General features: G+C 43.1%; 105 protein-coding genes (1 of these 105 running past the window's edge). 64 read left to right on the top strand and 41 right to left on the bottom strand.

What is annotated here, in order from left to right; all coding sequences use genetic code 11:
• On the top strand, positions 1-551 hold the 3' portion of the coding sequence (locus HY064_03505; protein MBI3509705.1) for a hypothetical protein. The gene continues 259 nt to the left of window position 1, outside the view; the window shows 551 of its 810 coding nt (coding positions 260-810); its start codon lies off the left edge, out of view; its stop codon occupies positions 549-551.
• Positions 552-742: 191 nt separating this feature from the next.
• Here the strand turns inward: HY064_03505 and lpdA are convergent, their stop codons facing one another.
• Both lpdA and HY064_03495 read right to left on the bottom strand, forming a co-directional pair.
• Positions 743-2128, bottom strand: a complete 1386-nt coding sequence (gene lpdA / locus HY064_03500; protein ID MBI3509704.1) for a dihydrolipoyl dehydrogenase — start codon at positions 2126-2128, stop codon at positions 743-745.
• A 141-nt stretch (positions 2129-2269) separates the two neighbouring features.
• Complete coding sequence (locus HY064_03495; protein ID MBI3509703.1) at positions 2270-3604, bottom strand: APC family permease; 1335 nt, start codon at positions 3602-3604, stop codon at positions 2270-2272.
• A gap of 150 nt (positions 3605-3754) precedes the next feature.
• On the opposite strand from HY064_03495, the gene HY064_03490 reads away from it, so the two are divergent.
• Together HY064_03490 and HY064_03485 are read left to right on the top strand one after the other, a co-directional pair.
• Positions 3755-4207 (top strand): response regulator, encoded by a 453-nt coding sequence (locus HY064_03490; protein ID MBI3509702.1) that lies wholly within the window; start codon positions 3755-3757, stop codon positions 4205-4207.
• A gap of 170 nt (positions 4208-4377) precedes the next feature.
• Positions 4378-5700, top strand: a complete 1323-nt coding sequence (locus HY064_03485; GenBank protein MBI3509701.1) for a hypothetical protein — start codon at positions 4378-4380, stop codon at positions 5698-5700.
• A 63-nt stretch (positions 5701-5763) separates the two neighbouring features.
• Here the strand turns inward: HY064_03485 and rlmD are convergent, their stop codons facing one another.
• Positions 5764-7215: a 23S rRNA (uracil(1939)-C(5))-methyltransferase RlmD gene (gene rlmD / locus HY064_03480; GenBank protein MBI3509700.1), complete on the bottom strand. Its 1452-nt coding sequence runs from the start codon at positions 7213-7215 to the stop codon at positions 5764-5766.
• Positions 7216-7326: 111 nt separating this feature from the next.
• Between rlmD and rocD the strand changes: the two genes are divergently transcribed.
• The 3 genes from rocD to HY064_03465 are packed head-to-tail and all read left to right on the top strand — an operon-like array spanning position 7327 to position 9602.
• A complete protein-coding gene (rocD, locus tag HY064_03475; protein MBI3509699.1) occupies positions 7327-8562 on the top strand; it encodes an ornithine--oxo-acid transaminase in 1236 nt (411 codons plus the stop codon).
• A gap of 3 nt (positions 8563-8565) precedes the next feature.
• Positions 8566-8985 (top strand): hypothetical protein, encoded by a 420-nt coding sequence (locus HY064_03470; protein MBI3509698.1) that lies wholly within the window; start codon positions 8566-8568, stop codon positions 8983-8985.
• Positions 8986-8987: 2 nt separating this feature from the next.
• Positions 8988-9602, top strand: coding sequence for a redoxin family protein (locus HY064_03465; protein ID MBI3509697.1), 615 nt, complete (start codon positions 8988-8990; stop codon positions 9600-9602).
• 135 nt (positions 9603-9737) lie between these two features.
• Here the strand turns inward: HY064_03465 and rplT are convergent, their stop codons facing one another.
• From rplT to HY064_03415, 10 genes are all read right to left on the bottom strand, one after another.
• The gene (rplT, locus tag HY064_03460; GenBank protein ID MBI3509696.1) at positions 9738-10082 is read right to left on the bottom strand and encodes a 50S ribosomal protein L20; all 345 of its coding nucleotides are present in this window, start codon (positions 10080-10082) and stop codon (positions 9738-9740) included.
• 138 nt (positions 10083-10220) lie between these two features.
• A complete protein-coding gene (gene rpmI, locus HY064_03455; protein MBI3509695.1) occupies positions 10221-10415 on the bottom strand; it encodes a 50S ribosomal protein L35 in 195 nt (64 codons plus the stop codon).
• A 71-nt stretch (positions 10416-10486) separates the two neighbouring features.
• On the bottom strand, positions 10487-11416 hold the full coding sequence (locus tag HY064_03450; protein ID MBI3509694.1) for a T9SS type A sorting domain-containing protein: 930 nt from the start codon (positions 11414-11416) through the stop codon (positions 10487-10489).
• Positions 11417-11473: 57 nt separating this feature from the next.
• Positions 11474-12787, bottom strand: a complete 1314-nt coding sequence (locus HY064_03445; GenBank protein ID MBI3509693.1) for an rRNA methyltransferase — start codon at positions 12785-12787, stop codon at positions 11474-11476.
• A 161-nt stretch (positions 12788-12948) separates the two neighbouring features.
• A complete protein-coding gene (locus tag HY064_03440) occupies positions 12949-13467 on the bottom strand; it encodes a translation initiation factor IF-3 (GenBank protein MBI3509692.1) in 519 nt (172 codons plus the stop codon).
• A gap of 186 nt (positions 13468-13653) precedes the next feature.
• Positions 13654-15600 carry a threonine--tRNA ligase gene (thrS, locus tag HY064_03435; protein MBI3509691.1) on the bottom strand — a complete coding sequence of 649 codons (1947 nt, stop codon included), beginning with the start codon at positions 15598-15600 and terminating at the stop codon, positions 13654-13656.
• Positions 15601-15728: 128 nt separating this feature from the next.
• Entirely contained in the window at positions 15729-16139 is a 411-nt protein-coding gene (locus tag HY064_03430) for a hypothetical protein (GenBank protein ID MBI3509690.1), read from the bottom strand.
• Between the two features lie 21 nt (positions 16140-16160).
• Positions 16161-16481 (bottom strand): hypothetical protein, encoded by a 321-nt coding sequence (locus HY064_03425; GenBank protein ID MBI3509689.1) that lies wholly within the window; start codon positions 16479-16481, stop codon positions 16161-16163.
• Positions 16447-17850, bottom strand: a complete 1404-nt coding sequence (locus tag HY064_03420) for a radical SAM protein (protein MBI3509688.1) — start codon at positions 17848-17850, stop codon at positions 16447-16449. Before HY064_03420 ends, HY064_03425 begins: the two co-directional genes overlap by 35 nt.
• On the bottom strand, positions 17843-18583 hold the full coding sequence (locus HY064_03415; GenBank protein MBI3509687.1) for a prolipoprotein diacylglyceryl transferase: 741 nt from the start codon (positions 18581-18583) through the stop codon (positions 17843-17845). The genes HY064_03420 and HY064_03415 overlap by 8 nt, the downstream gene beginning before the upstream one ends.
• A gap of 242 nt (positions 18584-18825) precedes the next feature.
• Here HY064_03415 and HY064_03410 point away from each other — a divergent pair, with 242 nt between their 5' ends.
• The 4 genes from HY064_03410 (at position 18826) to HY064_03395 (ending at position 22862) form a co-directional block, all read left to right on the top strand.
• Positions 18826-20598, top strand: a complete 1773-nt coding sequence (locus HY064_03410) for a T9SS type A sorting domain-containing protein (protein ID MBI3509686.1) — start codon at positions 18826-18828, stop codon at positions 20596-20598.
• A gap of 3 nt (positions 20599-20601) precedes the next feature.
• Positions 20602-21852, top strand: coding sequence for a T9SS type A sorting domain-containing protein (locus HY064_03405; GenBank protein MBI3509685.1), 1251 nt, complete (start codon positions 20602-20604; stop codon positions 21850-21852).
• A 132-nt stretch (positions 21853-21984) separates the two neighbouring features.
• Positions 21985-22404: a DUF2384 domain-containing protein gene (locus HY064_03400; protein MBI3509684.1), complete on the top strand. Its 420-nt coding sequence runs from the start codon at positions 21985-21987 to the stop codon at positions 22402-22404.
• A complete protein-coding gene (locus tag HY064_03395; protein ID MBI3509683.1) occupies positions 22401-22862 on the top strand; it encodes an RES family NAD+ phosphorylase in 462 nt (153 codons plus the stop codon). Before HY064_03400 ends, HY064_03395 begins: the two co-directional genes overlap by 4 nt.
• Before the next feature lie 17 nt (positions 22863-22879).
• Here HY064_03395 and HY064_03390 read toward each other — a convergent pair whose 3' ends face one another.
• The 5 genes from HY064_03390 to HY064_03370 all read right to left on the bottom strand — a co-directional run bounded on the left by HY064_03390 (position 22880) and on the right by HY064_03370 (position 27789).
• Positions 22880-23815 (bottom strand): SUMF1/EgtB/PvdO family nonheme iron enzyme, encoded by a 936-nt coding sequence (locus HY064_03390; GenBank protein MBI3509682.1) that lies wholly within the window; start codon positions 23813-23815, stop codon positions 22880-22882.
• Positions 23816-23984: 169 nt separating this feature from the next.
• On the bottom strand, positions 23985-24959 hold the full coding sequence (locus HY064_03385) for a PHB depolymerase family esterase (GenBank protein ID MBI3509681.1): 975 nt from the start codon (positions 24957-24959) through the stop codon (positions 23985-23987).
• A gap of 75 nt (positions 24960-25034) precedes the next feature.
• The gene (locus tag HY064_03380; GenBank protein MBI3509680.1) at positions 25035-26684 is read right to left on the bottom strand and encodes an acyl-CoA carboxylase subunit beta; all 1650 of its coding nucleotides are present in this window, start codon (positions 26682-26684) and stop codon (positions 25035-25037) included.
• Positions 26685-26783: 99 nt separating this feature from the next.
• Positions 26784-27320, bottom strand: coding sequence for a shikimate kinase (locus HY064_03375; GenBank protein MBI3509679.1), 537 nt, complete (start codon positions 27318-27320; stop codon positions 26784-26786).
• A 40-nt stretch (positions 27321-27360) separates the two neighbouring features.
• Entirely contained in the window at positions 27361-27789 is a 429-nt protein-coding gene (locus HY064_03370; protein ID MBI3509678.1) for a hypothetical protein, read from the bottom strand.
• Between the two features lie 185 nt (positions 27790-27974).
• On the opposite strand from HY064_03370, the gene HY064_03365 reads away from it, so the two are divergent.
• The 12 genes from HY064_03365 (at position 27975) to HY064_03310 (ending at position 41266) form a co-directional block, all read left to right on the top strand.
• Positions 27975-28211, top strand: a complete 237-nt coding sequence (locus tag HY064_03365) for a 50S ribosomal protein L28 (GenBank protein MBI3509677.1) — start codon at positions 27975-27977, stop codon at positions 28209-28211.
• Between the two features lie 102 nt (positions 28212-28313).
• Complete coding sequence (locus HY064_03360; GenBank protein ID MBI3509676.1) at positions 28314-29720, top strand: aminopeptidase P family protein; 1407 nt, start codon at positions 28314-28316, stop codon at positions 29718-29720.
• A 128-nt stretch (positions 29721-29848) separates the two neighbouring features.
• On the top strand, positions 29849-30031 hold the full coding sequence (rpmG, locus tag HY064_03355; protein MBI3509675.1) for a 50S ribosomal protein L33: 183 nt from the start codon (positions 29849-29851) through the stop codon (positions 30029-30031).
• A gap of 16 nt (positions 30032-30047) precedes the next feature.
• Positions 30048-30206: a DUF4295 domain-containing protein gene (locus tag HY064_03350; GenBank protein MBI3509674.1), complete on the top strand. Its 159-nt coding sequence runs from the start codon at positions 30048-30050 to the stop codon at positions 30204-30206.
• A 104-nt stretch (positions 30207-30310) separates the two neighbouring features.
• Positions 30311-31267 (top strand): signal recognition particle-docking protein FtsY, encoded by a 957-nt coding sequence (gene ftsY / locus HY064_03345; GenBank protein MBI3509673.1) that lies wholly within the window; start codon positions 30311-30313, stop codon positions 31265-31267.
• 136 nt (positions 31268-31403) lie between these two features.
• A complete protein-coding gene (locus HY064_03340; protein MBI3509672.1) occupies positions 31404-31619 on the top strand; it encodes a hypothetical protein in 216 nt (71 codons plus the stop codon).
• Between the two features lie 139 nt (positions 31620-31758).
• Positions 31759-33126 carry a SpoIIE family protein phosphatase gene (locus HY064_03335; GenBank protein MBI3509671.1) on the top strand — a complete coding sequence of 456 codons (1368 nt, stop codon included), beginning with the start codon at positions 31759-31761 and terminating at the stop codon, positions 33124-33126.
• Entirely contained in the window at positions 33127-35145 is a 2019-nt protein-coding gene (locus HY064_03330; protein ID MBI3509670.1) for a tetratricopeptide repeat protein, read from the top strand.
• A 69-nt stretch (positions 35146-35214) separates the two neighbouring features.
• Positions 35215-37275, top strand: coding sequence for a SpoIIE family protein phosphatase (locus HY064_03325; protein MBI3509669.1), 2061 nt, complete (start codon positions 35215-35217; stop codon positions 37273-37275).
• A gap of 72 nt (positions 37276-37347) precedes the next feature.
• Complete coding sequence (locus HY064_03320; GenBank protein MBI3509668.1) at positions 37348-38820, top strand: T9SS type A sorting domain-containing protein; 1473 nt, start codon at positions 37348-37350, stop codon at positions 38818-38820.
• 165 nt (positions 38821-38985) lie between these two features.
• Entirely contained in the window at positions 38986-40299 is a 1314-nt protein-coding gene (gene rimO, locus HY064_03315; GenBank protein MBI3509667.1) for a 30S ribosomal protein S12 methylthiotransferase RimO, read from the top strand.
• Between the two features lie 82 nt (positions 40300-40381).
• Positions 40382-41266 carry a T9SS type A sorting domain-containing protein gene (locus HY064_03310; GenBank protein MBI3509666.1) on the top strand — a complete coding sequence of 295 codons (885 nt, stop codon included), beginning with the start codon at positions 40382-40384 and terminating at the stop codon, positions 41264-41266.
• A gap of 249 nt (positions 41267-41515) precedes the next feature.
• Here the strand turns inward: HY064_03310 and HY064_03305 are convergent, their stop codons facing one another.
• Positions 41516-42361: a restriction endonuclease gene (locus HY064_03305; GenBank protein MBI3509665.1), complete on the bottom strand. Its 846-nt coding sequence runs from the start codon at positions 42359-42361 to the stop codon at positions 41516-41518.
• Between the two features lie 190 nt (positions 42362-42551).
• On the opposite strand from HY064_03305, the gene HY064_03300 reads away from it, so the two are divergent.
• The 6 genes from HY064_03300 to bshC all read left to right on the top strand — a co-directional run bounded on the left by HY064_03300 (position 42552) and on the right by bshC (position 50403).
• Positions 42552-43067 carry a hypothetical protein gene (locus HY064_03300; GenBank protein MBI3509664.1) on the top strand — a complete coding sequence of 172 codons (516 nt, stop codon included), beginning with the start codon at positions 42552-42554 and terminating at the stop codon, positions 43065-43067.
• Between the two features lie 233 nt (positions 43068-43300).
• Positions 43301-43906 carry a DUF1211 domain-containing protein gene (locus HY064_03295; GenBank protein ID MBI3509663.1) on the top strand — a complete coding sequence of 202 codons (606 nt, stop codon included), beginning with the start codon at positions 43301-43303 and terminating at the stop codon, positions 43904-43906.
• Between the two features lie 219 nt (positions 43907-44125).
• Positions 44126-45913 carry a hypothetical protein gene (locus HY064_03290; GenBank protein MBI3509662.1) on the top strand — a complete coding sequence of 596 codons (1788 nt, stop codon included), beginning with the start codon at positions 44126-44128 and terminating at the stop codon, positions 45911-45913.
• 66 nt (positions 45914-45979) lie between these two features.
• On the top strand, positions 45980-48202 hold the full coding sequence (locus HY064_03285) for a S46 family peptidase (protein ID MBI3509661.1): 2223 nt from the start codon (positions 45980-45982) through the stop codon (positions 48200-48202).
• Complete coding sequence (locus HY064_03280) at positions 48199-48771, top strand: NUDIX hydrolase (protein ID MBI3509660.1); 573 nt, start codon at positions 48199-48201, stop codon at positions 48769-48771. Before HY064_03285 ends, HY064_03280 begins: the two co-directional genes overlap by 4 nt.
• Positions 48772-48819: 48 nt before the next feature.
• A complete protein-coding gene (gene bshC / locus HY064_03275; GenBank protein MBI3509659.1) occupies positions 48820-50403 on the top strand; it encodes a bacillithiol biosynthesis cysteine-adding enzyme BshC in 1584 nt (527 codons plus the stop codon).
• Between the two features lie 131 nt (positions 50404-50534).
• Here the strand turns inward: bshC and rplS are convergent, their stop codons facing one another.
• Together rplS and trmD are read right to left on the bottom strand one after the other, a co-directional pair.
• Complete coding sequence (gene rplS, locus HY064_03270; GenBank protein MBI3509658.1) at positions 50535-50918, bottom strand: 50S ribosomal protein L19; 384 nt, start codon at positions 50916-50918, stop codon at positions 50535-50537.
• A 114-nt stretch (positions 50919-51032) separates the two neighbouring features.
• Complete coding sequence (trmD, locus tag HY064_03265; GenBank protein MBI3509657.1) at positions 51033-51707, bottom strand: tRNA (guanosine(37)-N1)-methyltransferase TrmD; 675 nt, start codon at positions 51705-51707, stop codon at positions 51033-51035.
• A 146-nt stretch (positions 51708-51853) separates the two neighbouring features.
• Here trmD and bioB point away from each other — a divergent pair, with 146 nt between their 5' ends.
• From bioB to HY064_03235, 6 genes are all read left to right on the top strand, one after another.
• Complete coding sequence (gene bioB / locus HY064_03260) at positions 51854-52861, top strand: biotin synthase BioB (protein ID MBI3509656.1); 1008 nt, start codon at positions 51854-51856, stop codon at positions 52859-52861.
• A gap of 11 nt (positions 52862-52872) precedes the next feature.
• A complete protein-coding gene (locus tag HY064_03255; protein ID MBI3509655.1) occupies positions 52873-53610 on the top strand; it encodes a hypothetical protein in 738 nt (245 codons plus the stop codon).
• Positions 53611-53621: 11 nt separating this feature from the next.
• The gene (locus tag HY064_03250) at positions 53622-54749 is read left to right on the top strand and encodes an 8-amino-7-oxononanoate synthase (GenBank protein MBI3509654.1); all 1128 of its coding nucleotides are present in this window, start codon (positions 53622-53624) and stop codon (positions 54747-54749) included.
• Positions 54750-54814: 65 nt separating this feature from the next.
• Positions 54815-55429: a dethiobiotin synthase gene (gene bioD / locus HY064_03245; protein MBI3509653.1), complete on the top strand. Its 615-nt coding sequence runs from the start codon at positions 54815-54817 to the stop codon at positions 55427-55429.
• Between the two features lie 75 nt (positions 55430-55504).
• On the top strand, positions 55505-56773 hold the full coding sequence (gene bioA / locus HY064_03240) for an adenosylmethionine--8-amino-7-oxononanoate transaminase (GenBank protein ID MBI3509652.1): 1269 nt from the start codon (positions 55505-55507) through the stop codon (positions 56771-56773).
• Positions 56773-57525 carry a queuosine precursor transporter gene (locus tag HY064_03235; GenBank protein ID MBI3509651.1) on the top strand — a complete coding sequence of 251 codons (753 nt, stop codon included), beginning with the start codon at positions 56773-56775 and terminating at the stop codon, positions 57523-57525. Before bioA ends, HY064_03235 begins: the two co-directional genes overlap by 1 nt.
• Positions 57526-57540: 15 nt before the next feature.
• Here HY064_03235 and xerD read toward each other — a convergent pair whose 3' ends face one another.
• The 4 genes from xerD to HY064_03215 all read right to left on the bottom strand — a co-directional run bounded on the left by xerD (position 57541) and on the right by HY064_03215 (position 61169).
• Positions 57541-58440 (bottom strand): site-specific tyrosine recombinase XerD, encoded by a 900-nt coding sequence (xerD, locus tag HY064_03230; GenBank protein ID MBI3509650.1) that lies wholly within the window; start codon positions 58438-58440, stop codon positions 57541-57543.
• 115 nt (positions 58441-58555) lie between these two features.
• Entirely contained in the window at positions 58556-59629 is a 1074-nt protein-coding gene (locus HY064_03225) for a DUF4349 domain-containing protein (protein MBI3509649.1), read from the bottom strand.
• Between the two features lie 184 nt (positions 59630-59813).
• On the bottom strand, positions 59814-60728 hold the full coding sequence (locus HY064_03220) for a hypothetical protein (GenBank protein MBI3509648.1): 915 nt from the start codon (positions 60726-60728) through the stop codon (positions 59814-59816).
• A gap of 93 nt (positions 60729-60821) precedes the next feature.
• On the bottom strand, positions 60822-61169 hold the full coding sequence (locus HY064_03215) for a 4Fe-4S dicluster domain-containing protein (GenBank protein MBI3509647.1): 348 nt from the start codon (positions 61167-61169) through the stop codon (positions 60822-60824).
• 59 nt (positions 61170-61228) lie between these two features.
• Here HY064_03215 and HY064_03210 point away from each other — a divergent pair, with 59 nt between their 5' ends.
• From HY064_03210 to HY064_03200, 3 genes are all read left to right on the top strand, one after another.
• Positions 61229-62269 (top strand): acyl-CoA reductase, encoded by a 1041-nt coding sequence (locus HY064_03210; GenBank protein MBI3509646.1) that lies wholly within the window; start codon positions 61229-61231, stop codon positions 62267-62269.
• Between the two features lie 90 nt (positions 62270-62359).
• Positions 62360-64756, top strand: a complete 2397-nt coding sequence (locus tag HY064_03205; GenBank protein MBI3509645.1) for a PKD domain-containing protein — start codon at positions 62360-62362, stop codon at positions 64754-64756.
• A gap of 15 nt (positions 64757-64771) precedes the next feature.
• Positions 64772-65818 (top strand): PorP/SprF family type IX secretion system membrane protein, encoded by a 1047-nt coding sequence (locus tag HY064_03200; protein MBI3509644.1) that lies wholly within the window; start codon positions 64772-64774, stop codon positions 65816-65818.
• On the opposite strand, the gene HY064_03195 is transcribed toward HY064_03200, so the two are convergent.
• Both HY064_03195 and HY064_03190 read right to left on the bottom strand, forming a co-directional pair.
• Positions 65819-66289 carry a hypothetical protein gene (locus HY064_03195; protein MBI3509643.1) on the bottom strand — a complete coding sequence of 157 codons (471 nt, stop codon included), beginning with the start codon at positions 66287-66289 and terminating at the stop codon, positions 65819-65821.
• 99 nt (positions 66290-66388) lie between these two features.
• Entirely contained in the window at positions 66389-67804 is a 1416-nt protein-coding gene (locus HY064_03190) for a hypothetical protein (GenBank protein MBI3509642.1), read from the bottom strand.
• Positions 67805-67912: 108 nt separating this feature from the next.
• On the opposite strand from HY064_03190, the gene HY064_03185 reads away from it, so the two are divergent.
• The 8 genes from HY064_03185 (at position 67913) to dacB (ending at position 76310) form a co-directional block, all read left to right on the top strand.
• Positions 67913-68692 (top strand): T9SS type A sorting domain-containing protein, encoded by a 780-nt coding sequence (locus HY064_03185; protein MBI3509641.1) that lies wholly within the window; start codon positions 67913-67915, stop codon positions 68690-68692.
• Positions 68693-68816: 124 nt separating this feature from the next.
• Positions 68817-69068: a type B 50S ribosomal protein L31 gene (locus tag HY064_03180; GenBank protein ID MBI3509640.1), complete on the top strand. Its 252-nt coding sequence runs from the start codon at positions 68817-68819 to the stop codon at positions 69066-69068.
• 102 nt (positions 69069-69170) lie between these two features.
• A complete protein-coding gene (locus HY064_03175; protein MBI3509639.1) occupies positions 69171-70379 on the top strand; it encodes a glucose-1-phosphate thymidylyltransferase in 1209 nt (402 codons plus the stop codon).
• 159 nt (positions 70380-70538) lie between these two features.
• Positions 70539-73052, top strand: a complete 2514-nt coding sequence (lon, locus tag HY064_03170; GenBank protein MBI3509638.1) for an endopeptidase La — start codon at positions 70539-70541, stop codon at positions 73050-73052.
• Between the two features lie 165 nt (positions 73053-73217).
• On the top strand, positions 73218-73355 hold the full coding sequence (locus HY064_03165) for a hypothetical protein (GenBank protein ID MBI3509637.1): 138 nt from the start codon (positions 73218-73220) through the stop codon (positions 73353-73355).
• 78 nt (positions 73356-73433) lie between these two features.
• The gene (gene porQ, locus HY064_03160) at positions 73434-74483 is read left to right on the top strand and encodes a type IX secretion system protein PorQ (GenBank protein ID MBI3509636.1); all 1050 of its coding nucleotides are present in this window, start codon (positions 73434-73436) and stop codon (positions 74481-74483) included.
• A 128-nt stretch (positions 74484-74611) separates the two neighbouring features.
• On the top strand, positions 74612-74857 hold the full coding sequence (locus HY064_03155; GenBank protein ID MBI3509635.1) for a 4a-hydroxytetrahydrobiopterin dehydratase: 246 nt from the start codon (positions 74612-74614) through the stop codon (positions 74855-74857).
• Entirely contained in the window at positions 74847-76310 is a 1464-nt protein-coding gene (gene dacB, locus HY064_03150) for a D-alanyl-D-alanine carboxypeptidase/D-alanyl-D-alanine-endopeptidase (GenBank protein ID MBI3509634.1), read from the top strand. Before HY064_03155 ends, dacB begins: the two co-directional genes overlap by 11 nt.
• A gap of 20 nt (positions 76311-76330) precedes the next feature.
• On the opposite strand, the gene HY064_03145 is transcribed toward dacB, so the two are convergent.
• From HY064_03145 to HY064_03130, 4 genes are read right to left on the bottom strand one after another with little or no spacing between them, the layout of a single operon-like run.
• Complete coding sequence (locus tag HY064_03145; protein MBI3509633.1) at positions 76331-77104, bottom strand: triose-phosphate isomerase; 774 nt, start codon at positions 77102-77104, stop codon at positions 76331-76333.
• Positions 77101-78192, bottom strand: coding sequence for an ABC transporter permease (locus HY064_03140; protein ID MBI3509632.1), 1092 nt, complete (start codon positions 78190-78192; stop codon positions 77101-77103). Before HY064_03140 ends, HY064_03145 begins: the two co-directional genes overlap by 4 nt.
• 8 nt (positions 78193-78200) lie before the next feature.
• Positions 78201-79625, bottom strand: coding sequence for a hypothetical protein (locus HY064_03135; GenBank protein MBI3509631.1), 1425 nt, complete (start codon positions 79623-79625; stop codon positions 78201-78203).
• A gap of 2 nt (positions 79626-79627) precedes the next feature.
• Positions 79628-80170, bottom strand: coding sequence for a DUF1599 domain-containing protein (locus HY064_03130; protein MBI3509630.1), 543 nt, complete (start codon positions 80168-80170; stop codon positions 79628-79630).
• Positions 80171-80182: 12 nt separating this feature from the next.
• Here HY064_03130 and folP point away from each other — a divergent pair, with 12 nt between their 5' ends.
• Both folP and HY064_03120 read left to right on the top strand, forming a co-directional pair.
• Positions 80183-81016, top strand: coding sequence for a dihydropteroate synthase (gene folP / locus HY064_03125; GenBank protein ID MBI3509629.1), 834 nt, complete (start codon positions 80183-80185; stop codon positions 81014-81016).
• Between the two features lie 142 nt (positions 81017-81158).
• On the top strand, positions 81159-81953 hold the full coding sequence (locus tag HY064_03120) for a TIGR00159 family protein (protein ID MBI3509628.1): 795 nt from the start codon (positions 81159-81161) through the stop codon (positions 81951-81953).
• A gap of 43 nt (positions 81954-81996) precedes the next feature.
• On the opposite strand, the gene HY064_03115 is transcribed toward HY064_03120, so the two are convergent.
• The 3 genes from HY064_03115 to ruvX form a co-directional block, all read right to left on the bottom strand.
• The gene (locus tag HY064_03115) at positions 81997-82596 is read right to left on the bottom strand and encodes a hypothetical protein (protein ID MBI3509627.1); all 600 of its coding nucleotides are present in this window, start codon (positions 82594-82596) and stop codon (positions 81997-81999) included.
• Between the two features lie 6 nt (positions 82597-82602).
• Complete coding sequence (locus HY064_03110) at positions 82603-83172, bottom strand: peptide deformylase (GenBank protein MBI3509626.1); 570 nt, start codon at positions 83170-83172, stop codon at positions 82603-82605.
• Positions 83173-83274: 102 nt separating this feature from the next.
• Entirely contained in the window at positions 83275-83685 is a 411-nt protein-coding gene (gene ruvX, locus HY064_03105) for a Holliday junction resolvase RuvX (protein MBI3509625.1), read from the bottom strand.
• 285 nt (positions 83686-83970) lie between these two features.
• On the opposite strand from ruvX, the gene HY064_03100 reads away from it, so the two are divergent.
• The 6 genes from HY064_03100 (at position 83971) to HY064_03075 (ending at position 90252) form a co-directional block, all read left to right on the top strand.
• Positions 83971-84786: a 2,3,4,5-tetrahydropyridine-2,6-dicarboxylate N-succinyltransferase gene (locus HY064_03100; GenBank protein MBI3509624.1), complete on the top strand. Its 816-nt coding sequence runs from the start codon at positions 83971-83973 to the stop codon at positions 84784-84786.
• Entirely contained in the window at positions 84755-85945 is a 1191-nt protein-coding gene (locus tag HY064_03095; GenBank protein ID MBI3509623.1) for a hypothetical protein, read from the top strand. The genes HY064_03100 and HY064_03095 overlap by 32 nt, the downstream gene beginning before the upstream one ends.
• Positions 85946-86054: 109 nt before the next feature.
• Positions 86055-87056, top strand: coding sequence for a glycosyltransferase family 9 protein (locus HY064_03090; protein MBI3509622.1), 1002 nt, complete (start codon positions 86055-86057; stop codon positions 87054-87056).
• Positions 87057-87105: 49 nt separating this feature from the next.
• On the top strand, positions 87106-88590 hold the full coding sequence (locus tag HY064_03085; protein MBI3509621.1) for an HD domain-containing protein: 1485 nt from the start codon (positions 87106-87108) through the stop codon (positions 88588-88590).
• A complete protein-coding gene (prmC, locus tag HY064_03080) occupies positions 88587-89462 on the top strand; it encodes a peptide chain release factor N(5)-glutamine methyltransferase (protein MBI3509620.1) in 876 nt (291 codons plus the stop codon). The genes HY064_03085 and prmC overlap by 4 nt, the downstream gene beginning before the upstream one ends.
• A 37-nt stretch (positions 89463-89499) precedes the next feature.
• On the top strand, positions 89500-90252 hold the full coding sequence (locus HY064_03075; protein MBI3509619.1) for a glycosyltransferase: 753 nt from the start codon (positions 89500-89502) through the stop codon (positions 90250-90252).
• A 15-nt stretch (positions 90253-90267) separates the two neighbouring features.
• Here the strand turns inward: HY064_03075 and HY064_03070 are convergent, their stop codons facing one another.
• From HY064_03070 to HY064_03060, 3 genes are all read right to left on the bottom strand, one after another.
• Positions 90268-91164 (bottom strand): hypothetical protein, encoded by an 897-nt coding sequence (locus HY064_03070; protein ID MBI3509618.1) that lies wholly within the window; start codon positions 91162-91164, stop codon positions 90268-90270.
• A gap of 48 nt (positions 91165-91212) precedes the next feature.
• Complete coding sequence (locus HY064_03065) at positions 91213-92187, bottom strand: hypothetical protein (protein MBI3509617.1); 975 nt, start codon at positions 92185-92187, stop codon at positions 91213-91215.
• A 124-nt stretch (positions 92188-92311) separates the two neighbouring features.
• Positions 92312-93277 (bottom strand): outer membrane beta-barrel protein, encoded by a 966-nt coding sequence (locus HY064_03060; GenBank protein ID MBI3509616.1) that lies wholly within the window; start codon positions 93275-93277, stop codon positions 92312-92314.
• Positions 93278-93416: 139 nt separating this feature from the next.
• Here HY064_03060 and HY064_03055 point away from each other — a divergent pair, with 139 nt between their 5' ends.
• From HY064_03055 to HY064_03040, 4 genes are all read left to right on the top strand, one after another.
• Positions 93417-94355, top strand: a complete 939-nt coding sequence (locus HY064_03055) for a nitronate monooxygenase (GenBank protein ID MBI3509615.1) — start codon at positions 93417-93419, stop codon at positions 94353-94355.
• Positions 94352-94498 carry a hypothetical protein gene (locus tag HY064_03050; protein ID MBI3509614.1) on the top strand — a complete coding sequence of 49 codons (147 nt, stop codon included), beginning with the start codon at positions 94352-94354 and terminating at the stop codon, positions 94496-94498. The genes HY064_03055 and HY064_03050 overlap by 4 nt, the downstream gene beginning before the upstream one ends.
• Positions 94499-94600: 102 nt before the next feature.
• A complete protein-coding gene (locus HY064_03045; protein MBI3509613.1) occupies positions 94601-95845 on the top strand; it encodes an insulinase family protein in 1245 nt (414 codons plus the stop codon).
• A 1-nt stretch (position 95846) separates the two neighbouring features.
• Positions 95847-97127, top strand: coding sequence for an insulinase family protein (locus HY064_03040; protein ID MBI3509612.1), 1281 nt, complete (start codon positions 95847-95849; stop codon positions 97125-97127).
• Positions 97128-97297: 170 nt separating this feature from the next.
• Here HY064_03040 and HY064_03035 read toward each other — a convergent pair whose 3' ends face one another.
• From HY064_03035 to HY064_03025, 3 genes are read right to left on the bottom strand one after another with little or no spacing between them, the layout of a single operon-like run.
• On the bottom strand, positions 97298-97675 hold the full coding sequence (locus HY064_03035) for a response regulator (protein ID MBI3509611.1): 378 nt from the start codon (positions 97673-97675) through the stop codon (positions 97298-97300).
• Between the two features lie 8 nt (positions 97676-97683).
• Positions 97684-99051, bottom strand: a complete 1368-nt coding sequence (locus HY064_03030; protein MBI3509610.1) for a XylR N-terminal domain-containing protein — start codon at positions 99049-99051, stop codon at positions 97684-97686.
• 59 nt (positions 99052-99110) lie between these two features.
• A complete protein-coding gene (locus tag HY064_03025; protein MBI3509609.1) occupies positions 99111-100043 on the bottom strand; it encodes a T9SS type A sorting domain-containing protein in 933 nt (310 codons plus the stop codon).
• Between the two features lie 129 nt (positions 100044-100172).
• On the opposite strand from HY064_03025, the gene guaA reads away from it, so the two are divergent.
• The 7 genes from guaA to HY064_02990 all read left to right on the top strand — a co-directional run bounded on the left by guaA (position 100173) and on the right by HY064_02990 (position 114499).
• Entirely contained in the window at positions 100173-101702 is a 1530-nt protein-coding gene (guaA, locus tag HY064_03020; GenBank protein MBI3509608.1) for a glutamine-hydrolyzing GMP synthase, read from the top strand.
• A 23-nt stretch (positions 101703-101725) separates the two neighbouring features.
• Positions 101726-103372: a LysM peptidoglycan-binding domain-containing protein gene (locus HY064_03015; protein ID MBI3509607.1), complete on the top strand. Its 1647-nt coding sequence runs from the start codon at positions 101726-101728 to the stop codon at positions 103370-103372.
• A 4-nt stretch (positions 103373-103376) separates the two neighbouring features.
• On the top strand, positions 103377-104273 hold the full coding sequence (hemF, locus tag HY064_03010; protein MBI3509606.1) for an oxygen-dependent coproporphyrinogen oxidase: 897 nt from the start codon (positions 103377-103379) through the stop codon (positions 104271-104273).
• 123 nt (positions 104274-104396) lie between these two features.
• On the top strand, positions 104397-107882 hold the full coding sequence (locus HY064_03005; protein ID MBI3509605.1) for a PKD domain-containing protein: 3486 nt from the start codon (positions 104397-104399) through the stop codon (positions 107880-107882).
• Between the two features lie 92 nt (positions 107883-107974).
• The gene (locus HY064_03000) at positions 107975-108526 is read left to right on the top strand and encodes a hypothetical protein (protein ID MBI3509604.1); all 552 of its coding nucleotides are present in this window, start codon (positions 107975-107977) and stop codon (positions 108524-108526) included.
• 72 nt (positions 108527-108598) lie between these two features.
• The gene (gene nth, locus HY064_02995; GenBank protein ID MBI3509603.1) at positions 108599-109246 is read left to right on the top strand and encodes an endonuclease III; all 648 of its coding nucleotides are present in this window, start codon (positions 108599-108601) and stop codon (positions 109244-109246) included.
• Positions 109247-109363: 117 nt separating this feature from the next.
• Positions 109364-114499, top strand: a complete 5136-nt coding sequence (locus HY064_02990; GenBank protein ID MBI3509602.1) for a PKD domain-containing protein — start codon at positions 109364-109366, stop codon at positions 114497-114499.
• A gap of 149 nt (positions 114500-114648) precedes the next feature.
• Here HY064_02990 and HY064_02985 read toward each other — a convergent pair whose 3' ends face one another.
• Positions 114649-115272: a fibronectin type III domain-containing protein gene (locus HY064_02985; GenBank protein MBI3509601.1), complete on the bottom strand. Its 624-nt coding sequence runs from the start codon at positions 115270-115272 to the stop codon at positions 114649-114651.
• Positions 115273-115343: the final 71 nt, after the last annotated feature.

Below are 115343 nucleotides of genomic sequence, written 5' to 3'. Positions count from 1 at the left end.
GGATGTTCCAATATCCCTGCGAGTTTAATTATGCATATGCTTTCAAGATCAAAACTGATTCCCTGTTTTATGGTGGCATGACGAGAAATCTTAAATTCGAGAATAATGTACTGCTCGTAACTGATGCTGCTATCAGTAGTCAGGTAATGACGAAAAAATTTGTCCATGATACTTTCGATTTAAAAACGATTGAAATGCTTGAGAGGGATACGGTCAACATGGATTGTCTCATAGGTAGAATGAAGATTGTGAAACGCATTCAACCTGAAGAAGGAGCTGCTTATGATTTAAAATTCCCTATTGCAATGCCAAAATATATTGACATTCAAAGTAAAGAACAGGCAACCGTTATTTATAGAAAACGAACCATAACGCTTTCGATTAATGGAATGGAAAAATTATTTTATGTGGAAAAAATTGAATGGAATAATTATAACCACGATTATGCCACAGCGTTTAATGACCATTTCCAACATAAACATGTTATCACGATCCACCCTGCTGAATGGTGGAAAGGCGAAATGTTCTCTGTGAGATATGTAGAGGAATAGATTAAATTTTCAAGAACAATTCAGACCCTTTGTAAGCTCCCTGTAAACACTCTCTTACTTTTGACTAAATTCAGTCCACATTATGCTGACGATTTACAGCGGGCAAGCCCGAAAAACCGGAATTTACTATTCGTAAATGAGGATTTTGAGGACGTAGCCCAACGCAGCAGTTCGAAGTTATTAGAGATGCCCTACAAATGAATCACTTCTCCATAGGCCGCAGCTGCCGCTTCCATTATTCCTTCAGACATCGTCGGGTGCGGATGAATTGTTTTGATCAATTCGTGCCCGGTGGTTTCTAATTTGCGGATCGCAACAATTTCCGCGATCATCTCCGTAACATTTGCACCGATCATGTGTGCGCCGAGGAGTTCGCCGTATTTTGCATCGAAAATTAACTTGATGAAACCATCGGCGCTTCCTGCAGCTTTTGCTTTGCCGGAAGCAGAAAATGGAAACTTACCGATCTTCAATTCAAATCCGGCTTCTTTCGCAGCTTTTTCCGTGTAACCTACGGAAGCAATTTCCGGCTGACAATACGTGCAGCCCGGAATATTTTTATAATCGATTCCTTCAGGATCGAGCCCGACAATTTTTTCAACGCAGGTAATTCCTTCTGCGCTGGCCACGTGCGCGAGCGCCTGTGTGCCTATGACATCGCCAATAGCGAAGTAGCCGGGAATATTAGTCTCATAATATTTTCCGACGAGAATTTTTCCTTTGTCAGTGGCAATGCCCACATCTTCCAATCCAATGTTTTCAATATTCGAAGTGATTCCCACTGCAGAAAGAACAATATCGCATTCAATATTTTTTTCTCCGTCCTTCGTTTTCACTTTCACTTTGCAACCTGCGCCGCTGGTGTCCACACTTTCCACGCCGGCATTCGTCATTATTTCTATTCCCGATTTTTTGAACGAACGTTCTAATTGTTTCGAAACTTCTTCGTCTTCGATGGGAACAACATTCGGCATGAATTCTACTACGGTAACTTTTGTTCCCATTGCTGCATAGAAATAAGCGAACTCCACACCGATAGCGCCTGATCCGACAACGACCATTGATTTCGGAAGTGCAGGCAATATCATCGCTTCACGATAACCGATTATTTTTTTTCCATCCTGTTTTAAATTCGGCAGCTCACGTGAGCGGGCGCCCGTAGCGATGATTATATTTTTTGCTTCGTAGGTGGTGGTTTTTTCTCCAGAAGTAACGTTTACTTTTTTACCTGCAGCAACTTTCGCCGTTCCAACGATCACATCAATTTTATTTTTCTTCATCAGGAACTGAACGCCTTTGCTCATTCCACCGGCCACATCGCGGCTGCGTTTTACCACCGCAGAAAAATCGGCTGTTCCGCCCTGCACATTCACACCATAATCAGATGCATGTTTTAAATATTCAAAAACCTGCGCACTTTTCAGAAGAGCTTTGGTAGGAATGCATCCCCAGTTGAGACAAATTCCGCCGAGTTCTGCTTTTTCCACCACGGCAGTTTTCAGTCCGAGTTGAGATGCACGAATGGCAGTAACATATCCGCCGGGGCCGCTTCCGATGATAATGACGTCGTAACTCATAGTGTAAGATTGAGGTGCGAAAATAAGTACAATTTGCCGATGTGCTAATGGGTGAATGTGTCAATTTCAATGAAAATTTCAGCTCATTGCATTGCAAAAATATAATTGAAGGGCATCTCTAAAATACATCGCGAGTACGCCTCACTTTCTTTTCCGGAAATTGAAAACAAAATAAAGCAGCAGGAAAAAAACAAAAACGAGAATATCGTAGAGCGGATAAATATATCCTTTCATCACCACCGAAAAAGCAATGAGCAGGTAAGCAATAATGAACAACGCCGGCAGAACAGGATACAGGAACAACTTGTAGATCTTTTTTTCTTCGCCCGTTTTACGGTAACGCAGAATAAAAATTGTTGCTGCGGCAAAAACAAATCCGCTGGAGTCGAGGAAGATCACATAATTTACCAGCGTATCAAAAGTTTTAGCGAAGAACAAAACGATCACCGTTACCAGTGTAAATGCAACGAGCGACCACACCGGGACATTGAATTTTTTCGAATGGTAACTGAAAAATGCCGGCAAAGTTTTTTCTTCGCTCATCGCCATGATTACACGTGGATTCGAGAGCAAACCGATATTGACATAAGCGAGCACGGAGAAAAAAAGCAACAGTGAAAATATTTTCCCGCCTATGTTTCCGAGAATTTTTGCAGATAAAGTCTGGCCAATAGTTTCCGCACTTTTCAGCGAATGGAAACCAATGATGTGCATGTATGCAAAGTTGATCGAGAGATAAAGAATCGTTACGACGATCATACCGGCAATGATAGCGCGCGGCATAATGCGTGGCGCATTTTCCACTTCTCCTCCGAAATTTATGGTTTGCTGGTATCCGCCATAAGTGAAGGAAATGGGAATGAGACAAAGGCCAAGCGATTTGAGAAAACTGTGTGGCCCCGTTGAAATTATTTCCTGCACTGTTTTTGTTTCATTCGAAGGAAAAAAAACTGTGAAACAGAGTGCAGTCACCACCACTAATTTGAAAACAGTAAGCACATTCTGTGTGCGCGAACTTGTTTTCAGCCCGAGAAGATTGAGCCCGAAAAAAATAACGATCATGCTCACTGCCACTACCAGATTAATGGTTTCCTTATTCCAGTCCTCGTAAAGAAAGTGCGGAGTAATATATTCTGCACCAATGAGTGCAACGCCTGCTACAGAAGCGGCATTCGAAATAAGAATGGTTCCGTTGAGCATGAAAGCAAATGCAGGATGATAACAATGAGAAAAAATACGATAGTAACCGCCGCTCACCGGTAAACGCGAACCAATCTCCGCGAACGTAAGTGCGCCGCTCAATGCAACGACTCCACCAATGATCCATGCCAGAAAAAAAATATTGGAAGAATCGGCCACCTTCGCAACGCTTGCCGGCGTTTTGAAAATTCCCATCCCGATCACCAGACTCACAACGATCATCGTGAGATCGAAAAAACGAAGCGGTTGTTTGGGTTGCGTATTATTTTTTTCCATCGTCAAAGAATGTACCGTCTCATTTTTTTCAAATATAGCCGGAATGATCATTCAGATTCCCGCAAAACCTTACATCTGTTTTATAAAAAAGGGATTAGGGTTTTCCCGGGAGTTTGTTGAAAGTACTTTTGTGTCAACAATAAAACGAAAATGAAAAAAGAAAAAGTTTTCAATACCATCGAACGCATCATGCTTATTGATGATAATGAGATAGACAATTTTGTGTCGTCGAGAATTATGCAACAAACAGATTTTGCCAATGAGATTCTCGAATATACCAGTGCCCGCGAAGCCTTTGAATTCCTGGAAGAACTGGGACGGTCGGGAAAATTCAATGAAGTTCCATCACTCATCCTTCTTGACCTGAATATGCCCTGTATGAACGGTGAAGAATTCGTTCGGAAATTTCAAACTTTGCCGCTACCTGTTCGTCAAAGAACATCCATCGCCATTCTCACCAGTATGTTCAATCCATCGGAGGTATTTTACAAAATGAAATGTCCGAATGTGATCACGTGCCTGAGTAAACCTTTGATGAAACACAATCTTATTGAACTTACGGAATGTTTGGGTGATAATAGGATTCTTTCGACGGTGGCATAACAAAACAGAAGGATGAAATTTAAACACCTCTTAGTAGCAATCATATATTTGGATTTTGTGATTTGCGATTTATTCCGGAGCCATTCATTCAATAATTACCGCCACTTGTTAACCGGAAAATACCTTGTTGTGGAATAATCGGCCTGCAACGTCTATCTTTAAAAGCAGGTATGGCACGGCGTTTACTTTTTGCGGCAGCATTATTTTTTTCTGTTCTCATTCACGCGCAGGATAACAGGTTACTTGTTCTCGGAAAAATAATTTCTGTAAAAGACAGTTCAGAATTACAGGGAGTGGTGGTGACCTGCAATGACCCGAAGCGATTTACAACTTCAGACAAGAATGGGCGCTATGCACTTCTGATCGATTACAAAAGCGGGAGCCAATTGAATTTTCGCCTGATCGGTTACAAAGCAGAAACAAAAATTATTTCTTCTTCGCTTCTGAAAACTGCGATCGGCGATACACTTCACCTTGACATTATTCTTGAACCGCAACTGATCGTACTTCATGAGATCCCCATTCGCTCCGGGCCGGATACAGTGATCGGCAGCCGTCATTTTTTCATTGAGGATTATGCTATTCTCAGCGACACCAGTTATTTGCTTCTCACATTTGAAAAATCACTTAACGCGGCGAAAGTGATGCTCACGAACAGAGATAAAATTATTTCAAGCATGAATGTTCCGGGCGAAGCCATTTCGCTTTATAAAGATTACCAGGGACATTACAACGTCATGTGCAGGGACAGCGCTTTCAGGGTGAAAATCGTGCCACCGGGAAATGTGCTGCTCCTTGCACTGCCTTATAAAGATTTCTGCGAACGTTTTCTTCCCTGTGTGGACACGCTCGGCCCGCAAATATTATTTTCAAATTACAATCGCGATTATCCTTCGTTCTCTTATTACGCGTATGATCCGCGCGACACGATGATCCAACTGATGCATTACATTGTGGATGCCGACCTGCTTGCGCAATACAACTGGGAATTCGATTATTTAAAACCGAAGGATAGGTTGTATGCACGGAAAATGGAAGCGTACACCGGGATCGATAAAAGGATTATTGCGGCAACAATGACCGGTTTTCCGCAGAGCATTTATTACACGCCCCTTTATGCGCCCGCGTTCGTTGTGCACGATACGGTTTGTGTTTTCGATCATTATTCCGATTCGCTTTTTTTATTTGACGAGAACGAAAATGTGATCGGCTCTTCGAAGATCGATTATCATCACCCGAAGAACTGGAAAGACTGGGACCGGAAAATGTACAAGGATGAAGTGACCGGCGAAATTTATGCCCAGTTTGAACACGATGGAAAAATTTCGCTGAAGAAGATCGATATAAAAACAGGAAAAGTCATTGGAGAATTTCATATCGAAGATCCGTATGTGAAACAGATCCACATCCGCGACGGATATGTTTATTACATCTATCGGCCGTATGATTCCACGCAGAATAAATTTTTGTACAGGGAGAGAATTGTTATTTAGTTTACTGTTTTCCGTTGCTTTTCTCAATGAATGATAAAACTGAAAACAGCAAACCGAAAACTGTTAACGTTTACGAAGCAAACAAACATTTTCTACGTGATGTGTTTGCGGGAACATATCGACGGGTTGAACTTTTTCCACGGAATATTTTTCATCGAGCAAAGCAAGATCGCGCGCCTGCGAAGCGGGATTGCAACTCACGTAAACAACTTTTTCCGCTCCTGAATCTGCCATACAGCGCACCACATCTTCGTGCATGCCCGTGCGCGGAGGATCGGTGATGATCACATCCGGTTTTCCGTTCTCTGCCATGAATGCAGAAGTAAAAATGTCTTTCATGTCGGCAGCAAAGAAGTTTGTGTTTTTAATATTATTCAATTCAGCATTTTCTTTTGCATCGGCGATCGCAGCGGGAACTAATTCTACGCCGGTAACTTTTTTCGCAAGTTTTGCAATGAACAAGGCGATCGTTCCGGTTCCGGTGTAGAGATCGTACACATTTTCTTTCCCGGTGAGCCCTGCAAATTCGCGCGCCACTTTGTACAATTCATAAGCTTGTGCAGAATTGGTCTGATAAAAAGATTTTGGCCCGATCTTGAATTGAAGATCCTCCCCGTCCGTATCCCGTCCGAATGGCTCGTCCGGTCGGGCGGAACGGTCGGGCATCTTCTCAAAAATATGATCGCGTCCGGAAAAAGTATGTATGGAAAGATCGTTGAACGTATCATTTCCTTTCGGATTCACCACCCACATGAGTGAAGTGATCTGCGGAAATTTTTCTGCAATAGCGGAGAGCAGTTCATCTCTTTTTTCCGGATCATTTTCAAAGAACTGAACGATCACCATGATTTCTCCTGTGTGTGCGGTGCGTATGGTGAGTGTGCGCATGAGCCCGTGCTGCGCGCGTATGTCGAAGAAAGAATATTTTTTTTCCGAACAGAATTCACGTACAAACTTCCTGATCTGTTCGGAATTATTTCCCTGCAAATGACATTCCTCGAGATCGAGCACTTTATCGAATGTTCCGGGAATGTGAAAGCCGAGCGCATTGCGGTCGAAAGTTTCTCCGCTGTTTATTTCTTCGATGGTCAACCATTTTTTATTCGAAAAAGAAAAATCGAGACGATTCCTGTAATTGTAAATTTCTTTTGAACCGATGATGGGCAACACTTCCGGGAATTGAATTTTACCAATGCGGGAGAATGCATCGATGACTTGCTGCCGTTTGTAATGTAATTGCCATTGGTAATCGAGATGCTGCCATTTGCAACCGCCGCATAAACCGAAATGTTTGCAGAGTGGGGGAGTGCGCTTTTCTGAATACCGGTGAAAATTTGTTGCAACTCCTTCGAAGAATTTTTTCTGCTTGCGCGTGATTCGTATGTCTGCGATGTCACCGGGAACAGCATTGGAAATAAAGATCACGCGGTTATCCACACGCGCGAGTGATTTTCCTTCGGCCGCCGCAGCGGTTATTTCTACTTTTTCAAAAACCTGCGAATTAAAATTCTTCATTGGTTTGCGAAGGTAAGGATTCGGAGATTCAGGATTCAATAAGTGAAAAGGTCAATTTGAAAACCGTATCTTTACATTATCAATTTTCATTCTCAAAAATCCAGAAATTTCATGAATCCCGTGGCTGAAAAATTAACCCGTTCCGAAGAATTGATGGCGATGGAAGCGCAGTATGGCGCTCACAATTATCATCCGCTCCCTGTGGTGCTTGCAAAAGGTGAAGGCGTTTTTGTGTGGGATGTGAATGGAAAAAAATATTACGATTTTCTCGCAGCCTATTCGGCCGTTAACCAGGGTCATTGTCACCCGGAAATTATTTCTGCGCTTGTCGAACAATCAAAAAAACTGACGCTTACCTCGCGCGCATTTTATAACGACTCATTGGGCGAATATGAAAAATTCATCACGCATTTTTTCGGTTACGATAAAGTTTTACCAATGAATACCGGCGTTGAAGCCGTGGAAACTGCAGTTAAACTTTCGCGGCGCTGGGGTTACCAGGTGAAAAATATTCCTGATAACATGGCGAAGATCGTTTGGGTGGAAAATAATTTTCACGGAAGAACCATTTCTTCCATCTCAGCCTCAACCGATCCCACTTCTTATGGCGGATTCGGCCCGCTGGTTCCGGGATACGTTGTGTTAAAATACAACGACCTTGATGTGCTGGAAAAAACTTTCCTGGATCCGTTTGTCGCTGCATTTATCTTTGAACCGGTGCAGGGAGAAGCAGGAGTTATTGTTCCTGACGAAGGGTATCTCAAAGGAGTACGCGATCTCTGTTCGAAATACAATGTGCTGATGGTGGCCGATGAAGTGCAGAGTGGTTTAGGACGCACAGGAAAAATGCTTGCTTGCGATCATGAAAATGTTCGGCCCGATATTCTTGTTCTCGGCAAAGCGTTATCGGGTGGAACAATTCCTGTTTCAGCTGTTCTTGCTGATGATGAGATCATGCTCACGATCAATCCCGGCGAACACGGATCGACTTACGGCGGAAATCCGCTCGCTTGTAAAGTGGCTATAGCTGCGCTGAATATTCTGAAGAATGAAAAGCTCGCGGAAAATTCCGAGCGTCTCGGAAAAATTCTACGGGAGGAATTGAAAAAAATAAAATCTTCAAGAATAAAACTCGTTCGTGGAAAAGGATTGTTCAATGCGATCGTGATCGGGGAAAGTGACGGTATCAACGTGTGGACCATTTGCCTTAAAATGATGGAGAAAGGATTGCTGGCGAAACCTACGCACGGCGACATCATCCGTTTTGCTCCTCCGCTCTGCATCACGGAAGAACAAATAATGGAGTGCGTGCAGATTATCCGCGAATCCATTCTTTCTTTCGACTGATCTATGAAATTCATTTTCGGAAAACAACGGGCTATACTTTTTCTTGCCGCCCTGTTCAATATCTGCGGGGCGCTGGTGGTGATCATTTCCCCGGTTTTTTTCTTCCGTGAATTTTTTAAATTTCCACCGAATATGTCGGACACATTTCCATATCTCGCGATGTACCATTATCTTTTCTGGAGCGTGGTGCTCATTATGGGAATTGCCTACTGGATGGCAGCAATGGATCCGGCAAAACACAAAATTGTTCTCTTCATCGGTTCCATCGGAAAATTAATTGCTGTTGCATTCTGGATCATGCTGTATGCGCAGGGACACGGAAAATGGGGAATGATGGCTGCTATTATTGAAGATGGAACAATGGGAATTTTAATGGCCATACTTTATTTCGGAAAAAATTCAACGTCAATAATAAAAACTTAAAAATGAAAAAAACAATCTTCCTCCTCGCAGCGGTGGCATCGCTTTCCGCATTCACATTTATCAAAATAAACATCACTCCTATTTCTATCGGAACTTCTATGCCGAAAGGAGAGGATACGCTGATCAACGTGATGAATGATAAACCGGTCACGCTGAATTCGCAGAAAAAGAAAAACGGGTTACTCGTTATGTTTTCATGCAACACGTGCCCGTTCGTGATCGCGAATGAAAAAAGAATTGCAAAGGTGCAGCACGATATTCAGAAACTGGAAATAGGAATGGTGATCATTAATTCCAATGAAGGTTATCGTGACGGCGATGATTCAAAATCTGCAATGAAAGATTATGGCAGCAGGCAAAAGTTTCTTACACCGTACCTGCTCGATGTGAATTCTGTTTTTGCTGATGCATTCGGCGCTACACGCACACCGGAATGTTTTCTTTTTAATAAAGATGGAAATTTAGTTTACCAGGGAGCGATCGACGATTCTCCGAAAGATGAAAGCGCCGTGCAGCATCATTATCTCATGGATGCGATGACTGCGTTAGTTGCCGGAAAAGATATTGAAGTGAAGACCACGGTTTCTACGGGATGTGGAATAAAGAGGAAGCAGTAGGCAGTTTTCAGCGGCGGCTGCAGAAAAAAAATGAAGAGAAACAGTAGAAAAAAAATAATTTCTAACGCTACAATTTAAACAGAAAAAAATCCTCTCCATTTCCGGAGAGGATTTAATGTGTGCGAATCTGTGGTGTTATTTTACCGATCTCACCACTGCTTTAAAAGCTTCGGGGTGATTCATCGCAAGATCAGCAAGAGTTTTACGGTTGAGAGTAATTCCTTTTTTATTGGCTGCTGCAATGAATTGTGAATAGGACATTCCTTCTTCGCGAACTCCGGCGTTGATGCGCTGGATCCACAAGGAACGGAAGTTGCGTTTTTTCTGTTTGCGGTCGCGGTAGGCATACACGAGACCTTTTTCGAGTGTGTTTCTTGCTACGGTCCAAACATTTCCTTTGGCACCCCAGTAGCCGCGCGTCATCTTAAGGAATTTTTTCCTCTTAGCTCTCGACGCTACATTGTTGACTGATCTTGGCATTTTGTTTTTTCGTTTTGGTTTTGAGTGTCACTTAGCGGAGTGAACTTTGTACTGCAAAACCGGGTTTAACATTGTCCGACCATTCTGATCGGATAAATTTTTCGGATTGACCCAGTATAAACTACTTTCTGCGTTTTCTCACATACAAAGCAGAGCTTTCACGTTGTTCAGGTCGGGTTTGGAAACCAGTCCTGTATTCGTCAGGCGACGTTTACGTGTTTTCTCTTTCTTGGTAAGAATGTGACGTTTGAAAGCATGTTTCCTTTTGATCTTACCCGTTCCAGTAATAGCGAAACGTTTTTTCGCGCTGGAATTGGTTTTCATCTTAGGCATGCTGTTTTATTTAACCAACCGGTTCGTTCCGGCAGGGGCGCAAAGGTAAGAAAAATCTGAAAAGGGGCAGTTTACTCTTTTATAAACCTTCTGCAAATCCCATTGATCCGCACCAGGTACATTCCCGGATCTAACCCATCAATATTCATGGAAAAATTTTCTTTTCCTTCCATCGATTCACTCTTCACCAGGTTGCCGGTAACATCGAATATTTCGAGAAGGCCGCTTTCTTCCATTGGAAAACTGATGTTGATCGAATGCTCAGCAGGAACAGGATAAATATTAAATGATGGAAGTGCATTTTCAGAAATAGTTCCGGTCATGACATCATTGAGATTCACAATTCCATTCCAGATCCGTATCTGGTCCACGATTCCGCTTGAAGTATATTCTGTTCTCGTAATGCTATCATCATAAAAAAATCCGAGTACGCGATCGGCACCGCTCAATTTTGCAACATAATTCTGTGTTGGATCTACGCCATAAGATTGACGGAAAAGTGTACTGGAAGAAAAGAGATAAGCGTTCACAGAATCATTGGCCATATTCCGCGTCATGAGAACGGTGTAATCGGTATTCGGACTCAGTACTGTTGAACCAAATGTTCCGGAAGAATAGAGATCGAGATCGCCCGAAAAAATATAAAATCCCTGGTCGGAACCACGATCGAAAAAATCAATGATCTTCCGGTAGCCACTCACATCAGCAAATTGAAAAGTTACTGCAATTGAATAATCATTTTCTGTAAAAACCGCATCGGGAATCGTGACTCGTACGCCGCCGCCGGTAACGGATGCGTCCGCTGTCCACGACCATGTAGTAGCAGAAAATGAATTGACAGAAGCATTGAAGGCGGAAGCAGTTGCATTGGAATAAACATCCGAGAAATTGCCGCTGAAATCCAACTGGCTGATGAGCGTCGCCTGCGCATAAAAATTCTGAGGAATAAAAATTATTGCCGTTAAAAGAATAGCAGTGGAGTGAAGTAGATTTTTTTTCATGGGATTAAAGTTTGAATTGTAAAATTAATTTATTCCGAAATCAAAAGCGAATTTATTTCAAAGGTTCCTGATCCTCCATTCCTTCGGATACAGGTTATTCGCACGATTTTCCAGAAGATTCAGCCAGCCCAGTGGAACTCCTTTATAAGTTGCGAGTACGATACCGGTTTCATTTTCTGAAAATTTCAATTCCTGTTTCGCGAGAAATTTCAAAGCATCTTCTTTCGAAAGCATAAGTTCGCGAAAATTTTTGCGATTCAATTCTGTTGACAGGGCCACCTCGTGCGTGGGTTTTGCTCCTTTCTGCATTTCAGCGACCGGTAATCCGGCGTGAACAATATTCATTTTCCGGAAGATCGTTTGCATGTCTGATGAAATATTTTTTCTGAACAGGATCATCCTTCCATTGTGGCTGAAGAAATCAAATTTAGTAGGATCGGCTACAAAATTTTTCACCAGGTCTTTTTCACGATTATTTGCAAATGATAATCCTTCTTTCAGTTTTCCCGGATTTTTTTCCGGCCGGTCCTTTTTCTGAAGAACGCTCATGAAAAATCCTTCTCCTTTCAACCGATGTGGAAAAAAACGATAACCGTATATCCCGTTATGAAAAGTTTCAGTGATCCGCCATTCTTCCGGTAACTGCAGGGAAAGGCTTTCGAAATTTATTTTTTCTTTGAGCCACGCAATATTTTTTTCATTCTCTTCTTCGTTGAAACTACATGTACTGTAAATAAGAATTCCGTTTTCTTTCAGCGCAGGCCATGCATCAAGAATAATTCTCCGCTGCCGCATCGAACACAATTCCACAGCAGGCGGCGACCATTCTTTAGCAGCATCAGGATCGCGCCGGAATAATCCTTCGCCCGAACAGGGAACATCGGCAAGCATCACATCAAAGAATCCGGGAATCTCCCGGAAATGGTCAGGATCATTATTGGTCACTAAAAAATTATCGCGTCCCCATTTGATGAGATTTTCGGAGAGCACATGCGCACGCGCGCGGATCACCTCGTTACTCACGAGCAAACTGTTTTCTGTAATGAGCGAAGACAGATGTGTGGATTTTCCGCCGGGAGCAGCACAGAGATCAAGCACGTGAATATTTTTTCCCAGGTCCACATGCTGGTGAAGCGCCTGTTCAATTCCCATGGAACTTGCTTCCTGCACATAATAAAATCCTGCGTGAAAAAACGGATCACGCGTAAAGGAAGGACGCTTCGGCAGGTAGAATCCACCGGTGGCCCACTGTACTTTTTCAGAAGGAAAATTAGTTTTCCACTTGAATGGATTCACGCGTATGCTTACCGGCGCGGGCGAAGAAAAAGTTTTTTCCCAATCAGCAAATTCATTGCCGAGGAGATTCTTCATCTTTTCGCTGTATGTTTTTGGTAACTGCATAAAAAAATCATTGGCCATTAGTCATTGGGAATAACGCGTTACCCAAAACCAACAACCAATGACAATTGATTAACGACTGATATTATGGGCATCTCTAAAAACGCAGCAGTTCGAAGTTATTAGAGATGCTCTTATTTTTTCTTTTTAGGAGTAAGCAACATCTGCATTCGTTTTCCTTCGAGTGCGGGAAGTTGTTCTACTTTTCCGAATTCTTCCAGTTCCTGTGCAAAACGCAGCAGCAGTATCTCTCCCTGTTCTTTGAAAACGATAGAGCGGCCTCTGAACATTACATAAGCTTTCACTTTTGCTCCCTGTTCCAGGAATTTTATTGCGTGATTTCTTTTGAAATTGAAATCATGATCATCAGTATGCGGGCCGAAACGGATCTCTTTCACAATAACTTTCTGCGCTTTTGATTTGATCTCTTTCTGTTTTTTCTTCTGCTCGTAGAGGAATTTTTTGTAATCCACTACGCGGCATACCGGCGGAGTGGCAGAAGGAACGATCTCAACAAGATCGAGACCGAATTCTTTTGCGAGATCCAGCGCTTTTGAAATGGAATAGACCCCCGATTCGATTCCTTCACCTACTACACGTACTTCTGCTACATCACGGATCTTTTCATTGATGCGGTGTAATTCTTCTTTGATTCGTGGTCCGCGCGGTCCGCGATTGAATGGTGGCCGCGATGCTGTTCCGCCGGGTCGGGGCGGGAATGATGGGCGATTGCCTCTGTATGGAGTTGCGATTTTAACCTCCTGTTTTAGTTGCGTACGAAATTCGAATTGTTATGAATCTTCAAAACGCGGATCGTACGAATACCGCGCCAGTAGATTTTATGAATTCAAAGAATCAAGTTTGTGTTTCACTTCCATGTTGACGAGCTCAGCAAAATCGGAAAGCGGCATCGAACCTTTATCACCTTCGCCCTGTTTGCGAACGGAAACTGTTCCATCTGCCATTTCTTTTTCGCCCGCGATAAGCATGTAAGGAACTTTTTTCAATTCAGTATCGCGTATTTTTTTCCCGATCTTTTCGCTGCGATCATCAACGAAGGCACGAATATCGGAATTTTTCAGTTGCTCTTTTATTTTTTCAGCATACTCATTGTACTTGTCGCTTATAGGAAGAACAGCCACCTGTTCGGGTGTCAGCCACAATGGAAATTTTCCGGCACAATGCTCAATGAGAACTGCAACAAAACGTTCCATCGATCCGAAAGGAGCACGATGGATCATTACAGGGCGATGCTTCTGATTATCGGCGCCGGTGTATTCGAGTTCGAATCGTTCCGGCAAATTATAATCAACCTGTATGGTTCCCAATTGCCATTTTCTCCCGATAGCATCACGCACCATGAAATCAAGTTTTGGCCCATAGAAAGCCGCTTCACCGTATTCCACCACGGTCTTCAGTTTTTTTTCATCTGCCGCTTCTATGATCGCCTGTTCTGCTTTATTCCAGTTCTCATCGGAGCCAATGTATTTTGAACGATCTGTTTTATCACGGAGAGAAATTTGCGCTGTGTAATCGGTAAATTCAAGCGCACGGAAAACAAGAAGTACAAGATCGATCACTTTGCAGAATTCTTCTCTCACCTGGTCGGGACGGCAGAATAAATGCGCATCATCCTGCGTGAATCCGCGCACACGCGTGAGTCCGTGCAATTCTCCGTGCTGCTCATAGCGGTAAACGGTTCCGAATTCAGCCAGGCGAACAGGGAGATCTTTGTACGAACGCGGTTTGCTTTTATAAATTTCGCAGTGATGCGGACAATTCATCGGTTTGAGAAAAAATTCTTCTCCTTCCTGCGGTGTGCGAATGGGCTGAAAAGAATCTTTACCGTATTTCTCATAATGGCCGGAAGTGATATAAAGATTTTTGTGGCCAATGTGCGGAGTGATCACCTGAACATATCCTGCTTTCATTTGCGCTTTCTGCAGAAAATTCTGAAGACGTTCACGCAATGCAGTTCCATTCGGAAGCCAGAGCGGCAAACCCATCCCGACTTTTTCCGAAAAAGTAAAAAGTTCAAGTTCGCGTCCGAGTTTGCGGTGATCGCGTTTCTTTGCTTCTTCGAGGAGAACAAGATATTCATCAAGCTCTTTCTGCTTCGGAAAAGTGATCCCGTAAATGCGCGTGAGTTGTTTTTTTGTTTCGTCGCCGCGCCAGTATGCGCCCGCGAGATTGAGAAGCTTCACTGCTTTTATGAATCCTGTATTCGGGATGTGAGGGCCACGGCAGAGATCGGTGAAATTTCCCTGCGTGTAAAAAGTAATTTTTCCGTCTTCGAGATCCTTGATAAGATCGAGTTTATACTCATCACCTTTCTCTGTGAAATATTTTTCAGCATCGGCTTTACTCACTTCTTTGCGCACGTAAGCATTTTTCTGTTGCGCGAGTTCAAGAATTTTCTTCTCGATCTTTGCAAAATCGTCAGACGACATTTGTTGCCCACCGAGATCCACGTCATAATAAAATCCGTTTTCTATTGGAGGGCCAATTCCGAATTTCACGCCGGGATACAATGCTTCGAGCGCTTCTGCCATCAAATGCGCCGACGAATGCCACATGGTTTCTTTTCCATCCACATCATTCCAGGTGAGCAATTGCAACTTCGCATCGGAATGGATCGGCCGTGTTGCATCCCGAATTTCGCCATTGATCCTGGCGCTGAGAACATTTCTTGCAAGACCTTCTGAAATGGATTGCGCTACTTCGAGCGCTGTGGTGCCTTCTTTATATTGACGAACGGCACCGTCGGGTAGAGTAATGTTTATCATTTGTTTTCCCTGCTTACAACGCAGGTTTTTTGTTGTGTATTACAAAGATAATTATTTATTGCGGAAGACTCAGGAATGAATAATGAAAAGCTGAAAATTCAGAAATTTTTTTGTGATTGAAATTATTCTCACACCTGCGAGCGCGCAATGGAATCTGCAATGCGCGTGGAGTCTTCTTTCATTTTTCGTTTTTCTTTTTTCGAAAAGTGCTTGAAGTATATTTTTTCATTCTTATGCGCACGGTGTTCAAATATTCCATCTGAAATATTTTCTGCCACACCATTGGTCATTTCCGCAAACATTCCTTCGCAGCTTCCGGCACCAATGATAAGTACGAGTAGTAGCGGGATCATAAAACCGAATGCTCTTGCTTCATTTTTCTTTTTCCAGTTTCTGATCGATAAAAAAAATAAAACGCTGATGTGAAGTGCAAATGCAAAGATCAGAAGGAAGGATAAGTGCAGCCGGTAAAAAAGCAGGTAGTAACCGAGGAAGATCCCGAGTTGCGAAATAAGAATTTTAAATGTTGTCCTTTTCATTATGTGAATTTAGGACATTCCTCATTGACTTAATACGCTGCTCAAATAACAGCATGAACCAAATCCTACAACCATTACAATGATGAGGGAGAGGAGATAACCGTATCCGGCGCCTTCCTGTTTTTTCGAAAAACTGAGGATCATAAGAATGAGTAAAACCAATTCGTGAATAAGCAGGGGAGCCATGTCTTTGAATAAAATATCGTAGGTGCCGGAGCCGATGGAAAGAAATCCAATTAAAATCTGGTACGCGGCAAAGATCGTCAATTGAACACGCAGGACTTTCCAGATCGTCTTGCTTTTATTTTCAGGTGACGGCGGTTGTTGCGTTCCGTAATTCATCGAGTTTATGTTTGTGTTGCTCACGATAAAAAAGATTCATCGTTTCGAACGGAATTATTTTTCCTTCGCCATTCACAATGTGCACACATGATTTTTTAATTGCACGTACATCGAAATTCCACGCATCAATGAACTGCATGATAATAACGCGGAATAAATTTTTGTAGGTCAGCCCCGGCGCTTTGATCTGCGGGAGGCAACAGAGCAGCGATTTCAATTCTTCAGTTGCAGAAGACGGAGAATGAGCAGTGCTGAAAAGACGGAGAACATGTTCATGTAATTTTTCGTCCTGCTCATACACGATCGTGTTTTGCGAATTATCCAGCAATTGATCGGGATCAATGAATCGTGTCAATGGAAAAATATTACCATCCATCTTCAGCGCGTAGCCCATTGCGAGCGCATCGGGATTGCACGGGACAGGAATAAGATCTTTTTCAGAAAAAATTTCCGATTGATTCAATATTTCTCTTCTCACTTCCGTCAGCGTCGTGCGGTTTTTTTCCGGATCGAAATTTTCCAACCGGCCGGCAATTTGCGTGGGCTGAAAAGTCACACCGCGAACACAGGGCTGCTCAATAGCAAATTCAATGATCTTCCCGATCTCATCCATGTTCAATCCTTTTTCAAGAGTGACCACGAGTGTTGTATTCAGATCGTATTTGTTGAGATGCTCCAGCGCTTTTGTTCGCACATCCGTCAGGTCTTTTCCGCGCAATTTTTTCAATACATCAGGGCGAAAAGAATCGAATTGAAGATAAATTTCAAAATCGGGCATGTATTCCGCAAGGCGTTTTACAAATTCTTCTTCTTTCGCAATGCGGATTCCATTCGTGTTCAACATGAGATGACGGACCGGTTTTGTTTTCGCCATATCGAGAATTTCGAAAAACTGCGGATGAATGGTCGGTTCTCCTCCGCTGATCTGGATGATGTCGGGTCGTCCTTCATTGCGTACAACCGCATCAAACATCTTTTCCACTTCTTCAAGCGAACGATGACGTCCGTGATGCGGCGATGATTCTGAGTAACACGTTGGGCAAGTGAGATTGCAACGATCTGTGATTTCCACCAGCGTAAGACAGGAATGCTGTTCATGATCGGGACACAATCCGCAATCGTACGGGCATCCGTAATGCGTGCGCGTGTTGAACACAAGAGGCATTTCAGATGGTTTCATATAATTTCTCGCCAGCCGGTAATATTCTTTTTCTGTTGCAATTAAAACTTTCTGGTGCCCGTGTTCCGGGCATCGCTTCAGCATGAAAACAAGTTCCTCTTCGAAAACTATTTTTGCATCAACACGTTTCAGGCAATGCGGGCAGAGACTGAGCGTGAAATCGAAATAAGTATAAGGTCTTTCAGGCATATTGTTTCAGCAGATGTCCGGGCCGGATGAAAACTTTCGCATAATACAAAAGTCCGAGTACACAAGCCGTTTGAATGGTGCTGAGTTTCCACGGATACAAATGATCATCCTTCAAGTATTCATTGAAGAACCTAAAAATAAAATAAGCAACCATCATCAGTTGGAAAAGAGAACCATTCGCTAAGGTGTACTTTTCATTTATTTTCCGCAACACAAAAAATGTTACGGAGAGAAAAATAATTTCATAAAAGGGAAGAGGATGACGGGAAATCCCGTCGCCATAATCAATTCCCCATGGCAGCGTAGTAGAAATTCCTGCCGTATGATCGTTGAGTGCAGTAAGCAAACACCCGATCCGTCCAATGATAAGTGCAAGCAGGATCGGGAAAACGAAAAGGTCGCCGGAACGTTTTTTTTCTCCGAGAATTATTTTGGTCAACTCCACCGCCAATGTGCCACCGAATAATCCACCGACAATTGTTTTGTTGTTGAATGCAATGAAAATATTTTTCCAGCCCGGGTGCGCCATCCATGAAGGATCCTCAAGTGCTCCAAGTATTCTCGAACCAAGAAGAGCGCCGGCGGTTGCACCAACAATTATCCATATACGATTTGTTTCTTTGACCGGATCGATGGATTTTTTTCTGAGGTATAAATAATAACGGAAACCAGTCACGAAAGCAGCAACTTCAAAAATAGTGTGAACATAAACAGGCACTACGAGACGCATCATTTCACTAAGATAGTTTATCGCACGGATAATTTTTATTTTTTGATTCGTCTGCCGGCCTATGGAATTTTATGCTGCAAGCGAAATAAAAGAACACCTCTGGAAATTAACCGCTATCCATTTGTTAAATACTTGTTGCCTTTTATTTTTTGCAGTAACTTTACGGTAATTCCTGCTGCCCTTAATTAATAAAGTTTCCCATGAGCAGGCTATTTATTTTTTTCCTTTTGTTATTTCCCTGTGGAATGTTTTCGCAGCTCATTCTTGAGCAGGAAGATTTCACGAATTATCTGGGTACTGTTGCAACGGTTCCGGCCGGATGGAATTTTTCTTACCAGGGAAATTATACTTCTGTTGCAAGTTGTGGAACAAGCGGCCCGAACGCCTACAAGTTCGGAGTGAATCTCGCAACGATCAACACGCCTCCATTCTCAAATGCAGACACCGTTCAATTCTGGGTGAAAGGTTTGTCAACCGATGCAGTGAGCATGCTGGTGTGTCTTGAAAGCCCCGACAGTCTTGCGTGGGATACTATTGGCAAAGTGCAGCCGATCCCAACTACCGGAACTGTATTTAAATATCATGTGAGCAGCGCGGCACATCACCTTCGCTTTACGTATGTAAAATCGGCGGGAAATGTTTCTTTCGATGATTATCGTTTGCTACAGAATTCTGTTGTTTCAAATTCAACGGGAACGATCACTGTTTATTTCAATCACCCGGTGAATACTGCTGTTTCTTCCGGAATAAATGCTGTTTACCTGAATCAAACGATCGACGATACTTTAATTGCATATATCAATCGCGCAAAATTCACACTCGACATAGCTGTGTATAATTATATTCAAACTGCTTCCATTTCAAATATTGCAACGGCGATCAATAATGCTTACGCTCGTGGTGTGAAGATCCGTTGGATATACAATGGAAGTTCTTCCAACAGCGGACTCTCTTTGCTGAATTCAGGTATTCCTAAATTGGGAAGTCCTACCAGCGCATCTTATAATATCATGCATAATAAATTCATGATCGTGGATGCGCATTCTTCCAACGTGGATGACCCGATCGTTTGGACGGGCTCTACCAACTGGGATGACCAGCAGATCAATTCCGATTACAATAATGTCATTATCATTCGTGATAAAAATCTTGCTACGGCATACACCACTGAATTCAATGAAATGTGGGGCGACACCGGGATGGTTGCAAATACCACGAATTCCAGGTTCGGCCCTTTCAAAACCGATAATACGCCGCATACATTTACAATTGGAACAAGAACAGTCGAATTATATTTCAGTCCTTCAGATGGAGTGAATAACCAGATCCTGAATAAGATCAATTCTGCGAACAATTCTCTTTTCTTCGGTGTTTATACTTTCACTGAATCGAGTGATGCCAATGCAATTGTTGCGCGGCAGTCGGCCGGTGTTTACACTGCCGGGATCATCGATCAAAACAGTACACCATACTCTGCTTACCCGATTCTGAATTCCGGGCTTGGCAGTATGCTTGAAGTTTATTCCAATGCAACTTTTCTTTATCATAATAAATTTCTCATCGTTGATGAATGTGATTCCACTTCCGATCCGCTGGTGCTTACCGGTTCGCACAACTGGACAGCGACTGCCGATACGAAGAATGATGAGAATACGGTGATCGTGCACAGCGTACTTATTGCCAATGAATATTACCAGTCATTCAACATGAATTTTTCTGATCTTGGCGGAAGTTTAGGGTTGTCTTGTATTACAACCAGTCTTTCTTCTGCACCCATTGACCTGAATTCAATTTCGGTTTTTCCAGTGCCGGCTTCAGAAATGATAAATGTGAAAAATATTTTCGGGGGAAACGTGAAGATCAGAATTTATGATACCAACGGCCAACTGGTGATGGAGATGAATGGTGCGGATGAAATTTTCAGCGCCGGTGTTGCGTCTTTACCGGATGGAATGTATTTCATTGCCGAAGAAAAAGAAGGTAACATTGCAAACGGAAAATTCATTATTCAACGCTGAGCAATGAAAAAATATTTTTTCTTTCTTGTATTCACACTGCTTTACGGTTCTGTATTTTCACAAGCGGCAGTAAGAATTCTTTTCGATGCAACGAAAGCAGAAATGGCCGGTAATGCCGATTGGGTAGTGGATGCTGATACGCACAACATCGGTTTCAGCAGCGGGCCCGCAGTAGTTGGACAGGGAAACGAATCGAATCCGCAAACTATTCCTACACCTGCGCAGTCGGGCATAAACGCGAGCACACCCGAGACTTACTGGAACGGATCACTGTCTGCGTGGGGAGTCGATTGTGCAAATCATAGTTACGTGGTGGAAACACTTCCTTACAATGGAGCGATTTCTTACGGAAATTCTTCCAATGCGCAGGATCTTTCGAATTACAAAGTGTTCATCGTCTGCGAACCGAATATTGTTTTCAGTTCTTCAGAAAAAACTGCGCTACTGAATTTTGTTCAGAATGGAGGAGGGCTTTTCATTATTTCTGATCACACAGTTTCTGATCGCAACAACGACGGATGGGATTCTCCCGGAATATGGAATGATCTTTTTACCAATAATTCTGTTCAGAATGATCCATTCGGATTCAGTGTCGATCTCCAGAATTTTTCGCAGATCACAACAAATGCCGCCACTCTTCCCGGCGATTCCATTCTGCACGGACCTATGGGAAATGTAACAGAAGCGCAGTGGTCGAACGGAACAACTTTTACGATCAACAATTCTGACAATGCAACAACGAAAGGTGTGATCTACAAAACTTCTTCATCTACAACAGGAACAACGAATGTAATGGCGCTGTACGGAAGATTCGGCAATGGAAAATTTGCAGCAATAGGAGACAGTTCACCGTGTGACGATGGAACAGGCGACGTGAATGATGTTTTATATAATGGCTATTTTTCTGATGCCGCAGGAAATCATCAATTGCTGATTATGAATATGACGATCTGGTTGGCGGAAACAAATCCCGTCTCAACGGGACTTACACAATTCAATCCCGATAGTTATCAGAATGAAAATTCAGGATTTGAAATTTATCCTAATCCTTCCGATGGAAAATTTTTCATACACAGGAATACAAATGGGGAAACAACAATTGTGATCTACAATTCTCTTGGGGAGCAAATAAAAAATATTTCCGTGGATACTTCAGTTATTGAAATTGATTTGAGGGGAGAGGAGGCCGGAATATATTTTGCAGAGATATGGGCTAACGGGAGGGTGTACAGGGGGAAGATGGTAAGAGAATAATCAAAAACTCAATCGCACATTTCGGATCACCATGGAAAGTAACCGACTCTGGCATTGACAGGGTATGATTTGTTTTGATTAAGATTTGGAAAATATGACAAATGTCTATAAATTTGAGACAAATGTCAGATTATGAAAAAGAAACCCAAGCCCTATTCAATTCCTGATCTCGAATCATTCAGTCAGGAAAACCTGATGACCTTTGCTGAGCAGGGCATCACCTATGGAATCTTCAACCAGATCACGCATCGTATCCCGCTTTCCGTAGAGGATTGGGCAGGTTTTCTCCATCTTTCAGAAAGAACGCTTCACCGTTACCGTAAATACAAACTCAAATTCGATCCATTGCATTCAGAACGCATCCTGGAACTTGTATTGCTTTTCAATAAAGGCGTGCGGGTGTTCGGTAGCGAGGAAAATTATTTTACCTGGCTGAGTTCAGCTAATATTTCACTTGGCGGTAAATCTCCGCGCTCTTTACTTGGAAGTTCTGTGGGTATAAGCCTCATCAAAGACGAACTCTCGCGCATTGAACACGGCGTACTCGCATGATTGTTTTCCGGCTGGGCAGTAATCGTTATCCTGATTTTCTTTCCGGAACAGGCGCTGAAAAAACCGGTGGGAGATGGAACAGCAGGGGCGTAAAAATGGTTTACACTTCCGAATCGCGATCACTTTGTACCGCTGAACTTGCGGTTCATCTTCCATTGGGAATTGTACCGGCCGACTATGAAATTGTCACGATAAAAATCCCTTTGCAAATAAAAATAAAAGTCCTTTCCGAAAAAGATCTACCTGAGGACTGGAGAAAATTTCCACATTCTTTATCTACGCAGTTGATCGGGAATAAATTCATCAGGGAAAATAAATATGCTGTGTTTAAAGTTCCTTCTGCCGTTGTGCCTGGCGATTTCAATTTTTTATTGAATCCTTATCATCGGAAATTTTCCCCGATCAGAATTATGAAAAGAGAAAAATTCGAATTCGATCAACGACTCTTCAGGAGATGAGAAAATTATTCTGGTTTTCATTGCAGCACTTCGCACACGCAACGGAATCCGAGCCAGGGTTGCGGGCCATAATATTTATAATCATTTCTGTAATATGCTTTTTTCAGCGAGTCGGGATACCGGGGTTCGAACATTGCGTCTTTTCCGGTATAAGTTCCATCGAGATAAGTGATATAGTTGTATCCTTTCACAACCGAGTCGGCGATCAATTCAGAAACATTTCCAAGCAAATTATAAATGCCGAATGAATTCGGTTTGCCGGAATAAACTTCCTGCGTGGGTCCATAGCGCAGCATGACCGAAGTTCCGCCTTTCACTTTGTACAAAACATCTTTGTGCGTGCGGAACATGTCATACATCTCTTTGGTGTTACTGCAAACCATATTCCGTTTGTCATAAGTATTTTCGAAACCATACGGATACATTCCGGAGTTGAGCCCGCCGGATGCGGCATATTCCCATTCTGCTTTCGTGGGCAGGCGATAGCGCACGCGTTCCGTGTAATGTGTGAGCGAGTCTGCCTGCGGCCATGCGTAGTGATCGAGCTTCACCATGTAATATTCATTTACGCGATCTGTTCTCCATTTACAAAATGCAATTGCCTGCTCGTATGAAATTCCAGCCACGGGACAATTTCTATACGAGGGATGATGGAGATAGAATTGTGTGTAATTTTTGAAAGAAGAATCGATGCATGAATTTTTCCAGACGAGTGTGTCAGGAAGAAGAGCAGCATAATTTTCTTTCCTGACACGGCTTGTCCAATAAAGATATTCCAGCCAATCGAGATTCCTGATTTCAGTTTCATCAATGAAAACACTATCGCGCAGCCAAACTGTTCCCGGCGGAACGAGTTTGAACTTCGGTTGCTTTCTCACTTTGTCGGGATGCTTTTGTGAGAATGCACTCAGAAGTAAAAGGAGGACGGGAATTAATAACAGAGTGCGCCGCATTTGCATGAATAACGCAATTCCATGGAAAAGTTACAATGGAAATTTAATGAGCCGGACGGAATTTTTTAGCCCTGATGTGACCCGGGTATCCGGGGCGCAGCAGGACAGGTGTGAATTTGTTGCACATCAGCCGCCGCTCCAAAACGACATACAAAATAAATTTCCGGAATTATTTTACCAGCCCGAAAAATTTTGCAGCATAATAAATGGAATAAAAATCCACATCCTTCGCAAACATTCCGGTTTTTCCTCCCTGGCCGGGTTCATTACCGGGATCAACGGGAATAGCATGTCCCATTTTTTTGAAAGTGAAAATACTCACAACTGTTTTTCCTGAAGAGTCGAGATAAATTTTATTGGTTACCAGTGGATTGTTATTGAACATGGTGTCGGTTTTATCCGGGATGGTATCTGTTTCGTGAACGTTGGCCCACTGCTTTACAATTTCATTTGCATTCGAAGGATCAACGACAAGATCTTTTTCTCCCTGAAAAATAATCACGGCGGGATAATTTCCATGATAGCCATGATCTGCGTTTCTCACTTTATCGCCGAGTTCCTCCGGAGTTTTGTGAATGCCGCCGCTCATTCCACTAATTGCGTCACCCGCATTATTTACAAGACCATAAGCACCACCGGCGAAAATGGCGCCCTTCGAAAAAATATCAGGATAAGTGGCGAGAAGAATATCGGCCATAGCTGCACCTGCGGAAAGTCCGGAGACGAAAATTTTTGTAGAATCGATCTTGTATTTTGTTTCTGTATAATTTACCATTTCCACAATGGAAGCCGGCTCACCTTTTCCACGCTGGCGATCATCGGGCATGAACCAGTCAAAACATCCATTGGGATTGTTCAGTAATTTCTGTTGCGGATAAATAACGATGAAACCGTATTTGTCAGCGAGTTTGTTCCATTCCGTAAGTCTTGCGCAGTCGGCCGCCGATTCGCCGCAACCATGGAGTGAAACTACAACAGGAATAGGAGAAGGGATACTGTCGGGGACATGAATGAAACAAACAAGATTTCCGGGATTGTCGCCGAAGTTTTCAATTTCCGTTAGTGATTCTCTGCAAAAAAATGTAAGCGGAAAAAATAAAAGCAGGAAAGTAAAGGGGATGAAATATTTTCCGGATCGCAACATGGGTTCATTTAAGAGCACTCGGAAATGTACCTTGAGAATAGAATCTTAACAACAAAAAATATTCAATCTTGAATTTCAAGTTTGAATCACACCCACATTATATTTTTTCGAGATGGGTGCGTGATCGGCCGCTTCAATTCCCATGGAGATCCATTTGCGTGTTTCGAGTGGATGAATAATTCCGTCGACCCACAATCTTGCAGCGGCGTAGTAAGGAGAAGTTTGTGCATTGTAACGATCGGTGATCTTGTTGAGTAAAGCTTTTTCATCTTCCGGCGTAATTTCTTTTCCCTGCGCTTTGAGCGTACTCACCTGGATCTGCAATAAAGTTTTTGCTGCCTGCGCTCCGCCCATGACCGCGATCTGCGCGGTGGGCCACGCTACGATCAATCGAGGATCGTACGCTTTTCCGCACATCGCATAATTTCCTGCGCCGTAAGAATTGCCAATGATGATCGTGAATTTCGGAACTACGGAATTGCTCATTGCATTTACCATTTTCGCGCCGTCTTTAATAATTCCTCCCTGTTCGGAACGTGAACCAACCATGAAGCCGGTTACGTCTTGTAAAAAAACAAGGGGAATTTTTTTCTGGTTGCAGTTCATGATGAAGCGCGCCGCTTTGTCGGCCGAATCGGAATAGATGACGCCACCGAATTGCATTTCACCTTTTTTACTTTTCACGACTTTGCGCTGGTTCGCTACAATTCCAACCGCCCATCCATCTATTCGTGCAAGCCCGCACACGATGGATTGCCCGTAGAGTTCTTTGTATTCTTCAAATTGAGAATCATCAACGAGGCGGAGAATAATTTCGTTCATATCGTAAGGTTTCTCGCGCGAATCGGGAATGATGCCGAGAATTTCTTTTTCATCCAGTTTTGGAGGTTGTGTTTTAACACGACTGAAGCCGGCTTTTTCATACGTGCCGATCTTATCCATAATGTTGCGGATGCGGTCGAGGCAATCTTTATCGTCTTTGCATTTATAATCGGTGACGCCGGAAATTTCGCAGTGCGTAGTTGCTCCACCTAAAGTTTCATTGTCAATATTTTCTCCGATAGCCGCTTTCACGAGATAGGAACCTGCGAGAAAGATTGTTCCGGTTTTATCGACGATCATCGCTTCGTCGCTCATGATGGGCAGGTATGCGCCGCCCGCAACGCACGAACCCATGATGGCTGCGATCTGCAGAATTCCTTCTGACGACATGATGGCGTTGTTGCGGAAAATTCTGCCGAAATTTTCTTTGTCGGGAAAAATCTCATCCTGCATGGGAAGAAAAACTCCGGCGCTGTCCACGAGATAAATAATGGGCAGGCGATTTTCCATTGCAATTTCCTGTGCGCGAAGATTCTTTTTTCCGGTGATGGGAAACCATGCTCCGGCTTTTACAGTAGCATCATTTGCGACAACAATACATTCTCTCTTGTTCACATAACCGAGCATGACCACCACGCCACCGGAAGGACAACCGCCATACTCTTTGTACATGTCGTCGCCGGCAAATGCGCCAATCTCAATTCGTGGGGAATCTTTGTCGAATAAATAATCGGTGCGCTCGCGTGCGGTGAGTTTTCCCTGTTCGTGTTGTTTTTCAATGCGCGTTTTTCCACCACCGAGTGACGCTTTTTCAAAGCGTTTCTCCATTGCGGAGATCAGCTGCTTGAGCGTGTCTTCGTTTTTATTGAAGGTGATGTCGGTGGCGGATTTGGAGGTACTCATTGAAAAGTTGCCTGGTTTCCTGGGTTCGTTACGTTCGTTGACGTTTGATCGGAATCGCTATCCAACATAAGCAACACATCCAACATAAGGAACCAATTATTATTCTTCCTCTTCGTTCGTGCTTTCTTCCAATTCGTAGAGTCGCACAAATTCTGCAAGGTCTTCTGCTTTGAGATCTTTCGCTTTCACTTTGTATTTGGCGCGGAGATAATCGGGTTCGCGTTCCTGGAGAAGTTCGTGAACGAAAGTCCAGAGTTCGTGTCCTTTTTTTCCATTGAGAAGAGGGCGTGAATCTACGAGTGGTTCGAGGCGTTCGGTAAGATGATCGGTACTCATCTTCATGTAAATGGTAACGCCGGCTTCATTCATTTTATCCATGTTGTCATCGAAGCAGGCCGTTCCGCCACCGCAAGCCATTACGAAATCATCCTGTTCGATGAGTTCGTTGAGCGTTTGTTTTTCGAGATCGCGGAAATGTTTTTCTCCATCTCCGGAAAAGATCGCTGCTATGTCTTTGCCGAATTTTTTTTCAATTTCTTTATCGAGATCGATGAATTTGAGTCCGAGTTCTTTCGCGAGACCTTCACCTGTTGTCGATTTGCCGCTTCCCATGAAGCCTACCAGAAAAATGCGCATGATTGTTTTTTAAATTGTTTTTGCAAAAGTGAGCATTTTATCACAACATAGCGCCGAAATTTATTGACACCATAATACCTTTTTCAAAATAGTAATCAACATTGGCCTCATCGAAGGTCAGCCGTTTTTCTCCCCATTCATGGAGTTCCTCTTCGATCTGCGTAAAACCATATTTTTTCATTAGGCGGCGCAGTTCATCTTCATTGAGTTTGAAGACGTGGGTATCGAGCATTTTAAGTATTACGGAATTGTCGGCTTCCACACAGCAGAACCGGGTTCCGTCTTCATTGTCGAAAAAAAGTGAAAACCCCCGAGACCAATAGTGCCAAACAGGGGCTAAAGTACCATCACCGGAATCGAGGTTTTCGGTTTCCTCAGGAGATCCCATGGCAGAAACGATGACCTCCGTTGATGCTCCGAACGGAACACCACCGAAATGTTTCAGTAATTCTGCTTCGTAAGATTTCATTGGGACAGTGTAGAATAAAGATAACATAACTTTAAATAATACTGAAACTCTTCTCAATAAAACAAGGGGCATTATTTCAATAAATTTGAATGACTGGTTTTTTTATAATGAGAAGTATTTGGAGGGTGCGATTTTCTGAATTTCCATTAATTCCCTACATTTGCCTCCCTTAAAAACAAGAAGTCATGTCGAAAGTCTGCCAGATCACAGGAAAGCACACGGTTGTTGGAAACAAAGTGTCGCACTCGAACCGTAAGACCAAACGTACTTTTCAGCCGAACTTACAGGTGAAAAAATTCTATTTGCCATCCGAGAAGAAATGGATCACCATAAAGGTTTCCACTTCCGGATTGCGTACCATCAATAAGATCGGGATCACCGAAGCGGTAAAACGTGCGCGTGCAAAAGGATATCTGAAATAAACAAAACGGCTTTTTGCCGCCGGTATCATTAACTTACCATTGAAAACGCCACCAGAAAAAACAGGTGGCGTTTTTGTATTTTTAATTCTCAATAATTACAAAATGAAAAAAACGGCCATCATTCCTGCGTTGCTCTTCCTGCTCTTCTGCTTTTCTTCTTTTTCCAGGATCAGTAATTATTCTTACGAGAGCGATCTGCTGAGCGCCGATTTTCATAAGGGAAGAAGAGATGCATTACGCAAACTGATGCCGGAAAATTCTGCCGCAGTTATTTTTTCAAATAAAGAACTCATTCGCTCCAATGATGTCGAATTCGATTTTCACCAGGATCCCGATATGTATTATCTCAGTGGTTATATGGAGCCGAATTCCGCATTGGTAATCTTCAAAGAACCGCAACGATTCGATTCCATAATTACCAATGAAATTCTTTTCGTGCAGGAGCGCGATCCCGCGCAGGAAGTATGGACCGGCAGAATGCTGGGTGTGGAAGCAGCTTCGAAAACTCTTGGAATTAAAAACGTTTTGTCGGATAAAGAATTTTCAAAATTCAATTTCGGCTGGAAAAGATTCGTGAACGTGCTTTCTCTTCCGTTGCGCGACTTGAGTGTTGAAAAAAATGAACCATTAGGTTCGCAAAGTGAAATGGAGAATTCTTTTCAGGCACAACTTTCTTCTAATGGAAATAGAGGCGGCGAACAATTAACGGGCATGCTCCTGCAGTTACGCAAAGTAAAACAGCCGGCGGAATTACAATTATTGAAACGTGCCATTGATATCACCGATTCAGGACACATTGAACTGATGAAAGCATTACAACCTGACATGACGGAATACCAGGTACAGGCCATTGTGGAATATGAATTCAAAAAGCGCGGCGCCGAATACGAAGGTTATCCCAGCATTTGCGGATCCGGAGAAAATTCATGCATACTTCACTATACGAGCAACAGGCGCGCATTCACCGGGAATGAATTGATCGTTGTGGATGCCGGTGCTGAATATCATGGTTATTCTGCCGACGTGACGCGCACGCTTCCTGTGAATGGAAAATTTTCTCCCGAACAAAAACTTATTTATGAAATTGTTCTGGCGGCGCAGGAAGCCGGGATAAAAAAATGTATGGCGGGAAATGATTTTCATGATCCGCACAAGGCGGCAGTGAAAGTGATCCAGGACGGACTGATGAAACTCGGGATAATTTCTTCGCCGGAACAATTTGATCTGTATTTCATGCACGGAACTTCGCATCACATCGGGCTGGACGTTCACGATGCAGACTATGAAGGAAAGCTTGTCGCAAATAATATCATCACTGTAGAACCCGGAATTTATATTCCGGAAGGTTCTCCCTGCGATAAGAAATGGTGGAATATCGGTGTGCGGATCGAAGATGATGTGCTCATCACGAATGGAGTTCCCGATGTTCTTTCAGAAGCTGTTCCTAAAAAGGTGGAGGAGATAGAAAAAATGATGGCCTTGACAAGTTATCTTAATGATGCAAAATGAACAATATAAATCACTGATATTTATTGTTTTAAGTAAAATCGTAAATTGTAAATTCTAAATTGTGCCGGCACTTGGTATTTCCTCCTTCAATCATTACCTTTGCCTCCCGTTACAAAAACGAATGAACAATGGCTAAGAAAGGCAATCGCATACAGGTAATTCTTGAGTGTACCGAACACAAGGAAAGTGGTAAACCGGGAACATCCCGTTACATTACCACAAAAAATAAGAAGAATTCTCCCGACCGAATCGAGTTGAAAAAATACAACCCGATCCTGAAAAAAATGACGGTCCATAAAGAGATCAAATAATCATAAAAAATAAGTCATGGCTAAGAAAGTTGTTGCTACCCTCAAAACCGGTGAAGGAAAACAGTTCACCCGCGTAATTAAAATGGTGAAGTCGGCGAAGACCGGCGCTTATGCATTCAAAGAAGAAGTTGTGCATAATGATCACATCAAGGATTTCCTTGCAGATAAAAAATAATTCCGATTGGAAATAAATGAGAAAGCTTCTTTCACCGAGAGAAGCTTTTCTTTTTCCGTTTACTCTCCATTCCTGAATTGTACATTGTAAATTGTACATTACGTATGGCATTTTTCGGACTCTTCAGTAAAGAAAAAAAAGAAAGCCTCGATAAAGGATTATCGAAGACGAAGGAAAGTTTCTTTTCGAAGATCGCGCGCGCGGTTGCAGGAAAATCTTCGGTCGATGAAGAGGTACTGGAAAACCTGGAAGAGATCCTGATCACTTCTGATGTTGGTGTTGAAACGACGCAGAAGATCATTGCGCGTATCGAAAAACGAGTGGCGAAAGAAAAATATGTGAACACCGGTGAACTGAATAAAATTCTCCGAGACGAAATAGCCGCGCTGCTTGCAGAAAATAAATCGGCCGACATGGATGATTTTGCTGTTCCTGAAAATAAAAAACCGTACGTGATTATGGTAGTGGGTGTGAATGGCGTTGGAAAAACCACGACGATCGGAAAACTTGCGAACGCTTTTAAAAGATCGGGAAAGAATGTGATGCTCGGCGCTGCCGATACTTTTCGTGCAGCGGCAGTAGATCAACTCAACATCTGGGCGCAACGTGTGGATGTGAGTATCGTTTCACAGGGAATGGGCGCAGACCCTGCTTCTGTTGCATTCGACACGCTGAATTCTGCAGTCGCAAAAAATGCGGAAGTTGTGATCATTGACACAGCAGGGCGATTGCATAACAAAGTGAACCTGATGAATGAGCTCACTAAAATAAAAAAGGTGATGCAGAAAGTTGTTCCCGATGCACCGCACGAAGTGTTGCTCGTTCTCGATGGTTCTACCGGACAGAACGCCGTGGAGCAATGCAAACAGTTCACAGCTGCTACCGATGTTACTGCGATCGCTGTAACGAAACTCGACGGAACAGCGAAGGGCGGAGTGGTGATAGGAATTTCTGATCAATTTAAAATTCCTGTGAAATATATAGGGGTGGGAGAGAAGATGGATGACCTGCAGGTTTTTAATAAGACAGAATTTGTGGATTCACTTTTCAAACAGAACTGAACGGATTCTCCGAATGAAAAATCAGTTCATCTCTTTTTGTTTTTACTTTTTTGTGATCCCGGCGGCTCTTTGTGCACAGCACCATTCTCCTAAACATTTCATTGTTGATTCGGTACGCTTAGCTGATTCGATAAAGATGACGGACGATTCTGTGCAGGCGGATATGATGAAGAAGGAAGCTGAACAGAAATTCCTCGATGAGGAACTGAAAAAACAATGCCTTGAAAAGGAAAACCGCCTGATGTACCAGCGTAGAAATAGCATCAGCATCATTGTGATCGCCGTTATAATCATTTCACTTGTAATTGTCGGACTCATCATTCTTATCGTAGTTCTCTCCGGCAGAAAGTAGTCTTTCAATCGCTGGTATTCCTTTGAATTCTTATCTTGCTTAGAGAATTTTCCAAAACAAAGGCACGCGGATTTCGCCGGAACTTTTTTGTCTCCTGCATTATGAAAAAAAATGAACCGGTAAAAAAACTTTGCTGCTGATGTTCACATTCGTCCGTTCTATTGTCAACACCGGCGTAACACCCGATCTGCCATTCAAACAGCAGAATCGTATTCGCATTTTCAATTCTTCTTCACTTGTCATTGCTTTCATCTGCACCGCTTATACTATCATCGGTTACCTCAATCATTATTACATCGCCACTGCCCTCACACTTACGGAACTCGGAGGTACCATTTTCAGTATTGCGATGATGAAGTGGAGAAACTATCGTATATCTTTTCATCTCACGCTCATTCTCGGAATGATCTTTCTCGCCACGTTCAGCCTGCTCTATGGCGAAACAGGACAAACGCATATTTTTCTTCTGTTCATGCCTATGGGTGCGGTGATCGTCTTTGATAATTTCAAAGTCATCTTCACTTATTTTTTTGCGGCGATCGCGGTGATCATTGCATTGAAAGTTACTTTCAATTCCCCATCCTACAAATCGTATTATCCTTTCGATCCGCTGAATAATATTTTCGGCATCATGAATACAGGATTCACCGGGCTGCTCATTTTTCTTGGAGTGAAAATGTTCAAGACAGAAAATGTGGCGTTCAATGAAAAAGTAGAAACGCAACGGCTGCAGCTGGAAGAAAGGAACAAAGACATTCTCGACAGCATTCATTATGCAAAAAGAATTCAGCGTGCACTCCTTGCTTCCGATACGATGCTCAGGAATAATCTTCCGGAGTATTTTGTTTTCTATCGCCCGAAAGATATTGTTAGCGGAGATTTCTATTGGGCGGATGAATCACCGGATGGTAAATTTTTATTGCTCACCGGCGATTGCACCGGGCATGGAGTTCCCGGTGCGTTCATGTCGCTGCTGAATATTTCCATTCTTCATGAGCTGACGAACGGTTTGAAAATGACGAAGCCCGATGAATTGCTGAACACGCAGCGCAAAGCGATCATCATGGCGCTGAATCCTGAAGGGGCCGATGAAGAATCGAAAGACGGGATGGATTGTGTACTCTGCAGTTTCGACCTGAAAAATAATCGCGTGGAATTTTCCTGTGCCAATAATCCGCTGTGGATTTTGCGCAACGGTGAAATGATGGAATTCAAAGCGGACAAACAACCCGTGGGCATGCACGAAGGCATTGCCATAAATTATACGTTGCACACAACCGATCTTCGCAAAGGAGATATCATTTACACGTTCACTGATGGATTTGCCGATCAGTTCGGAGGCCCCCGCGGAAAAAAATTCAAATACGCTCAATTGAAAGAAAAATTGCTCGCAATGAAAAATGAAAAATTAGCATTGCAGAAAGAACAACTCTCGGAAATTTTCGAAGAATGGAAAGGAGAACTCGAACAACTCGATGATGTACTCGTTATAGGAATCAGGATCTGAATGAGAACGGCCGGAAAAATATTTTTCTTACTGTGCGCATTTACATGCGCATCACTGCATGCGCAACAGGGTATGCACCTGTACGATTCTCTGGTGAAAGCTGTTGCAACAATGCCGGATGATTCGAACAAAATCAAAACCATGCTCGCGATCGTGAAAAGTGCATCAGCATTCAGCCCCGACAGCCAGTTGGTTTGGGCGAATCGCGGCCTCACTCTTTCAAGAAAAATGAATAACAAAAGAGGAATCGCCGGTTTCACTTCCCAGATCGGTGTTTATTATCTCGATCACGGAGACCAGGAAAAAGCAGTGAAGCTGATGATCGAAGCACTGGGTTATTATGAAGAATTGAAGGACATGAAAAATATTGCGCGGCTCAACATGAATCTTGGAAATACATTTTATTATAAAAAAGATTATACCCAGGCAATGCGTTATCACCAGCTGGCGCTTGATCAGTACAATTCCATCAGCAACAAAAAAGGAGTTGCCGACTGCAGCATGAATCTTGCGAACGAATATATCGTAACCGGTGATACTACTCTTGCGCTTGACCTTTACAATAAATCACTGAAAATACGGGAAGATATTAAAGACAGAATAGGAATTGCACAATGCCTGAATAATCTCGGCGATACTTATGGTGATCTGCGCGATTATAATAAAGCGATCGATTATTTTAAAAGAGCGCTTGCCATCAAAAAGGATCTCGGTGATAATTACAGTATGGCGGCGACTTATGGTGCGATGGCAAAACTCGAACAGAAAAGAAATAATAACAACGATGCGATAAAATATGGTTTGGAATCGATGCGCCTCTGTGCTCTTTCCAGGAATATATCAGTGACGCAGGAAGCGGCTTTCGTTCTCGCTGAAGCCTATGGATCAAAAAAAGATTTTTCCAATGCTTACAAATATGAAGTGATAGGAACCAATTACAAAGATTCGCTTTTCTCCGCGGAATCAAATCGCAGCATCGCAGAAATGCAAACGAAATACGAAACAGATAAAAAAGAAAAACAAAACCAGATCCTTGAACAGAAAAATAAAATTGCCACACTCGAATCAGGAAAAAAAGATGCAGAGATCAGCCAGCAGCGCATTTACATTATTTCTGCAGCCATTGGTTTGCTTCTTGCTTTCGGGCTTGTGCTTTTTATTTTCAAAGGATATAAAGACAAACAAAAAGCACATTACATCATTTCCCTCCAGAAAAAGGAAGTGGAACGGCAGCGCGATCTCGTGCAAGAAAAACAAAAAGAGATCGTCGATTCTATTACGTATGCAAAACGAATTCAGGGAGCGCTGCTTGCTTCGGATAGTTTATTGAAAAAAAATCTTCCCGATCATTTTGTCTTTTACAAACCGAAAGACATTGTGAGCGGCGATTTCTATTGGGCCAATCTCACTCCTGCCGGAAAATTTCTTTTGCTCACCGGCGACTGTACAGGGCACGGAGTTCCCGGCGCATTCATGTCGCTGCTCAACATTACGCTGCTGAGTGAAATTGTGAATGAACACCGCATCACGCAGCCCGATGATATTCTCAACGAAGTGCGGCGCGACATTATTCTTGCGCTGAACCCCGAAGGATCGGAAGAAATTTCGCAGGATGGAATGGATTGTTCGCTCTGCAGTTTTGATTTCAGGAATGGAAACCTCGCGCTCGCTTCGGCGTTCAACGCGGTGTTGCTTGTGCGCGATGGAAACGTAACCGAATTTCCAGGTGATAAACAACCGGTGGGATTTTTCGAAGGTGATTCCCGCCCATTCACACTTCAGAAAACAGAAATAAAAAAAGGCGATACCATTTACACTTTCAGCGATGGATTCGGTGACCAGTTCGGTGGGGAGAAAGGGAAAAAATACAAGTACACTAACCTGAAAACTTTTCTTCTTTCCATTGTGCATCTTCCCATGAATGAGCAAAAGAAAAAACTCGAAGAAGAATTCAATTCATGGAAAGGCGATCTCTTCCAGGTGGATGATGTGTTAGTGATAGGAATAAAAATATCCTGACCAATGGTAAGACAGAAACTATTCATTATTTTATTTTGTTGGTTCTCTCTTATATCATTCGCACAATCCATGAATGAGGACAGCCTGCTGCATATTCTGAACAGTTCTGCTTCCGATACAACCCGCGCAAATGTTCTGCTCAGCCTGAGCCGCATCTTCAGAGAAACAGATAGCATAAAGGCGAGATCCTATGCAGAACGCGGACTTGAATTGGCAAGAAAAACCGGCCGAAAAGATCAGGAAGCGTCAGCCATTTTTGTTCTTGCTGATGTCCGCAATAATGCAAGTGATATGAAGACTGCCATTCCGCTTTATCTCGAATCGGCCAGTCTGTACAAGGAAGCCAATTCACAAGTGAAGTATTTCAGAACACTGCGTTTGCTCGGCACTTGCTACGCCAATATCGGAGATTTTGAAAACGCGTATAAATACCTGGGGCTTGCCAGAGATGGATTTGAAAAGCTGAACGATTACGATCAATTAAAAGTTGTACTGAACAAACTCACCGCCGCTTACTACGCCGAAAAAGATTATCAGCGCGTCAAAACGATCACTGAGGAATCGCTTGAGCGCGCAATAGCGAATTCCGATTCGAGTATTCTTACAGCCCTGTATGGAAATCTCGGGCTGGCCTTTATTGAACTAAATGAATATGATTCATCGGCATTTTATCTGAATAAAAGTGTAGCAATAGATATTGCAACCAGCGATTCACTGAGTCTCGCCGGCGATTATCTGAATATCGGTTTTCTTTATTCCAGGAAAAACGATATTGACAATGCGCTTAAATATTATGAAGCGTCCTATTCCATTTTTCATGAGCATCACAGCCTGGAAGACGAATGCACACTCCTCAATAATATCGGCAATATTTATTTCAGGAAAAAAGATTTCCGAACGGCGATCGACCACTCTTTCAGAAGTTATAGCATCGCTTTATCACTCGAATTGCCGGATGATGAGAAAGAAGCGGCCCAGGATCTTGCAAAAGAATATGCCGCGATCGGGGGATTTGATAGTGCTTACAAATACAGTACGATCTGGTCTACGCTAAAGGATTCATTGTTCAATATTGAAAAGGTAGATGCGATCGAATCCGTGCAAACCAGATTCGATGTGGACAAGAAAAAAAGGGAGAACGAATTACTCAGTAAGAAACTCCAGGTCACACAACTCGCCGGAGAGAAACAAAAGATCTACACGTATTCCATGATAGGAATAGCGACACTGATCCTGATCGTCGCATTCCTTTCGTTGCGTGGTTACCGGCAGAAAAAGAAAGCGAATGGTTTGCTCGAAGAAAAAAACAAACTCATTCATTCGCAGAAACTCGAAGTAGAACGGCAAAAAGACATCCTCGATGAAAAACAAAAAGAGATCGTCGATTCTATTACGTATGCAAAACGAATTCAGGGAGCGCTGCTTGCTTCGGATAGTTTATTGAAAAAAAATCTTCCCGATCATTTTGTTTTTTACAAACCAAAGGATATTGTAAGCGGCGATTTCTATTGGGCCAATCTCACTCCTGCCGGAAAATTTCTTTTGCTCACCGGCGACTGTACAGGCCATGGTGTTCCCGGTGCGTTCATGTCGTTGCTCAACATTACTTTGCTCAATGAGATCGTGAACGAACACCGCATCACACAACCTGACGATATTCTGAATGAAGTAAGAAGCGATATTATCAGTGCACTCAATCCTGATGGATCGAATATCACTTCGTGGGACGGAATGGATTGTTCTATTTGTAGTTTTGATTTCAGGAATAATAAAATGTCCTTTTCCAGCGCGTTCAATCCCATCCTTATTATTCGAAACGGGGAAACGATAGAATTCCCGGCGGACAAACAACCTGTTGGTTTTTTTGATAAGGAAGTCAAACCATTTACTTTACAGAAAGAAGATCTTAATCCGGGTGATATGGTCTATACATTCACCGACGGATTTGCTGACCAGTTTGGTGGCGGTAAAGGGAAGAAATATAAATTTTCGAGAATGAAGGAAATGCTCGGTGCAATTTCGAAGTTGCCCATGAATGAGCAAAAGAAAAAACTCGAAGAGGAATTCAATTCATGGAAAGGCGATCTCTTCCAGGTGGATGATGTGTTAGTGATAGGAATCAAAGTTTAAAATAATTTTATTTCCCGGTATTTTTGCAATAATTTAGGTCGGGGATCGTTATTCAAACGCCATTAACCTTGCATGAAAAAAGTTTTTCTCGTTTTTTGTTTTGTTTTTTCACTTTCGGCAATGTTCCGGGCGCAGGTCTATTTCAACAACCGGTATGGACTTCCGGGCGACTACACCGGCGGCTCACAAATTGTTTTTTCTCAGAATGCATATTTCGTTGCGGGCAGCGCGTGCGCCCAGGCAAATTGTGCTGAAGCAGCATTGTTCAAAATTGATATTTCCGGCAATCTTATCTGGGAAAAGAAACTTACGCAGGACCATTATTCCAATGCGAATACTGTGACCGCTCTCAGTGATGGAAATTTCATGGTGTGCGGAAAGGATTCTCTTCCGGGAATTTTTTTGTGGAAAGTGGATGCGAACGGGAACACACTCTGGACAAATAGCATTTACGATTCCACTTTCCATCGCACTGCACTTATGTGCAAAGAAGCGGATGATCATGGACTTGTTATTGTTGGATGGGGTGGAAGCCCAACAGGAAATTCCAAAATAATTTTGCTGAAAACAGATGCAGCGGGAAATTTATTGTGGGAAAAAAGAACTACGCCTCCTTATTATGGTTATGGAACAAGTCTTGATAAATGTATCGATGGCGGATTTATCATTGGAGGAACATGGGTTGTTCCCAATTGCAGCGGGCCTCCTTTTTCGTATGCCTATCTGCAGAAGACCGACAGCGTGGGAAATATGCAATGGCAGCATCTTTACAACATAAATAGCACAACCGGTGGAGCGCGTGGTGCAGATGTGATTGCAGTAAAAGAAAAATTTATTTTCAGCGCCACCGCTTTTGGAGATAATTATTGCCAGATCGGCGCGATCTGCGTTTTAAAAACAGATTCAGTGGGAAATATCATTTGGCAAACGCCGCTTACTCAGACAGCACCCGGCACTTATGCAGGAAATTTATGTTTATTGTCCAATGGCGCTTATGTCGTTTCCGGAACGGCGCCGCACACCAGTTTCAGCGTACATATGGATGGTGTATTGATAAAAGTGAATGATAATGGAATGGAACAATGGTGCGGCCATTATGAAAATATTTTCGGGCCAGGCAGTTCAAATTATCTCTATGATGTAGTTGTTGCTCCGGATGGCGGATACGCGGCCGGCGGAATGGTTATGCCGGCAGCACCTGACACGGGAATAAATGATATGTGGGTGATGAAAACGGATGGGAATGGCTGCGATGCTTTTGGAAATTGTCCTTCGCCGATCGTGAGCGGAGTGCCGGTTAACATTCAGAATGAAAATGATTTTTCTGTTTTTCCGGATCCTTCCGATGGAATTTTCACGGTGCATTCTGATTTTGATAATTATGATCTCGGGATTTTTGATGTGAATGGAAAATTGATCCTTGAGAAAAATTCTGCAGAAAAGAAAAGTGAAATTGATCTTACGGACCAGCCAGCCGGAATTTATTTTCTGAAGATTACCGGTGAAAGGGGACAGATCATGACGAAGAAGATCATTAAGAATTAATTCTGCCCATCTCCTAATATTAATTTACAAGAAGTTTTTCCGCCAGGGATAGAAGCGGCATCCTCCATGAAGCGGAGCTTGCTTCCGCTTTATGGAGATACAGCGAATAGCCCGGCCGGCGGCATAAAAAAAATTGCCATTTGGAAAATGTACCTTTGTTCTCCAATGAAAACAAAAACACTCCGGCGGAATAAAGTGAACGTGGTAACGCTCGGCTGTTCGAAAAATATTTTCGATAGCGAAGTGCTGATGGGCCAGTTGAAGGCGAACAATATTGAAGTGGAGCATGAAAGCAAAAAAGATGACGCAGGAATTGTGATCATCAATACGTGTGGTTTCATTGACAATGCAAAACAGGAAAGTATAGATACCATTCTCCGTTTCGTGGATGCGAAGGAAAACGGGCTCGTCGAAAAAGTTTACGTCACCGGATGTCTCAGTGAACGCTACAAACACGATCTCGAAAAAGAAATTCCGGAAGTGGATGCATGGTTCGGCACGCGCGATCTTCCCCGTATGCTGAAAACGCTCAAGGCAGATTACAAGCACGACCTTGTTGGAGAAAGAATTCTTACCACGCCGAATCATTTTGCTTACCTGAAAATTTCGGAAGGATGCGATCGCCCGTGCTCGTTCTGCGCGATACCGATCATGCGCGGGAAACATATTTCCACCCCCATTGAACAACTCATAGCGCAGGCAAAAATTCTTGCGAAGAACGGAACGAAAGAATTGATCCTGATCGCGCAGGATTCCACTTACTACGGGCTCGACATTTATAAAAAAAGAAATCTCGATGAATTGCTCCACAAACTTTCTGAAGTGGACGGCATCGACTGGATACGTTTGCATTATGCATTTCCGAGTGGTTTCCCAATGGAAATTCTCGACGTGATGCGAACGAATGAAAAGATCTGCAATTATCTCGACATGCCTTTGCAGCACATCAGCGATGCGATGCTGAAAAGTATGAAGCGGGGAACCACGAAACAAAAGACGATTGATCTTGTAAATAGGATCCGCGAAAAAGTTCCGGGCATTACTTTGCGCACCACGCTCATTGCGGGTTACCCGGGCGAGACGGAAAAAGATCATGAAGAAATGCTGCGCTGGGTGGAAGAAACAAAATTCGACCGGCTCGGCATCTTCACCTATTCCCACGAAGAAAATACTTCTGCTTTCGAATTGAAGGATGATGTGGAACCGGAAATAAAACAGGAACGCGCAAGCGCTGTAATGGAAATGCAATCGGGAATTTCATTTGTAATGAACCAGAACAAGGTGGGAGAAGAGATGAAAGTTCTTTTCGACCGTAAAGAATCCGGTTTTTTCATTGGGAGAACCGAATCCGATTCGCCGGAAGTGGATAATGAAGTGCTCGTAGATGCTGCACAGGATTTTGTGCGCATCGGCGATTTTGCCAATGTGAAAATTGAAAAAGCAGAGGAATTTGATCTTTACGGAAGTGTTGTTTGTTAACAGATGAGTGCGTAAGAAGAGCATTAATTACTCCGGGGTCAAGCCCTAATTTTCTTAGTTTTGTTATGCAAAAAAATCTTCCATGAAAAAATTCTACTTTCTCGGCGTACTTCTCACTTTTCTTTTCGCGGGCATGCACCAGCGTACACAGGCGCAGAACACGATCGTATGCGACAGCGTGCTGCAAACGTCCACCTGCGCGGGAGGAAATGTGATCATCCCGTTTTCAGTAACAGGAACTTTTCCATTCGGAAATATTTTTACGGCACAATTTTCTGACTGGCTTGGAAATTTCGGAAGCCCGGTGAACATGGGAACTACTTTTTTTACGATCGGCGGAAACGGAATTATTTTCGGAACTATTCCTGCCAATGCAAGTTTCAGTTTCTTCTACCGCATTCGCGTCATTTCTTCAAATCCGCAGGACACGAGCAATACGAGCCCGAACTCGGTTATCATTACGCAGATCGCACAATTGAATACGATCATTTCCAATCCGGGCGATTCCGCTTGTCCCGGCGATACGATCACGCTTTACGCACTCAATATTGCTACTGCTTATTCCTGGAGTACCGGTGATACCACGCAATCCATTCAGGTCACTACTTCAGGAATTTATTCGGTGACGACAACGGATGCGCTTACCTGCCAGAGTACGACGAGCGATACCGTGGTATTCGATCCGTCGCAATGCACCGGAGTTGCGGAAAATAATTTTTCAGATCAATTCAGTCTTTCGGCGAATCCGGCGCACGATGAATTGAATATTAATTTCGGAAACGTTTATGACGCTGATGTTTTGCTGAGCATCTACAATTCGCTTGGGCAGAAAGTGCAGGAAGAAAAATTCCGCGCGCATCCGTCAGCGCAGGAGAAGATTGGCATAAGCGATCTCCATGCCGGAATTTATTTTGTGGTACTTGAAAGTGAAGGGCAGCGCGTGGCGAAGAAAATTATTGTGGAGTAAATAATAAAAAAGTTCTTTAAAAAATTTAGGGCATCTCTAATAACTTCGAACTGCTGCGTTGTGGGCTACGCCCTCAAAATCCTCATTTACGAATAGTAAATTCCGGTTTTTCGGGCTTGCCCGCCTTGCATTTCTGTGTTTTTAGAGATGCCCTTTAATCAGTGTAAATCAGCGCAAGTCTGTGGCATCTTTATAAAATAACCACTGATTACTCAGATTTACACTGATTATTTTTTTCCTCCGATAAAATTATTTTCCGCAAAGATTCCTGATCTCTTCCAGCAATGCATTCTGCCTGCTTAAGGTCATCCCGATCATTTTAATCAATTTTAAATTGGAAGGAATATCTTTAGCCAGGATCAATTCTTTTTCAAGCAATAAATTTTTTTCAGTTTTTGTCAATGAAGTGAGGCAGGTGAGGGGGTATAATTTTTCTGAATCCGCAAGTTCACGCAGGCCTTTGCCCGCGGGAAAATTCCAGCTCAGCAATTTCAATCCTGTACAATTGCCATAATTCACCGCATCCTCGGTAAAGCGCGTGTTCGTTACCACCCAACCATAATATTTTTCAACGTCTTTCACCGGGTGTTCTTCGAAGTAATTCCTGATGTCATTGAAACGCGAATGAATGTAGAGCGGCACTTTCACATCGCAGTTCAAACCATCATGCCGGTGAAATTTGCATTCGATAATGTGCAGTTCGTTCCCTTTTTTTGCGAGTACATCCACTTCATGTTTCACACATTTTCCATTGAGGATCACGCTGTGTTTCGTTTCATAACCTCTTGCGGCAAGAACGGCTGCAATATATTTTTCGAAATAAAAACCTTCGGGACCGAGTGCGATGATCGCCTGTTTGAGATTATAGCGCGCCGCAAGAAATTTCGATTCCGCCCTTAGTTCTGCAAAAGCAAGGCGGTAAATTTCTTTCGTGGAAATCCCATCGTACAAAGAAGAACGGATCTTTACGAGAATTGCGTTCACCTGTTCTTCATCTGCGCCTGCACGACGCAGTGATGCTTCCAATTTCTTTTCGGAGAAATAACTTTCTTCGCCCGTTGATTTGGTAATGCGTACCGGTAATTTAGTTTTCATTGTAATCAAAGTTACCGGAATCGGAATTAGCCGCCTTGGTTTCTACGGAGAATATTTTTTAATTTTATATATCCGCAATCCGATGATGAACTTATTTTTTACAACTGCCATTTCAATTTCACTGCTATGTCCCCCGGAACTTTTTTCACAAACTGATTCGGCTCATAGCCATTCTATCACCGTTCATTTTTTGTACGGATCCAAACCGAAAAGAAATTGCAAAGCAAGTGAAGAAAAATGTTTTGGGGGAATTCACGGCGGGCATGTTTCCATTGAGGACGACAGTTGCATTTTCAGTTTTCAACCCAAATATGGCTGGCATATTTTTGCGAGTCGCCGTCACCGGCTCGGAGGATTCATTGCTGAAGACAAATCATCTTTTCATAAGGACACTTGCGGAGATCAATATACTTCCATCGTAATTCCACTCAGTGATTCACAATATGTGGCGTACAAAAAACTGAAAGCAGTATTTCTCGGGAAGAGTCCGTATGATTATGCTTTTTTCGGTGTTCGTTGTGCGGCCGGTGCCGCCGATGTTCTTTCTCATCTCGGTATTCTCAAAGAACGTTCTGTTTTCGGAGATGTCTGTCATAATTTTTATCCACAGCGACTGAGAAGAAAATTGATACGTTACGCGAAAAAAAACAACTGCACCATCATTCGTCATTGCGGAAGAGCAACACGCAAGTGGGAAAGAGAGTAAGCAGCGGGCAGTCAAAGAAACGGTAGTGGGTCAGTTTGAAAATTCTTAGCGCCTTAGCGTCTTTGCGGTTTAATAAAAGAATGGTTTAGGAACCGCGAAGGTGCCAAGGCGCGAAATTGAATCGGAAAAGAGCAAACTGAGCCACTACCAAAGAAACCCATAACTCCTAACACTGATTCGTATATTCGCACTTCATATATTCCTCCCGAACATGTTCGGAATAATTCGTACTCATGAATAAATCACGACTCGAGGCATTTTCCGACGGAGTATTTTCCATCGCCATCACGTTGCTCGTATTCAACATCACCATTCCCACTTGCGATTATGTTCATTTGAAGCAGACGTTGCTGGAAATGCTGCCGAAAATCCTTTCCTACATCATGACGTTCACACTCATCGGACTGTATTGGATCGGGCATCATTTTTATTTCGACCGGATAAAATATGTGGATGGAAATTTTGTGTGGATGAATATGTTATTGTTGCTGCTCATCTGCATAGTGCCTTTTCCCACCGGCTTGCTTGGAAAATTTCCAAACGGAAAAATTCCAATTGTGCTTTACGGTATCAATCTCATCGCCACCAACCTGCTTTCTTTTTTCATGCTCATGTATCTTTACAAACACAAGCACCTCGTTAACGAACATTTCAAAGACGAGTTTTATAAAAAACAATTGCCGTTATTTTTCTGGATCAATTTTACGTACGCCATTGCTATTGTCTTTGCTTTTATTTATCCCGTGGTGAGCTACGTGCTTTACGTTGCCACGCTTGCCATTGCGATCAAAGTTTATGTGAAGAGGATGAATCATGCGGCTGAAAAAGTAAAAGCATAATTCGGCTCAGATAACAGAATATCTGTCGAAAAGTATTTGTTCATCTCCCTTTTTTTTGTAGTATTGACAAGGCCTCTGCCCTTTTTCCCGGCCCTCCCTGATTGAAATTGAATTTCTTGCCAATACGTTTCAGAATTGAGACCGTTATTTTTTGACTGTCATTTTCTTTTTTGCCGTTTCCCCGGAAGTGTTGCAGTTTTTCTGCACTCGATTTGGCGAGTGAAAAAAAATGCACTGCTCATTCTTTGCTTTATCGTTCTCAGTGAAGATCGCCTGCCGGCCCAATGGAGTCCTGCTGTTGATTCATTGAAAAAACAAGTGTCAACATTTACTTATGCCGGGCAATTTGATTCCGCGAATTCGCTTGTGCTGAAATTCATCGGCAGGAAGGATCTTTCTCCCGTAGAGGAATTCTATGGCCATTTTCTTTTCGGCGATGTAATAAAATCTTCCGGCAAACCGGACAATGCTGTTGCTCCATTGCTCCAGTGCAGGAGTTACCTGGGAAATATTATTGACAGCGCATTATTCAGTTCGCTCGTTTATGGCGATGTAGCGGAATGTTATTTCACCATGCTGGATTATGGCAATGCGAAAAAATATTCGGAAATGTCCATTGCAGAAAGCCCGGTGAAGAGTCTCAGAGATGGAGGCCATGCTGTGAATTACATGATACTTGGTTACAGCGATTATCTTGAAAAAAAATATCCTTCATCCCTCGATTATTACAATAAAGCGATCGGCCAGTATTTATTGAAAGGTGAATCGTGCGAATTGCCACTGTGCTATACAAAAATGGCGCGCGTTTACAGTACGATGGGAAATGATAAACTTGCTGAAGAATATATTAGCCGTGCAATCCGGCTTAGTGATTCCTGCGGAATTGACAATTATAAATTATTAGCTAAACGAACGCTCTTTGAAATTTACCACGAAAAAGGAAATGATAAAAAGGCGCTTGAACTTCTGCTGGAGGTTAACGATTTGGTTGCAAAAATAGAAAGCAAACAGGATGATCAGAAAATGACGGAGATGGAAGTTCAGTATAAGGCACAGCTTGACGATCATGAAAATAAAAATCTCGAAGAAATAAACCGGAAGAATGAACAGTTGCTCGCACAGGGACAGGTTGAATTGGTAGTAGCTTTAATCACTTTCATTTTCATGCTCGCACTTGTTTTCGTGCTTATCCGCCTTGCTAAACAAAGAAAGAGAGCAAAAGAAAAACTCAGTTTACTGAATGAAGCACTGGAACAGAAAGTAAATGACCGTACGGAACACCTGCTTGAGGCAAACAGGAATGTTGAACTGAAATCAGAGTTGCTTTCTTTCCAGAATAATCAATTGACAGATTTCTGCAATATCCTTTCACATAATCTCCGTTCTCCGCTGGGAAATATGAAGCAATTGTTGAACCTCGTGGAGAATGCTGATAACGAAAAAGAACAAAAACTCATCCTCTCCAAAATGCGCCCTGTGGTCAACAATCTGAATGAAACATTATCGGAACTGCTCGAATCGTTGCAAGTAAGGCAGGATACTTCCATTGAATTGGATGAAGTGGACATTGCGCAATGCATTAAGAATACGCTTGAAGCAGTTTCTGAAGAAGTGATCCGGCTCAAAGCGGTGATCAATGTGAATGTGCAAGATGCTCCTGCGATCCGTTATCCGAAAAAATATATAGAGAGCATCATTCATAATCTCCTGACGAATGCACTTAAATACAGTTCGCCCGAGCGGAAACCGGTCATCACTATTGCAACAAAAAAGAAAGGAGAAATTATTATTCTTTCGGTTGCCGATAATGGACTCGGTATCGATTTAAAAAAATACAGGAAAGATATTTTCCGGATCAGAAAAGTTTTCCATGAACATCCCGATGCAAAAGGATTCGGATTATTTATTACCAAAACACAGGTGGAAGCGCTTGGAAATAAGATCAGCGTCGAAAGTGAACCGGGAGTTGGATCCACCTTCTTCGTGGAATTTGCCAATCAGGAGTGAGGAATTCTGAAAACTGAACAGCGAATGTTTTCAGTTTAACTATCTTCACGTTTCAATTTTCTGCCAATGAAACGTTTTCTCTTCTTCTTTCTTTTTCTTCTCTCTTCATTCTCCATTCTCAAAGCCGACGAAGGAATGTGGCTGCCCATCCTGCTCGATGAATTGAACATTACCGACATGCACGCGAATGGATTCAAACTGAGCGCCGACGATATTTACAGCGTGAATCATTCCAGTATGAAAGATGCCGTGTGCCAGTTCGGCGGTGGCTGCACAGCAGAACTCATTTCATCAAAAGGTTTGTTGCTCACGAATCATCATTGCGGATTCGGTTACCTGCAATCTCACAGCAGCAATGAAAATAATTATCTCGATAATGGATTCTGGGCAATGAATCAGCAACAGGAACTTGCATGCCCGGGTTTGACGGTAACTTTCATTGTGAGTATGGAAGATGTGACGGATAAAATTCTCGTTGGAGTGAGTGATACAATGAGTGAAGCTTCGAGAAATAAAATCATTGATGTTAATTCAAAAGCGCTTGCAAAAGAAAATACAAAACAAGGTTTTGATGCTTTTGTGCGCCCGTTCTTTTATGGAAATGTATTTTATCTTTTCGTTACACAGACGTTCAAAGACGTGCGCATGGTGGGCGCGCCCCCGCAGGAGATCGGAAATTTCGGTGGAGATTCTGATAACTGGATGTGGCCGCGGCAAACTGCTGATTTTTCTTTGTTCAGGATCTACGCTGATAAAAACAACGATCCTGCAGATTATTCGAAAGAAAATATTCCTTACACACCGAAAAAATTTTTCCGCATCAATGCAAATGGAGTCGGTGAAAATGATTTTACCATGGTGTATGGATTCCCGGGAAGAACAACGGAGTACCTCACTTCCTATGGAGTCGGCCTCCTTGAGAATGTTGCAGACCCGGTGAAAGTGGATATGCGCACCACGCGTATCACGATCATGGAAGATGAAATGAAAAAAGATCCGGAAGTGAAAATGAAATATGCAGCGAAGAGGAACGGTGCGGCGAATGCGTGGAAAAAATGGCAGGGCGAAGAAAAGGGATTGAAGGAAACAAATACCATCGCGCTCAAGCAGGCGCGTGAAGATGATTTCTCGAAAAAAATAAATGCCGATGCGGCGCTGAAAAATAAATACGGTGATCTTCTTCCTTCACTCCAAAAAGCAAACGAAGGAATTGTTCCTTATGAAAAAGGGGTGGACTATATGAGCGAAGGAATTTTTTCGGTGGAGCTTGTCGGTTTTGCAAATCAATTCAGTGATGTGATCAAATACAGTTCGGCGGATACCCTGGATGTGAAAAAACTCAACAACGCGCTGAATGCTGTTTATGGTTACGCACTTGACTTTTATAAAAACTATTCCGTAAAAGTTGACAAAGAAGAAGCATTCGCCCTCATCACGAAAATGATGGACGGCATCGATTCACTTTATCCTTACGATCCGCAACTGGATATTCCTTCGAAAATATTTTATGAGAAAAATGGTTTTGCTCTTCCGTTCTTCTGTTCTACGGTTCAGAAAAAATACAAAGGTGATCTGCAGAAATATCTCGACATGATCTGGTCAAAATCAATTCTGCTCGATTCTGCAAAATTATTTTCCATGTTGCGTAAATGGAAACCCTCCGATTGGAAAAAGATCAGCATGGATCCGGCATTTGTTCTCACCGGAACGAGTTATCTCTATTACGATGTTTTTGCGCTCCATCCTTATATGAAATTCAATGCAATCATAAATGCTTTGCAACGCCGTTACATGAAAGCGATGGAAGAAGTTTTTCCTGAAAAGAAATTTTATCCCGATGCGAATTTTACGCTGCGTGTTGCTTATGGAAAGATCGATGATTATTCTCCGCGCGATGGTGTGCAGTACAGTTGGTATTCTACGCTCGATGGTGTGATGGAGAAAGAAGATAATTCAAGTTTCGATTACAAAGTTCCCGCGCGCCTGCACGAACTCTGGGAGAAAAAAGATTACGGGCCGTATGCCGATAAAAAAGACGGGAAACTCCATACGTCATTTATTGCAACCAATCATACGACCGGCGGAAATTCCGGAAGCCCGGTGCTTGATGCGAATGGAGATCTAATCGGAACAAATTTCGATCGTTGCTGGGAAGGAACGATGAGCGATGTGAATTATGATCCGAAACTCTGCAGGAATATCGTGCTCGATGTGCGTTACACGCTTTTTATCATTGATAAATATGCAGGCGCAGGATACCTGATGAATGAAATGGAATTTGTGAAATGAAAGAGTTGCCCGTATCGCCGGAGAATAATCCGTGGAAAACTCATTACACTGAAAAAATTTATGAGTCGCCGTGGATCAGCGTTACAAAACATGACGTGACAGATCCAAACGGCCATCCCGGAATTTATTCGGTCGTTCATTTTAAAAATTTTGCAATAGGAATCATTGTTCTCGACGGGGAAAAAAATACTTTTCTCGTCGGGCAATATCGTTATCCTGTGAATGAATACACCTGGGAGATTCCCGAAGGCGGTGGCTCCACAGAAATTCCTCCGCTCGAATCGGCAAAACGCGAATTGAAAGAGGAGGCCGGCATCACCGCAAAAAAATGGACGCTCATCCAGGAAATGCAGTTGAGTAATTCTGCGACGGATGAATATTGTTATTTGTATCTCGCAGAAGAAATTGTAATAGGCGAAGCGGAGCCCGGGGAAGATGAAGATCTGCAATTGATAAAAATTCCATTCCATGATGCTTACCGCCTGGTTTGCGATGGAAAAATAACAGATTCACTTTCTGTGACCGCGATCCTGAAAGTGAAATTGCTGCTCGATGAAAAAAAACTTTGACCAACCCTGCCGGATTTCTCTCCTCGTTAACTGTTACCTTTGTTCCGAATGAAATTCGATTCCCGCAGTATTCCGTTTGATCGCATCGGACAGTTCCCTGAACTTTTTCTTGATTATGTGAACGGGAATGAAAAGGTGAAGGATTTTTTTCTGCATTCCCCGGATCAAAACGGTTTCCGCAAAGCGGCTTCTTCCGTTTTATTCGATGATGAAAAAAGAAAAACACTTGTAGAAGTTGTTTCTGCACAATATGCATCGGCAGGAATTTCAAATGAGCTTCTGCTGAATAAACTCGCGCAGAAAAATACGTTTACAATTTGCACCGGCCACCAGCTTTGCCTTTTTACCGGGCCGCTTTATTTTATTTATAAAATAATTTCGGCGATCAGGTTGGCGGAAGAACTTTCTTCGGAAAATATTTCTGTTGTTCCGGTTTACTGGATGGCAAGTGAAGATCACGACTTTGCAGAAATTTCTTCAGTGAATCTCTTCGGGAAAAAACTGAAGTGGGAATTGGTTAGTGAAGGCGCTGTCGGAGAATTGAAAACTGATTCGCTGAAAAATGTGATCGAAGAACTTCGTGTGATCGTCGGAGATTCCGCTCATGCCGATGAACTGATGGAAATCTTTACGCGCGTCTATCGTGCGGGAAGGACACTCGCGCAGGCTACGTGCGAACTGGTGCACGAAATTTTTGAGGGAAGAGTTCTCGTCGTTGATGGAAATGATGCGCGTTTGAAAAAATATTTTGTTCCCGTGATGAAAGAGGAAATTGAATCGCAACACACAGGAAAAATGGTGAATGAAACGATGGATGCTTTGCGGAAGAAAGGTTACGGGATACAGGTGAACCCGAGAAACATAAATTTATTTTTCATGAAGCCGGGAATCCGGGAAAGAATTGAGGAGAAAGAGGGCAAGTTTATTTCTGTGAATGGAAAAATGAGTTTTACAAAATCGGAATTGGTGAATGAAATTGAAACTCACCCGGAAAATTTCAGCCCGAATGTAGTGTTGCGCCCGCTTTACCAGCAGATCATTCTGCCCAATATCGCTTACGTTGGAGGTCCCGGAGAAATTTCCTATTGGCTGGAATACCGGAAAATGTTTGAAGCCATGAATGTTTCATTCCCGGTTCTTGTTCCGCGGAATTTTATCCTGATTCTGGATTCATCTTCCATTGAGAAATGGGAAAAAGCCGGGCTTGAAGTGGAAAATATTTTTGATGAAGCTGAGCAAAGCATTTCATCTTTTGTGAAAAAAAATTCCGGCGAAGAAATTTCACTCGAAGATGAACGGATCCAGATCAAGCTTACTTACGATGCGTTACGGAAAAAGATCATTCAGCATGATGCCTCACTCGGGGGAGCAGCGGAAGCCGAGTTGCAGAAGCAGATGAAAGCGATCGATATGCTCGAAGGAAAAATGCTGCGCGCTGCAAAACAGAAAATGGAAACTTCGGTGAATCAGTTACGCAAGATCCGCGAGAAAGCATTGCCTGAAGGAAAATTGCAGGAACGTTTCGAGAATTTTATTCCTTACTATCTGAAATACGGCAAAAGATTTTTTTCTGAACTGGAGGAAAGTTTTGAAAATTCTGCGGAAGGGTTACAGTTATTAATTGCTGATTGATTTTTTTACCGGTTAATAATCCGTAAATCCGTCTCAATCCGTAATCTGTAGTGTCTGTAGCAAATCCGTAATCCTCCTTAACAAAAAAGTCCGAAATAAATTCCGGACTCTCTTCGTGTGTGTGTGTGAAATTATGCTTCTGCCGGAGTTTCTGTTTCCGTTTCTGTCATCTGGATCTTTTCCTGAATGCGGGCTTTCTTTCCGGTGAGATTGCGCAGATAATAAATTCTTGCGCGGCGAACCACTCCTTTTTTCTTCACTTCGATCTGCTCGATGTAAGGAGAATTCACAGGGAAAATACGTTCAACACCCACGCCGTTCGACATTTTGCGAACGGTGAAAGTTTCTACTGCACCTTGTCCGCGGCGCTGAATAACAACACCGGTATAATTCTGAACGCGTTCTTTATCGCCCTCTTTGATTTTATAATGAACGGTTACCGTATCGCCTCCTCTGAAATCGGGATGGTTTACTTTTACAACCAATTGCTTTTCAGCATATTGCAAGAGATTCATGACTGTAGTTTTTAGATTGTTTCGAAAATGGACGGCAAATATAGGTTTTTTTTACAAGTAATGATGCCAATTTCTATTCGGGGAAAAAGGAAACTTCAACTTTTCAATCACCAATCATCCGAGCAGATCCGGCCGTCTTTCTTTCGTCCTCTTTACCGATTCATCGTACCTCCACTTATTAATATTTTCTTCGTGTCCGGAGAGTAAAATGCCGGGAACTTTCCATCCTCTGAATTCAGCGGGACGAGTGTAAACCGGCGGCGCAATCAATCCGTCCTGGAAAGAATCAGATAAAGCAGAAGTTTCATCATTCAGAACGCCAGGGATCAAACGGATAATAGAATCTGCGAGAACAGCGGCAGCTAATTCTCCACCTGAAAGCACATAATTACCAATGGAAATTTCTTTTGTGATGAAATGTTCGCGCACGCGCTCGTCAACGCCCTTGTAATGCCCGCACAGGATGATGATATTTTTTTTTGTTGAAAAAGTATTCGCCATTTTCTGATCCAGTATTTCTCCATCGGGCGACATATAAATTATTTCATCGTAGCTGCGTTTATTTTTCAGATCCTCAATGCACGCTGCTATCGGTTCTATTTTCATTACCATTCCGGCTCCTCCGCCGAATGCATAATCGTCCACCGATTTGTATTTGTCTGTTGCATAATCACGCAGATTGATGAGGTGAACTTCCGCGATTTTTTTTGCCTGTGCACGCTGCAGAATGGAATGTTCAAACGGACTTTTAAGAAGATCAGGCACAACAGAAATAATATCGATTCGCATAATGAAAATGATTGAAGTTATTCACCGGTAAATAAAAGAAATATCTTCTTCCGATGCTGAATCAAATTTAAGACTCCATGCTTAATAAGTACCTTTGGAACCCATGTCAAACCGAAGTCAATTTTCTTATCTTTGGTAATCTCACAATGAGCCCAATACGGCATAACTGGACTCCGGCAGAATTACTTAAGCTTTATCATACTCCGCTTTTGGAATTGGTATATAAAGCCGCAACTGTTCACCGGGAATTTTTCGATCCACAAGAGGTCCAGGTCAGTTCATTGCTTTCGATCAAAACCGGTGGTTGCAGTGAAGATTGCGGTTACTGTCCTCAATCTGCAAAATATAATACCGAAGTAAAAGTTCAGAAGATCCTTCCGGTGAATGAAGTGATCACTGCGAGTAAAAATGCAAAAGCCGGAGGTGCATCGCGCATGTGTTTGGGCGCTGCGTGGCGCGAGGTTCGCGACAATAAAGATTTTGACAGTGTGCTCGAAATGGTGAAGGCGATCAATAATGAAGGAATGGAAGTGTGTTGCACATTGGGAATGCTCACGGAGGAACAGGCACAGAAACTCGCGCAGGCGGGCGTGTATGCCTACAATCATAATCTCGATACATCGGAAGAATTTTATAACGATATCATCACCACGCGCACTTTTGATGATCGTTTGAAAACACTCAGGCATGTGCGCAAAGCGGGAATGACCATTTGTTCAGGCGGAATTATTGGAATGGGAGAGCGTATCGAAGATCGTCTCGGAATGCTGAGAACACTGAGCGGACTTAATCCTCATCCGGAATCTGTTCCTATTAATGCGCTGGTTCCTGTTGCAGGAACTCCGCTCGAAGATCAAAAACCGGTTTCCTCCTGGGAAATGATCCGTATGGTAGCGACGACAAGAATTGTAATGCCACGTTCTGTTGTTCGTTTATCTGCAGGAAGAATGCAGATGAATGAAGAAACGCAGGCGTTTTGTTTTCTCGCCGGAGCGAATTCAATTTTCGCCGGAGATAAATTATTGACCACGCCGAATCCTGCGTTCAGCGAAGACCAACAATTGCTCGAAACGCTCGGATTATTTTCACGCGAAGCTTTCAAGTATCGAAAAAATAAATCAATGACTGAATCAGAAGTTACCGCTAACAACTGAAAAAAAATATTTTGAAAAAGAAATTACTTACCACTTTTATTTTCTCTCTTGGCCTGTTCGCATGTGTGCACGCGCAGTTTCACATGAACTGGTACACGGAACCGAGCATGAATAAAGAGAAGTATTTTCTTTCTGTTGGCTATGGTGTAGGAAAAGCATATTGGTATTCCGATCTTTCCAAATCATCCATCTATGACAAGCAGGGAGCACAGATTGAATCAGGATCTTTCAAATTCCGTGCGAACAATGCCACCACTTTCTACGATGTGAATGTACTTTGCCCGGTTCAGAATTTCCGTCTCGGACTCGGAATGAATTTTGAGAAATTCTATCTCACAAAACTGGAACTGAAATCTACTATTACTACCAGCAAAGTAGTATTGTACGACGAGAGTTTCCGTTTCGATAAGATTTTTGCACAATTCGAATTTCCTTTCTGGCCCGAAGCCCGCTCCAAATTTTCATTGAGCGCCAATGGAAGATTCGGATTTTTCAGTTTCAATAATGTGGACCGCATCAATCTCTTCGGTGCCGATGCTCTTGCAAACAGTATGTTCATCACGCTGAGCCCCGTTGGCGATATACAGATTTATCCCGGGGTTTTTCTTTTCATTCAACCCATGGGAGAATATAAATATTTCAAGAATCCTGCTGTGGATCCGGGCGGAGTGGTCATACATAATATTTTTACGTATAGTGGAATGATCGGCATTCGAATCGATCCTTCCATGTCCGATCCCTACAAGTGAGAACACAGAAGATCGCGCCGGTTGAAGAACGCATTGTTGCTGCGCTCGATGAACGCCGGAAAACAAATTCCCTCCGCAAATTAATTCCTTTCGATCACTCTCTTATTGATTTTTCTTCCAATGATTATCTCGGCTTGGCACGTTCGGCTGAATTCAGAAATTACGTGGAAGAAAAAGGAAAGTCACTTGGTTCCGCACAACTTTTCGGTTCTGGCGGATCGCGTCTTCTTTCCGGAGATTCTGAGTTCATAGAAAAAACCGAGAATTTTTTCGCGCAACATTTCAGGTCAGGATCAGGATTGATCTTCAATTCTGGATTCGCAGCCAACTGTGGTATATTCGGATGTGTTCCGCAAAAAGGAGATACCGTACTTTATGATGAGTTGATACACGCTTCTGTCCGTGATGGAATCCGCCTCTCGAATGCAAGGGCGTGGAGTTTCCGGCATAATGATGTTGATCATCTTCGTGAATTGATGGATCGTGCCGAGGGAAATATTTTTGTTGCTGTAGAATCTTTTTATTCGATGGACGGCGATTCTTGCCCACTGGAAGAAATGGTGGAATTGTGTGAAGAAAAAAATGCGTCACTGATCCTTGATGAAGCGCACAGCACGGGATTAGCAGGAAAAAACGGCGAAGGACTTGCCGTCGAAACAGGATTGCATGAAAAAATATTTGCGCGGCTTTACACCTTCGGAAAAGCAATGGGATGTCATGGTGCGTTCGTTGCATGCTCCACGGTTTTGCGTGAATACCTGGTCAACTTTTCGAGGCCTTTCATTTTTACAACTGCATTGCCCGTTCATGATATTCATGTGATGCGATGTGCTGTTGAATTTGTTTCAGCTCAATCGGAATTGCGCGATCTCCTCCGAAAAAATATTTTTCATTTCAGCGAAGAAGCATCACGCTGTTTTCCTGGCCATGTGCGATCCGGTTCGGCAATTCAGAGTATGATCATTCCGGGAAATGAAAATGTAAAAGCGGTGATGGAAAAATGCCGTGAAAAAAAACTCGATGTGCGCGCCATTCTTTCCCCGACGGTCGCAGAAGGAAAAGAACGGCTCCGCATCATTCTTCATAGTTTCAACTCAAAAGAAGATATCGGCCTGCTTATTCAGCATCTTTCCGCGTAAAATGTAAAGTTGACAGAAACAAATCTATTTACGACATTTACTGACTCACACCTGTTTCCCCGTTTATGAAGAGAATTTTTGTTACTGGAATCGGCACCGATGTTGGGAAGACAGTTGTTTCATCCATTCTTTGTGAAGCGCTCCAGGCAGATTACTGGAAACCCATTCAAACAGGAAGTTATTTTTCTACGGATGCTGATAAAATCAGGAAATACATTTCGAATACAAAGACGGTAATTCACCCGGAAAGTTATGTGCTCAAGCAATACATGTCTCCGCACGCCGCTGCTGAACTCGAAGGGCTTCGCATTTCATTGGAAAATATAAATCCGCCTCAAACATCCAATCACCTCATTATCGAAGGAGCAGGCGGCATCATGGTGCCGTTGAATGATAAAGAGTTCATCGTGGACATCATTAAAAAAGTAAATGCAGAAGTAGTGCTCGTCATCCAGAATTATCTCGGAAGTATCAATCATTCTTTACTCTCCATTGATGCACTCCGCTTCCGGAATATTCCTGTGCTCGGACTTGTATTTAACGGCGCACCGCACAAACTCTCAGAAGAGATTGTACTTTCCTACAGCAATCTGAAATTCCTCGGCCGGATCAATAAGGAAGCGGTGATCAACAAAGAAGTGGTGTCGAGATACGCGAAACAGTTCAGTGATAATTTGTAATTCAATTCAAAATTCTGATCTCTTGAAAAAAATATTTTCATGGATCTTGAATATTTAAATCCTGAATTTTGAATCATGGCGAAGACGATCTCCGAACGCGATAAAAATTCAGTCTGGCATCCTTTCACTCCTCAATTGTCGAATGAGGCGATCACGATCGTGAGAGGAGATGGCGCATTGCTTTTCGATGAGAATGGAAATTCGTACGTAGATGCGATCTCGTCGTGGTGGGTGAATGTACACGGACACGCGCACGCGCATATAGCGAAAAAAATTTCTGAGCAGGCGAATATTCTTGAGCATTCTCTTTTTTCCGGTTTCACTCACAAGCCAGGCGTAGAACTGGCGGAAAAATTATTGTCGCAGTTTCCGCAAATGAAAAAAGTTTTTTATTCTGATGATGGTTCTACTTCTGTTGAGGTAGCGTTGAAAATGGCTTTGCAATACTGGCGCAATAAAGGAAAAGCGAAAACAAAGATCATCGCTTTTGAAAATGGATACCATGGCGATACGTTCGGCAGCATGTCTGTAGGCGCCCGCACTATTTTTACGAATGCTTTTGAAGAATTGCTTTTCGATGTTATTGCTATTCCTGTTCCGGTGAAAGGAAATGAGAAAAGAAGTATTGATGCGCTGAAAAATTATATGGATGAAAATACAGCGGCATTTATTTTCGAACCGATGATACAGGGAGCAGGAGGAATGGTGATGTACGATGCATCTGCACTCGATGAATTAGTGTGGAGATGCATGGAGAAGAATATCATCACCATTGCAGATGAAGTGATGACGGGTTTCGGGAGAACCGGAAAAATGTTCGCCACTGATCACTGCGAAACAAAACCGGATATTATTTGTCTTTCAAAAGGACTTACCGGTGGATTTCTTCCGCTCGGAGCAACTTTATGCACGGAAGAAATTCATTCCGCATTTCGCACTGATGATAAATCAAAAACTTTTTTTCACGGACATTCCTACACGGGCAACCCGCTCGCATGTACGGCCGCGCTTGCGTCGCTGGAAATTTTTGAAAAAGAAAATACACTGAAACGGGTAGGGGAGATCGCTGCTGTTTTTTCGGAATGGGTAAAGGAATTTTCTGTTCATCCGGAAATAATTTCAGCAAGAAGTTGCGGCGCTGTTTTCGCTCTTGAATTGAAAACGGAAGGAAAGACGGAATACCTGAATCCTATTGCAGAAAAAGTAAATGAATTTTTTCCGAAGCAGGGGATCATTCTTCGGCCATTGGGAAATGTGATCTACGTGTTGCCGCCGTATTGCATTACGGATGAGCAACTCGGAAATATTATTGGGGCCATCCGCGGATTTTTAACTTTGAACTGATGGACCGGAGAACAAAACTTCTTATTATTCTTTTCGCAATTTTTCTCACGAGCGCGATCACTGCCGAACTCGTGAGTTCTAAATTATTTGTTGCGCATATTCACATCGGTTCATTCGAGATCGGGTCTTTCGTTTCCATCATCGGAATCATTCCCTGGCCGGTTGTTTTTCTTGTGACGGATACGATCAATGAATTTTACGGGCCTAAAGTTCTGCGGAGTGTTTCTTTTCTCACTGCTTTCATGATCGCATTGTGTTTTGTCATCGTTTACATTGCTATGCTGCCGCATGCATTTGTTCCGCCGCCACCTGCGAACGCCGGCCCGCACTGGAAACCGAATGTTGCGAATGACGAGCAGTTCAATCGTGTATTCGGACAATCGCAATGGATCATTGCCGGCAGCATCACTGCATTTATCATTGGCCAGTTGGTCGATTCATTTGTATTCTGGTTTTTCCGGAAACGCACAGGAGGAAAAATGATTTGGCTCCGCTCAACAGGTTCCACCGTTATCTCGCAGCTCGTCGATTCTTTTGTTGTGCTTTACATTGCATTTGTTATTCCCGGAACATTTTCCATGTCGCAATTCTGGTCAGTAGGAATTACAAATTATTTTTTCAAATTGATGATCGCTATCGGGCTTACGCCTCTCATTTATCTTGGCCACTGGATGGTGGAAAAATATCTCGGGAACGATGCGCACTTTATAGAAGAAAAAGTTGCGGAAGAAGCGTTGAATGAAAAAATATGATTCCAAAAAAATAAATTAGTTTCTCGGATGAAATTTAATTATTTGTTCACGGAGAAATGTGCGGTCGAGGTGCGTGTAAATTTCAGTGGTAGTTATGGATTCATGTCCAAGCATTTCCTGCACCGCGCGCAGATCGGCGCCGCCTTCGACAAGATGTGTGGCGAATGAATGCCGGAAAGTGTGCGGAGAAATTATTTTTTTTATTCCGGCGCTTGCTGCAAGAATTTTGATAATGGTGAAGATCATTACGCGCGTGAGTCGTTTTCCATTGCGGTTGAGGAACAGGATGTCTTCTTCTCCTTTTTTTATTTTTATGTGAACTCTCGATCGGCCAAGATATAGCTTGATATGTTTTACAGCGTGTCTTCCAATTGGAACCAGCCGTTCTTTATTTCCTTTTCCAGTTACACGCACATAACCTTCCTTTAGAAAAAGATCCGACACATGCAGGTTCACCAGTTCCGTAACACGTAGCCCGCAACTGTAAAGCGTTTCGACGATGGCACGATTGCGTTCCCCTTCTTTTTTACTCCGGTCCACCGCATCAATTATTTTTCCGATCTCCGCTGCCGATAAAACATCCGGAAGTTTTCTTGCAATTCTCGGGGCATCCACGAGGTCGGTTGGATCTTCCTGAACCATATTTTCAAGAAGCAGGTAACTGTAAAATGTGCGGAGTCCGGAAAGTATGCGGGACTGGGAAGTAGCTTGCATGCCGAGCTCATTTATCCACTTCAGAAATTCAGCGATATGTTCCGTTTTGATTTCCGAAGGCGAAGCAGAAATTTTCCTGTATTCGAGAAACTGCACGAGTTTATTCACATCATGCAGGTAACTCTCAATGGAATTCGGCGAAAGCGAACGTTCCAGCTTGAGATAATTTTTAAATCCGCCGATTTCAGATTTCCACGACATTAATTCAAAGATTCAAAAATTATTTACTTAAGAATAAATTTTTCAAAACTTTTAAAATGACTTCTTATCAATCTTTGAATTATTGAATTATTGTCCCGATAAATATCGGGATGAATTACTTCGCAGATCTTTTCCTGTTCAGTAGATACTTCAATCCGAAGAAGAACGCCGCTCCGAATATCCACACCGGCCATAAGATCACGATCGCGGTAATGAAAACCTGCAGGCCTTTCCATCCGCCGCCAAACGATTCACCGATACGGTTTCCGAATGATGGCTCATAAGCATCCACCGTTTTTTCACGTTTGATGAGATCCTGTCGAACGGTTTCCGGCTGATAAATATTCAGCGTGACCGTGCTGTAATCGATGCGATCCTGCATGCGGAGATTTTCTACCAGAGAATTATCGGAATTTTCCTGCTGTTGCAATAAAGCATCTTCCGCCGATTGCACATCCGGAAGTTTCGATCCTTTATTGTCGATGTCACTTGCAAGGCGTGCATTGTAATTTGAAATTCTTTTCTGCGCAAGATCATTCGCCAGCAGATCGAGTGTAATATCGTTCGTATTCACATTGCGGTAATCGAGATAATCTACCAGTGGCACGAGCGATCTCAGCAGCGAATCCAGTTTTCGATAAGGAACGCGGAGTGTGACCTGGTTACTCACGACATAATGAATGGTCTGCAAAGAAGAATCGGCGCTCACGGGAATAATCGTATTGCTGGTCATTTCACTCTGCAATTTCGTGTCGGCAACATAGCCGCCGAAATGTGTGGTAATGTCTTCCACGTCGTAAGTTGCATTTGCCACATCTTTCGCGCGGAATTTTATATCTGCAGTGCGGATGAAACGATGCGTGCTGTCGAGTTTGTTTACGCGCGCAGCAGACGTGGTGAAGTATGCTTTGAAATTATTTTCATCAGCAATTCCGCTATTGATAATGTTTTGCTGCTGATCGGAAGGTTTATTTGAAATTTCCGTTTGGTCGGTATACATAGTACTTCTGTCCTTGCCATTTTGTGTTTGAAATACATTGTTCTTATAAGGAACGAAGCGATTTGTTTTCGAAGAAGAATCCAATTTTACATTTACGCCGGAAACATTTCTGTTCGGTGAATGATCGCCTTCTCCGCAGGAAAAAATGAACAGGGAGAAAAAGGCCAAAGGAAGGAGCGCGGTTTTCATGGTATAGCGTTTTTAAGTTTGTAAGGACGATGAAGTACAAACGCTCATTCCATAAATTGTGTTTTGTTTGATTGATAAAACTTGTTAACGCAACGCGCGCATGCCCGCGCTCGGGGAACGAATTGCGAATGGAATATCCGAATTACTGATGAAGAAATTCTTAAGCACTGCCTGCTGCTTACTGTCAATGCGGATTCTGATCTCCCTGCGGCGCGTGATAATGATCGTCCTCTTTTGATTTCGGATTTTCAACTTTCACTCCGTCCACCTCCAGCCATTTTCCTTTTTTCCACACAAAAGAATCGTATGTGAATGATTGGCTATAGTATTGATACATTCCCTGTGCATTGTCCACTTCCGGCGCCAGATGATCGTACACGATACGATTATTATCATCTTCCCAGTGAAGAGTCATGATCAGTTCCGCCCTGAATTCAAAGATCACGCGCTTGCACGAGCGCTTCCCGCGCGAAAAAATATTTTTCTCACCGAAAATAGGTTCACCCTCTTTTCCAAACGTAACCACTTCAATTATTTTTTTCCAGGTGAGCGGAGTGTTGCCATCCCATGCAAGAAGCGTGTAATAATTTTTTTTATGGTCTTTGGTGAGAATGATCTTGTAATAAAGAGCCCCGTACCATTTGTCGGCAGATAGTGTAGAAAGTTCCGGGTTCCTGATCTCATCAGAATGGTCAGCAAGTTCGTAAAGTGTGAATGTCTTTTTTTTCTTCGAGCCATGTTTGTTTTCGGTGATCTTCGCATCATTCACAAGCATGAAACAGAAATAAGAATGCGTTCCGTCGTCCTTGGGAAGATTCCAGTTGAAAATCCGGAATGCGTTATCAGGAGCAGTAAGCCGCGCAATGAAAGGAAGAGAATCGAAAGGATAATCGAAAGCCCCCTCGCTGTTGAGCGCCTGCCGCATGAAGCCCAGGAATTTTTCATTCGCAGGAAATTTATCCTTATCAAACCCTGTGAAGATTTTCGGGCCGTATTTCTGCAATGAATCTTCCAGCGCAATAAGATTTTTATTCTCCGATGGTTTGGAAAAAACAAGGAAGGGTAAAAAAACAAATACAGCAAACAGGAGACGTTTCATGCTAAATATTTAACGAACAACCGGGACAAATAGTGCATTCAATAAAAATGCCACCCTGTTTTTTTGCGAATGGCATTGGAGAAAATTAACATTTTACAAATGAAGCCATTGTTTTTTTGCAAGCAATTCTTCAGGTGTTTCCCGGTGATCCTCATCATCCACACAACAATCCACGGGACACACAGCTGCACATTGCGGCTCATCGTGAAATCCTTTACACTCGGTGCATTTGTCCGGAACAATGTAATAGAGATCCATTGAAACGGGCGTTTGTGCGCTGTCTGCATCTGCATTCGTTCCGTTTTTGGAAGTGACCATTCCTTTCAGTGATGTACCGTCTGCGAATCTCCACTCGGCGCCGCCTTCATAAATAGCATTATTCGGACACTCCGGTTCGCACGCCCCGCAATTAATACATTCATCTGTTATTTTAATAGCCATATTAAATGCGCTCTTTGTAGTTTTGCTCACTACAAAATTAATTAAAAAGAAGGCACAGCATGCGGCAGCGGATCGGTTCAATTGACCAATGGAGTTCGGCGGTAAAGAACGTGATGGAGCAAAATACGGCTACTCCGGCGCAGAAAAAATTGTTGTCGCTCGCAGAAAATTATCACCAGATAAACGGATGGTTCACGAAAGAGAATATTCTTCACCGGCTTAATTGCATCGCAACTTGTTTGAAAAAGGAAACGATAGAAAAATGGCTGAAGAATTATTCAGGGAATGAAAATATTCCGTCGAAAAATATTGTGGTGATCCTTGCCGGGAATATTCCATTCGCCGGTTTTGATGACCTGCTTTGTGTGCTGTTGAGCGGAAATATTTTCACCGGGAAATTATCTTCCAATGATAAAATTCTTTTGCCGGCTCTCGTTGAATTGCTTGCGGAGATCGATCCGTCGCTTGCTGCGAAGATCAGTTTCACCGAAAAAAAAATTTCTTCCGCCGATGCAGTCATTGCTACGGGAAGCAACAATTCTTCCCGCTACTTCGAACATTATTTTTCGGAATATCCGCATATCATCCGCAGGAACAGGAATGGAATTGCAGTGCTGAATGGGAATGAAACAGAAACCGAACTCCAACTGCTGGGTGAAGATGTTTTCAGGTATTTCGGTTTGGGTTGCAGAAGTGTTTCCAAAATTTTTGTTCCGGAAGAATACGATTTTTCATTGTTCTTTGAATCGATCGTTGATCGGGGAGAAGCGATGATGGCTTGCAGCAAATACATGAATAATTATGATTACCACAAAACGATCTACCTGCTCAACAATGAAAAACTCCTCGACAATAATTTTCTTGTCCTGAAAAATGATATCGGAATTTCTTCCCCTGCCGGTGTATTGTTCTACGAAAATTATTCTTCGTTCCCTGAACTTGAAAAAAAACTGGGAGCCGGTCGCGAACTGATCCAATGCATCGTTTCCGGTTCACTTACGGGATTGGCGACTATTCCGTTCGGTACTGCGCAGCAAACACTTCCCTGGAATTATGCCGATGATGTGGACGTGATGGATTTTTTATTAAAACTTCATTGAGGATTTATATATTTTTCCTATTTTGGAGGAGGCAAATCAATGAATATGGGGCACGGTTACTTTTGTTTTTTAAGAAGGTTAGTATGTGTGATGTTTTTATCCGCATGCTTCGGAAAAACTTCAGCACAGGTTTTCTGGACAGAGGATTTCGCAACCGGCTGCAACCAAAATCAAAACGTAGCATCGTACACCGGAGTTAACGGGGCATGGACAATGTCTCTTCCTTCTGCCAATGGAACTTCTGCCAATGACTGGTTCATCAGTGCAACGGAAGCAGGAATGGGAATCGGAAATTGTGGTGATGGTTGTTTGAATAATGCAGCATTAACGAACCGGACACTTCACGTGGGCAGCGCTCCCGTGGGATTTCCTTGCGCAACCGGTGATTGTGGAGCAGCTTATTATGTTGGGCCATCCGCCGGTGCAGCTATTACCGATAAGCGAGCCGAGTCTCCAACTATAAATTGCACAGGGCAAAATAATATTACGATGGCATTTGCTTATATGGAAAGCGGACAGATTCCGACAGATGAAGCAACGGTGTGGTATTTTGATGGAGTAAGCTGGGCTCAGATTGCAGTGCCAACTGCGACGAATAATGCAGGGTGTGCGGGCCAGGGAAAATGGACTGCGTTTTCAGTTGCGCTTCCTGCTTCGGCAAATAATAATGCGAATGTAAAAATTGGTTTTCGCTGGGTAAATAATGATGATGGAGCAGGTAATGATCCTTCTTTCGCCGCTGATGATATTACTTTATCTGCTGCCGCTGCGGGTCCTCCTGTTGCTGCTTTCACTGCAAGTTCAACCAACGTTTGCGTGGGACAAGCTGTGAATTTTACGGACAATTCTACCGGCGCTCCAACAAGTTGGGCGTGGACTTTTCCTTCGGGAACTCCGCCTTCTTCTACTTTGCAGAATCCTTCCGGAATTACATGGGCGGCTGCAGGAACTTATACTGTTACACTCACAGCAACAAATTCGAATGGAAGTAATTCTACTACGCAGGTCATCACGGTGAACGGACTTCCTACAATTACTGCAAGTGCATTTCCTTCTACAATTTGTGTGGGGCAACAATCAACACTTACCGGTGGAGGCGGATCAACTTATTTGTGGAACCCGGGAGCAATTCCAGGATCACCCGTGAATGTTTCTCCTGCAGCAACTACAACTTATACTGTAACGGGAACAAGTGCAGCAGGATGTTCAAACACCGCTACTGTTACAGTAACAGTTCAGCCGTGCAATGTTCCGCAGGTAAATTTTATTGCGAGCGATTCTTCCATTTGCGTTGGCGATTGCATCAATTTCACGGACCAAAGTACCAACACACCAACTTCGTGGAGCTGGACATTCAGCGGTGCGGTAACTGCAACTTCCACTGCGCAGAATCCAACCAGCATCTGTTACAACTCGCCCGGAACTTTTGCTGTTACACTTATCGCTACGAATTCAAACGGAAACGGATCATTGACAAAAACAGGTTACATCGTTGTGAATCCTGCACCGACAGCAAATGCAGGAACTAATGCTACAATTTGTACGGGTCAATCAACAACACTCATTGGTTCCGGTGGAACTTCTTATAACTGGCAACCGGGTAATGGCAGCACAGCAAATTTTTTCGTCACGCCCGCGAGCACGACTACCTACACGCTCACGGTGACGGACGCGAACGGATGCACAGGAACAGATTTTGTTACGATCACGGTGAACACGTGCAGTGTTCCTACTGCAGCGCTCACGATCAGCAATGCGAATATCTGCGAAGGAACGTGCATTAATTTCACGGATAATTCTGCCGGAACACCTACGAGCTGGAACTGGAGTTTTCCCGGTGCAACACCTGCTTCTTCCACTGTGCAGAATCCAACCGGAATTTGTTACAACACACCGGGAAATTATAATGTCACGCTCATTGTAACAAATGCATTCGGAAGTGATACCCTTACGATGGTAAATGCGGTTAGTGTTGGAACACAACCTACGGTGAATGCCGGAGCTTATGTAACTATTGCCATTGGAAATTCTACGCAGCTCAGTGCGACAGGTGGAGCAGGAAGTTATTCGTGGAGTCCGCCTACAGGATTGAGTGATGCCAACATTCCGAATCCTGTTGCGAGTCCTACAGTTACTACAACATACACCGTTACTTTCACAGATGCGAATGGATGTACAGCAACAGATACGGTGACCGTGAATGTGGAAGTTGCCTATGCTATTTTTATTCCTACTGCATTTTCTCCGAATGGCGATGGATCGAACGATGTGTTGTATGTGCGCGGTGCCGGAATAAAGTTGCTCGATTTCGTGGTGTATGATCGTTTCGGCGAAAAAGTTTTTGAAAGTATGAAGATCGATGACGGTTGGGATGGAAGTTTCAGGGGAGAGCCAATGAATTCAGGAATTTATGTTTACTATGTAAAAGCCGATTTTTACAATAACACGAGCCAGGTTTTAAAAGGAGATGTTTCACTCGTCAGATAAAACAGGAATGGGAAAATGAAAAAAATATTTATGTTCATCGCATTTTCTTTTTCCGGCGGAATATTATTCTCGCAGGATCTTCATTATTCCATGTACACGATGGCGCCGCTTACGTTAAACCCGGCGTTGTGCGGAAATTTTACCGGCGATATGAGAGTGATCAATAATTATCGTACCCAATGGAACACGATATCCAAACCTTACACCACCTATTCATTCGGAATTGACGCCCCGTTGCCGAAGAAGGACAAGAAAAAATCCAGCCCTGATTTTTTTGCAGTGGGTTTCAATGTGAATGTGGACAAAGCAGGAAGCACGAGTCTGAAGAATAATCTGTTCAATGGAATTTTTTCCTACAACAAATCGTTTGACGGAACAGGCGCATCATTTTTTTCATTCGGATTCCAGATTGGCGCAGTGCAGCGCAGCATCATGATGAACGGACAGAAATGGGACACGCAATGGGACAATGTGAATTTTGTTTATGATCCAACTGCACCTAACGGAGAAACACTTACGCCGAACGATCATTATCTCTTTTTCGATTACGGAACAGGAGTTGCGTTCACTACGGTGAAGAATGCACGTTTTAAAATGAGTACGGGACTTTCCGTTTCTCACCTGAGTAAACCGGAAATAGATTTTATCGGTTCGAAAGATAAATTGTATATGAAATTTGCTGCACACTGGAATGCCGAGATCGCGCTCGGTGAAAATTCAAACGCATGGCTTATTCCTTCGTTACTTTTTGTGCGGCAGGGCCCGGCCATGATGATCAACGCAGGATTAGGAGTGAAATATCAATTAACGGAGCGTTCGCACTACACGAATTATCAGTCGGCAAAATTTCTTTCTATTGGAGGAATGTATCGCCTGGGCGATGCAGCTTCCGGATACATCCGGTTGGATATCGGCCCTGTTGGAGCTGCATTCAATTATGATATGAATGTTTCGCAATTGACAGTGGCAAGCCGCGGGATCGGCGCTCTTGAATTCATGCTCATTTACACGGGCATCTATCATGACGTGAATACGCGCGATGCGAGCAGGAGTTTCTTCTGATCATTTCATAAAGTTCTTCCAGTAATTTTCATCCTGGTCAAGCATGTCGTCCTTGTTAACGATACGCCCGTTTTTTGTTTTGATCAGCGTAACGGATGAATAAAGCAATTCCAGTTTTTCTATGGAAGCATCCCAATCCGTTTGTGACGCACAAAGCGGCAGAACAGAATCATTCACCGGCATATTGGTACTGATGAAAGCAGAATATTCTGAACGGGGAATATGAATGAAAAGGCGGTTGATGTGATCCAGTTTTTTTGCCACCTGTTCGCGCGATCCTTTTTTGCACACCATGATGAAATAATGCGTTGCCTGCGGAATACTGTCACCGAAATTATCTTCGAGATAATGTTTCAATAAAAGTGTGTTGTGATCGGGCGAAGGACTGGTGGCTTCTGAATTCTCGCAGGAAGAATAAAGTGTTGCAGCCAGAACGAAGAATGAAATGAGAAGAGGAAAAATAAACCGCATGAAATTATTTTTCCGCAAACTTATTCTTCATTCCGGATGAAGTCGGTTTTAATCATTTGAAAATGATTTTTTTTTGCTACCGGGAAAGAATTCCGGATTTTACTGCCCTTCCAGCGCTCCCGCATCCGGGTTGCCGGAAATATTTCTCGGCATATTATCAAGATCATTCGGAAATAAAAGTCCAACAGCCGGATCGCCTATGTTGCGCGCTGCAGAACCGGCATCAATGTGCATATCACTTATCGTCACATCATGGAATGCAGGATTCAGATTGTAAATATTATTCTGCCAGTGATTAAGGTCCGACACGTTGAGGTTTGTGCGCACAAGACAATGAGAAAATAAATAATTGAACTGGTGGCCGGGAATAACTGTGGAATCCAAACCGATCTCATTATCGAGCGGACCGTAAATAATACAATTCAGAAAATCGGCTTGGGTAAGATCGCGCGGAACAACAGTAGTTTCATCAATGTGAATTGCATTATTCAGCACCACGCAGGGTGAAGTTCGTGAAGTGATGTCCCAGTAATTTCCGAAAGTGCAATGACTCATTTTACATTTTCCTCCGAATGCAATTGCAAATTCATAATCGGCGCAATTCGTGATCTGCACATTGTATCCTTCTATCCACGTTCCGGCTTCACCGAAAATTCCATAGTCGGCCATGTTGCGGATCTTTGTATTGGAAATGGTGAGTGTAGGATTCGGCGAATTTCCCAATGTATCGCAAAGAATTCCTGTGCTTGAATTTTTTATCACCGCCCAATCGATCACATTATTCACACTTCCGCCCGAGAGCCAGATGAATCCCCATTGGCCCGGCTCTTCCTCATAATCAGCTTCCAGGCGATCGCCTTGCACCGTAACAGGATTTCCAAAAGCTCCGAGTATTTTCAAACTCGCACACGAATCCACAGCGAGAATTCCATTCTTGTGCACGTACACGCGCGTACCCGGCTGCATGGTGAGCGAACAACAGGAAGGAACAATGGCCCAATCGTAGATCACGTGTGGTTTATCATTCGTCCAGGTTTCATTGCAATTCAGCGTTTCCCTATAATGAAAATAGGCGTCCTGTCCCACCGCATTCAACACTACTTTCTGATCATTGCCATTTGTTTGAAAAATAATTGAATCTTCCACCATCAACGGTGAATTGGAATTATTCGGATCGATAGTCACATCTACAAAAACATACATGCTGTCACCACCGCGGATCTCAATATCGCCAGTGGAAATACAAGGTGTGCCATCAACATTCATACGAAAAAAAGAGGTGGATCCTCCTGCCATTCTTATTGAGGAAATTTTTATCGATTTGCGATTGTTGTTGTGAACGATGAAATGCCTGGTGGCAGAACCTACAGTAGTGAAAACGGTATCGAACACGATCGTGTCCTCGGAGAATTCCAGTTTCGCATCGGAGTTCGTGTCAATAGGATCTCTGCGGCATCCTGTTCCGAGTGAAAGAAGAAAAAAGATGAAGAAAACTGCAGTGAAAAAATGCCGCATGCGGTAAAGTTACTGAATCGCTTTTAAGACGTGTTTCCCATTGAATTATTGTTCGGGGTGAACGGAAATCACTAAATTAGTATTGGCTATTCACTAAAAATCCCACTTATGAAAAAAATCTACCTGCTTTTTCTCGGAGTTGCTTTGCCCTTTTTTATCAGCGCGCAATGCTTCACACAAATTCAATTCACCAACATCCTTTGCAATGGAATGTGTACGGGTTCTGCCACTGCATTCCCGGTCGGCACTTCTCCATACACTTATCTGTGGTCGCCAGGCGGAATGACCACCCAAAACGTAACGGGACTTTGTGCCGGCGGCTATACCGTAACAGTCGTTGATGCTGTCGGATGCACTTCTACTGCAAGTTGTACTATAACACAACCTCCTGTTCTTTCTGTTTTTGCCACAACCATGCCCGCAAGCTGCAGTTCCTGCTGCGATGGAACCGGTGCCGCCACAGCTTCAGGAGGAACACCGCCCTATACCTACATGTGGTCTCCTTCAGGAGGAACGGGGCCGAATGCCACGGGGCTTTGCGTGGGAAACTATACAGTTTGTGTTACCGACGCCAATGGTTGCACCGCTTGCCAGATGGTTACCGTAGCATTCACCGCCGGTATGAATGTCAATAATGCGGTCACAAATTTTGATCTGTTCCCCGATCCGGCAGAAAATAATTTCACAGCCACAGCAGAATTTTCTTCACCAACAGAATCACTGATCGTGATCACGGATCAGCTTGGACAAACTGTAATGACCAGAAATATTTCTTCATCCGCAGAATTGAAGGAGAATATTGATGTATCAGGTTTGGCGGGCGGCATTTATTTCGTGACGCTGAAAACTGAAAACGGAACTTCGATCAACAAATTAATAAAAAACTAATAAGTAATTGTTTTTCAATTATTTATACCATATTAATAATTTGGTTTCTGTCGAACTTTTGCAACAAACGCAACAATTTCTATCTTTGTCGCCCCGTACGTGATACGGAAATAAAAACAAAGTCATGAAAGAAGGAATCCATCCGGAAAATTATCGCTTCGTTGTGTTCAAGGACATGTCGAACGATTACACGTTTCTCACACGTTCAACTGCTGAAACAAAAGATACCATCGTTTGGGAAGACGGGAAAGAATATCCTGTTGTAAAACTCGAGATCTCGAATACATCACATCCTTTCTATACCGGAAAGATGAAACTGGTGGATACTGCCGGCCGCATCGACAAATTCCGCAGCCGGTACGAGAAAAAGAAGTAACATTCTTTCTCAATTTATTACCGTCCCTCCGCACTGAGCGGGGGGATTTTTTTTGAACTTTGAAAAAACAATCCTTTCCCGAAATTCCGATTTATGCCCTCGCTGAAAATTATTCTTTTTGATGATGATTTCCGTTCTCATCTTCAACCGCTTTCCACCACGAGGCCGGTTGCCGATTTCCGCGTAGGAATATTTACGATTCGTGAAAAATGGGAAAAATGGCTGCAGGCGGGATCCTCAACTTCTACGGCAGATCATCTCGAAAAATTTCAATGGAAATTTTCGCCCGATCCTTCCCTTCAGAATATCTGGATCAATTCGCGCGTGCTTCCTTCGCCTGAACTGGTAGTGGAAATTCTTGCATTGAAACAAAAAGAAGCGATCGTAAAAGGAGAAACCGTCATCGCACTCAACAATGGTAATTCCACGGATCGAATTCGCATTGCAGCGAAAGATCATCTCGATGAAAATGTAAGTGTAAGACGAACAGATTCGCCCTGTATCATCATTCACCGGCTTCACGATATTTTTTCTCACAACGGGAAAGCAATTCTTCAGGATATAGAATTAATGCGCGGCATGCACAGCGAAAAAATCTCATCTACCAATCGTGTTATCGGAACACATGCTGTGCTTGCCGGAAAAAATGTAAACGCAGAGTGCTGTATTTTCAATACCACGAACGGGCCGATCTTCATTGGAGAAAACGCAGAGATCATGGAAGGTTCGCTCTTGCGCGGGCCGCTTGCCATAGGAAATAATGTGGTCATAAAAATGGGAACAAGAATTTACGGCGACACTACAATAGGAAACAGTTGCAAAGTGGGAGGAGAAATATCGAACTCTGTTTTTTTCGGGAACAGTAACAAAGCGCATGAAGGGTTCATTGGCAACAGCGTGATCGGGGAATGGTGCAACCTTGGCGCCGACACGAATTGTTCCAATCTGAAAAATAATTACGGAAATATTTCTGTTTACAATTATGCGATCAGCGGATTGGAAGATACGGGCATGCAGTTTCATGGACTCATCATGGGCGATCATTCGAGATGCGGCATCAATACCATGTTCAACACAGGAACTGTTGTTGGTGTTTGCTCGAATGTTTTCGGCGGCGGTTTCCCGCAAAAATTCATTCCCGATTTTAGTTGGGGAGGAATGGAAGGATTCACCGATTATGAACCGGAAAAATCTTTTGAATCCATTGCGCGTATGCGTGCGCGGAGGAAAATGGAACTTACTGCCGGGGAAAAAGAAATGCTTCGCGAAGTTTTCAGAAGTACTGCTTCACTCCGAAAAAAACAACATTGAGTTTTTTTTTTGACATTAAGTCATGTATTTGCGCATGGCACAGGAGTTGACGATTGAAATGGAGAGTAAGTGCTGATAGTGATTTTTCATTGGTAAAATAAGAACCCGGAAAGCAAATAAGATCAGCACATTTAATTTCTCTGACAAAATGACCATCCTATGAACAACCGTATATTTTTTGAAGACATTCACATGAACAACCTGGCAGATGATGAAACGGAATTCATCCCGCTGATGAGTCCGGAAGATGAAGAGCAGATGAACAGTGAGACTTTGCCCGAAGAAATTGCAATACTTCCCTTGCGAAATACGGTTTTGTTTCCCGGTGTGGTCATCCCGATAACGGTGGGCCGCGATAAATCTATTCGCCTTATCAAAGATGCTTACAAGGGAAATAAAACGATCGGTGTTGTTGCGCAGAAAAATGATGCAGTGGAAGATCCGGGAATTGAAGATCTCAATAAAGTGGGAACGGTTGCCTTCATCATAAAAATGTTGCGCATGCCCGATGGAAATACCACGGTGATCATGCAGGGAAAACGCCGCTTCGTCATTGGAGAAGCGATTCAAACGGCGCCTTACCTGAAAGCAAAGATCACTCCGCTCATTGAATTGCTTCCGAAGAAAAATGATTCTGAGTTCAGCGCCATCATTGGTTCAGTGAAAGATACCGCCTCGCGCATCATCCGTCTTAATCCGCATATTCCGCAGGAAGCGAATGTTGCATTGAAAAATATAGAGAGCACATCTTTCCTTATCAATTTTATTTCTTCCAATCTCAATGCAACGGTAAAAGAAAAACAGGAAGTGCTGGAGATGGCCGATCTCAAAAGATGCGCAACACAGGTGCTCACTTTGCTGACGAAAGAAATGCAGATGCTGGAACTGAAAAACCAGATCCAGTCGAAAGTGAAAGTGGATATTGATAAACAGCAGCGGGAATATTTCCTGCAGCAACAGATGAAAACCATCCAGGAAGAACTCGGCGGTTCGCCAATGGAACAGGAACTGAAAGAGATCCACGAACGCGCAAAAAATAAAAAGTGGAGCAAGGAAGTAGGCGATGTTTTCCAGAAAGAACTTTCCAAACTCGAACGCATGAATCCGAATGCGGCGGAACATTCCGTGCAGATGAATTATCTCGAATTGCTGCTTGATATTCCGTGGAATGAATACACACAAGATTCATTTGATCTCAGAAAAGCACAGCAGATACTTGACCGCGATCATTTCGGAATGGAAAAAGTAAAAGAAAGAATTCTCGAACACCTCGCGGTTCTTAAACTGAAAGGAAATATGAAGGCGCCTATTCTCTGTCTTTATGGGCCTCCCGGCGTTGGAAAAACTTCATTGGGAAAATCTATTGCGGAAGCGCTCGGAAGAAAATATGTGCGCATGTCGCTCGGCGGACTCAAAGATGAATCGGAGATCCGCGGACACCGTAAAACTTACATCGGCGCACTTCCGGGCCGGATCATGCAGAACATAAAAAAAGCGGCAAGTGCGAATCCTGTTTTCGTTCTCGATGAACTAGATAAAGTGGGCAACGACTGGCATGGAGATCCTTCTTCTGCATTGCTGGAAGTACTCGACCCGGAACAGAACCATACTTTTTACGACAATTATATTGAACTCGATTTTGATCTTTCGAAAGTGATGTTCATCGCTACTGCAAATTCGCTTTCAACAATTCAACCTGCATTACGCGATCGTCTCGAGATCATTGAAGTTCCGGGTTACACCACGGAAGAAAAACTTGAGATAGCGCGCCATCATCTTATTCCGAAACAACTCGAAGAACACGGCGTGAAAAAAAGCCAGATCGCTTTTTCCAATTCCATTCTCGAATACATCATTGAAAATTATACGCGCGAGTCGGGTGTGCGCGCCATGGAAAAACAAATAGGGAAAATGGTTCGTTATGCGGCGAAGAATATTGCGATGGAGAATTCTTATAAGAACAAACCTGCGATCGATGATCTGCAGAAAATTCTCGGGCCTGCGCATGAGAAAGACCGTTACCAGGGAAATGATGTGGCAGGAGTGGTAACAGGGCTCGCGTGGACGCCCGTAGGCGGAGATATTCTTTTCATTGAAACTTCGCTAAGCAAAGGAAAAGGAAAATTCACCTTGACAGGAAATCTCGGTGAGGTGATGAAAGAATCGGCGGTGATCGCGCTCGAGTACCTGCGTGCGCACGGAGAACTTTTCGGGATTGACACAGAATTATTCGATCACTGGAATGTTCACATTCACGTGCCCGAAGGAGCAACACCGAAAGACGGGCCGAGTGCAGGGATCGCCATGCTTACCGCAATTGCATCGGCATTCACACAACGCAAAGTGAAAAAAAATCTCGCGATGACCGGTGAAATTACTTTACGCGGGCGCGTGCTCGCGGTGGGAGGCATACGTGAAAAAATTCTTGCAGCAAAACGCGCAGGAATAAAAGAAGTCATTCTCTGTGAAGAGAACCGGAAAGATGTGGAAGAGATAAAAGCAGAATATTTAAAAGGGCTGAGCGTGCATTACGTGGAAAGAATGATCGAGGTGCTGCAATATGCTTTGCTAAAAGAGAAAGTGAAAAATCCGCTCGATCTGAAATTGCCTCCCGCAAGGACGAGCCGTTCGGACGGGGAAGAGAAGGAATCGAATCTGAAGAGCGTGGAGTGAATTTCTTAAGAGTATCTCTAAAAACTTAATTATTAAAAAAAAACATATCGCCACAAAGGCACAAGGGCACTAAGAAACACTAAGAGAAAAACTTTATTAATCTTTGTGTCTTGGTGCCTTAGTGGCAAAAAAATTAGTTATTAGAGATCCCCTTAATTTTGAAGCATGGATTTCAAATTAGACAGAACCGCTTTTCGTGCAACTTCTCATGAAAAAAAGGGAAGTAACCGTTCGTACTGGTTGACGAAAACTGATGAAGAAAAATTGGCTGCCGCTTTTTACCTTGAGAATTTGGAGCAATGAATTTTTTCCGTAACGAACGCAATATCTCTCCACTTTCTCCGTTTTACAACCGGTTCGTATTTCCTATCTTTAACCTCCATGCTGCGAAAATATTATTTCTTTCTCTTCACTTTTTTTCTTGCAACAAATTCCTTTGCCCAGATCGGTGGCAGCTATGCTTTTGCTTCGCTCGATCTTCCTATGTCGGCGCGCGCGGCTGCACTCGGCGGAAGAGCAGTTGCCATCAATGATAACGATATCAATCTTGCTACATGGAATCCGTCTTTGCTCAATTCCTCGATGAGCGGACAAATGGCGCTGAGTTTTACCGATTATATTTCCGATATCAAATATGGTTATGCCGCATTTGCTTATCATGTAGATAAAGTAGGAACGTTTGGTTTGAATGCAACGAGAATAGATTACGGAAATTTTCACGAGACGGATAATACCGGCGCACAGATCGGAGAATTCAAAGCAGGGGAATATGGGATCAATGCGATGTACAGTCGCCAGATCGATAGCATTTTTACCATTGGTGGAAATCTTCGCTTCATCCAGTCGAATTTATATTTGTGGAAAGCGAATGGATTGAGTGTTGACCTTGCTGCGATGGCAAAAATTCCTCACACGAGTTTCACCGCGAGCGTGCTCATGCGTAATGCGGGCGTGATGATGAATGCGTACACCGGATGGAATAAAGAAAAACTTCCGTTCGAAATGGAAGCCGGCATAGCTTTCAAACCGAAACACATGCCTTTCCGTTTTAATTTTTCATTCGTGAATCTGCAGAAATGGGATCTCACTTATATCGATCCGAATAATCCTCCTCAATTAGTTGATCCGCTTACCGGCGATTCCATCAAGACTAGTAAATTCAGATCGTTCAATGATAAAGTGGGACGTCATCTTGTGGTGGGCGGAGAATTGCTTATTGGAAAAGTTGTTACGCTGCGCTTCGGTTACAATTATAATCGCAGGAAAGAGTTACTCGTGGATACAAGACATGGCGCGGCAGGATTTACATTTGGATGCGGAATTCATGTTTACAAATTCAATTTCAGTTACGCACATGCCATTTATCATCTCGCCGGTCCGACGAATACATTTACGCTGACCATGAATCTTACGGATTTTTATCATAAGTAGAATCGGGAAGATAGAAGATGAATGATGGACCGCTCAACTTTTAAATAAAATATTTTCTTGTCTGCCGGTGATAAGTATCTTCCATCCGCTATCTTCCAATTTCCCTACCTTAGTCTAAAATCACGATCATGTGGTATGAAAACAGTAATTCATTAAAAAAAGAATTCACATTCAGAAATTTCTCCGAAGCATTTTCTTTCATGACGAGAGTAGCTTTCGTTGCAGAAAAAATGAATCATCATCCCGACTGGTGCAACGTGTGGAATAAAGTGGAGATCACGTTGAACACGCACGACGCAGGGAATACTGTTACAGAGAAGGACAAAAAACTCGCGGCAGAGATCGATAAGATTTTTTCCTCTTATGTTTCGTAGAATTTTCCTTTTTGTTTTTCTCGCTTTTGTTTTTCTGTGTGCGGGGACTCCGGCTTCATTGCAGAAAGAGATCGACCGGCTCGATTCGGATTCTGTTTTGCAGCATGGCTCGTGGGGATTTTGTGTGATGACTGCCGACAGCGGAAAAATAATTGCAGAAAAAAATTCTCAGAGATATTTAATTCCTGCGAGTACATTAAAAATTCTGACTACCGGAGCGGCGCTGGGATTACTGGGCGAAAATTTTTATTACTCCACTACGCTTGAATACGATGGAACATTCGACAGCATTCATCATGTCATTCACGGAAATCTTTACATCCACGGTTCAGGAGATCCGTCTTTTTATTCAAAATATTTTGAATGTAAAGTTGATACCTGCGTTTCACTGTTCGCTCAATTCAGAATTGCCATGAATGCCAAAGGTATCCGTTCGATCGATGGGAATATTATCGGCGATGCTTCGTGTTTCGATGAGAATCCAATTCCTGATGACTGGCAATGGAGTGATCTTGGGCAATACTACGGTGCGGGAACGAGTGGACTTGCTTACAAGGATAATTCGGTAAAACTTTTTTTCAATTCCATGTACGGAGATTCTTGTACGCTCGATAGTATTTTTCCGAAACCGGATGGAGTTGATTATCGGTCGAATGTACTGGCAGACGGAAAAAAAGATCAAGCGCTTGTTTATGGCGCACCATTCGGGAATTATTTTTTTGTAAGCGGAACTATTCCGCCAGGGAAAAAGAATTACGAAGTGGATGCATCCGATCCTGAACCTGCTATGCAGTGTGCAAAAGATTTTCTTTATGAATTGAAGGCATCCGGATTTTCCGTCACAGGAAAAGCAACGACTGTTCGCAGAATGAAAATGGAAAATAATTTTCAGGCATTACCGAGAAGAAAGATCGTTGCGGTTAATTCGCCATACCTTTCACAGATCATTGCAGCGACGAACATCAACAGTGATAATACATATGCGGAGCAAGTGTTACGTACACTCGGAATGCTGAAAGGAAAAGCCGGAACGGAAGAAGCGGGAATACAAGTCGTGAAAAATTACTGGAGCTCGCTTGCAGTGGATACATCGGGACTTTACATGACAGACGGATGTGGATTAGCGCGATCGAATGGCATTACTCCTTTTGTGCAGGCAACCATTCTTCAGAAAATTTATTCGCAAAAATATTTCAATTCTTTTTTTGAATCGTTACCTGTTGCCGGAAAAAGCGGATCGATGACTTCATTGGGAAAAGGAACTGCGGCAGAAAATAATATGCATGCAAAAACAGGTTACATTAATCGTGCACGAGGGTATGCGGGTTATGTGCGCACGAAGTCCGGAAAATTATTGTGCTTTTCTCTTCTCGCCAATAATTATGATTGCGATCCGAAAGTGATGAAAAGAAAATTGGAAAAGATCTTAGTGGCGATGGCGGAACTGCAATAGGGAAAATTCGTAATTCTCCCTCACAATAATTCGAGCATCGCTTTCCGGATGGTGGAAAATTCTTCTGCATCCAATGAAGCTCCACCGATCAATCCACCGTCTACATCGGCACAGCTGAATAATTCTTTTGCATTCGACGCGTTGCAGCTTCCCCCGTAAAGAATGGAAATGGTTCCTGCAACAGGAGCGCCGAAATTTTCACCGAGAGTTTTCCGAATGAACGCGTGCATTTCCTGCGTCTGTTCTGCGGTTGCATTTTTTCCGGTGCCAATGGCCCACACCGGTTCGTAAGCGATCGCTGCGTGGCGGACAAGAACATCGTCGAAATGAAATAAAGTAGAACGCAATTGTTCGCTGATCACATCAAAATGTTTTCCGCTGTTTCTTTCCGATTCAGATTCGCCAACGCAGAGTATCGGCCGTAATCCGCTGCCGAGTGCAATTTTCATTTTCGAATAAAGAAGATCGTTGGTCTCACCGAATTTCATCCGGCGTTCTGAATGGCCGATGATTACAAAATGTGCTCCGCAGGAAATGATCATCGGAACTGAAACTTCTCCTGTGAATGCGCCACTTGTTTCATGATGGCAATTCTGCGCAGCGATCATAATTCCTTCCGTTCCATCTACGGCACGCGAAACTGCAGTGAGAAAAGGAAAAGGAGGAGCAAGTACAGTGAGAAGAGAAGGATGATGTTCTTTACTTACAATAGCAGCAACTTCTGTGGCAAGCATGAGTGCTTCACCATAGGTCTTGTTCATTTTCCAGTTCGCAGCAATTATTTTTTTTCTCATTGCAACCTCACTCTCGGATCAAGAATAGCGTAAACGATGTCGACAATAATATTGATCACGACAAAACAAGTAGAAAATATTAATGTGCATCCCATCACAACAGGGAGATCGTGCCAGAACAAAGCATCCACCACTTCTTTTCCTATTCCTTTCCAGTCGAAAACATCTTCCACGAAAACAGCACCGGCCATCAATCCGGCAAACCATCCGGAGATGGCAGTGATCACCGGGTTCAAAGCATTTTTCAGAGCATGTTTCACCACCACTTTCAATTGACTCAATCCTTTCGCGCGCGCTGTGCGTATGTAATCGAAAGAAAGAACTTCAAGCATGGAACTTCTTGTAAGCTGAATGATGAGTGCGAGCGGACGAATGCCGAGTGTGAATGCGGGAAGAATTAAATTTTTCAGCGTGAGTTCTTCCTGGCCCGTATGCACATTCATCGTGTAAAGACTTCCGATATTTTTCAAACCGGTATAATCTCTCCACAAATAACCAAAGAGCCACGCGATGATGAGTGCGAAAAAGAAAGACGGTCCCGCCATACCCAGAGTAGAGATCACGGCAACGAGACGATCCCAGAATGAATTTTTGTAGAGTGCAGAAATTATTCCGAAAAGAATTCCGATAACAGAAGCGAAGATGATGGAAGTAATAGCGAGTACAAAAGTTGCAGGAAGAGTTTGTTCGATGATATCCCAAACCGGCCTCTGGTTGCGATACGATCTGCGTAGGTAAGGAGACTTCATCACCAGCATTCTGTTTTTTCCGACTTTGAAAAGTTTGTACGGCGATCCGTATTTCGCGGGGTTGAGATAAATTCTGCTCGTGGTACTGTCCTGCTTATTCACATCATGAATGGAAATGAAAGAAAGATCATTCAGGAACATGAAATATTGTTTGTGAAGAGGAAGATCGAGATTGAGATCCTGCCGGATTACTTTCAATGATTTTTCATCGGAACGTTGTCCCATTTTCAAACGTGCAGGATCGCCGGGCATCACGTTGAATAACATGAACACGACCGTGATCACCCCGAACAGAACGAGGAAACCATAGAGTATGCGTTTGAGTATGAACTTGAACACGATTAGGGTTACTTGTATTTTGAAATTACATTGGCGTATTCCGGGAAATCATTCGCGCTCCACATAGCGGTAACAATGCCGTTTTTCAGCATGACGAGCCCGGGATTCGAACGTATCATTGTTTTAAGTGCAGTGCCGTCAACAGCGAGCATGTGAAAATCAGCGTTCGTGTTCTTCCGGAAATTTACAACCTGGTCGGGCGTTCCGCTTGATAATCCATTGAATGGAATATTATTTTTCGCACATTCAGCTGCAAATTTATTCACCGAAGGGAAAACAGAAAGATCAGTAAGCGAAAGATCGTACATCACGAGAAAAAACTGAATTCCTTTTCGCTGGAGCAAAGAATCATTGAGCACCATTCCGCTTTCAGGATCATTGAGATTGAAATCAAGAATAGTGGGCTCGCAATTTCCCTTGCGAATCACATCATCATACCTGCAACAGAAATCCCATGTGGAATCAGGAAGATTATCAAGTTTGAATTCTTTCACTTGCCCGGATGTTTTGTTCTTATAGAAAAACCTCATCGCAATACTGTCGTGCACACAACCGGTTTCTTTCGGATCTTTTTCTTTGCTCGCTTTGTAAAGATTGGTTCCAACTGCAAAAGGTCGATAATCGATCAGCGGTAAATGACGATACGTGTAAACAGGAAATGCGAAAGAAAGAAAAATTCCTACGCCTGCAGTTCCCGCCATCGCGATCGTGTTCTTTATCACCGGCTGAATATTCTGTTCGCCCACAAAAAGAACTGAAATAAGAATGAGAAGAATAAGATCCTTCCAGAAAGATTCCCATGGAGTAAGTTTGATCGCATCACCGAAACATCCGCAGCTCTGTACTTTATTGCAACACGCACTATAGAAAGTGAGAAACGCAAAGAATACGATCATGGCCAGTAAAAGAAAAAGTGTCCAGCGCACTTTCAATCCGAGCAGGAGAAAAATTCCTACTGCGATCTCGAATCCGCAAATGAAAATGGCGAGGAAAAGAGAATGATCGGCAAAAAATCCCCAGAATTTATTCGTTTGCAATGGAAGCGGAGGAGTTGCAACCGGCGCCTGTTCGTTCACATTTTTTATTTCGCAGGAACACGGAATTCCTTTTTCTGCTTTTTTTTCTACCTGCATTTCGCAGCTGAATCCTTTTCCGAACACATCGAAATATTCATTGAGCTTGTAAGAAAATCCGAGCGGGTCATTTGCTTTAATGAAACCCGAAAAAATAAAAAGTCCTCCCACAGCAATACGCGTAACGTGCGTGAGCCAGCGATAACCGAAGATCATCGGTAAATTGATGATGAGCACAAGCCCGAGAAGTACGAGAAGAAGTTTTGTTTTGCTGAAGCAGGGGGGGCACAAAAAATAAAAAAGGGCTGCGAGACCCAATGAAGCGATGAAACGAAAGACCTTACTTTTCAGGAACGCCATAATTATTTTCCTTCTGCAATGCGGATCAAAGCAAAGATAGCGTAATTGATTATATCGAAGTAGTTAGCATCGCTGCCTTCCGAGATCACAGTCTGTCCGTCATTGTCCTCTATCTGCTTGATCCTGAGTAGTTTTACAAGGATAAGATCAGTGAGACTACTCACCCGCATTTCTCTCCACGCTTCGCCGTAGTCATGATTTTTATCGTTCATCAGCGCTTTCGCAGCGGCAGAATATTTTTCGTAAAGTGAAAGTGTTTCCGCAACCGGCAATTCTGTTCGCTCATCATTTTTTAATTCCATCTGGATAAGTGCGATCACGGAATAATTAATGATGCTCATATATTCTCCGCGAATATCATCACTGATCTTCTGTTCACCGGCCTGTTCGATCGTGCGGATTCGATTTGCTTTTATGAAAACCTGGTCGGTAATGGAAGAAATGCGGAACAGGCGCCACGAAGTGCCGTAATCTTTCAGCTTTTTGGCGAAGATGTCGCGGCACTTGGTTATAATTGCGTCGTATTGCTCCGACGTATTTTTCATACTGATAATTTGATGACGCAAGATACACACTTTCATTCGGAAACAGGAACAGTGGATGCTGCGCTTCGTTCGCGTTGTGTGATGGGAATATTGAACGTTACTCCCGATTCATTTTACGACGGAGGAAAATATGCGGATGAAATTTCTGCAGTGAGAAGAGCGATGCAGATGGCGGAAGAAGGTGCGGCGATCATTGACATAGGTGCAGTTTCTACAAGGCCGGGTTCTCTTGATCCGGGCGCTGAAGAAGAATGGAAACGCCTGGAGAAAATTATTCCTGCAGTGAAAAAAGAATTGCCCGGCATTTTTATTTCGGTCGACACTTTCCATTCTGAAATTGCAAAGCGTGTTCTGGAAAATGGTGCCGATATCATCAACGACATTTCAGGTGGAATGTTCGATAGTAAAATGCATGATGTTGTTGCGTCGGCTGATGTGCCTTATGTACTCATGCATATCCGTGGCACACCTGCGCACATGCAGGAAGATCCGCAGTATGAAAATGTAGTGAGTGAAGTGAAAAAATATTTTGAAGAAAAAATTCCGATGTTCAGAAAAACAGGTGGAAAAAAGATCATTCTTGATCCCGGGTTCGGTTTCGGAAAAACGCTTGATCATAACCTGGAACTGCTGCATTCGCTTAAGGAATTTTCTTCTTTCGGTTTCCCGATCCTCGCCGGCATCTCGAGAAAATCCATGGTGACACAATTCTTCAATGTGAAAAAAGAAAATGCGCTGGAAGGAACGATCGCGCTGAATAAAATTGCTCTGGAAAATGGAGCGAATATTCTGCGTGTGCACGATGTGAAGGAACATGTTGAACTGATAGATACTTTCTTTTCCTAGGGGAGGATTATTGGTTTTTACGAATGGAAACAGATGTACGGATAATCTTTCGGTAGAATTGAATCGGTATATTCGGATTTATCTGTAATCTGTATTCCGCAAAAATCAGTAATCCTCCCATTTAGTTACTTTTGTTTTACTGATGGATCCGCTGATCGCACTTGTTTTAATTCACTTCCGCTGGCAGGATGCTGTTGATATTATTCTGGTCGCTTTTCTTTTGTACCAGTTGTATCGCCTTGTGCGCGGCACTGCAGCGATGAACATTCTTATCGGCGTTGCAGTTTTTTATACGATCTATCGTATCGTGGGAATGCTCGGGCTCGAATTATTTTCTTCGGTACTTGAAAAATTTATTGATGTCGGCGCCATTGCACTGCTCATCGTTTTTCAACAGGAGCTCCGGCGATTTTTTCTTTACATAGGTTCCAGCAATTTTCTGCGAAACCGGAAATTCTCTTCTTCTATTTTCCGATGGGGAGATGAATCGAAACTTGCATCGACGGATATAGGCGCAATTGTGAAAGCATGCCGGAACATGGCGGAATCAAAGACCGGCGCTCTTATTGTGATCACGCGCAATAATGATCTGCGATTCTATTCTGATACCGGCGATCCGGTGGAAGCGCGTGTTTCGGTGCGAATGATCGAAAGTATTTTTTATAAGAACAGTCCATTGCATGATGGAGCTATAATCATCACCAACAATATGATCATTGCTGCGCGCTGCGTTTTGCCTGTAACTGAGAATAATGATTTTCCCGCGCACCTGGGTATGCGTCACCGCGCAGCTGCGGGAATTTCGGAGAATGCCGATGCTATAGCCATTGCTGTTTCGGAGCAGACCGGCGATATTGCTTTTTCGAAAGACGGTGAGATCCAGACGGGAATTACGGCTGATAAGCTGAAGGAGATGCTGGAGAAAGGGCTGAACTAGTCATTGCTTACTTGGTTGTATTGTAAGACAACTTTCAAAACAGCTATTTTTTCATTTTTGCATTTGCCTTATCCGTGCTGTCGGCTTTACGCTGTATGGCGTCGAACATCTGTTCGTTGCTCATTCCGACATAAGTAATGAGTACCGCCGCCTGTTTTGCATTGCTCGTGTTCGGATAATTGTCGATCACGTATTTGTATAATTGTTTTGCACGATCATCACCATGTTCAACTGTAAGAAGGTAGGTGGAATAAATATTTGCAGCGGTGAAGCAGGCATCGGAATAACGCTTGTAATCTTTATGCCGGTCGATGATGGTTTCTAGAAATTCTGCGGCTTGTTTGTAATTCATCATGTTCATTTCCCTGAAGGAAGCGCGCATGAGAAATTCGGCGGTGGCTGTATCCTGCGGAAATTTATTGGTGAACGCGGCATAAGCATTCAGGACATTCGTTACTTCCCGCTGGCTCGCATCGTGGTGCGGTTTAAAAACATATTCTGCTGTTCTGATATTTTTAAGCAAAGAATCGCGGAACGCCATTTTTTTTGTGCTGTCGGATGCTGCTTTATCGGCAGCAGAATTTCCGCAAGAAGCGAAAAAGAACAGCAATAGGACAAGAGCAACAGAAAAATATTTTTTCATGATCATTTATTTTGGAAATTTCATTTTGTATTCTACTTCAACTTTCCCTTTTGTAATGTCGTTCAGTTTTCCCTGGATGAGCCGCTTGCGCAATGGACTGATTCGGTCGGTGAATAATTTACCTTCAATGTGATCGTATTCGTGAAGAATGATACGGGCTGCAATTCCTTCGTAATTTTTTTTCATCCGTTTGAAATGTGCATCCAGGTATTCGATCTCGATCTTCTTTTTACGCATCACATCTTCGCGGATCTTCGGAATGCTCAGGCAACCTTCGTTGAATTTCCACGGGTCACCTTCTTCTTTCGTGATCTTCGCGTTGATGAAAACTTCTTTGAAATTTTTCATCGCCACCTCTTCTTCCGTTTCTGCATCTTCTGAAAATGGTTTTGCATCCACGATAAAAAGACGAATTGATTTTCCAACCTGTGGAGCGGCAAGGCCAACGCCTTTTGCATTGTACATGGTATCATACATATCCCTGATCAGTTCTTCCAGACCGGGATAATTCTTATCGATCTCGACACCGGCTTTTTTCAGAACAGGATCACCGTATGCAACAATTGGAAGGATCATAGTGCAAAGATAATATGCTAATGGCAGTGGAATGCAACGGAGTCTTTAAGAATAGAAAAAAACAGCAGGTAAAATTATTGAGCAATTGATTTTTCGTAAAAATCAAAACGACTCCATGTAACTCTGCAGGATGATCACAGCGCTTATTTTATCCACGAGTTCTTTTTTCTGCCGGTCTTTCTTTTTTGCTCCTGTCTCCAGGATGGCTCGTTTCGCAATTTTTGAAGTGAAGCGCTCGTCCACCAATTCAATTTTCATTCCCGGGAATTTCTTTTTCAGCACAGCCACAAAATTTTTCACGGGCGCGCTCGCGTGCGTTTCTTCGCCACTCATCCGTTTCGGCATTCCTACTACGATCGTATCTGTTTCTTCTTCTGAAAAATAGTTTTCGAGAAAAGAAATAATATCCTTGCTGTGTACGGTCGTCAGCCCGTTGGCAATTATGCGCAGCGGATCACTCACCGCAATGCCGCAGCGTTTTGTTCCGTAATCGATGGCAATTATTCTTGGCATAGATCAGATGCGCATTTCTTTTGCATGCACTAAAGCAGAATTCAGAATGAAAACGAAAAGAAAGTAAAACGAAAAGGAAAATCGCTTTAGAATCCGGTTGGGGGAATCAAACCCGACTGTCAGAATTTGAGCCATGTGCCTGCCAGACAAAAGGGGCTACTTTTGAGGGATGCAAACTTAATGAAATTCGGGTGACGAATGGCAGTGAAAAATCCATAAACGGGGGATAAATCTTCACAAGAGAAGAAAACCATTGATCCAAAATCTCCGATCTTCGCAGGCAGTATGGAAAATCTAAGAAAGATCATTGAAGATGCCTGGAACAACAGGGAACTTCTCAGTGAAAAAAATACGCAGGAAAAAATTTCGGAAGTCATTGCTTTGCTCGACGAAGGAAAATTGCGCGTTGCACAACCATCCGGCGAAAAATGGATCGTGAACGATTGGGTGAAGAAAGCAGTGATACTTTATTTTCCCATTCGGAAAATGGAAACGGTGGAAATTGGCCCACTCGAATTTCATGATAAGATGGCGTTGAAAAAAAATTACGCGCAGCTGGGTGTGCGTGTGGTGCCGCATGCAGTCGCACGCTACGGCGCGTACCTCGCGAAAGGCGTGATCATGATGCCTTCGTATGTGAACATTGGCGCGTATGTGGACGCAGGTACGATGGTGGATACGTGGGCGACCGTGGGCTCGTGCGCGCAGATCGGAAAAAATGTTCATCTCAGCGGTGGAGTAGGAGTGGGAGGAGTTCTTGAACCGGTGCAGGCCGCTCCTGTAATAATTGAAGACGGATGTTTCATTGGTTCGCGCTGCATTGTTGTGGAAGGAGTTCACATTGGTAAAGAAGCGGTGCTCGGTGCAAATGTTGTACTCACTGCTTCCACGAAGATCATTGATGTTACTCTTGAAAAACCGGTAGAATACAAAGGACACGTTCCATCGCGGAGTGTAGTGATACCGGGAAGTTATCCGAAAAAATTCGCTGCGGGAGAATACCATGTTCCCTGCGCTCTCATCATTGGGAAAAGAAAAGAAAGCACCGATCTGAAAACTTCGTTGAACAATGCTTTGCGTGAATACGATGTGGCGGTATAAGAAAATAATATTCCTTCTTGCGATTTTCGCGGCGCAATTTCTGTGCGCTCAATCTGCGGGCGATTCTGCCTTCTTCGTTAAATATGCATCGCCGGTCTTCGATCTTCAACCCGAATATTTTACACGGGCATTCAGGAATATCAATGACACTGCATTTCAGTATGCCGTGTCGCCTTCTAAAACCATTCATCATTGCGATATAAAATATTTTACGGTACAGAATGGAAAAGATACAGTCTCCTGCTGGCATTCTTCATTGCAATGGGATAACCAATTCCGGCTGGACAGATCTGTTTCTTATTCCTGTGACTCGGCAGAAGTAACGACGTATTCTGAAAATTATCTTACGGCTCTTAAGCCGCAACTTCTTATTCTTATCCGGAATGGAAAAATAAATTCAATCGATTCTTCAAAATTCATTTATAACAACTCCGGACTTATTTCTACAATTATCAATGTTCACAAGGAAAAAGATCACGATACTGCAACTACTGAAACACGTTTGTACGATGCGAAAGGAAGAGTAGTGGTAGATCGGAATTCGCAGTACGGTTCCATGTCCGGAACTTTTACTTATGAATTCAATGCACACGGTGAATTGAACCGGAGAAGTTTTTCTGCGAATACAAACGGGGCGGTTCTTTGTACTGATACGCTCATTTATTCCTATACCGATACTACGCGCCAGGTCATCAGTTGCCGGCACCTGCTTCATATTGCCGGGAAAGAAGGATGGATATTGCTGGATGAAGTTCATCTGCAGGGCAAGGATCACAAACCGGTTTTTTACGGATTGTATTATAATTCTGCATCAGGTTCACGTTTTCAATTGTCGCCGGGAATGGAAATGTCGGTGGCGTATGATGTGGTGAGCGGAAAATTACAAACGGAGAACCGTGAAGTTCCGGGGTCCAACACGTCAAGCTATTCTGAATTTTATTATTCGAAAGGATGCGATTCTACATTGACTTACAACATCGTAAAAAGTAAAAATGGCAATGAAAAATCGCTTTCAAAACGCGAGATAAGAAAATATGATGAAGCAAGCGGTTTATTGAGCGAAAAGCGAACGGATCACTTCGAAGAATATGTCCACCGCAAAAAAAAGTTGTACCGCAGCACTACATCCGAGATCATTAATTATAATTGGTCGAAATAATTAAAATTTAGGACCATGCAATTTATTTAATAATAAATTTGAGAAAAGTAAACCGGCTGAACTTTTCTTAATGTGCTGAAATGCCTTTTGCCCCGTATCTTTGTTCCCGTTGAAGAAATTTCTCATCATACAAACCGCTTTTACCGGCGATGTGGTTCTCGCTACACCGGTCGCTGAAAAATTACACCGTTTTTTTCCGGATGCAGAAATAGATTTTCTCGTGAAGAAAGGGAATGAATCGTTATTCAAAGATCATCCTTTCATAAAAGAAGTTTTTGTCTTCGATAAAAAAAACGGCAAGCTGAAAAATATTTTTCGCCTACGTTCTGCGATCAGGAAGAAAAAATATGACGCAGTGATCAATCTCCATCGTTTTGGTTCTTCCGGTTTTCTTACTGCATGCTCTGGCGCAAAAGAAAAAATAGGGTTCGATAAAAATCCTTTCTCTTTTCTTTTTACAAAAAAAATAAAACATGAGATCGGTAATAGTGGATCCGGTGGCAAGCATGAAGTGAGAAGAAACCTCGATCTTATTGCTCATCTCACCGATCTGCAAACAGAAAAACCGAAATTGTATCCGTCTGACTCCGATCTGCAAATAATTTCTTATCACACTAATTCGGGTGAATATGTTTGCATGGCGCCCACTTCCGTCTGGTTCACGAAACAATGGCCCAAAGAAAAATGGGTGGAGCTTATAAAAATAATTCCTTCGTCGTATCGCATTTTTCTTCTTGGCGGGCCTGCTGATTCAAAACCGTGCGATAAAATTCTGAAAGATTCCTGTAGAAATAATATTGCAAATCTCTGCGGACAATTAAGTTTTCTCCAGTCAGCAGCGCTGATGAAAGGAGCGAAAATGAATTATGTGAACGATTCGGCGCCGATGCATTTCGCTTCTGCAATTAATGCTCCGGTCACCGCCATTTATTGTTCCACCGTTCCTGCATTCGGATTTGGCCCGCTTTCTGATAATTCGCGGGTGATAGAAACAGAAGAAAAACTTTCCTGTCGTCCATGCGGATTACATGGTTACAAAGAGTGCCCGGAAATTCATTTTAAATGTGCCCGCACGATCGAAGTAAAAAAAGTAATGGGAGAACTGAATTAATCATTTTACTCTTCGATGACTTATCGCTGCATCCTTTACCTTTGCCCCAATGCAGAAATTTCTCACACATCCTGTTTTTAAAATTGTTTCCGAAGAAGCAGAAAAACTTCATGTGGATGCTTATGCTATAGGAGGATTTGTGCGCGATGCAGTTTTAAATCGCCCTTGCAAAGACATCGACATCGTTGCAGTTGGAAAGGGAAGCGGAGATAAAACGGTTGGCATCACGCTCGCAGAAGCGGTTGCTGAGCGCGAAGGTGTGCGCGTGAATGTATTCCGGAATTTCGGTACGGCGCAAATTGTATTGGGAGAATACGATGTAGAATTCGTAGGAGCAAGAAAAGAATCGTATGATCGCGCTTCGAGAAAACCTGTCGTGGAGGATGGAACGCTTGAAGATGATCAGGATCGGCGCGATTTCACGATCAATGCCATGGCGATCTCGCTGAATAAAAATAATTATGGCGAGATGTTGGATCCGTTCCATGGAATGGAGGACATTGAAAAAAAAATAATCCGCACGCCGCTCGATCCGGATATCACCTATTCCGATGATCCATTGCGCATGATGCGGGCAGTACGTTTTGCCACGCAGCTGAATTATTCTATTGAGAAAAATTCATTCGATGCGATCCGCAAAAATGCAGAGCGGATAAAAATTGTTTCGGCAGAGAGGATCATTGACGAACTTAATAAAATTATTCTTGCGGAAATTCCTTCGGTTGGATTCAAAATGCTTTTCGATACCGGTGTACTGAATATTATTTTTCCCGAGATGGTGGCTTTGCATGGCGTGGAATATGTAAATGGAAAAGGCCACAAGGATAATTTTTATCACACGCTCCAGGTCCTTGATAATCTCTGCACACGTTCAGAAGATCTCTGGTTGCGCTGGGCTGCCATTCTTCACGACATTGCAAAACCTGCGACAAAAAAATTCGAACCCGGGCATGGCTGGACCTTTCACGGGCACGAGGACAAAGGTGCGCGTATGGTGCCGAAAATATTTTCGAAAATGAAATTGCCCCTGAATGAAAAAATGCGGTATGTACAGAAAATGGTGCAACTTCATTTGCGGCCTATCGTTCTTTCAAAAGATGAAGTGACCGATTCTGCGATAAGAAGATTGCTGTTTGATGCTGGTAATGATGTGGATGACCTGATGAAACTCTGCGAAAGTGATATTACTTCGAAGCAGGAAAATAAAGTGAAAAAGTATCTGAAGAATTTTGAACTTGTTCGGGAGAAACTGAAAGAGATCGAGGAGAAGGACAGTATCCGTAACTGGCAACCGCCGGTGACAGGTGAAGACATCATTGCTGCATTCGGCATCGAACCTTCACTGCAGGTAGGAAATATTAAAACTGCTATTCGAGAAGCGATCCTCGATGGTCATGTTGCGAATGAACGTGCGGCTGCATGGAAATTCATGATCGAAGAAGGAATGCGCTGTGGACTGAGAGTAATTCCTGGTTATGAATTTCCGAACCCGGTTGAACTCCCGGTGAAGAAAAAAATCAATGAGGAGAAATGAAAATCGCATCCAATAAAATAACCGACATCGCACAATATTTCAGGAATGAATTGTCGTCGTCTTATCCCAAAGAAGAGATCGAAAAATTTATAGAATATTGCCTGGCTGATTTTTCACACATTTCAAAGACAGATCTTTTACTTGAACCGGGAAGAACAGTGAGTGAAAGTGATCTGCTTAAATTTCATTTTGCGGTGAAGGATCTGAAACGCGGAAGACCGGTGCAATATATTCTTGGTAAAGCTTTTTTTTATGGAATGGAATTTTCCGTTAACAGCGAAGTGCTGATCCCGAGGCCGGAAACGGAAGAATTGGTTAAACTGGTTATCGACGATTCAAAGGATCACAAAGAAAGCTTTTCCATTGTTGACGTCGGCACCGGAAGCGGATGTATTGCTGTTGCGCTGAAAAAAAATCTCCCGCGCTGTCACGTGTACGCGCTCGACATTTCTGAACCGGCATTGTCCGTTGCAAAACAAAATGCAGAAAAGAATAATTGCGAAGTGCATTTTCTGCATGCCGATATACTTGATAAAAGTAATTGGACAAAAATTCCTCCATGTTCAGTTATCGTAAGCAATCCTCCTTATGTAAAACGCTCGGAGATGAACTCGATGCATAAAAATGTTCTTGAGCACGAACCACATTCCGCTTTGTTTGTGAATGACGATGACCCGCTTTTATTTTATAGTTCCATTGCAGATTTTGGAAAAATAAAATTGAAACCGGGTGGAAAAATATTCGTCGAGATCAATGAACAACTTGGATTGGAAACAGCAATTCTCTTTCAGAAAGCAGGATATGAAAATGTTCAGCTGAAAAAAGATCTGCACGGAAAAGACAGGATGATTTGCGCCAGTTCCGGATTGTAAATAGTAAATTGTACATTGTAAATTTTCATCCAGCTAAATGAAAATATCGGTCATTACCGCCTGCTTCAATAATGAAGCTACCATTGCCGACACGGTCCGGTCTGTGCTGGAGCAGGATCATGATGATGTGGAATATATTATTGTGGATGGCGCTTCTACTGATGGAACGATGAAGGTGATTGATGAATTCCATTCACGCATTACAAAAATAATTTCTGAAAAGGACAATGGAATTTATTTTGCACTGAACAAAGGAATAAAACTTGCTTCCGGTGATGTGATCGCGTTCCTGCATGCGGACGATGTGTATGCGAATGCGCACATACTCTCACGTGTGAACAGAATATTCTCCGAAAAAAAAGTCAGCAGTGTTTATGGCGATCTTGTTTACGTAGAAAGAAACGATCTTCAGAAAACAATTCGCAGATGGATATCCTGCGAATATTATGACGGAATATTCCGTAAAGGTTGGATGCCGCCTCATCCTTCTTTCTTTCTCACGAAAAAATGTTACGATGAATTCGGTATGTTCAACACAGAATTCCGTACCGCAGCCGATTATGAATTGATGTTGCGCATGCTGCACAGAAATAAAATTTCCACAGCATATATTCACGAAGTTCTGGTGAAGATGAGAGCGGGAGGAATGAGCAACAAAACGGTTAAGAACAGGATACGTGCTAATCGCGAAGACCGTCGTGCATGGAAAGTGAACGGATTGAATCCGGGATTTTTTACATTGACAAGAAAACCGCTCTCGAAAATATTGCAGTTTTTCAGGAAGGGCTGATCATTAATTATTTTCTCAGAAGATTACTTTACTCTTGGGCCTTGGAGGAGTCCACTGCGGATTAGGACGAACATGATAATAACGGGTCTGTCCCCTGATGACATAGGCGAGATCTACATTGCAGGTGAAATACGAATCGTAACGGGAACGATCACCGCGCACTGTGCCCGGTGCATAATTATTGAGTACAGAAGTTGACACAGGAAAAGGAAATTGACTACTCCTGTTCGCAAGATTTGCGCTCAATTGCGAAGAAAGAGAATTCGGATCCACATAATTTTTACTTACATCATCGAGATAATCCGTGAAAGTGGAATGCCACGTAAAATCAATTCCGGCTTTATATTTTTTTCTGTAACTGATAGCACTCCCGATGGAAAAAGGAATTTCAAATTGTGTTTTTGAATAATGCTGCCCTTCTGTTTTTAACGGCTGAAGCGGAATCCATTCTCCGGCATAAAACGCTTTCGGATTACTGAAAACAATTCCAGGCCCGGTCGCTACGAAAAGCTCGTAGAAAGTGATGTAACGATAAGAGCTGTTGAAAATATATTGCCGCCACAATCGCAATTCTCCCTGGCAATTGAGTTCGACAAGATCATTCCTGAAATCAAGATTTCGGAATCGCCTCGATGGATCAGTGGAATACTGGTCGCTTCCGGAAATTCTTGAGAAAAGAAGATCGGCTTTCAGAAAAATAGCGGGCTTTAATTTATAACGTGCATAAATCCCATAGGAAATATTGATCTCATTTCTTTTTTTGAAAAGCTGAAAATCCTTATGATTCATTCCCATTTCACCACGGTATGCCGATGCGCCGAAACTGCTACCGTAACTCAACGCATATTGCGCATTCGTGGGAATGGCAAACAACAAAAAGAAAATTACGGTTGAGAAAATATATTTTTTCATTCCAAAAGAAAAACCGCTTTCAATGAAGAAAGCGGCTTATTAAAAAAATTACCAGTGGTACCTGTGTTTGCGGATCAGGAGCGCATGCGGGTGATGCGATGGCCCGTTGTATTTTGAAGGGTGTTGTTGCCGGTCGCTGATCCATGGATAGCGCGAATCAATGTGTGTGAATGTGGCACTGCGCCCGCGGATCACATAACTCATGTCAACAGAAGTGGTGAGATAAGAATCATTATGAGTAGGATCACCTCGTTTATTTCCGGGAGTAAAATTCTCTGCGAATGCATTCGTCACATTCAACTCATCAGTACGATTGGCAAGTTCTGCAGAGAGCGGAGATTTTAATTGAGAAGGATCTTTGTAAGTGGTGCTCACATCATCAAGATAATCGGTGAATGTTGTTCTCCAGGTGAGATTCCATCCGATGCGATAATGTTTATTGAGCGTTACATAAAATCCGGCGCTTGCAGGAATCACAGCAGTGATGGTGGTATAATGATTTCCTTCCGTTTCCAATGGACGCAAAGCCACCCAGTTTCCATCATAAAGTGTTTTTGGATTGTGATAAGCCGCTCCAACACCAAGGCCCACATAAGCACGGAAATTATTTCTGTAACGGTAAGTGTGGCCAAGATCATTCACTTCATAAAAGAAATATTGGGCTTGCGCGGTCATTTCAAAAATATCATTGCGGAAACTGAGATTGCGGCCATTTCTTCCGGGGTTGGATGATAATTTATCATCGCCCGCAATTCTCGTCCAATTCAAATCGGCCTGCACAGAAAGCATTGGATTGATCCTGTAGCGGACAAATGTTCCTGCGCTCATACGCGTTTGCGTAAGTTTCATATCGGAAACGAAATCGCGTCTCGTCAACTGGTTTCCTCCCATATCGCCAAGATAATTGGAAGCACCGGCATGAAATCCGGCATCCCAGAAATACTGTGCGGAAGAAATGAGGGGAAGAAAAAATACAGCAGAGACAAAAAATAAATTGCGGGTAAAAGTTTTATTTTTTTTCATGACAGCACGGTTGAAGGGTTAACACATTGTACGGGCAAAAAGGAATAAAGTTCCCTGAGAGGAAAACTTGTTAACGAAAAAAGCCGCCGGTTATTTACCGGCGGCTTTCAATGAGGAATGGGAATCAGAACTTAGCCCTCACCTTGCGGTGCTTGTATTTTTTTCCTTTGAAGATGGAACTGTAATGCGAACGATAGAGGGAAGATTTGCCACGGAAAACATAACTGAATTCAACATCAGTGGTCATGAAAGAATCATTATGTGTGGAATCGCCCCGCTTGTTGAAATGAGCATTGCCCTGGTCATCATACCAAACGTGGTAACCGAAATTATTTCCGAAACCGGGTTGTGGAGGATTTTGTGCAGCGCCCCATGCATTAGCAGCAGCATGATCCGTTCTGTCGGCCATGATAGAAGCCAGCGGATTCGGATCCCCGGATTTATCTACATAATGAGTGGATGCATCATCAAGATAATCGGTGAATGTAGTTCTCCAGCAGAATTCCCAGCCAATGCGGTAATGCTTATTGATGGTGAAATAAAATCCTGCTGAAGCAGGAATGGTCATTGTGATCGTTGTGTATTTGTGGTCTTCAGTCATCAGCGGACGAAGATCCACCCACTCACCATTATATTTTGCACGTGGATTGTGATACATTCCACCAGCGCCCAATGCAATGTATGCACGGAAATTGTCTTTGTAACGATACGTATGCCCGAGGTCATTTACTTCATAAAAAAACCATTGACATTGTGCATTCAATTCCCACAGATTATTTGAAAAACTAAGATTGCGATAATGACGGGCAGGATTAGTTGACAAAGCATCGTCTCCGCGGATATTCGCATAATTGAAAGATGCTTTAACAGAAAACTGCTGTGCGATCTTATAGCGTGCGAAAACACCAACGGAACTTCTTGTTTCCTGCAACTTCATGTCGGAAACAAAATCACGGCGGGTAAGTTGTTTTCCACCCATTTCTCCGAGATAATTTGCAGCGCCGGTCGATACGCCATAATCCCAATAATACTGGGCATTGATGACTGCGGGTGCAAAAGCGACTATGACAAGTAAAAACAGCTTCCTCATGTTCACAATTTTTCGGGTTACCTTGAATTACGAAAGTACTGAATGTAAACCGCATTTACAAGTGCCGCATTATGGTGTTTTCACCGGGAATGGTTGATAACGGATTCAAATGAATTTACTCCTTACTTTTGAAACCCTCATGGAGAACAGGATCAGGCAACTTTTCGGAATAAAATATCCCATTGTGCAGGCAGGAATGATCTGGTGCAGCGGATGGGAACTGGCCTCCGCGGTGAGCAATGCGGGCGGACTCGGACTTATCGGTTCGGGCTCCATGTATCCCGAAATTCTTCGTGAACATATCAGGAAATGCAATGCGGCGACGAACAATCCTTTCGGTGTGAATGTTCCGCTTTTGTATCCTGATATTGATAAACATATAGCTGTTATTCTCGAGGAGAAAGTGAAAATAGTTTTTACTTCCGCAGGAAATCCGAAAACGTGGACACCGAAACTGAAAGAGCACGGAATAAAAGTGGTGCACGTGGTTGCCAATGTAAAATTTGCACAGAAGAGCCAGGAAGCAGGAGTGGATGCTGTAGTTGCAGAAGGATTTGAAGCGGGCGGACATAATGGAAGAGAAGAAACAACGACGATGGTGCTGATTCCTATGGTGAAAAAAGAAGTAGATGTTCCTGTGATCGCAGCAGGAGGAATTGCCTCAGGCCGACAGATGCTGGCGGCAATGGCGCTGGGCGCTGATGCTGTTCAGATCGGATCTCGTTTTGCTGCTTCGAAAGAATCGTCGGGACATGAGAATTTTAAAAATGCAATTGTGCATGCGCATGAAGGCGATACGATCCTCACGATGAAACAACTTGTGCCGGTGCGGATGATCAGGAATAGTTTTTACAAAGCGATAGAGAATGCGGAACATAATGGAGCAACTACCGAAGAGCTGAAAAAAATTCTCGGGCGCGCACGTGCGAAAAAAGGAATGTTTGAAGGTGATATGGATGAAGGCGAACTGGAAATAGGGCAGGTGAGCGCGATGATAAAAGAAATAAAACCTGCTGCCGAAATTGTAAAAGAAATTATGAATGAATTTGATTCGGTGAAAAATGAAATGTGCCAATGAAAAAAAGTAAAGAGGAAATTCAGAAAGAGGAGCAGCGTAAATTAGATCGACTGAAACCCTACGTTCCTATGTGGATGAGAAAACGTGCCTTGCTTGAAGCGGCCCGTAAATTTGACAGGGAAAGAAAATTGCGTGAGGGATAGCAGCAAGGTGCCCCGCACCGCGGATAGCCCGACGGTGAAGCGAACGAAGTTCTGCTTTACCGGCACGCCCGAATAAAAATTCAAAATTCAGAATTATTAAAGATGATAAAATTTGAAAAATTCACTCTTGTAAACGGACTCAGAGTGATCGTGCATCGCGATGAGGCAACACCGCTTGCGTGCATCAACATTCTGTACGACGTGGGCGCGCGCGATGAAGATGAAAGTAAAACCGGGTTCGCGCATTTATTCGAACACCTCATGTTCGGCGGATCAATAAATATTTCTTCTTACGATGAACCGCTGCAGCGCGTGGGCGGAGATAACAATGCGTTCACCACGAACGATATCACCAATTATTATCTTACGCTTCCTGCAGAAAATCTTGAAACCGGTTTCTGGCTCGAGTCGGATCGAATGCTTTCATTGGCATTTTCAGAAAAAAGTTTAGAAGTGCAGCGCAGTGTGGTGATCGAAGAATTCAAACAACGTTACCTCAATCAACCTTATGGCGATTCGTGGTTGCTCATTCGCCCGCTCGCGTACAAGGTGCACCCGTACAAATGGGCGACGATAGGAAAAGAAATAAAACACATTGAAGATGCGCGGATGGAAGATGTAAAAGCATTTTTCAAAAAACATTATTGTCCTTCGAATGCGATCCTGGTGGTGGCGGGAAATGTGACGGCAGATGAAGTGAAAAAACTTTCTGAAAAATGGTTCGCGCCGATTGATGCCGGGAAAAAAACAGGAAGGAAACTTCCGGTGGAACCGCGGCAGGAAGAATACCGTTTTGAATCGGTTACGAAAGATGTTCCGTTCGATGCGCTGTACCTGAATTTTCACATGTGCGCGCGCGACGACAAAGATTATCATGCAATGGATGTGATCTCCGATATTCTTTCGAGGGGAAATTCGGCGCGGCTTCATAACCGGTTGGTTAAAGAAAAAAGAATTTTCAGCGAAGTGAATGCTTTTGTAATGGGCGATAATGATAAAGGATTATTCTGCGTGACCGGGAAGATCAGCCCGGGAGTGAAGATCGGCGAAGCCGAAGAAGAAGTTTTTTCTGAATTGAAAAAACTTGCTGACGAAAAGGTCAGTGATCGAGAATTGACGAAAGTGAAAAATAAAATAGAATCGTCTTTGCTGTTCGGTGAAATGGGTGTGCTTGATAAAGCAATGAACCTGGCGTTTTTTGAACTGATGGGCGATGCGGAAATGATCAATACGGAAACCGTGAAATATGCAGCCGTAACAGCCGATGATGTACAGCGCCTGGCGAAAGATGTTTTCCGGAAAACGAATTGTTCTTCGCTTCATTATTTATCCTCCAGAAAAAACTGATATGCAACTGAACAGAACGATGGCTCCCGAATTCCGCGAAGTGGGAAAAATTTCGCTCCTGCAACCGAAGGAACTCCGCCTGTCGAATGGTATTCCGCTTTTTCTCATCAATGCCGGTGACCAGGAAGTGGTGCGTATCGATTTTATTTTCAATGCGGGAACACGATTCCAGTCCAGAACGCTTGTTGCAGGAACTGCGAGTGAAATGCTGGAGGAAGGAACAAAAACAAAGAATGCGGAAACGATAGCCGAAGAACTTGATTTTTTCGGTGCATTCACAGAAACAGAATTGAACCAGGATACAGCCAGCTTTACTCTTTTTACACTTAACAAGCATCTTTCTTCAACACTCCCTCTTGCAGAAGATATTTTAGTTAATGCGTCGTACCCCAATGAAGAATTCCTGATATACAGTTCAAATAAACGACAGCAATTCGTGGTGGATTCTGAAAAAGTAGCTACACTTTCGAGACGTAAATTCAACGGCCTTCTTTTCGGTGAAGATCATCCTTATGGAAGAGCAGCGAAGCTCGAAGATTTCGATTCGCTCCATGAAAATGATATTATTTCATTCCATGAAAAATTCTATTCGCTCAAAAACTGCACGATCGTTGTAAGTGGGAAAATTCCGGATCATCTTCAACAACAATTAGAAATGTGTTTCGGGAAATATTCCAATGGGGAAGTGCATAATAATTCTTTGCCGGCTCTCGCAAAATTACAACAACGCATTCACACGGTTGAAAAAGAAGGGGCGATGCAATCCTCCATCCGCATGGGAAGAAGTTTGTTCAATAAAAAACATGCCGATTACCAGAAAATGCTTGTACTGAATACCGTGCTTGGCGGCTATTTCGGTTCGCGCCTGATGGCGAATATCCGCGAAGACAAAGGTTATACTTACGGAATTGGCTCGGGAATTATTTCACTGCAGGAAGCGGGATATTTTGTGATCTCCACCGAAGTGGGTGTGGATGTAACAGAAGCGGCGTTGAAAGAAATTTATGTGGAAATAGAAAAGTTGCAGAATGATAATATTCCTGAATCGGAATTGGATCTCGTGAGAAATTATATGACCGGCGTTTTCCTGCGCAGTACCGACGGGCCTTTCGCTCTTGCCGACCGTTTCAAAGGCCTGATGGGATACGGGCTCGGTTATGATTATTTTTCAAGTTATCTCGAAACGATCCGTTCTGTTTCTGCCAATGAGATCCGCGATCTTGCTCAGAAATATTTGAAGAAAGAAGATCTTATAGAGCTGGTTGCCGGGAAGAGGAAATAAAAAAAGGACATCTCTAATAACTTCGAACTGCTGCGTTGGGCTACGTCCTCAAAATCCTCATTTACGAATAGTAAATTCCGGTTTTTAAGACTTGTCCGCCTTGCATTTCTGTGTTTTTAGAGATGCCCAAAATCAGGAATTGTTATTTGGAATTTATGGCTTGTTATTTTTTAATCCGTTTTACTTTCACTCAGACTTTTCAGTTTTGCACGCAATTCTCTTTCGCCAACAGGTTTTGAAAGAATGCCAATGGGTTTTGTTTTCCGGATGCGTTCTGTTGTTGCGAGGTCGGAATTCCCGGTGAGAAAAAGAATGGGAATTCTATAAATGAGATTCACTTCTTCCGCAGTTTCAATTCCATCCATTGGCCCTTTCAAACCGATGTCCATCAGAATGAGATCGGGTTGGTCAGTGAGTAAAAAATTTAAAACTTCCGGCCCCGACTGCACTTCACCGATCACATCCAATCCCATGTTGGTAAGAATTCTCCGAACGAACATCTGGATGATGACGTCGTCTTCTACAATGAGAATTCGTTTGTAATGCACCCGATTTATTATTTTAAATGTCCGATCTCGCGGAAATTGATAGTGTAATGTGTTCCTTTTCTTTTTTCTTTTTCAATAGTTCCTTCCAGTTGCCGGGCAAGATTCCTGATCAGCAGCAATCCGAGTGAAGAAGATGAACTTATTTTTTCTTCTGAATATCCTGCGCCATTATCACCGATCGTCAATCGGAATTTTTTTCCTTTTTCTACTATAAGTTTTATGGTAATGGTACCCGCATGATCATCGGTGATTCCGTATTTCAGCGAATTGGTGATGATCTCGTTGATCATTAGCCCGAGTGGAACGGCTGTATCGATACTCAGGTTTATATCGGGAACGCTGATGCTGAGTTTTACTTTATTTTTTTCACCCTTCATTGATCTCACAAGTCCGCCCACTAATTTTTTCAGGTAATCGCCGAAACTGATCCGGGAAATATCATCGGCCTGGTAAAGCATTTCATGAACGAACGCCATGGAATTGATGCGGTACTGGCTCTGTGTGAAAAGTTCTTTCACATGCTCATCGGAGATCAAACTTGATTGCAATCCGAGCAGACTGGTGATCACCTGCAAATTATTTTTTACGCGATGATGAATTTCGCGAAGCAGCATTTCCTTTTCCACGAGCGATTGTTTCACCTGTTCTTCCATTTTTTTCCGCTCGAGGAAATACGGAACTTTTGGTTTTGCTTTTTTGCTCAATTGCTTTTCACTCTTCACATACTTCTCGATCTGGTCGGGTGGAGCCATAATGAAAGTGCAATGCGGATCGCCTTTTGCTTTGCATGCGATCTCTACAGCAGTAAGCGAAATTCCGAAACTCGCTTCGCACCATCCCGAAGAATATCCTGCATTCATGAAACATACGGGCTGATCTGATTTTTTCCCGGAACGGATCCAACTGTCGGCTTCAAACGAATAAGGGTGGTGATATTTCAGAAAATAATTTTTATCGGGACTCGGCCGGCTCTCTTCGAGAATGTGAACCGACGCCCAGCCGGTGTAAGCAAAATGTACCGGTCCGGCTGATAATTTTGCAATGGGATCTTTCAATTTCATCTGCTGATGGAAATTCTTTGCATCACTGAGCCCGATGAGATGCGCCAGGTCGAAAAGCATATTTTTACCAATGAGCATTGCTTCTTCTTTTCCACGGTCGGAATAAAAACGTTGAATGGATTCGAGGAACTCGAGCGAGAGTGCAGATGCGCGCACAAGCAGGTAACGCTGGCCGTTCACTTCAATGGAAGCTTTGGTCGGATCCATTTTAAGATTACGGAAGTATTTATCCACAACCTTTTCTGCATTCTCGAAAAGATCACTGACTTCGGCGGGAACTTTTACCGTTCTCGTCCTGGATTTCTTTTTGGACACTGGATTTTTTTAGCGGCATTGCAAAGGTAAAAAAATCGGGAGCCGCTATTTGTAATTTTTCAGTGTTGCACCACAATCATTTTATTCACAGAATTTTCTCCGTCACTGACGTTCACAAAATAAATTCCATTCGCAAACGCTGAAACATCAATGGAATTTTTACCGGCCTGTATTTTTTTCTGCAGCATGATCTCGCCGAGCGAATTGTAAAGAAGGAGTTGAGATGACGGAGAATTTTTCATCGTCACATTCAGAACGTCCGCAACCGGATCAGGATAAACACTCACATTTATTTCCGGCAGAGGATTTTTTACGGAAAGCATAAGCGAATCAGGAATCACCCACACATCGTCAATGGCATAAGAAGTGAAAGGATAACTTCCACCGCGATTGATAATAGTAAGCTGGCTGTCGTGAATGAAACTTCCAATGGTGATGTATTGTTCTCCACCCACAGCTGTGTAGGTTCCGGAGATCGCGGTCCAGTTAAGCGAATCGTTGAGCACATTTCCCGGCGCATTCGCAATTTGTGGAGTGTAGGCAAATGGTGTAAGCGAATTGATGGGAGTATTTGAAATATAAATCCCGAGATTTCCATCCACCGCCCACATCGCATGATCTTCATTCATGATCACATACATTCCCACATTGTAAACTACACCGGCGACAAGCGGAGATGAAAGTTGCTGATGAAACATTTCGCGATAATCAACCTGCGAAGTGTAATAATTCACCTCACCGGCAAATGCATTTCCCGTTCGCGCGGGCTGGTATCCGCGTGCGCTCACAGGAACGCCCACCTGCCCGGGCTCGTCGCACGTGTTATAATAATCGGGGGTGTTCACGTCGGTGATCCAATTAGCTGCATAATTCAGTTGGCTAACTGAATTCGGACAAGCGAGTGTGTCTTCAAAACCGGGATTGAGAACGAGATTCTGTGCATAAAAGCTGAAGGAGATCAACAGTGCGCCTGCGAGTAAAAATTTTTTCATTGGGAAACTTTAGGTTTGTTCAGTACGCTAATTTAGAATAATTGGAAGACACCGGGATGATTACAGATTTACCAACAAAATTTCCTCTTCCAACTCACAACTCCGCTCTCCCAACTATCTTTGCCGGATATGCATGAAAAAATTCTGATCCTCGATTTCGGATCGCAATACACACAACTCATCGCGCGTCGTGTGCGTGAGCTGAATGTTTACTGTGAAATTCATCCTTACAATAAAGTTCCTGCTATAAATTCATCGGTGAAAGGTGTTATTCTTTCCGGGAGCCCGTTCTCGGTGCGCGATGTAAATGCGCCGAACCCTGATATTTCTGCTTACCGAAAAAAAATTCCTGTGCTGGGTATTTGTTACGGAGCTCAATTACTCGCGTCGCAGAATGGAGGAGAAGTGTTGCCCTCGAAACATCGCGAGTATGGCCGTGCAAATCTCGCGCATGTGGATGATGTGGATCGCCTTTTCAGAGGAGTTTCTCATAATTCACAGGTGTGGATGTCGCATGCCGATACGATCACAAAAATTCCAGCTTCATTCAAAGTAATTGCAAGCACCAGTGATGTTACTTATGCCGGTTATGCCATTGAAGGAGAAGAAACCTGGGGAATTCAGTTTCATCCGGAAGTTTATCATTCCACCGAAGGCCCTGCCTTGCTGAAAAATTTTGTTGTTGGAATCTGTCGCTGCAAACAGGACTGGACGCCGGGAAGTTTTATTAATGACACGGTTGAAGAGTTGAAAAAGAAAATTGGTAATGATAAAGTGGTCATGGGACTTTCGGGTGGAGTTGATTCTTCTGTTGCCGCGTTACTGCTGCATAAAGCCATTGGAAAAAATCTCTTTTGCATTTTTGTTGATAATGGTTTACTGAGGAAAGATGAATTTACTTCCGTGCTTGATTCCTACCAGCACATGGGGCTGAATGTAAAAGGTGTGGACGCGAAAAAAAGATTTTACTCGGAACTCGAAGGAGAAAAAGATCCGGAGAAAAAAAGAAAAATAATCGGACGCGTTTTCATTGAAGTTTTTGATACAGAAGCACACGCGATAAAAGATGTAAAATGGCTGGGACAGGGAACCATTTATCCCGATGTGATCGAATCAGTTTCTGTGGGTGGCCCATCGCAAACTATCAAATCGCATCACAACGTTGGAGGATTACCCGATACAATGAAAATGCAAATTGTAGAACCGCTGCGTTTGCTTTTTAAAGATGAAGTGAGAAGAGTGGGCGATGCGCTTGGTTTAGAACATAATATTCTGCATCGTCATCCTTTTCCAGGGCCCGGACTCGGCATTCGCATTCTTGGCGACGTCACAGAAGAAAAGGTACGCATATTGCAGGAAGCAGATCATATATTCATTGAAGGATTGAAAAAACACGGGCTTTACCGTTCGGTGTGGCAGGCGGGAGTGATACTTCTTCCTGTGCAGAGCGTAGGCGTAATGGGCGACGAGCGCACGTACGAGAATGCGATCGCGTTGCGCGCGGTAACTTCCACCGATGGAATGACGGCCGACTGGTGCCATCTTCCTTATGAGTTTTTAGGAAAAATGAGTAATGAGATCATCAATAAAGTGAAAGGAATAAACCGCGTGGTGTACGATATCAGTTCGAAACCTCCGGCAACCATCGAGTGGGAATAATGTGCTAATTTGCTGAGGTGTCAATGACCGCTGAAAAAAATATTTTTTTTACTACACGCAGTTTACTCACTGTGATGCTGGTGATGCTGGTGAATTTTTCATTCGCGCAGAAGAATAAAGATGGCGGAATAAAAAAATCAACAAAGACAGAGATCATTGATGGAAAAAAATATTACCTGCATACGGTTGAGAAAGGCCAGACGCTTTATGCCATTGCAAAAACCTATGATCTTACTGTGAATGATGTGCTCGTTGAAAATCCGGATGCGCTCAATGGAATAAAACCCGGGCAGGTATTGCGCATTCCCGCGCAGAAACAGGTGGTGAATACAACAAAACCTCCGGCAGCGGATACCGGATTTTTCATTCACAAAGTGGAAGCCGGACAAACGTTATACAGCATTGCGTTGAAGTATAATATTTCCCAGGATGAAATTCTGAAACTGAATCCCGACGCGAAGAATGGATTGAGAATTGGTGAAGAATTAAAGATCCCTTCTAAAAGCGGAAATTCGGTTGCAATTAGCAATGTGGTTAATAGCAATGTTGGTTCTGATACTTCTTTCACGCTGAAGAAAAAAGATGCATACCAGGTGGCGATGATGTTGCCTTTTCAGGGATGGAATGCAGATAATCTCGATGTAGATGCAATTACCAATGGGCAAAAAGATTTTCCTCCCAAAGCGCTTGCAGCCGTTCAGTTTTACGAAGGAGCTTTACTCGCGCTCGATTCCATGAAAAAAACCGGGATGATCATTGATCTGCATGTGTATGATGTGGACGATGCGGATTCTGAAAAAGTGAAAACGATTCTCGGCAGAAGTGAATTTTCCGGAATGGATCTCATAATTGGTCCGCTGAGCCCTGCATCTTTTTTCCCGGTTTCCCAATGGGCAAAAGAACATCATGTGGCCATCGTGTCACCGGTTTCTCCTGCTAATCGCGTGATCTTTCATCAGCCGGAAGCAATAAAAACACTTCCTAGTATTTCCACGCAAATGGAACAGTTGGCCGTTTATATTGCCGCGAATAATAAAACCGATAATATCATTCTCTTCAATTCCGGAATTCCTAAAGAAGCGGCTGCCGGAAATGCATTTTATTCCATGGCTAATAAATTGCTTTTTCCCGATGAGAAAGACAGTGTGCGTATAGCTAAAGGATTTGCAGCACTACAGGGAATGATGAAAAAAGATAAAATGAATGTTATTGTTATTACTTCTAACAACCAGGCATACGTTACTGATCTGGTTCGTCTCATCAATGGACTTGCCGATGATTATCCGATCATGCTCTTCGGTACAAGCACATGGATGACGTTTGACAATATGGATCCTGAATATCTTGAGAAATTACAGTTTCATTACGCGGCTCCGTATTTTGTTGATTACGATTCAAACATGGTGGTAAAAAAATTCATTGCCAGTTATGAAAGTTGTTTTCACTCTGATCCGGCTCCTTATGCTTATGCAGGATACGACGTCACTTTATTTTTTCTTCATTCGCTCTATACTTACGGAACTGATTTTTATGCGAAGGCACCCGAATTGAAAGGCAGCGGAATCCAGCAGGATTTTTCTTTCTATCGCAGTGATCCCGAAAGCGGTTATGAAAATAAAGGAGTCCGGATTGTGAAAGTGAGTGAATACCGTTTGCATCGCATTCAATGAAATTATGATCACAAAAGATTCTGTTTCTTCTGCATTTCGCGAATTACAATCTGCGATCTGTACCGATCTTAAAAAAGAAGATGGTGGTGCGGAATTTTCTTCTGAGAATTGGGAGCGCGATGGCGGAGGCGGAGGGATTACAAAGGTCATTCAGTATGGAGCCATTATTGAAAAAGGCGGTGTGAATTTTTCTGCAGTGCACGGAGAACTTCCCGAAAAGATCATGCATGCATTGAAAGTGAATGATAAAAATTTTTTCGCAACCGGAGTTTCCATTGTCATTCATCCGTCAAGCCCGATGGTTCCGATCATTCACATGAATGTACGCTATTTTGAACTTGCGGATGGAACCTGGTGGTTCGGCGGAGGAATAGATCTTACGCCGATCTATGTTGTAGAAGATGATGCTGTTTTTTTTCACCGTCAATTGAAAAAGGTCTGCGACAAATTCGACGCAAAATTTTATCCGTGCTTCAGAAAAAACGCCGATGAATATTTTTTTATCAAACACCGGAATGAAACGCGTGGAATAGGAGGAATATTTTTCGATCGCCTCGCGGATAGAAGTAAAGAAGATCTATTCGAATTCGTAATGGCTGTTGGAAATATATTTTCGCAAACTTACGTCGAGATCATCCGCAGGAACCGAACAAAAAAATACGGGGAGAAGGAAAAGAAATGGCAATTGATTCGCCGCGGACGTTATGTGGAATTCAACCTGGTTTACGATAAAGGAACAAAGTTCGGGTTGATGACCGATGGCAGGACGGAATCAATATTGATGTCATTGCCAGAAAATGCATCGTGGATCTACAATTTTGTTCCTGGAGACGGATCAGAGGAAGAGAAGACGCTTGCCTTGCTTAAAAAGGGTATCGATTGGGCAAATAAACCGGCCTAATTAACCATTCATCTGTTGAAAAGTAAGCTTGGTCGGCAAAATAGGGCTTGACTTGATGGGGTTTTTGTCTTAAATTGCGTTTTCAAAAAAAAAATACTTTTTCCGTCCTAACCAGAAAAGTAGATGAAACACATTTTCACGAATCTGAAAATTGCTGTTTGGAGTACAGTAATTTTCTTCGGATTCCTGATCACGGAAAATGCAAGTGCGCAGGCAAACGCACAAAGCAATATCCAGTCAGTTTCCGATCCCATTTACGGCGATTCGCTCGATGGATTTAATCTGAGCAGAGCGATTGCAAAAGCGCATGATAAGGGTCTGAATGCAAGAGAGACGACTGCGTTTATTGTGAGATGCAAACGCTCCTATGTAGATCGCAAGTACGAGCTTCCTGTCGCGCAAAAAAATACTGATCTCGCTGCCATGCGCATTCCCAACCAGGTAGCGATGACCCCTTGTACCAATATGGATTTTGAAACCGGAAATTTTACGGGGTGGACAGGATTCATTGGCGACAACACGGTAAGTTCAAATGGTCCTTTGCAGAATATTAATCCCGGAATTTTTACAACAGGAATGGATGCGCTGCTTTCCGATATGAATGCGCGACATACCATTGTTTCTGCTGCTTCCGGAAATGATATGTACGGAGGATTTCCCTGCGTTTTTCCAGGTGGAAATTATTCAGTTCGTCTTGGAAACACATATGCGAATTACCAGGGTGAAGCGTTGGAGCAAACCTTTACAGTCGGTGCTGCTAATACAAGTTTCACTTATTCGTACGCAGTAGTTCTGAATGATGGAGGACACTCAGCAGGAGAGCAACCCTATTTCCGAATTGAAATGTTCGATCAATCGAATAATCTTATTCCATGTGCTCAATATTATGTTGAAGCTGCTGGAGGAAATACACCTGGCTTCACTCCGAGTGCTATAGATCCATGGACTTATTACTCGCCTTGGAATACAGTAAATGTGGATCTCACAGCATATATGGCAAGCACTGTAACCGTTCGGTTTACTGCTTCGGGTTGTATTTATGGTGGACATTTTGGTTATGCCTACATAGATGCTTCCTGTTTTCCATATACGATTGCAATGAGTGATTCCTTATGCCAGGGAAGTGCAATTACACTTACAGCCCCGGTGGGTGCAACGGCATATTTATGGAGTACGGGCGCAACTACGCAAGCAATTACTGTGAATTCCGCCGGATCTTATTCGGTGGACATGACTTCCGTTACCGGTTGTCATACAACACTGACACGAAATGTTTTTGTTTATGCCCAACCGACCGCTGCTTTCAATCCTACTTCGCCGGCATGTTCTATGAGTTATACTTTTAATAATACCAGTTCTATTTCCAACGGATCATTGAATTACTATTGGGATTTCGGAGATCCTAATCTAACGAACGACACCTCGAATGTGGCCAGCCCGACGTACACTTACACAACGCCGGGTCAATACACCGTGACCTTAATTGTAACCAGTAATAATGGTTGTGCGGATACCATCACCCAGATTGTGAATCCGGGAAGTGCAGGATTAGCGGCATTCAACAGTACAACTGTTTGCGTTGGACAGTCAACGAATTTTACGGACCAATCTACAAATCCTACAAGCTGGAATTGGAATTTCGGAGATCCACCTTCGGGTGCAAATGATTCTGCCAATACACAAAACGCTACTCATACTTTTACAGCTGCAGGAACTTATAATGTTACACTCACAGTTGGTGGAAATCCTTGCCCTTCTACATTGACTCAAAGTGTAATTGTAAATCCGTTACCAACCCCGGCATTCGTATTCAACCAGGTTTGTGGCGGACAGCTGGTCAATTTCACCAGCACATCAACAGTTGCTCCGCCAGATGCTATCACCAGTACATCGTGGAATTTTGGAGATCCTGCTTCAGGTCCAAATAATACTTCTGCGCTTTCAAATCCGTCGCACACTTTTTCTGCTCCCGGAAATTATACGATCACATTGACAGTAAATACTACGAATGGATGTCCGCAAACTATCACGCAGAATGTATCAGTTGGACTATCCGCAATTGCAGCATTCACCGCAACTGCAGTTTGCACCAATTCTCCAATGCAGTTCACTAATACTTCTGCAAATGGAAATTCCTATTTCTGGGATTTCGGAACTGTTGCAACGAACGATACGAGCAATGTACAGAACCCGTCTTTCACCTATGCAACAGCAGGAACTTATGTAGTCACGCTCATTGCAAATCCGGGACCGTGTTCTGATACGGCAACTTTATCTGTCACTGTTGCGCCAGGCCCGCAAGTTCAATTCACCGCTCCTGCAGTTTGCATTGGAACGAATTCATCTTTTACAGATCAATCAACAATTGCTTCAGGATCGATCACCAATTGGTCCTGGAATTTTGGTGTTGCTGCAATTACAAGCGATACCTCCAATCTCCAGAATCCAAGTTATGCCTATACTACTGCTGGTTCTTATGTGGTGACGCTCACCTGTACTTCTAACAATGGTTGTCAGACTACAACAAATCAGAATGTGACTGTGAATCCACAGCCGACAGCGAATTTCAGTTCTGTTGTTGTCTGTGCAAATTCTCCGACTAATCTCACTGATCTTTCCATTCCAAATTCCGGAACGATCACAAACTGGTCGTGGGATTTCGGCGATGGATCTCCATTGGGAAATACGCAGAATCCTGTTCACACTTATACTAATGATACAACTTATCAGGTGACATTGATCGTAACCAACACTGCAGGATGTATTGATACCATTGTTCTTCCTGTTGTTACTGCTTCAATTCCGAATGTTCAGTTCATTGGAGATTCTTTGCAGGGATGCCCGGTTCATTGTGTGAATTTCCTCGATCAGACCACGATTGCTTCAGGAAGTATTACTGGTTGGACGTGGGATTTCGGAGATGGATCGCCGAATAGTTTCACACAAAATCCTTCTCATTGTTACATCACTCCCGGAACTTATCCGGTTACACTTACTGCAACGTCTAATGGTGGATGCGCAACTACGTTGAACATTCCGAATTACATTACAGTGCATCCGGTTCCTGTTGCAAGTTTTTCAGCTACTCCTCCATCAACAACTGTCACTAATACCAATATCAATTTCACCGATCTCTCGCAAGGTAATCCTGTTGCATGGTCATGGAATTTTGGTGACGGAACTACGTTATCGGATACTTCAAGCATGCAGAATCCGAGCTACGAATATTCGCAGGAATACGGAAGCAATTATACAGTAACGCTGGTGGTGAATAATCAATTTGGCTGTACGGATGATACGTCACTTGAAGTGATTGTAGAACCGGAATTCACTTTCTATATTCCAAATGCATTTACACCGAATGGTGACGGAATAAATGATGGATTCTACGGAACAGGAATCGGAATTACCTCTTACAACATCTGGATCTTTGACCGCTGGGGAAATCTTATTTTCCAGACGAATGATATGAACCAGGCATGGGATGGAACAGTGCAGGGTAAGAGTGGAACTATATGCCAGGAAGATGTATATGTATGGAAAGTTCAGCTCACCGATGTTTGGAATAAGAAACACAAGTACATAGGACACGTATCGCTCATCAAGTGATCCGTTTTGTTAAAACCCTCACTTGGGCTGATTTTTGCTTTTCTGCTTTCAATTAACTAAGTTTGTTAAACTTCATTAGGCAAACAATGAAAATGAAAAAACTAATTACTCTGGCCATCTTTATGAGCGCAACGTTATGGTCGTTCGCACAATACAGTCATGTCGCTGTAGGCCCCAATGGAAATAAAATCGAGGAAGGGCAATACAATGCCGATCCCGGAATTCTTCCCAATGACAGCAAAGAAGTCGTTGCAAATAAAATGGCTTCTGTTTACAAAATCGGCGTATGGAAATATTGGTTCGATAACGGACAACTTTCCGCCGAAGAACATTATGATAATAATGGAACCGCCATTGGTGATTGGAAAACCTGGCATCCAAGCGGTCAACTTGCAAGCGAAGTAGACAAAGCAAGCGGCGCCGCAGTTTATTATCATCCGAATGGACAAAAAGCGGAAGAAGGAATGATCAACGCATCCCAGGTGAGAACCGGCGCATGGAAAGGATGGCACGACAATGGCCAACTCAACTATACCGGCTCTTACAATGCAAATGGAGAAAAGAACGGAACGTGGACATTCTATGATTCTGCTGGAAATGTTTTTGCAACTGAGAATTATTCCAACGGCACGAAATTGAATTAAGCATTCAAACCTGAAAAAAAACCCTGCTGAAAATTGCAGGGTTTTTTTTTGCAACGTCCTCATCATTTTTTTATGAATAAAAAAGAAAGATTCGAACATGTGATCCGTTGGTTCGAAACAAATATGCCGGTTGCGCAAACGGAATTACATTACAAAGATCCTTTTCAACTTCTGGTTGCAGTAATTCTTTCGGCGCAATGCACGGACAAGCGTGTGAATATGGTAACACCTGCGCTCTTCAGAAGATTTCCGGATGTAGAAACGCTTGCAGCAAGTTCAGCCGCTGAAGTATTCACTTACATAAAAAGTATTTCTTACCCGAACAATAAAGCAAAGCACCTGGTAGGAATGGCACAAACATTATTGAAAGATTTCAGCGGAATTGTTCCTTCTACATTGGAGGATCTTATAAAACTTCCAGGTGTCGGAAGAAAAACAGCAAATGTTATTGCTTCTGTTGTTTATGATAAACCTGCGCTTGCTGTAGATACGCATGTGTTCCGTGTGAGCGCACGCATAGGCCTGAGCACGAACGCAAAAAATCCGCTGCAAACAGAAATGCAATTAGTGAAATTCATTCCGCGTGAAAAGATCGCGATCGCTCATCACTGGCTCATTCTTCACGGGCGCTATGTTTGCATTGCAAGAAATCCGAAATGCAACGTATGTGGATTGAGAACCTGGTGTAAATTCGGAAATAGGAATTTGAGAGTTATGTAGATTTATCCAATTCCGCCCCTCTTTTATTGATATAAAAATTCGCTCCCACAATTATAAACATGGCGTGAATGTTATTCTCCTTCGTCCTATATTTACTCTCCTTTAAAAAATCCTCCAATGAAAAAGTTCATCGCCGTTTCCTGTTTTTTTCTTCTCTGCAAAATGGGCATTGCTCAATTGCCAATGACAAGAAGCACTTTCAACGCACCGTATGTTCCCATCAGTTTGCCTGCTGCTACTTTATCCACAGCCACCGGCGATGATGTTGCGCAGAGTGCCATACCAATTGGATTTACATTCAATTATCTCGGCACAAACTATACAACGATCGGCGTGAATACGAACGGTGTTGCTTCTTTCGATCCGGTCATGTCCATCTCCGGAACGAATAATAATTTATATGTTGCCACTGCGCCGAATAATTCTCTCGCACCGTGGTGGGATAATATCTGGTCCGATTCTATTCTTTACCAGTTGCAGGGCGTTCCCGGCAGCCAGACATTTACCATTCAATGGACAAATTCTTATTCCTATTTCAATACAGCAACTCAACGTTTGAATTTCCAAATAACACTTTATGAAACTTCGAATGTGATCGAATTCAGTTATGGCGCTTTTGTTCCCGGTGTTGCTGCAGCGAATGAATCTGCTTCTATAGGAATTGAAGGAGCAGGCGGCCCGGGAAATTATCTTGATGCCGTAACAGGATCTGCTTTTACCAGCAATGGAATGCTCAATGCCGCTAATGAATGGCCTGCACATAATTTTCGTTTTACACCCGGTGTTCCAACTGTTCTTGCCGGAGGAACTTACACGGTGGGGCTCACAGGAAATTATTTCAGTCTCAGTGAAGCGATCGCCGATATTAATCACCGCGGAATTTCAGGACCTGTTATTCTTTCCCTCATTGATGCAAATTATGATGTGACTCCTGCCAACGGAGATAATTTTTTCCCGATGCTGCTCGGTCCTGTCATCGGTTCTTCTGCAGCAAATACAATTACTGTGATGCCTGCTTCCGGAACTTCAACAATTTCATCGGAAGGAACACTCAATGGAAATTGCGGAAATGCTGCTGCAAATAATGTGATCAGCAACGCAAATGAACCGATACTCGCACTCGTGGGCGCGAACCATGTTACGCTGCAGAATTTAAATCTCACGTGCAGTTCTACGGGAGTTGTTGATCGTGGATTACAAGTGATCAATTCATCAGCAATAGTAGGATCACAGAATAATAATTTCCAGGGAATATCAGTTACACTCAACCGTGCGAATGTAGGTTGTTACGGGATCAGTCAGCAGGCGATCACGGTCCCGACTAATGCAACAGGTGCTAATTCGAATAATATTTATCTCAACCTGAATATTTCAAATGTTTACACCGGAATTTATCTCAATGGAAATGCTGCATTTCCCGATCAGAATTGTGTGATCGGAAATTCTTCACCAACACTATTCAACAGCATTGGCGCAGCTACTCCGAATGACATCGGTGCGGGTACAGGAGGAACGGCGAGCTACGGGATCCGTGCAAACAATCAAAGCGGTGTTTCCATTTACAATAATGAAGTGAGAAATGTTTCTCATGCCGGATTTTCTACTGTAGAAGGAATTGTGATCGATGCAGGAGTGGGCAACAATAATATTTTCATGAACAAAGTTCACGATATCAATTACACCGGAACACTTTCTACCGCGAATGTGACGGGCATTCGTACCAATCTCGCCAATGCCGGAGCCAACAATGTGAATGTATTCAACAATTTTGTTTACGCAGTCGGTACCGCGTACACAGGCGCTGCATCTGCTACGCGCGCGGTACGCGGAATTTATGTGCAGTCTATAGGTGGTGGAAATAATACCAGCACGATAAATGTTGATTTCAATAACGTGCGCATGGATAATTCGTCATCACCGAATATTTCCGGAACCTGTTTTGAAAGTGGCGCAACAAACGGGCCGGTCATCAATACCAGAAATAATGTGCTGGCAAATTTTACAGGAACGCAAACAGGAGTTGCTGTTCACTTTGCAATGGCAACGCCTACGACAACTGCAATTGGCAACGCGGGATCTATTTCCAATTACAATGATCTCTACATAAATAATGCTGCGAATGGTTATACCGGAATTGGCCAGACCACGACTTATGCAACGCTTGCCAACTGGCAAACAGGAATGACGCAGGATGCAAATTCAATTGCAATAGATCCTGGTTTCAATTCACCGAATGATCTTCACGTTACTGCAGTGGGTTTGAATAACACAGGAAATATGACTGGAATTACATGGGTGACTACCGACATCGACAATCAATCGCGTTCTGCAACTCCTGATATCGGCGCTGATGAATTTGCGCCACTGCTTCTTGATGCAGGAATTACTTTGCTCGTTGCGCCTCTGAACGGTGGTTGTCATTCTTCCACCGAACAAGTTACAGTAACGCTGAAAAATTTTGCTGCAGTTGCACTTGATTTTTCTGTGAATCCTGTGACGGTGACAGTGAATATTTCCGGCGCAGTTACGCAGACATTGACCTACACCATTGTCGATAATTCATTGAATGCAAATAATCCTCTTCCATCCGGATCTTCACTTGTTGTTCCTGTTGGAACTTTCAACATGACGACGAATGGAAATTATGTTTTTGATTCTTACACTACACTTGCAGGCGATGGAAATCCGGCGAACGATGCAATGGTAACTGTGAATATCGGTTACATGGCAGGAAATGCGATGGCGAATCCTGCTTCAGTGTGTGCAGGTTCTTCTACAACATTAACGCTCTCCGGTTATTCTGCAGGAGGAACAATTCAGTGGATGAGTTCAATCGATGGTGGAATTACATGGAGCAATGAAACAGGTCCGGGTTCAACAACTAATTCTTATGTCGCTACTCCGGGAGCAAATACACTTTACGAAGTTTCATTCTGTGGCTCTCTTCTTTCGAATGTCGACACGGTAAATTATTTTCCGGTCACATCACCAACTGTTGTTGATGATACAGTTTGCGGCCCGGGCGTTGTGAATCTCACTGCGAGCGGAAGTGGAACGATCTATTGGTACGCTGCCGCAAGTGGAGGTACTGCACTTGCAACGGGTCCTAATTATTCTCCGAATGTTGGAGCGACAACTACATTTTATGTTTCGAACACGAATGGAAGCATCACCGATGGAGTTGGCCTGTATGATAATTCTGCAGGAGGAGCCATGTCAGGTTCTGCAAACAACCTGATCTTCGATGTGCTTTCCAATTGCACACTCGCCGGCGTTTATGTTTATCCTGCTACTGCCGGAAATGTGATTATCGATCTTGAGGATAATACAAATGCTATTCTCAACACAGTAACTTTTGTTGCAACTGCAGCTGATGTTGGTCAACGGACTTATGTTCCGCTTAATTTCAGTTTAACTCCTGCAACAGGAATGCAACTCGTTCGGAATTTTGCTTCGGTGAATTGCTGGAGAAATAATGTGGGCGTAACTTATCCTTACACCTTGCCTGGAATTCTTTCCATCACCACAAGCACAGCGGGTGGAGGATTTTATTATTTCTTTTACGACTGGCAGATTAATTATGGTTGCGAAAGCCCGCGTTCTCCACTCACAGTCGTTGTAACAACACCTGTCGCAATTTCTGTTTCTCCTACTTCAGCAATTCTCTGCAATGGCGATAGTACAAATCTTACCGTGAGCAGCGCCGATCTGAATTACGGATACACCTGGTCGCCGGGCGCAACGCTGAACACTTCTGTTGGAACAAGTGTAATGGCAACACCAACGATCACGACTACTTACACGGTGAATGCGCTCGATGCAGGAACAGGTTGTCGCGCTACCGACAGCGTGATGGTCACAGTGAATACGATGGGAATTTTTTCAATTTCAGTTTCTGATTCTGTGATCTGTTCCGGAAATCCCGATACGCTCGTTGTAAATCTTCCGATGCAAAGTGTCGGATTGTTTGATAATTCCGCCGGAGGAAATCAATCTGCTTCCGTCAACAATTTAATTTTCGATGTGTTTTCTAATTGCACTCTTGCCGGAGTTTATATTTATCCGGGCGCTGCAGGAAATGTGATCATTGATCTCGAAGACAATACAAATGCTGTTCTCAACACCGTCACGTTTGTTGCAACTGCTGCTGATGTGAATCAACGCACGTATGTTCCTTTGAATTTTGCACTCACGCCTGCAACGGGAATGCAACTCGTACACAATGTTGCGTCGGTCATGTGCTGGAGAAATAATGTCGGTGTAAATTATCCTTACACACTTCCCGGCGTCATCTCCATCACCACCAGCACAGCCGGAAATGCATTTTATTATTATTTCTATGATTGGCAGATTCAAACTCCGGGGCCTTACACGTACGCGTGGACCTCTGTGCCGGTAGGATTTACAGCGACAGGTGATACAGCATTTGTTGCACCAACTGTGAACACACAATATTTTGTGACGGTGACAGACACACTTGCAGGATGCACAGCAACATTCAGCGCCAATGTAAATATGCCATCACCAATGAATGCAATGATCTCAGGAATAAATTCTATTTGTGCCGGAGATTCTACTTTATTGGTCGCAACAGTCAGTGGCGGAGATGGAAATTTTTCTTTCCTGTGGAGCAGTGGACTTGGTACAAATGATTCGGTGTGGGCAATTCCTGCAGCCACCACAACTTATTCCGTAACGGTAACGGATGGATGCGGATCGATTTCTACTGCAACTTATGCTGTAACTGTGAATGCAGGCCCGCCTACAGCATCATTCACTTATGCTGCAACAGGATTGATGACGCTTACATTCACTGACGCGTCAACAAATGCAACATCATGGTCATGGGATTTCGGTGATACGCAAACATCCACTTCACAAAGTCCGACGCACGTTTATGCCGCACAGGGAACCTACACGGTAACACTCATCGTTACGAACGGATGCGGAACAGATACCACCACCCAGATTATTATTGTAGATGGAGTGGAGAATATTCCATTTGCAGAAAATATTTCTGTCTATCCGAATCCCGCGAATGGAAAATTCAATGTGGAGTTCAAAGGAATTTCAGGAGGAGAAATGACGTTGCAGTTGTTCGATATGCAGGGATCATTGATCATGAGGAAAACGGTGAATGCAAAATCAGGAATGATCATTCCTGTGAACGTGGAAGGATTCGCAACCGGACTTTACATGCTTAAAATTTCCGGAACGAGCGGAAGTGCAGTTTTCAAAGTTGACGTTCAATAAAAACTGAATTCAGAACAGAGAAGGGGAGTGACTGACATAGCCCACCGATTAATCGGTGGGCTATGTTTGATTTATGGTTCATGATTTTAAATTAAATAAAAAAGCTGCCTCATTGCTGAAGCAGCTTTCCCTTTTCTACCCATTGAAATTTACGGAGCGATCTTCGTTACGCTGTCGCTCCACGGGCCTTGTCCTTTTGTGCCGACAGCAGCGATGCGGAAAAGAAATTTTGTTCCGCTGTTCAGGTTCTGCACGGCGAACGATGATTTCGTAGTGGTGCCAGCGCGGAGCCAACCGGTGAGGCCTGCAGGATCGGAAGTGTATTCCATTTCATAAATTTTGCAACCTGCAATGCGATCCCAATGCAAATCCACTTCGCCGGGATTGTCGCCGGTGGTGGCATTTACATTTTGCGGTTTAGGCATTTCACCAATGTGTGCGTGGGTGATGGCGATGTCGAACCCTGCGCTGTTGATGATGGTTGTATTTCCGTTGCTCATGGTTTGAACGTAACCACCCAACTGCGAAAAAAGAAGATCGAGATGTTCTTCTTTATCATTCTGGATCACGGTTTTTGTTTTCGCTGCATCACGGGCAATTTGCGCAGCGTTGAACGCCGTTTCAAGATCGTTTGCAGCGGCAGTCACGGTTGCCAGTGAAGGATTCGGCGTTGTGAAATTGCTGTTGCCCGTCATGTCTGTAATAACCTGGCGAACCTGCTGGACTTTTTCAGGAACAGTTAATCCTCTCAGCCCTACTTTCAGTTTTGTCATAAAAGTTGTTTTTTGAATTTTGATTTGTTTTCTTTTCCTGTTTCATCTCCGGAAAACAGGAAAAGAAAAAT

Source organism: Bacteroidota bacterium, assembly GCA_016194975.1.
GTDB lineage: Bacteria > Bacteroidota > Bacteroidia > Palsa-965 > Palsa-965.
This window is presented reverse-complemented; position numbering and strand designations above follow the sequence as displayed.

Bases quoted from the DNA above. Each gene is read 5' to 3' on its own strand.
- lpdA (MBI3509704.1), bottom strand. From the start codon at position 2,128: ATGAGTTACGACGTCATTATCATCGGAAGCGGCCCCGGCGGATATGTT.
- HY064_03495 (MBI3509703.1), bottom strand. From the start codon at position 3,604: ATGGAAAAAAATAATACGCAACCCAAACAACCGCTTCGTTTTTTCGAT.
- HY064_03490 (MBI3509702.1), top strand. From the start codon at position 3,755: ATGAAAAAAGAAAAAGTTTTCAATACCATCGAACGCATCATGCTTATT.
- HY064_03485 (MBI3509701.1), top strand. From the start codon at position 4,378: ATGGCACGGCGTTTACTTTTTGCGGCAGCATTATTTTTTTCTGTTCTC.
- rlmD (MBI3509700.1), bottom strand. From the start codon at position 7,215: ATGAAGAATTTTAATTCGCAGGTTTTTGAAAAAGTAGAAATAACCGCT.
- rocD (MBI3509699.1), top strand. From the start codon at position 7,327: ATGAATCCCGTGGCTGAAAAATTAACCCGTTCCGAAGAATTGATGGCG.
- HY064_03470 (MBI3509698.1), top strand. From the start codon at position 8,566: ATGAAATTCATTTTCGGAAAACAACGGGCTATACTTTTTCTTGCCGCC.
- HY064_03465 (MBI3509697.1), top strand. From the start codon at position 8,988: ATGAAAAAAACAATCTTCCTCCTCGCAGCGGTGGCATCGCTTTCCGCA.
- rplT (MBI3509696.1), bottom strand. From the start codon at position 10,082: ATGCCAAGATCAGTCAACAATGTAGCGTCGAGAGCTAAGAGGAAAAAA.
- rpmI (MBI3509695.1), bottom strand. From the start codon at position 10,415: ATGCCTAAGATGAAAACCAATTCCAGCGCGAAAAAACGTTTCGCTATT.
- HY064_03450 (MBI3509694.1), bottom strand. From the start codon at position 11,416: ATGAAAAAAAATCTACTTCACTCCACTGCTATTCTTTTAACGGCAATA.
- HY064_03445 (MBI3509693.1), bottom strand. From the start codon at position 12,787: ATGAAGAATCTCCTCGGCAATGAATTTGCTGATTGGGAAAAAACTTTT.
- thrS (MBI3509691.1), bottom strand. From the start codon at position 15,600: ATGATAAACATTACTCTACCCGACGGTGCCGTTCGTCAATATAAAGAA.
- HY064_03430 (MBI3509690.1), bottom strand. From the start codon at position 16,139: ATGAAAAGGACAACATTTAAAATTCTTATTTCGCAACTCGGGATCTTC.
- HY064_03425 (MBI3509689.1), bottom strand. From the start codon at position 16,481: ATGAATTACGGAACGCAACAACCGCCGTCACCTGAAAATAAAAGCAAG.
- HY064_03420 (MBI3509688.1), bottom strand. From the start codon at position 17,850: ATGCCTGAAAGACCTTATACTTATTTCGATTTCACGCTCAGTCTCTGC.
- HY064_03415 (MBI3509687.1), bottom strand. From the start codon at position 18,583: ATGATGCGTCTCGTAGTGCCTGTTTATGTTCACACTATTTTTGAAGTT.
- HY064_03410 (MBI3509686.1), top strand. From the start codon at position 18,826: ATGTTTTCGCAGCTCATTCTTGAGCAGGAAGATTTCACGAATTATCTG.
- HY064_03405 (MBI3509685.1), top strand. From the start codon at position 20,602: ATGAAAAAATATTTTTTCTTTCTTGTATTCACACTGCTTTACGGTTCT.
- HY064_03400 (MBI3509684.1), top strand. From the start codon at position 21,985: ATGAAAAAGAAACCCAAGCCCTATTCAATTCCTGATCTCGAATCATTC.
- HY064_03395 (MBI3509683.1), top strand. From the start codon at position 22,401: ATGATTGTTTTCCGGCTGGGCAGTAATCGTTATCCTGATTTTCTTTCC.
- HY064_03390 (MBI3509682.1), bottom strand. From the start codon at position 23,815: ATGCGGCGCACTCTGTTATTAATTCCCGTCCTCCTTTTACTTCTGAGT.
- HY064_03385 (MBI3509681.1), bottom strand. From the start codon at position 24,959: ATGTTGCGATCCGGAAAATATTTCATCCCCTTTACTTTCCTGCTTTTA.
- HY064_03380 (MBI3509680.1), bottom strand. From the start codon at position 26,684: ATGAGTACCTCCAAATCCGCCACCGACATCACCTTCAATAAAAACGAA.
- HY064_03375 (MBI3509679.1), bottom strand. From the start codon at position 27,320: ATGCGCATTTTTCTGGTAGGCTTCATGGGAAGCGGCAAATCGACAACA.
- HY064_03370 (MBI3509678.1), bottom strand. From the start codon at position 27,789: ATGAAATCTTACGAAGCAGAATTACTGAAACATTTCGGTGGTGTTCCG.
- HY064_03365 (MBI3509677.1), top strand. From the start codon at position 27,975: ATGTCGAAAGTCTGCCAGATCACAGGAAAGCACACGGTTGTTGGAAAC.
- HY064_03360 (MBI3509676.1), top strand. From the start codon at position 28,314: ATGAAAAAAACGGCCATCATTCCTGCGTTGCTCTTCCTGCTCTTCTGC.
- rpmG (MBI3509675.1), top strand. From the start codon at position 29,849: ATGGCTAAGAAAGGCAATCGCATACAGGTAATTCTTGAGTGTACCGAA.
- HY064_03350 (MBI3509674.1), top strand. From the start codon at position 30,048: ATGGCTAAGAAAGTTGTTGCTACCCTCAAAACCGGTGAAGGAAAACAG.
- ftsY (MBI3509673.1), top strand. From the start codon at position 30,311: ATGGCATTTTTCGGACTCTTCAGTAAAGAAAAAAAAGAAAGCCTCGAT.
- HY064_03340 (MBI3509672.1), top strand. From the start codon at position 31,404: ATGACGGACGATTCTGTGCAGGCGGATATGATGAAGAAGGAAGCTGAA.
- HY064_03335 (MBI3509671.1), top strand. From the start codon at position 31,759: ATGTTCACATTCGTCCGTTCTATTGTCAACACCGGCGTAACACCCGAT.
- HY064_03330 (MBI3509670.1), top strand. From the start codon at position 33,127: ATGAGAACGGCCGGAAAAATATTTTTCTTACTGTGCGCATTTACATGC.
- HY064_03325 (MBI3509669.1), top strand. From the start codon at position 35,215: ATGAATGAGGACAGCCTGCTGCATATTCTGAACAGTTCTGCTTCCGAT.
- HY064_03320 (MBI3509668.1), top strand. From the start codon at position 37,348: ATGAAAAAAGTTTTTCTCGTTTTTTGTTTTGTTTTTTCACTTTCGGCA.
- rimO (MBI3509667.1), top strand. From the start codon at position 38,986: ATGAAAACAAAAACACTCCGGCGGAATAAAGTGAACGTGGTAACGCTC.
- HY064_03310 (MBI3509666.1), top strand. From the start codon at position 40,382: ATGAAAAAATTCTACTTTCTCGGCGTACTTCTCACTTTTCTTTTCGCG.
- HY064_03305 (MBI3509665.1), bottom strand. From the start codon at position 42,361: ATGAAAACTAAATTACCGGTACGCATTACCAAATCAACGGGCGAAGAA.
- HY064_03295 (MBI3509663.1), top strand. From the start codon at position 43,301: ATGAATAAATCACGACTCGAGGCATTTTCCGACGGAGTATTTTCCATC.
- HY064_03285 (MBI3509661.1), top strand. From the start codon at position 45,980: ATGAAACGTTTTCTCTTCTTCTTTCTTTTTCTTCTCTCTTCATTCTCC.
- HY064_03280 (MBI3509660.1), top strand. From the start codon at position 48,199: ATGAAAGAGTTGCCCGTATCGCCGGAGAATAATCCGTGGAAAACTCAT.
- bshC (MBI3509659.1), top strand. From the start codon at position 48,820: ATGAAATTCGATTCCCGCAGTATTCCGTTTGATCGCATCGGACAGTTC.
- rplS (MBI3509658.1), bottom strand. From the start codon at position 50,918: ATGAATCTCTTGCAATATGCTGAAAAGCAATTGGTTGTAAAAGTAAAC.
- trmD (MBI3509657.1), bottom strand. From the start codon at position 51,707: ATGCGAATCGATATTATTTCTGTTGTGCCTGATCTTCTTAAAAGTCCG.
- bioB (MBI3509656.1), top strand. From the start codon at position 51,854: ATGAGCCCAATACGGCATAACTGGACTCCGGCAGAATTACTTAAGCTT.
- bioD (MBI3509653.1), top strand. From the start codon at position 54,815: ATGAAGAGAATTTTTGTTACTGGAATCGGCACCGATGTTGGGAAGACA.
- bioA (MBI3509652.1), top strand. From the start codon at position 55,505: ATGGCGAAGACGATCTCCGAACGCGATAAAAATTCAGTCTGGCATCCT.
- HY064_03235 (MBI3509651.1), top strand. From the start codon at position 56,773: ATGGACCGGAGAACAAAACTTCTTATTATTCTTTTCGCAATTTTTCTC.
- xerD (MBI3509650.1), bottom strand. From the start codon at position 58,440: ATGTCGTGGAAATCTGAAATCGGCGGATTTAAAAATTATCTCAAGCTG.
- HY064_03225 (MBI3509649.1), bottom strand. From the start codon at position 59,629: ATGAAAACCGCGCTCCTTCCTTTGGCCTTTTTCTCCCTGTTCATTTTT.
- HY064_03220 (MBI3509648.1), bottom strand. From the start codon at position 60,728: ATGAAACGTCTCCTGTTTGCTGTATTTGTTTTTTTACCCTTCCTTGTT.
- HY064_03215 (MBI3509647.1), bottom strand. From the start codon at position 61,169: ATGGCTATTAAAATAACAGATGAATGTATTAATTGCGGGGCGTGCGAA.
- HY064_03210 (MBI3509646.1), top strand. From the start codon at position 61,229: ATGCGGCAGCGGATCGGTTCAATTGACCAATGGAGTTCGGCGGTAAAG.
- HY064_03205 (MBI3509645.1), top strand. From the start codon at position 62,360: ATGTTTTTATCCGCATGCTTCGGAAAAACTTCAGCACAGGTTTTCTGG.
- HY064_03200 (MBI3509644.1), top strand. From the start codon at position 64,772: ATGAAAAAAATATTTATGTTCATCGCATTTTCTTTTTCCGGCGGAATA.
- HY064_03195 (MBI3509643.1), bottom strand. From the start codon at position 66,289: ATGCGGTTTATTTTTCCTCTTCTCATTTCATTCTTCGTTCTGGCTGCA.
- HY064_03190 (MBI3509642.1), bottom strand. From the start codon at position 67,804: ATGCGGCATTTTTTCACTGCAGTTTTCTTCATCTTTTTTCTTCTTTCA.
- HY064_03185 (MBI3509641.1), top strand. From the start codon at position 67,913: ATGAAAAAAATCTACCTGCTTTTTCTCGGAGTTGCTTTGCCCTTTTTT.
- HY064_03180 (MBI3509640.1), top strand. From the start codon at position 68,817: ATGAAAGAAGGAATCCATCCGGAAAATTATCGCTTCGTTGTGTTCAAG.
- lon (MBI3509638.1), top strand. From the start codon at position 70,539: ATGAACAACCGTATATTTTTTGAAGACATTCACATGAACAACCTGGCA.
- HY064_03165 (MBI3509637.1), top strand. From the start codon at position 73,218: ATGGATTTCAAATTAGACAGAACCGCTTTTCGTGCAACTTCTCATGAA.
- porQ (MBI3509636.1), top strand. From the start codon at position 73,434: ATGCTGCGAAAATATTATTTCTTTCTCTTCACTTTTTTTCTTGCAACA.
- HY064_03155 (MBI3509635.1), top strand. From the start codon at position 74,612: ATGTGGTATGAAAACAGTAATTCATTAAAAAAAGAATTCACATTCAGA.
- dacB (MBI3509634.1), top strand. From the start codon at position 74,847: ATGTTTCGTAGAATTTTCCTTTTTGTTTTTCTCGCTTTTGTTTTTCTG.
- HY064_03145 (MBI3509633.1), bottom strand. From the start codon at position 77,104: ATGAGAAAAAAAATAATTGCTGCGAACTGGAAAATGAACAAGACCTAT.
- HY064_03135 (MBI3509631.1), bottom strand. From the start codon at position 79,625: ATGGCGTTCCTGAAAAGTAAGGTCTTTCGTTTCATCGCTTCATTGGGT.
- HY064_03130 (MBI3509630.1), bottom strand. From the start codon at position 80,170: ATGAAAAATACGTCGGAGCAATACGACGCAATTATAACCAAGTGCCGC.
- folP (MBI3509629.1), top strand. From the start codon at position 80,183: ATGACGCAAGATACACACTTTCATTCGGAAACAGGAACAGTGGATGCT.
- HY064_03120 (MBI3509628.1), top strand. From the start codon at position 81,159: ATGGATCCGCTGATCGCACTTGTTTTAATTCACTTCCGCTGGCAGGAT.
- HY064_03115 (MBI3509627.1), bottom strand. From the start codon at position 82,596: ATGAAAAAATATTTTTCTGTTGCTCTTGTCCTATTGCTGTTCTTTTTC.
- HY064_03110 (MBI3509626.1), bottom strand. From the start codon at position 83,172: ATGATCCTTCCAATTGTTGCATACGGTGATCCTGTTCTGAAAAAAGCC.
- ruvX (MBI3509625.1), bottom strand. From the start codon at position 83,685: ATGCCAAGAATAATTGCCATCGATTACGGAACAAAACGCTGCGGCATT.
- HY064_03100 (MBI3509624.1), top strand. From the start codon at position 83,971: ATGGAAAATCTAAGAAAGATCATTGAAGATGCCTGGAACAACAGGGAA.
- HY064_03095 (MBI3509623.1), top strand. From the start codon at position 84,755: ATGCTTTGCGTGAATACGATGTGGCGGTATAAGAAAATAATATTCCTT.
- HY064_03085 (MBI3509621.1), top strand. From the start codon at position 87,106: ATGCAGAAATTTCTCACACATCCTGTTTTTAAAATTGTTTCCGAAGAA.
- prmC (MBI3509620.1), top strand. From the start codon at position 88,587: ATGAAAATCGCATCCAATAAAATAACCGACATCGCACAATATTTCAGG.
- HY064_03075 (MBI3509619.1), top strand. From the start codon at position 89,500: ATGAAAATATCGGTCATTACCGCCTGCTTCAATAATGAAGCTACCATT.
- HY064_03070 (MBI3509618.1), bottom strand. From the start codon at position 91,164: ATGAAAAAATATATTTTCTCAACCGTAATTTTCTTTTTGTTGTTTGCC.
- HY064_03065 (MBI3509617.1), bottom strand. From the start codon at position 92,187: ATGAAAAAAAATAAAACTTTTACCCGCAATTTATTTTTTGTCTCTGCT.
- HY064_03060 (MBI3509616.1), bottom strand. From the start codon at position 93,277: ATGAGGAAGCTGTTTTTACTTGTCATAGTCGCTTTTGCACCCGCAGTC.
- HY064_03055 (MBI3509615.1), top strand. From the start codon at position 93,417: ATGGAGAACAGGATCAGGCAACTTTTCGGAATAAAATATCCCATTGTG.
- HY064_03050 (MBI3509614.1), top strand. From the start codon at position 94,352: ATGAAAAAAAGTAAAGAGGAAATTCAGAAAGAGGAGCAGCGTAAATTA.
- HY064_03045 (MBI3509613.1), top strand. From the start codon at position 94,601: ATGATAAAATTTGAAAAATTCACTCTTGTAAACGGACTCAGAGTGATC.
- HY064_03040 (MBI3509612.1), top strand. From the start codon at position 95,847: ATGCAACTGAACAGAACGATGGCTCCCGAATTCCGCGAAGTGGGAAAA.
- HY064_03025 (MBI3509609.1), bottom strand. From the start codon at position 100,043: ATGAAAAAATTTTTACTCGCAGGCGCACTGTTGATCTCCTTCAGCTTT.
- guaA (MBI3509608.1), top strand. From the start codon at position 100,173: ATGCATGAAAAAATTCTGATCCTCGATTTCGGATCGCAATACACACAA.
- HY064_03015 (MBI3509607.1), top strand. From the start codon at position 101,726: ATGACCGCTGAAAAAAATATTTTTTTTACTACACGCAGTTTACTCACT.
- hemF (MBI3509606.1), top strand. From the start codon at position 103,377: ATGATCACAAAAGATTCTGTTTCTTCTGCATTTCGCGAATTACAATCT.
- HY064_03005 (MBI3509605.1), top strand. From the start codon at position 104,397: ATGAAACACATTTTCACGAATCTGAAAATTGCTGTTTGGAGTACAGTA.
- HY064_03000 (MBI3509604.1), top strand. From the start codon at position 107,975: ATGAAAAAACTAATTACTCTGGCCATCTTTATGAGCGCAACGTTATGG.
- nth (MBI3509603.1), top strand. From the start codon at position 108,599: ATGAATAAAAAAGAAAGATTCGAACATGTGATCCGTTGGTTCGAAACA.
- HY064_02990 (MBI3509602.1), top strand. From the start codon at position 109,364: ATGAAAAAGTTCATCGCCGTTTCCTGTTTTTTTCTTCTCTGCAAAATG.
- HY064_02985 (MBI3509601.1), bottom strand. From the start codon at position 115,272: ATGACAAAACTGAAAGTAGGGCTGAGAGGATTAACTGTTCCTGAAAAA.